The organism is Roseateles sp. GW821-FHT09G09 (assembly GCF_059415965.1).
Genome location: NZ_JBWKOG010000004.1, coordinates 245,717 through 338,770, shown reverse-complemented (window position 1 = coordinate 338,770; position 93,054 = coordinate 245,717). Strand labels below are relative to the sequence as shown.

79 protein-coding genes, 1 tRNA gene and 2 pseudogenes (1 of these 82 running past the window's edge) are annotated in these 93,054 nt (G+C 68.3%); 37 read left to right on the top strand and 45 right to left on the bottom strand.

Features of this window, described 5'->3' with window-relative positions:
• Together AC07O8_RS12980 and AC07O8_RS12975 are read right to left on the bottom strand one after the other, a co-directional pair.
• On the bottom strand, positions 1-4,581 hold a 4,581-nt coding region (locus AC07O8_RS12980), incomplete at its 3' end, for a beta strand repeat-containing protein (protein ID WP_495048414.1).
• A 300-nt stretch (positions 4,582-4,881) separates the two neighbouring features.
• The gene (locus tag AC07O8_RS12975) at positions 4,882-7,029 is read right to left on the bottom strand and encodes a S46 family peptidase (RefSeq protein ID WP_495048413.1); all 2,148 of its coding nucleotides are present in this window, start codon (positions 7,027-7,029) and stop codon (positions 4,882-4,884) included.
• A gap of 262 nt (positions 7,030-7,291) precedes the next feature.
• On the opposite strand from AC07O8_RS12975, the gene AC07O8_RS12970 reads away from it, so the two are divergent.
• The 3 genes from AC07O8_RS12970 (at position 7,292) to AC07O8_RS12960 (ending at position 9,323) form a co-directional block, all read left to right on the top strand.
• Positions 7,292-7,555: a hypothetical protein gene (locus AC07O8_RS12970; RefSeq protein ID WP_431102492.1), complete on the top strand. Its 264-nt coding sequence runs from the start codon at positions 7,292-7,294 to the stop codon at positions 7,553-7,555.
• Positions 7,556-7,746: 191 nt separating this feature from the next.
• The gene (locus AC07O8_RS12965) at positions 7,747-8,439 is read left to right on the top strand and encodes a DNA adenine methylase (protein WP_495048412.1); all 693 of its coding nucleotides are present in this window, start codon (positions 7,747-7,749) and stop codon (positions 8,437-8,439) included.
• Entirely contained in the window at positions 8,436-9,323 is an 888-nt protein-coding gene (locus tag AC07O8_RS12960; protein WP_495048411.1) for an 8-oxoguanine DNA glycosylase, read from the top strand. Before AC07O8_RS12965 ends, AC07O8_RS12960 begins: the two co-directional genes overlap by 4 nt.
• Before the next feature lie 42 nt (positions 9,324-9,365).
• Here the strand turns inward: AC07O8_RS12960 and AC07O8_RS12955 are convergent, their stop codons facing one another.
• On the bottom strand, positions 9,366-10,916 hold the full coding sequence (locus AC07O8_RS12955) for a methyl-accepting chemotaxis protein (RefSeq protein WP_495048410.1): 1,551 nt from the start codon (positions 10,914-10,916) through the stop codon (positions 9,366-9,368).
• Between the two features lie 102 nt (positions 10,917-11,018).
• Positions 11,019-13,484 (bottom strand): DNA internalization-related competence protein ComEC/Rec2, encoded by a 2,466-nt coding sequence (locus AC07O8_RS12950; protein WP_495048409.1) that lies wholly within the window; start codon positions 13,482-13,484, stop codon positions 11,019-11,021.
• A 90-nt stretch (positions 13,485-13,574) separates the two neighbouring features.
• Between AC07O8_RS12950 and AC07O8_RS12945 the strand changes: the two genes are divergently transcribed.
• The 4 genes from AC07O8_RS12945 to AC07O8_RS12930 all read left to right on the top strand — a co-directional run bounded on the left by AC07O8_RS12945 (position 13,575) and on the right by AC07O8_RS12930 (position 16,660).
• Entirely contained in the window at positions 13,575-14,042 is a 468-nt protein-coding gene (locus AC07O8_RS12945) for a RidA family protein (RefSeq protein ID WP_495048408.1), read from the top strand.
• Positions 14,042-14,539: a disulfide bond formation protein B gene (locus AC07O8_RS12940; RefSeq protein ID WP_495048407.1), complete on the top strand. Its 498-nt coding sequence runs from the start codon at positions 14,042-14,044 to the stop codon at positions 14,537-14,539. The genes AC07O8_RS12945 and AC07O8_RS12940 overlap by 1 nt, the downstream gene beginning before the upstream one ends.
• 49 nt (positions 14,540-14,588) lie before the next feature.
• Positions 14,589-14,978, top strand: a complete 390-nt coding sequence (locus AC07O8_RS12935) for a VOC family protein (RefSeq protein ID WP_495048406.1) — start codon at positions 14,589-14,591, stop codon at positions 14,976-14,978.
• Between the two features lie 92 nt (positions 14,979-15,070).
• Positions 15,071-16,660: an alkaline phosphatase D family protein gene (locus AC07O8_RS12930; RefSeq protein WP_495048405.1), complete on the top strand. Its 1,590-nt coding sequence runs from the start codon at positions 15,071-15,073 to the stop codon at positions 16,658-16,660.
• A gap of 3 nt (positions 16,661-16,663) precedes the next feature.
• On the opposite strand, the gene AC07O8_RS12925 is transcribed toward AC07O8_RS12930, so the two are convergent.
• From AC07O8_RS12925 to AC07O8_RS12895, 7 genes are all read right to left on the bottom strand, one after another.
• Positions 16,664-17,329 (bottom strand): helix-turn-helix transcriptional regulator, encoded by a 666-nt coding sequence (locus AC07O8_RS12925; RefSeq protein ID WP_495048404.1) that lies wholly within the window; start codon positions 17,327-17,329, stop codon positions 16,664-16,666.
• Positions 17,330-17,581: 252 nt separating this feature from the next.
• Positions 17,582-18,973: a DUF1501 domain-containing protein gene (locus tag AC07O8_RS12920; protein ID WP_495048403.1), complete on the bottom strand. Its 1,392-nt coding sequence runs from the start codon at positions 18,971-18,973 to the stop codon at positions 17,582-17,584.
• Between the two features lie 55 nt (positions 18,974-19,028).
• Positions 19,029-20,792, bottom strand: coding sequence for a DUF1800 domain-containing protein (locus tag AC07O8_RS12915; RefSeq protein WP_495048402.1), 1,764 nt, complete (start codon positions 20,790-20,792; stop codon positions 19,029-19,031).
• Positions 20,793-21,137: 345 nt separating this feature from the next.
• Positions 21,138-22,532, bottom strand: coding sequence for a DUF1501 domain-containing protein (locus AC07O8_RS12910; protein ID WP_495048401.1), 1,395 nt, complete (start codon positions 22,530-22,532; stop codon positions 21,138-21,140).
• Positions 22,533-22,552: 20 nt separating this feature from the next.
• Entirely contained in the window at positions 22,553-24,283 is a 1,731-nt protein-coding gene (locus tag AC07O8_RS12905) for a DUF1800 domain-containing protein (RefSeq protein WP_495048400.1), read from the bottom strand.
• A gap of 353 nt (positions 24,284-24,636) precedes the next feature.
• Complete coding sequence (locus AC07O8_RS12900) at positions 24,637-25,275, bottom strand: 3-oxoacid CoA-transferase subunit B (RefSeq protein ID WP_495048399.1); 639 nt, start codon at positions 25,273-25,275, stop codon at positions 24,637-24,639.
• Positions 25,276-25,286: 11 nt separating this feature from the next.
• Positions 25,287-25,988: a CoA transferase subunit A gene (locus tag AC07O8_RS12895; RefSeq protein ID WP_495048398.1), complete on the bottom strand. Its 702-nt coding sequence runs from the start codon at positions 25,986-25,988 to the stop codon at positions 25,287-25,289.
• Between the two features lie 122 nt (positions 25,989-26,110).
• On the opposite strand from AC07O8_RS12895, the gene AC07O8_RS12890 reads away from it, so the two are divergent.
• From AC07O8_RS12890 to AC07O8_RS12875, 4 genes are all read left to right on the top strand, one after another.
• Complete coding sequence (locus AC07O8_RS12890) at positions 26,111-26,548, top strand: PaaI family thioesterase (protein ID WP_495048397.1); 438 nt, start codon at positions 26,111-26,113, stop codon at positions 26,546-26,548.
• 41 nt (positions 26,549-26,589) lie between these two features.
• Positions 26,590-27,144, top strand: a complete 555-nt coding sequence (locus AC07O8_RS12885) for a LuxR C-terminal-related transcriptional regulator (RefSeq protein ID WP_495048396.1) — start codon at positions 26,590-26,592, stop codon at positions 27,142-27,144.
• A gap of 256 nt (positions 27,145-27,400) precedes the next feature.
• The gene (locus AC07O8_RS12880; RefSeq protein WP_067269564.1) at positions 27,401-27,763 is read left to right on the top strand and encodes an HU family DNA-binding protein; all 363 of its coding nucleotides are present in this window, start codon (positions 27,401-27,403) and stop codon (positions 27,761-27,763) included.
• A 202-nt stretch (positions 27,764-27,965) separates the two neighbouring features.
• Positions 27,966-29,888 (top strand): B12-binding domain-containing radical SAM protein, encoded by a 1,923-nt coding sequence (locus tag AC07O8_RS12875; protein WP_495048641.1) that lies wholly within the window; start codon positions 27,966-27,968, stop codon positions 29,886-29,888.
• A 176-nt stretch (positions 29,889-30,064) separates the two neighbouring features.
• Here AC07O8_RS12875 and AC07O8_RS12870 read toward each other — a convergent pair whose 3' ends face one another.
• From AC07O8_RS12870 to AC07O8_RS12830, 9 genes and pseudogenes are all read right to left on the bottom strand, one after another.
• Entirely contained in the window at positions 30,065-31,372 is a 1,308-nt protein-coding gene (locus AC07O8_RS12870; RefSeq protein ID WP_495048395.1) for a cyanophycinase, read from the bottom strand.
• 179 nt (positions 31,373-31,551) lie between these two features.
• Positions 31,552-32,649, bottom strand: a complete 1,098-nt coding sequence (locus AC07O8_RS12865; protein ID WP_495048394.1) for a threonine aldolase family protein — start codon at positions 32,647-32,649, stop codon at positions 31,552-31,554.
• A gap of 83 nt (positions 32,650-32,732) precedes the next feature.
• Positions 32,733-33,281, bottom strand: a complete 549-nt coding sequence (locus AC07O8_RS12860) for a nuclear transport factor 2 family protein (protein ID WP_495048393.1) — start codon at positions 33,279-33,281, stop codon at positions 32,733-32,735.
• Positions 33,282-33,528: 247 nt separating this feature from the next.
• Positions 33,529-34,278 carry an SDR family NAD(P)-dependent oxidoreductase gene (locus AC07O8_RS12855; RefSeq protein WP_495048392.1) on the bottom strand — a complete coding sequence of 250 codons (750 nt, stop codon included), beginning with the start codon at positions 34,276-34,278 and terminating at the stop codon, positions 33,529-33,531.
• A 176-nt stretch (positions 34,279-34,454) separates the two neighbouring features.
• Complete coding sequence (locus AC07O8_RS12850; RefSeq protein WP_495048391.1) at positions 34,455-35,039, bottom strand: TetR/AcrR family transcriptional regulator; 585 nt, start codon at positions 35,037-35,039, stop codon at positions 34,455-34,457.
• Between the two features lie 125 nt (positions 35,040-35,164).
• Positions 35,165-37,477: a xanthine dehydrogenase family protein molybdopterin-binding subunit gene (locus AC07O8_RS12845; RefSeq protein WP_495048390.1), complete on the bottom strand. Its 2,313-nt coding sequence runs from the start codon at positions 37,475-37,477 to the stop codon at positions 35,165-35,167.
• Complete coding sequence (locus AC07O8_RS12840) at positions 37,474-37,947, bottom strand: (2Fe-2S)-binding protein (RefSeq protein WP_495048640.1); 474 nt, start codon at positions 37,945-37,947, stop codon at positions 37,474-37,476. Before AC07O8_RS12840 ends, AC07O8_RS12845 begins: the two co-directional genes overlap by 4 nt.
• 2 nt (positions 37,948-37,949) lie before the next feature.
• A pseudogene (locus AC07O8_RS12835) lies at positions 37,950-38,269 on the bottom strand (c-type cytochrome).
• A gap of 731 nt (positions 38,270-39,000) precedes the next feature.
• Positions 39,001-39,273, bottom strand: coding sequence for a hypothetical protein (locus AC07O8_RS12830; protein ID WP_495048389.1), 273 nt, complete (start codon positions 39,271-39,273; stop codon positions 39,001-39,003).
• Between the two features lie 154 nt (positions 39,274-39,427).
• Between AC07O8_RS12830 and AC07O8_RS12825 the strand changes: the two are divergent.
• Positions 39,428-39,760 (top strand): annotated as a pseudogene (locus AC07O8_RS12825) (winged helix-turn-helix transcriptional regulator); the annotation flags it as partial.
• A gap of 21 nt (positions 39,761-39,781) precedes the next feature.
• Complete coding sequence (locus tag AC07O8_RS12820) at positions 39,782-40,933, top strand: GGDEF domain-containing protein (protein ID WP_495048388.1); 1,152 nt, start codon at positions 39,782-39,784, stop codon at positions 40,931-40,933.
• 754 nt (positions 40,934-41,687) lie between these two features.
• Here AC07O8_RS12820 and AC07O8_RS12815 read toward each other — a convergent pair.
• The 3 genes from AC07O8_RS12815 to AC07O8_RS12805 form a co-directional block, all read right to left on the bottom strand.
• Positions 41,688-42,080 (bottom strand): SMI1/KNR4 family protein, encoded by a 393-nt coding sequence (locus AC07O8_RS12815; RefSeq protein ID WP_495048387.1) that lies wholly within the window; start codon positions 42,078-42,080, stop codon positions 41,688-41,690.
• Between the two features lie 245 nt (positions 42,081-42,325).
• Complete coding sequence (locus tag AC07O8_RS12810) at positions 42,326-42,901, bottom strand: hypothetical protein (protein ID WP_495048386.1); 576 nt, start codon at positions 42,899-42,901, stop codon at positions 42,326-42,328.
• Positions 42,902-43,022: 121 nt separating this feature from the next.
• Positions 43,023-46,373 (bottom strand): di-heme oxidoredictase family protein, encoded by a 3,351-nt coding sequence (locus tag AC07O8_RS12805; protein ID WP_495048385.1) that lies wholly within the window; start codon positions 46,371-46,373, stop codon positions 43,023-43,025.
• A 338-nt stretch (positions 46,374-46,711) separates the two neighbouring features.
• Between AC07O8_RS12805 and AC07O8_RS12800 the strand changes: the two genes are divergently transcribed.
• The 6 genes from AC07O8_RS12800 (at position 46,712) to AC07O8_RS12775 (ending at position 52,397) form a co-directional block, all read left to right on the top strand.
• Entirely contained in the window at positions 46,712-47,371 is a 660-nt protein-coding gene (locus tag AC07O8_RS12800) for a TetR/AcrR family transcriptional regulator (protein ID WP_495048384.1), read from the top strand.
• A 164-nt stretch (positions 47,372-47,535) separates the two neighbouring features.
• Positions 47,536-48,318 (top strand): hypothetical protein, encoded by a 783-nt coding sequence (locus AC07O8_RS12795; protein ID WP_495048383.1) that lies wholly within the window; start codon positions 47,536-47,538, stop codon positions 48,316-48,318.
• The gene (locus tag AC07O8_RS12790; protein WP_495048382.1) at positions 48,308-49,369 is read left to right on the top strand and encodes a hypothetical protein; all 1,062 of its coding nucleotides are present in this window, start codon (positions 48,308-48,310) and stop codon (positions 49,367-49,369) included. Before AC07O8_RS12795 ends, AC07O8_RS12790 begins: the two co-directional genes overlap by 11 nt.
• Before the next feature lie 89 nt (positions 49,370-49,458).
• Complete coding sequence (locus AC07O8_RS12785) at positions 49,459-50,841, top strand: MORN repeat-containing protein (protein WP_495048381.1); 1,383 nt, start codon at positions 49,459-49,461, stop codon at positions 50,839-50,841.
• A 102-nt stretch (positions 50,842-50,943) separates the two neighbouring features.
• A complete protein-coding gene (locus AC07O8_RS12780; protein WP_495048380.1) occupies positions 50,944-51,558 on the top strand; it encodes a Dps family protein in 615 nt (204 codons plus the stop codon).
• A 32-nt stretch (positions 51,559-51,590) separates the two neighbouring features.
• Entirely contained in the window at positions 51,591-52,397 is an 807-nt protein-coding gene (locus tag AC07O8_RS12775) for an exodeoxyribonuclease III (protein ID WP_495048379.1), read from the top strand.
• 56 nt (positions 52,398-52,453) lie between these two features.
• Here AC07O8_RS12775 and AC07O8_RS12770 read toward each other — a convergent pair whose 3' ends face one another.
• Entirely contained in the window at positions 52,454-52,990 is a 537-nt protein-coding gene (locus AC07O8_RS12770) for a pyridoxamine 5'-phosphate oxidase family protein (RefSeq protein ID WP_495048378.1), read from the bottom strand.
• Between the two features lie 212 nt (positions 52,991-53,202).
• Here AC07O8_RS12770 and AC07O8_RS12765 point away from each other — a divergent pair, with 212 nt between their 5' ends.
• A complete protein-coding gene (locus tag AC07O8_RS12765) occupies positions 53,203-53,616 on the top strand; it encodes an ester cyclase (RefSeq protein WP_495048377.1) in 414 nt (137 codons plus the stop codon).
• A complete protein-coding gene (locus tag AC07O8_RS12760; protein WP_495048376.1) occupies positions 53,613-54,065 on the top strand; it encodes a MarR family winged helix-turn-helix transcriptional regulator in 453 nt (150 codons plus the stop codon). Before AC07O8_RS12765 ends, AC07O8_RS12760 begins: the two co-directional genes overlap by 4 nt.
• A gap of 30 nt (positions 54,066-54,095) precedes the next feature.
• On the opposite strand, the gene AC07O8_RS12755 is transcribed toward AC07O8_RS12760, so the two are convergent.
• The gene (locus AC07O8_RS12755; RefSeq protein ID WP_495048375.1) at positions 54,096-54,515 is read right to left on the bottom strand and encodes an acyl-CoA thioesterase; all 420 of its coding nucleotides are present in this window, start codon (positions 54,513-54,515) and stop codon (positions 54,096-54,098) included.
• 5 nt (positions 54,516-54,520) lie between these two features.
• Positions 54,521-55,690: an epoxide hydrolase family protein gene (locus AC07O8_RS12750; RefSeq protein WP_495048374.1), complete on the bottom strand. Its 1,170-nt coding sequence runs from the start codon at positions 55,688-55,690 to the stop codon at positions 54,521-54,523.
• Between the two features lie 257 nt (positions 55,691-55,947).
• Here AC07O8_RS12750 and AC07O8_RS12745 point away from each other — a divergent pair, with 257 nt between their 5' ends.
• The 9 genes from AC07O8_RS12745 (at position 55,948) to AC07O8_RS12705 (ending at position 65,714) form a co-directional block, all read left to right on the top strand.
• On the top strand, positions 55,948-56,232 hold the full coding sequence (locus AC07O8_RS12745) for a hypothetical protein (RefSeq protein ID WP_495048373.1): 285 nt from the start codon (positions 55,948-55,950) through the stop codon (positions 56,230-56,232).
• A gap of 68 nt (positions 56,233-56,300) precedes the next feature.
• Complete coding sequence (locus AC07O8_RS12740) at positions 56,301-57,716, top strand: M20/M25/M40 family metallo-hydrolase (RefSeq protein WP_495048372.1); 1,416 nt, start codon at positions 56,301-56,303, stop codon at positions 57,714-57,716.
• 57 nt (positions 57,717-57,773) lie between these two features.
• The gene (locus AC07O8_RS12735; RefSeq protein WP_495048639.1) at positions 57,774-58,346 is read left to right on the top strand and encodes a 2Fe-2S iron-sulfur cluster-binding protein; all 573 of its coding nucleotides are present in this window, start codon (positions 57,774-57,776) and stop codon (positions 58,344-58,346) included.
• Positions 58,343-59,329 carry an FAD binding domain-containing protein gene (locus tag AC07O8_RS12730; RefSeq protein ID WP_495048371.1) on the top strand — a complete coding sequence of 329 codons (987 nt, stop codon included), beginning with the start codon at positions 58,343-58,345 and terminating at the stop codon, positions 59,327-59,329. Before AC07O8_RS12735 ends, AC07O8_RS12730 begins: the two co-directional genes overlap by 4 nt.
• A complete protein-coding gene (locus AC07O8_RS12725; RefSeq protein ID WP_495048370.1) occupies positions 59,326-61,638 on the top strand; it encodes a xanthine dehydrogenase family protein molybdopterin-binding subunit in 2,313 nt (770 codons plus the stop codon). The genes AC07O8_RS12730 and AC07O8_RS12725 overlap by 4 nt, the downstream gene beginning before the upstream one ends.
• A gap of 7 nt (positions 61,639-61,645) precedes the next feature.
• Positions 61,646-62,581: a LysR family transcriptional regulator gene (locus AC07O8_RS12720; protein WP_495048369.1), complete on the top strand. Its 936-nt coding sequence runs from the start codon at positions 61,646-61,648 to the stop codon at positions 62,579-62,581.
• Positions 62,582-62,650: 69 nt separating this feature from the next.
• Entirely contained in the window at positions 62,651-63,640 is a 990-nt protein-coding gene (locus tag AC07O8_RS12715; protein ID WP_495048368.1) for a Bug family tripartite tricarboxylate transporter substrate binding protein, read from the top strand.
• Between the two features lie 11 nt (positions 63,641-63,651).
• A complete protein-coding gene (locus tag AC07O8_RS12710) occupies positions 63,652-64,917 on the top strand; it encodes a CaiB/BaiF CoA transferase family protein (RefSeq protein WP_495048367.1) in 1,266 nt (421 codons plus the stop codon).
• Positions 64,914-65,714, top strand: coding sequence for an enoyl-CoA hydratase/isomerase family protein (locus tag AC07O8_RS12705; RefSeq protein WP_495048366.1), 801 nt, complete (start codon positions 64,914-64,916; stop codon positions 65,712-65,714). The genes AC07O8_RS12710 and AC07O8_RS12705 overlap by 4 nt, the downstream gene beginning before the upstream one ends.
• Positions 65,715-65,872: 158 nt before the next feature.
• Here the strand turns inward: AC07O8_RS12705 and AC07O8_RS12700 are convergent, their stop codons facing one another.
• The 3 genes from AC07O8_RS12700 to AC07O8_RS12690 all read right to left on the bottom strand — a co-directional run bounded on the left by AC07O8_RS12700 (position 65,873) and on the right by AC07O8_RS12690 (position 67,853).
• Positions 65,873-66,523 (bottom strand): YceH family protein, encoded by a 651-nt coding sequence (locus AC07O8_RS12700; RefSeq protein WP_495048365.1) that lies wholly within the window; start codon positions 66,521-66,523, stop codon positions 65,873-65,875.
• Positions 66,524-66,539: 16 nt separating this feature from the next.
• Positions 66,540-67,322: an SDR family oxidoreductase gene (locus AC07O8_RS12695; protein WP_297525207.1), complete on the bottom strand. Its 783-nt coding sequence runs from the start codon at positions 67,320-67,322 to the stop codon at positions 66,540-66,542.
• A gap of 129 nt (positions 67,323-67,451) precedes the next feature.
• Complete coding sequence (locus AC07O8_RS12690; protein WP_495048364.1) at positions 67,452-67,853, bottom strand: OsmC family protein; 402 nt, start codon at positions 67,851-67,853, stop codon at positions 67,452-67,454.
• Positions 67,854-68,086: 233 nt separating this feature from the next.
• Between AC07O8_RS12690 and AC07O8_RS12685 the strand changes: the two genes are divergently transcribed.
• Positions 68,087-69,772, top strand: coding sequence for an electron transfer flavoprotein-ubiquinone oxidoreductase (locus tag AC07O8_RS12685; protein ID WP_495048638.1), 1,686 nt, complete (start codon positions 68,087-68,089; stop codon positions 69,770-69,772).
• 120 nt (positions 69,773-69,892) lie between these two features.
• Here AC07O8_RS12685 and AC07O8_RS12680 read toward each other — a convergent pair whose 3' ends face one another.
• From AC07O8_RS12680 to cysS, 7 genes are all read right to left on the bottom strand, one after another.
• On the bottom strand, positions 69,893-70,534 hold the full coding sequence (locus tag AC07O8_RS12680; protein WP_495048363.1) for an FMN-binding negative transcriptional regulator: 642 nt from the start codon (positions 70,532-70,534) through the stop codon (positions 69,893-69,895).
• A 134-nt stretch (positions 70,535-70,668) separates the two neighbouring features.
• Positions 70,669-70,761: transfer RNA gene (locus tag AC07O8_RS12675), tRNA-Ser, on the bottom strand.
• Positions 70,762-70,832: 71 nt separating this feature from the next.
• Entirely contained in the window at positions 70,833-72,104 is a 1,272-nt protein-coding gene (locus tag AC07O8_RS12670) for an aspartate kinase (RefSeq protein WP_495048362.1), read from the bottom strand.
• Positions 72,105-72,142: 38 nt separating this feature from the next.
• A complete protein-coding gene (gene tilS, locus AC07O8_RS12665) occupies positions 72,143-73,570 on the bottom strand; it encodes a tRNA lysidine(34) synthetase TilS (RefSeq protein WP_495048361.1) in 1,428 nt (475 codons plus the stop codon).
• A 43-nt stretch (positions 73,571-73,613) separates the two neighbouring features.
• A complete protein-coding gene (locus tag AC07O8_RS12660) occupies positions 73,614-74,585 on the bottom strand; it encodes an acetyl-CoA carboxylase carboxyltransferase subunit alpha (protein WP_495048360.1) in 972 nt (323 codons plus the stop codon).
• A 2-nt stretch (positions 74,586-74,587) separates the two neighbouring features.
• On the bottom strand, positions 74,588-75,241 hold the full coding sequence (locus AC07O8_RS12655) for a DNA-3-methyladenine glycosylase family protein (RefSeq protein ID WP_495048359.1): 654 nt from the start codon (positions 75,239-75,241) through the stop codon (positions 74,588-74,590).
• Positions 75,241-76,638 carry a cysteine--tRNA ligase gene (cysS, locus tag AC07O8_RS12650; protein WP_495048358.1) on the bottom strand — a complete coding sequence of 466 codons (1,398 nt, stop codon included), beginning with the start codon at positions 76,636-76,638 and terminating at the stop codon, positions 75,241-75,243. Before cysS ends, AC07O8_RS12655 begins: the two co-directional genes overlap by 1 nt.
• Positions 76,639-76,842: 204 nt before the next feature.
• On the opposite strand from cysS, the gene AC07O8_RS12645 reads away from it, so the two are divergent.
• The 5 genes from AC07O8_RS12645 to AC07O8_RS12625 all read left to right on the top strand — a co-directional run bounded on the left by AC07O8_RS12645 (position 76,843) and on the right by AC07O8_RS12625 (position 80,132).
• Positions 76,843-77,328, top strand: coding sequence for a tetratricopeptide repeat protein (locus AC07O8_RS12645; protein ID WP_495048357.1), 486 nt, complete (start codon positions 76,843-76,845; stop codon positions 77,326-77,328).
• A gap of 61 nt (positions 77,329-77,389) precedes the next feature.
• On the top strand, positions 77,390-77,965 hold the full coding sequence (locus AC07O8_RS12640; RefSeq protein WP_495048356.1) for a peptidylprolyl isomerase: 576 nt from the start codon (positions 77,390-77,392) through the stop codon (positions 77,963-77,965).
• Positions 77,966-77,977: 12 nt separating this feature from the next.
• The gene (locus tag AC07O8_RS12635; protein ID WP_495048355.1) at positions 77,978-78,481 is read left to right on the top strand and encodes a peptidylprolyl isomerase; all 504 of its coding nucleotides are present in this window, start codon (positions 77,978-77,980) and stop codon (positions 78,479-78,481) included.
• A gap of 44 nt (positions 78,482-78,525) precedes the next feature.
• Entirely contained in the window at positions 78,526-79,344 is an 819-nt protein-coding gene (locus AC07O8_RS12630) for a UDP-2,3-diacylglucosamine diphosphatase (RefSeq protein WP_495048354.1), read from the top strand.
• Positions 79,341-80,132, top strand: coding sequence for a M90 family metallopeptidase (locus tag AC07O8_RS12625; RefSeq protein ID WP_495048353.1), 792 nt, complete (start codon positions 79,341-79,343; stop codon positions 80,130-80,132). The genes AC07O8_RS12630 and AC07O8_RS12625 overlap by 4 nt, the downstream gene beginning before the upstream one ends.
• A 28-nt stretch (positions 80,133-80,160) precedes the next feature.
• On the opposite strand, the gene AC07O8_RS12620 is transcribed toward AC07O8_RS12625, so the two are convergent.
• From AC07O8_RS12620 to clpS, 4 genes are all read right to left on the bottom strand, one after another.
• On the bottom strand, positions 80,161-81,729 hold the full coding sequence (locus AC07O8_RS12620) for a CapA family protein (RefSeq protein WP_495048352.1): 1,569 nt from the start codon (positions 81,727-81,729) through the stop codon (positions 80,161-80,163).
• Entirely contained in the window at positions 81,726-84,605 is a 2,880-nt protein-coding gene (locus AC07O8_RS12615) for a DUF3160 domain-containing protein (RefSeq protein WP_495048351.1), read from the bottom strand. Before AC07O8_RS12615 ends, AC07O8_RS12620 begins: the two co-directional genes overlap by 4 nt.
• 124 nt (positions 84,606-84,729) lie before the next feature.
• Positions 84,730-87,054 carry an ATP-dependent Clp protease ATP-binding subunit ClpA gene (clpA, locus tag AC07O8_RS12610; RefSeq protein WP_495048350.1) on the bottom strand — a complete coding sequence of 775 codons (2,325 nt, stop codon included), beginning with the start codon at positions 87,052-87,054 and terminating at the stop codon, positions 84,730-84,732.
• Complete coding sequence (gene clpS, locus AC07O8_RS12605; RefSeq protein WP_088405224.1) at positions 87,051-87,419, bottom strand: ATP-dependent Clp protease adapter ClpS; 369 nt, start codon at positions 87,417-87,419, stop codon at positions 87,051-87,053. Before clpS ends, clpA begins: the two co-directional genes overlap by 4 nt.
• 165 nt (positions 87,420-87,584) lie before the next feature.
• Here clpS and AC07O8_RS12600 point away from each other — a divergent pair, with 165 nt between their 5' ends.
• Positions 87,585-87,914: a cold-shock protein gene (locus AC07O8_RS12600; protein ID WP_495048349.1), complete on the top strand. Its 330-nt coding sequence runs from the start codon at positions 87,585-87,587 to the stop codon at positions 87,912-87,914.
• Positions 87,915-88,133: 219 nt separating this feature from the next.
• Here AC07O8_RS12600 and AC07O8_RS12595 read toward each other — a convergent pair whose 3' ends face one another.
• The 5 genes from AC07O8_RS12595 to hemN all read right to left on the bottom strand — a co-directional run.
• Positions 88,134-89,003 carry an OmpA family protein gene (locus AC07O8_RS12595; protein ID WP_495048348.1) on the bottom strand — a complete coding sequence of 290 codons (870 nt, stop codon included), beginning with the start codon at positions 89,001-89,003 and terminating at the stop codon, positions 88,134-88,136.
• 32 nt (positions 89,004-89,035) lie between these two features.
• The gene (locus AC07O8_RS12590) at positions 89,036-89,434 is read right to left on the bottom strand and encodes a hypothetical protein (protein ID WP_495048347.1); all 399 of its coding nucleotides are present in this window, start codon (positions 89,432-89,434) and stop codon (positions 89,036-89,038) included.
• A 137-nt stretch (positions 89,435-89,571) separates the two neighbouring features.
• Positions 89,572-90,825 carry an NADP-dependent isocitrate dehydrogenase gene (gene icd / locus AC07O8_RS12585; RefSeq protein ID WP_279759129.1) on the bottom strand — a complete coding sequence of 418 codons (1,254 nt, stop codon included), beginning with the start codon at positions 90,823-90,825 and terminating at the stop codon, positions 89,572-89,574.
• 109 nt (positions 90,826-90,934) lie between these two features.
• A complete protein-coding gene (locus tag AC07O8_RS12580; RefSeq protein ID WP_495048346.1) occupies positions 90,935-91,639 on the bottom strand; it encodes a sulfite exporter TauE/SafE family protein in 705 nt (234 codons plus the stop codon).
• A 52-nt stretch (positions 91,640-91,691) separates the two neighbouring features.
• Positions 91,692-93,054 carry the 3' portion of an oxygen-independent coproporphyrinogen III oxidase gene (gene hemN / locus AC07O8_RS12575; RefSeq protein ID WP_495048345.1) on the bottom strand. The gene runs 65 nt beyond the window's last position, so 1,363 of the gene's 1,428 nt are visible here — the last part of the coding sequence; its start codon lies beyond the right edge, outside the window — the gene reads right to left on this strand; the stop codon is at positions 91,692-91,694.

Genomic DNA, 93,054 nt, shown 5'->3' with positions numbered 1-93,054 from the left:
CTTGCCGCCAGCTTCGATGCCGCCGACGTTCACCGAGCCGCTGTTGTTGATCGCACCGGTGCCGGTACTCGTACCGACGGTGGCTTGAGCGACCTGCGTATCCTTCACCACGTCGACCGTGTTCGTCGACTGATTACCCGCAGCATCGGTCTGTTGAATGGTGACGTGGTTCGTGCCCTCGTTCAGCGCGTTACCCGAGATCGAGCTGCCCGAGCCTTGCGTCCAGGTCTGACCTCCATCCAGGCTGTAGTCCCACTTGCCGCCAGCTTCGATGCCGCCGACGTTCACCGAGCCGCTGTTGTTGATCGCACCGGTGCCGGTACTCGTACCGACTGTGGCTTGAGCGACCTGCGTGTCCTTCACCACGTCGACCGTCTTCGTCGACTGGTTGCCCGCAGCGTCGGTCTGACGGACCGTCACGTGGTTCGTCCCCTCGTTCAGCGCGTTACCCGAGATCGAGCTGCCCGAGCCTTGCGTCCAGGTCTGACCGCCATCCAGGCTGTAGTCCCACTTGCCGCCAGCTTCGATGCCGCCGACGTTCACCGAGCCGCTGTTGTTGATCACACCGGTGCCGGTGCTCGTGTCAATGGCGGCTTGGGCGACCTGCGTGTCCTTGACCACGTCGACGGTCTTCGTCGACTGGTTGCCTGCCGCATCGGTCTGCCGGACGGTGACGTGGTTCGTGCCTTCGCTCAGCGCGCCGCCCGAGATCGAGCTGCCGCTGCCTTGCGTCCAGGTCTGGCCGCCGTCCAGGCTGTAGTCCCACTTGCCGCCGGCTTCGATGCCGCCAACGTTCACCGAGCCGCTGTTGTTGATCGCACCGGTGCCGGTGCCCGTGTCGATGGCGGCTTGAGCGACCTGCGTGTCTTTCACCACGTCGACGGTCGACGTCGACTGGTTGCCTGCCGCATCGGTCTGCCGGACGGTGACGTGATTCGTGCCTTCGCTCAGCGCGCCGCCCGAGATCGAGTTGCCAGTGCCTTGCGTCCAGGTCTGACCGCTGTCCAAGCTGTAGTCCCACTTGGCACCGGTCTCGATGCCACCGACGACGACGGACCCGGTGCCATTGATCGATCCGCCTGAGGAGGTCGTCACCGTCGGGTTCTGCGCGATCGAATCCTTGGTCACGTCGATCATGACGCTGGCGACATTTCCCGCAGCGTCGGTCTGACGGACGGTGACGTGGTTCACGCCCTCGCTCAGCGCGCCGGCCGCGATGGACGAGCCGTTACCTTGGGTCCAGGTCTGGCCATCATCCAGGCTGTAATGCCACGTTGCGCCCGACTCGATGTTGCCGACCGTCACCGAGCCGCTGGCGCTGATAGCGCCTGCGCCCGTACTTGTCTGGACGGTTGGGGTCCAGACATGCGCGTCCTTCACCACATCCGCGGTCGCCGTCGATTGGTTGCCTGCGGCATCCGTCTGGCGGACGGTCACGTGATACGTACCCTCAGGCCAGGCGGCGGCATTGATGCTCGAACCTACCCCCTCGTTCCAGCTCTCACCATCGAGGCTGTACTCCCACTTGCCGCCAGGCTCGATGTTGCCGACGGTCACCCAACCGGTGTGGTTGATGGCACCCGTGCCGGTGCTTGTGCCGATTGCGGCAGGAGCGATCTGCGTGTCTTTCACCACGTCGACAGTGTTTGTCGACTGGTTGCCTGTCGCATCGGTCTGCCGGACGGTGACGTGGTTCGTGCCTTCGCTCAGCGCGCTACCCGAGATCGAGTTGCCGCTGCCTTGCGTCCAGGTCTGGCCACCGTCCAGGCTGTAATCCCACTTGCCGCCAGCTTCGATGCCGCCGACGTTCACCGAACCGCTGTTGTTGATCGCGCCGGTGCCGGTGCTCGTGTCAATGGCGGCTTGGGCGACCTGCGTGTCCTTGACCACGTCAACGGTCTTGGTCGACTGGTTGCCTGCCGCATCGGTCTGCCGGACGGTGACGTGATTCGTTCCTTCGCTCAGTGCATTAACCGAGATCGAGTTGCCGCTGCCTTGCGTCCAGGTCTGGCCTCCGTCCAGGCTGTAGTCCCACTTGCCGCCAGCTTCGATGCCGCCGACGTTCACCGAGCCGCTGTTGTTGATCGCGCCGGTGCCGGTGCTCGTGTCAATGGCGGCTTGAGCGACCTGCGTGTCTTTCACCACGTCGACGGTCGACGTCGACTGGTTGCCTGCCGCATCGGTCTGCCGGACGGTGACGTGATTGGTGCCTTCGCTCAGCGCGCTACCCGAGATCGAGTTGCCGCTGCCTTGCGTCCAGGTCTGGCCTCCGTCCAGGCTGTAGTCCCACTTGCCGCCGGCCTCAATGCCGCCGACGTTCACCGAGCCGCTGTTGTTGATCGCGCCGGTGCCGGTACTCGTGTCGATGGCGGCTTGAGCGACCTGCGTGTCCTTGACCACGTCGACGGTCTTGGTCGACTGGTTGCCTGCCGCATCGGTCTGCCGAACGGTGACGTGGTTCGTTCCTTCGCTCAGCACGTTGCCCGAGATCGAGTTGCCAGTGCCTTGCGTCCAGGTCTGGCCAGCGTCCAGGCTGTAGTCCCACTTGCCGCCGGCCTCGATACCGCCGACGTTCACCGAACCGCCATTGTTGATCGCGCCGGTGCCGGTGCTCGTGTCGATGGCGGCTTGAGCGACCTGCGTGTCTTTCACCACGTCGACGGTCGACGTCGACTGGTTGCCTGCCGCATCGGTCTGCCGGACGGTGACGTGATTCGATCCTTCGCTCAGTGCATTACCCGAGATCGAGCTGCCGCTGCCCTGCGTCCAGGTCTGGCCACCGTCCAGGCTGTAGTCCCACTTACCGCCAGCTTCGATGCCGCCGACGTTCACCGAACCGCTGTTGTTGATCGCACCGGTGCTGGTACTGGTACCGATGCTCGGTTGAGGCGCGGCAGTGTCCTTCACGACATCGACCGTCTTCGTCGATTCGTTGCCCGCGGCATCGGTCTGTCGCACGGTGACGTGATTCGTCCCTTCGTTCAACGCGCTGCCAGGGATGGACGAACCGCTGCCCGGCGTCCAGGTCTTGCCGTCGTCCAGGCTGTAGTCCCACTTACCGCCGGCTTCGATACCGCCGACGTTCACCGAACCGCTGTTGTTGATCGCGCCGGTGTCGGTGCTCGTATTGACGTTCGGCGGAGTCGCGGCCGAGTCCTTCTCAACATCGACCGTCTTCGTCGACTGGTTGCCTGCGGCATCGGTCTGCCGCACGGTGACGTGGTTCGTGCCTTCGCTCAGCGCGTCGCCCGCGATCGAGTTGCCGCTGCCTTGCGTCCAGGTCTGGCCACCGTCCAGGCTGTAGTCCCACTTGCCGCCGGCCTCGATACCGCCGACGTTCACCGAACCGCTGTTGTTGATCGCGCCGGTGTCGGTGCTCGTATTGACGTTCGGCGGAGTCGCGGCCGAGTCCTTCTCAACATCGACCGTCTTCGTCGACTGGTTGCCTGCGGCATCGGTCTGCCGCACGGTGACGTGGTTCGTGCCTTCGCTCAGCGCGTCGCCCGCGATCGAGTTGCCGCTGCCTTGCGTCCAGGTCTGGCCACCGTCCAGGCTGTAGTCCCACTTGCCGCCGGCCTCGATACCGCCAACGTTCACCGAGCCGCTGTTGTTGATCGCACCGGTGCTGGTACTGGTGCCGATGGTGGCTTGAGCGACCTGCGAGTCTTTCACCACGTCGACGGTCGACGTCGACTGGTTGCCTGCGGCGTCGGTCTGCCGCACGGTGACGTGATTCGTACCTTCGCTGAGCGCGCTGCCCGCGATCGAGTTGCCGCTGCCTTGCGTCCAGGTCTGGCCACCGTCCAGGCTGTAGTCCCACTTGCCGCCGGCTTCGATGCCGCCGACGCTCACCGAGCCGCTGGTGTTGATCGCACCGGTGCCGGTACTCGTGTCGATGCTCGGTTGAGCGACCTGCGTGTCCTTCACCACGTCGATCACCGCCGGCTCACTGCGTGTGCCGTCTTTGTCAATCTGCACGATCGTGATCGTGTTCTTGCCTTCCGCGAGTTGATCTCCCGGAATCGAGTTGCCGGTGCCAGGTTTCCAGTGCTGACCGCCGTCCGTCGAGAACTGCCAGCCCGCGCCCGGCAAGAGCCCGTCGATCGTCACTGACCCATTGCCGTTGATCGCATCGTTGCCTGTGCTCGTGGACGGGGTCGGGGTCGGGGTCGGGGTCGGGGTCGGGGTCGGCGTCGGCGTCGGCGTGACGATGGGTGCCCCCGAATGGGTGGTTCCATGACCGCCCGCCGCTGCCGCACCGGCCAACGTCAAGGCGCCCAGACCAACGGACATCAGGGAAAGACTCGGCGCTCCGCCGTCGGCGGACGCAGCGACATCCAAGCCGGCGCCCGCGCCGACAACAGTTCGCTCCATCGATGGCGTCGATGCGTCAGCGACCACTGTGTCGGCGCTCGACGCGGTGTCCTCCGCAGGAAGATCCACGGAAGTCCCGAGCACGACCTCCTCATCCGCATCGGGTTTCACAGCACGCCGCACCTGTCGCCCGACGCCGGAGGCGACGATGTCGTTCGATGTCGATGGGACGGCTTGCGGGTTGGGCGCTTGAGGGGTGTGAGTCATGGTTCATCGTTCGAAAAAGGGACGCCCAGTCTCCAAGCGCTCCGATATACGAACCATTGCTGCTAGACACCACTCTGCGTGTCATGACCGACAACAATGAGTGAGCCCATCCCACATTCATGCAGCTGTACGCAAGGTTTCATCACTCCCGCCACTTGATGCAGGCCAGCCTCGCTGGCGGAAGTCGGCTGCAGGACGCGCCTGAAATGAAAACGCCCCGCACAGGCGGGGCGCCAAGCGGGGCGTTCATCGGATCCATCGCCCGGATCGCTCAGCCGAGCGGCCGGGGGGAACGCGCCATCACAGCGCGTTCATTTCCTTCAGCAGGCGGTCCGCCTTGTCGACGACCTTCATCTGCCACAGCATGTAGCGCGCATCCAGGCAGATGCTGCGGTTCATGTTGTCGTTGAAGTCCCAGTCCGAGATCACCGCGTCCAGCGTGCCGTCGAACAGCAGGCCGACCAGTTCGCCGTTGCCGTTCAGCACCGGCGAGCCCGAGTTGCCGCCCGTCGTGTCCAGCGTCGCCAGGAAGTTCACCGGCACCGAGTCCAGCGCCTTCACGCCGTACTTGTCGAACTGGCGCGCCTTGATCGCGGCCAGCTGTTCGGCGGGCGCGTCGAACTCGCCCGTGCCGGTGTGCTTGGCCACGATGCCGCGCAGCGTCGTGAACGCCGTCCAGGTCGTGCCGTCCACGCCCGGCGTGCGGCCCTTCACCTGGCCGAAGGCCACGCGCAGCGTGCCGTTCGCGTCCGGATAGACCGGCTGGCCGCGGCTGGCCTTGAAGTCGATCTCGGCCTGCATCGTCGCGGCGTAGGCCTGCTGCGTCTTGCCGGCCAGTTCCTTGTCGCGGTTCTCGCGCGCTTCCTCGTCGGCATGCAGCGCCACGGCGGCCTGGACCAGCGTGTCGGTGCTGGACTCGAAGGCGGCGGCATCACGCGACAGCCACGCGCTGCGCTCGGCCTTGTCGGTCAGCTTCGTGCCCGCGTACAACGCATCGACACGTGCCGTCACGGCGGCCGCATCCATGCCCGCCCGCACGCCCAGCGCGTTCAGGAACGCGGCGTTGAGCTGGTCGGCCGGCAGGGCCAGGTATTGCGTCAGGAAGTGGCTCACCACCTTCTTCTCGGTGACCTCGTCGAAGCGGCGGTCCAGCGTCTCCACCGCCTGCTTGCGGCGCAACTGATCGCGATCCTGGTAACCGGCCTTGCGCTCCGCATCCGGCTTCTTGCGCTGCAGCGACTGCTCGTACAGGTCGCTCGCGCTCTTGACGAGCGCGGGCGTCGCGTAGCTCAGCAGGAACTCGCGGCGCACGATGGCCTGGCGCTCGGCGATCAGGCGTTCCACCTCGACCAGCGACGGGCCGTAGGCGGCGCGGCGCTTGGCGTCGGCGTTCACCCAGGCCTTCATCTGGTCGAAGGCCGCCTGCTTGCGCGCGAGGATGTCGCCGCCCGCGTAGCTGGCCATCTGGCCCTGGTAGTTCTTGTAGTAGTTGTTGACGCCGGCGACCGTGTTGGCCAGCTTGATCTCGGCATCGCGACGACCGGCGGTCGCCTCCTTGATCAGGTCCAGCTGCTCGCCCATCGCCTTCACGCGGTTCGGGAAGTCCCACGAGAACGCGAAGTCGACTTCCGACGGCAGACGATGGCGGTTGGTGCGACCCGGGTACCCGGCCACGGCGACGAAGTCGTTCTCGTTCAGCGGCGAGCTCGCCAGCTTCAGGAACTGCTGCGGCTGGAAGGGCTTGTTGTCCTTGCTGAAGTCCGCCGGCTTGCCGTCTGCGCCGACGTAGGCGCGGTAGAAGCTGTAGTCGCCGGTGTGGCGCGGCCACATCCAGTTGTCGGTGTCGCCGCCGAAGACGCCGACGCCTTCGGCCGGCGCGTGGACCAGGCGCACGTCGCGGATCTCGAGCTGCTTGGTCAGCTGGTACATCAGCCCGCCGTAGAACGCGCCCACCGAGCAGCGGTGGCCGGCGTCCTTCTCGCACGCGGCCACCAGCGACTTCTGGTTGGCCTCGATCGCGTCGACGCGGGCCTTGCCCTGCAGCGAGGCGGTCTTCCTGTCGATCACCTGGTCGGTGACGTCGGTCAGCGCGACGGTGACCAGGATGCGGCTGCCCGGCGCGGCCGGCAGTTCATCGGCCAGCGACGCGGCCAGGAAGCCCTTCTTCAGCAGGTCCTTCTGCGGCGTCGAGTTGTACTGGATGCTGCCGAACGCGCAGTGATGGTTGGTCACCACCAGGCCCTGCGGCGACACGAACGACGCCGTGCAGCCGCCCAGGCTCACCACCGCGCCCATCGGATACCCCAGCGGCTGCGACAGCCGCGCCGGATCGAATTTCAGGCCCAGGGCCTTCATGTCCTTGGCCACCAGCGGCAGCTGCTCCGGCATCCACATGCCTTCATGCGCCTGGGCGCCGGCCGCGGCGTACAACGCCAGCGCGGCCCACATCACTCGTTTCTTTCGCGGGACTCCTGTCCACCTTCTGAGAAGGGGCGAACCATACACGAGCCCACAGGCCCGGACCCGTGCCGATCGGCACCCGGCCACCATGCCGCATGGCGGGATAACCCGGAGTTCCACTCGGGCTCCACGAGCGTGGGATGGGGAAACCCTGACTCCAAACTTACACTTCCACCCGTCCGGCGACCGCCGCGTCCCGGCCCCTCCCATCCCAACGCCCACTCCCGCCGTCGTCGTCCAGGAGCCCGCCATGACTCTCACGCAGCTCAGCCAGGTGAAGCGCTGGATGGTGATGCACAGCGCCCGCCACCCGGTCGAACTGGCGGTGTGGAACATCGTCCTGACGATCTGGATGCTGGGGTTCATGGGTGTTCCGGGCGCGTTATTGATCCAGGCGTGGATCGCACTGCCGTTGTGCCTGATGGCCTGGCTGCTGCCGATGGCCTACACCGGCGGCCGCCGGAGACTGCACCGCTCGGGCCGCCTGCGCTGCGACTGGCTGACCGCGCTCTGACCTCCGCAGGCCACGCACGACCCGCAGACCTCGGTGATTCGAAGCCGGCGGAGCCGGAGCCCCTCGGAGCGAATTCCGAGCGGCGAGGAGGAGATTGAGCGGAGAGGGGCGCCGGCTCCGCCGGCTTTCGCTCGTTCGATCGACCGCCTCCCGCCTTGACATCATCGTCACTTCTGACGATGATCCGTCGCATGAAGTATCCAGGCGGCAAGGGCAAGACGTACCAGCACGTCATCAACCTGATGCCTCCGCACCGGGTGTACATCGAGACGCATGTTGGCGGTGGTGCGGTCCTGCGCCACAAGCTGCCGGCGGCGCGATCGATCGCCATCGATGCCGACGAACGGGTCATCGCGCAATGGCGCGACCTGGCCCTGCCTGGTGTCGAGCTCGTTCACGGCCGCGCTGAGGATTTCCTCGCGAGACATGTATTCGAGGGTGATGAGCTGGTCTACGTCGACCCGCCCTACCACCCCGAGACGCGCCGGCAGACGCGCATCTACCGGCACGAGTACGGCGCGGCGGACCACGAGGCGCTGCTGGCACAGCTCGCGGCGCTGCCGTGCCGGGTGATCGTGTCGGGCTACGCGCATCCGACGTACGACGCCCTCCTGCGGGGGTGGCGCACGGTGGATTTCCGCGCGAAGACCCACACCGATGTGCGCACCGAGACGCTGTGGTTCAACTTCGAGCCGCCCGAGATGCTTCACGACAGCCGGCACCGCGGAGCGACCTTCCGCGAGCGCCAGACCCACAAGCGGCGTCTTGAACGCCTTCAAGAGCGTGTCCATGCCATGGATCCGGTCGAGCGCGCCGCGTTCGCCCAATGGCTGAACACCACCTATCCAGCCGCCCAGAGAGGCGGCGTTCCCCTGCTCCCATGACCCAGATCGTTGCCCTCGTTTCCCGCCACGGCTCCCTCCAAAGAGAACTTCCCGACCCCCACCACCTCCTCCTGACCGGCGTCCGCTGGGGCGCCGTCGAAGAGTTCCCGACGCCTGCCTACTGGATGCAGCAGGCGCTGGCTCGCCGCCTGGATCGCCTCGACGGCCCGGATCACCCGGATCATCCGGACATGACGTGGCCTGCGGCGTCGGGCCGATCGCTGGCCGAAGAGGTCGGCGCGTCGCTGCTCGGCGGTCCGGGTATCCCGGCCGCCGTGGGTCTCGCTGCGTTCGCACGCATCCGCGAGCGCGGCGCCTTCGTGCAGCCGGGCGTGTGCGAACTCACCCTCGGTGCGTGGCTCAGCGAGCCGCTGGAGGTGGAGGGCAAGGCGCTGGCCTTCCGCTTCGCGGCGCAGAAAGCCAGGCATCTGGCGGCGGTGATGCCGGCACTGCTGTCGGCGCCGGATTTCGAAGGGGGTCAGGAGGTGCGCAACTGGCTGATGGCGCTGCCCGGCGTCGGGCCGAAGACGGCCTCGGCGATCGTGCGCGGCTGGTCCGCGTCCGAGGAGATCGCGCTGATCGACGTGCACCTGCTACGCGTCGGCCAGGTGATCGGGCTGTTCTCGCGCAAGCTGACGGTCGAGCGGCATTACCTCGAAGCAGAAGCGCGCCTGTTGAAGCTGTGCGCCGCGATGGACCTGCGCCCGTCGGAACTGGAATCGGTGGTGGCGGCCGAGATGCGCCGCTCGCCGGAGACGGCGCGCTTCCTGGTCGATCACCTGAAGGCGACCGAGCCCGGCGCGAGGACGACTGGCGCCTCGGCGTCGACGAAGACCCGCGCGATGCGCGAGCCGGAGCAGATCGCGCTGGTGTTCACGGCCTGAGCGCCGCCGGAGGCGACGTCCGACACGCGTGTCGGCGCCGCCTCAGTTGGCCAATCTGAACCTCGCCACCACCTCGCTCAACCGCGCGGCCTGCTCCTTGAGCGCCTCGGCCGCGGCGGCCGATTCCTCGACCAGCGCGGCATTCTGCTGCGTCATGCCGTCGAGCTGCGTCACCGCCGTGTTGACCTCCGACAGGCTCTGCGTCTGCCCGCCGGTGGCCTGGGCGATCTCGCGGATCAGCTGGCTGACCTGCCTCACCGCGTCGACCACCTGCGTCATGGTCGTGCCGGCGTCGCCGACGGCACGCGACCCGGTCTCGACCTGTTCCACGGACGTGGCGATCAGCGTCTTGATCTCGCGCGCCGCCTGGGCGCTGCGCTGCGCCAGGCCGCGCACCTCCGACGCCACCACGGCGAAACCGCGTCCCTGCTCGCCCGCGCGGGCCGCCTCGACCGCGGCGTTGAGCGCCAGGATGTTGGTCTGGAAAGCGATGCCGTCGATCACGCCGATGATGTCGGCGATGCGCCGCGACGACTGCTGGATCCCCGCCATCGTCGAGACGACACGGCCCACCATGTCCCCGCCCCGGCTGGCCACGCCGGCCGCGTCCTGCGCGATGCGGCTGGCCTCGTCGGCGCTGCTGGCGCTCTGGCGGGCCGCATCGGTGAGCTGATGCATCGCCGCCGAGGTCTCCTGCAGGTTGGACGCCGTCTGCTCGGTGCGGCTCGAGAGATCGAAGCTGCCGGTCGCGACCTCGCGGCTGGCCTCGGCGATCTGGTCGGCGCTGGCGCGCACCGTCGACATCGACGCATGCAGCGCGTCGCGCATCTTGCCCAGCGCCCGCAGCAGGTCGCCGAGCTCGTCCCGACGCGATGCCATGTCGACGTCGCGCAGGTCGCCGCCGGCGATGCGGTCGGCCGTCGCCGAAGCCGCGCGCAACGGCTGCGTGAGCGACCGCGTCAACAGCCATCCGACCAGCGCGCCGAGCGCCATCGCGGCGGCGACCAGGGTCCAGATCGCGGTCAGCACGATGCGGTAGTCGGCGCGCGCATGCTCATGCGCCAGATCGGCGCCGTCGGCATTGATCTTCACGAGGTCCGCCTGGCGCTGGGTCGCGCCGCGGAACGCCGTGCGAGAGTCGCCGCGCAGCAGGGCCACCGCCTCGTCCCGCTGCCCTGCGCCAAGCGCCGCCGCATAGCGTTCCTGCATGGAGCGGTAGGCCTGGATCTGACGCCCGAGTTCCTCGAAGACCTGCCGCTCCTTGTCGCTGGCGACGAGCTTCTCGTAGCTCGACAGCAGTCCGGGCAGCACGCGCCACTGTTCGGTCAGTCGCGCCGCCTCCTCCGCGACCGCCTTGGCATCGCCGCCGACGAGCATCTGCAATTCCGCCCGCCGCATCTGGTTCATCGAATCGCTGATGGCGCCCAGCAGACGCGTGCTCGGCAACCAGTTGGTCGCCAGGTCGTCGACCTTGTCCTGGACCTGCGCCACGCGGGTCGCCGAGAACGCCCCCATGGCGAGCATCAGCACCAGCAGCAGCGCGAAGCCCAGACCGAGCCTCACCCCCACCTTCAAGTCGGACAGCATTCCCATGTGATCCTCCTGTCGGCGCCGGTGTTGGCGTCGCCATCGCAAGTTAGCACCTGTCCCGCGGCGTGCACAGCCCCAGTGACAGGGGGCAGCGCGGAACGGCGTTCAGGGCGCAAGCCCGGGAGGCAGCAGCTCGGCGGGGTCGGGCTCCGGCGCGCTGGAGGGCAGAAGGGGCTCAGCGGGAAACGTCGCGCCCGCGGGGAACCCGAGGTTCACAGGACGTGCGGCGTTCGCGGAATTCATCCCCTGCGGCACACGCAGCCAGTAGCGCCGACGCTGCGCCCGCTCGCAGCCGTCGATCGGCGGCGACCCGCGGTCGCTGCGCCAGAGCCAGGCGCCGCAGTCGACGGTGTTGAGCAGCAGCGCGCCGGCGGCGACATACCGCGCGACGACGTCCGGCTTGGGATGCCCGAAGCGGTTCAGATACCCCGACTGCACCGCTGCCACCTGCGGCGAGACCGCGCGCACGAACGCGGCCGTCGACGAGGTCCGGCTGCCGTGGTGCGGCACGACGAGGACCTCGGACCGCAGACCGTCCTCGCCGTCCTCGCGAACCAGGCGCGCCTCCTGCGGCGCTTCGACGTCGCCGGTCAACAGCACGCGGCGCCCGGCGGCCTCGACGCGCAGCACGCAGGAGCCGGCATTGCGCTTCGCCTCCTTGCGCTTCTGACTCGCCCCGCCCGCCCCGTCCGCACCGTTCGCCCCGCCCGCCTCTGCGTCGGCGATCGGCCACAACACCTCGAAGCGCACGCCGTCCCAGGTCCAGCGCTGTCCGCGCCGGCAGCCCTCCCCGCCCGGCACCGCGCCGAGCCGCCGTTCGACCGGCATCGCCGCGAGCACGCTCGCCGCGCCCCCCACGTGATCCTGGTCCGCGTGACTGACCATCAGCAGGTCCAGGCGCCGCTCGCCCAAGCCGCGCAACAGCGGCAGCAGCACGCGTTGCCCCGCATCGGAGCCCGGCCCCCACGACGGGCCGGTGTCGAACACCATCGTGTGGCCCTGCGTGCGCAGGATCGTGGCGCCGCCCTGGCCCACGTCGGGCAGCCAGAGTTCCAGATGACCTGGCGCGGGGCGCTCGATCACCGGCCAGAACATCGGCAGACACAGCGCGAGCCCGCCAAGCCGCAAGCGCCACGGCCACGGCATCGCGAGCGCGGCACCGCCGACCAGTCCCAGCGTCTGGGCCCAGGCCGTCGGCCACGGCAGATGCCAGACCGCCAGCGGCAGGACGCGCAGCGCCTCCAGCATCGCGTTCATCAGCGCGACGCACCACGCGCCAAGCGTCCACAGCGGCGGGCACAGGGCGCCGAGCATCGCCAGCGGCGTGATCACGTAGGAGACCAGCGGGATGGCGAAGGCATTCGCCAGCAGGCCCACGATCGACAGCTGCTGGAACAGCAGCAGCGTCAGCGGCGCGAGCCCGAGCGTCACCACCCACTGCGTGTGCCAGGCGTTGCGCAGCGCGCCGCGCCAGCCGGGATCGGCGCGGTGGTCCGCGGCCATCAGCAGGGCGACGGCGCAGAACGACAACCAGAAGCCGGCCTGCGTCAGCGCCCAGGGATCCGCGGCGCAGACGCCGGCGGCGGCCGCGCACAGGCTCGTCGGCCACGGCCAGCGCGCCCCGGCCTGGCGCAGCAGCGCCAGGATGGCCAGCAGCCCCACCGTGCGCTGCGACGGCACGCCCCAGCCGGAGAACAGCGCGTAGAGCCCCGCCGCCACGACACCGATCCACATCGCGGCGCGCGGCGCGGGCAGCCACAGGCACAAGCGCGCGCTGCGCCGCCAGGCCCAGCCGGCGGCGGCGCCGGCCAGCCACGCGAACATCGTCACGTGCAGGCCGCTCACGCTCAGCAGATGGGAGACGCCGGCATCGCGGTACAGCCCCCAGTCGGCCGCATTCACCGCCCCTTGATCGCCGAGGCTCAACGCGGCGAGCACCCCGGCGCCGCGACGATCGCTCCGCTCGCTGAGTTGGCGGTCGATCGCGTCGCGCATCGTCTGCCGCAAGCCGTCGACGCTGAACCAGCTGGGCGCCAGCCGCTCCTGCCCCTGGCTGCGGCAACTGCCGGCGGCGGGCAGGTCCTGGTCGAGCATCCACAGCGCCTGGTCGAAGCCATGCGGATTCATCAGCCCGTGCGGGCGGCGCAGCTTGACGTCGAGCCGCCACCGCTCGCCGGCGCGCGGCGGGAGCGGCATCTGATAGCAGGACAACAGCACGCGCGGCGGCGCGGCGGCGCTGACCGCGATCGGATCGACATCGAAAATGAAGCGCCAACCCGCCGCGCCGCCGATGCCGTCGGTGCGCTGGGGAAGGCTGCCGATGCGGCCGGTGAGTGTCATGACCTGGCCCTCGCGGTCGACAGCGGGCAGCTCGGCCATGCGCGCGCCGGCACGGGACGCCGTGAGTCCGGATCCGGCGATTGCCGCGAGCATCGACCAAGCCAGCCAATGGGTCCTCGTCCGGCGTGCGAGCGGCAACATCATCGTGAACACCAGCGTCACGGCGATCGCGATCCAGGCCCGCCAGGCGGCGGGACCGGCCAGTGCCGGCAGGACATGCACCAGCCCCATGCCGAGCAGGGCCGCGAGCGGGACCAGTGTCCAGCGCCATGCCGGGGTGTAGGATTCCCGGCGATTTTTTCCACTTCCGCGCAGATCCTCATGAGCACTTCCGTCTACGACCGCCTGACCCAACTCGGCATCGAACTTCCGCCGGTGGCGGTGCCCGCCGCGGCCTACGTGCCGTTCGTCCGCACCGGCAACCTCGTGTTCCTGTCCGGTCATATCGCGAAGAAGGACGGCAAGCCCTGGGTGGGCCAACTGGGCAAGGACACCGACACGGCGACCGGCCAGCAGGCCGCGCGCGCCATCGCCATCGACCTGCTGGGCACGCTGCACGCGGCGGTCGGCGACCTGAACAAGGTCAAGCGCGTCGTGAAGCTGATGAGCCTGGTCAACAGCACCGGCGACTTCACCGAGCAGCACCTGGTGACCAACGGCGCGTCCGAGCTGATCGGCCAGGTCTTCGGTCCCGAGAAGGGCGCGCATGCGCGCAGCGCCTTCGGCGTGGCGCAGATCCCGATGGGCGCCTGCGTCGAGATCGAGCTGATCGCCGAGATCGCCGACTGATGCGCGCCCTGACCGCCTCGCGCGTGCTGGCCTTCAGCGCGCTGGTCTCGCTCGCCGCCGTGGCGGCGGCCCTGGTGGCGCAGTACCAGTTCGGCGTCAAGCCGTGCCCCTGGTGCGTGATGCAGCGGGGCATCTTCCTGCTGATCGCCGCGGTCAGCGCGCTGGGCTGGGTGCTGCAGCGCGTCGGCGTCGTGCGCGTGCTGGCGCTGCTGCTGTCGGGCGCCCTGGGCGTGGCGGGCCTGTTCGCCGCCGGTTACCAGCACGAAGTCGCCTCCAAGCTGGCCAGCTGCGACATGACCTTCGCGGACCGCGTGCTGACGATGTTCAAGCTGGAAGATCGGATCCCGAGCATCTTCATGGTCACGGCCAATTGCAGCGAAGCGTCCGCGTACACGCTGCTCGGTCTGCCTTATGAGATCTGGAGCGGCGCCCTGTTCACCCTGATCGCGCTGCTGTGTCTGCTGACGCTCAAGCGCGGAGCGGTGCATCGTCGGTGAGACGCGCGCCGATGTCTTTGAGATCGATCAACCTGTCGGGAGAACCTGCATGAAACGAGTCACTGGCATCGGCGGCATCTTCTTCAACGCCAAGGACCCGGCGGTCCTGCGCGATTGGTACAGGACGCATCTGGGCGTCGACGTCCAGGCCTGGGGCGGCGCCGCGTTCACGTGGACGGACGACGCGGGCCAGCCCACGGGCGGCTCGACGATCTGGTCCATCGGCGCGGCCGAGGGCGGCGACGGCTTCGGGCCGAACAAGGCGCCCTTCATGATCAACTACCGCGTGGCGGATCTCGCCTCGCTGCTGAAGGCGCTGCGCGACGAGGGCTGCAACGTCCTCGAGAAGACGGACGACTCGGAATACGGCAAGTTCGGCTGGGTCATCGACCCGGAAGGCAACAAGGTCGAGCTGTGGGAACCGCCCGCGGGGCAGTGAGCGCGGCCGGCTGAGCCGGCAGTCACCTCCCCGTCACACCCTCCCGGCAGCATCGCGGGCTTCGCCCTTTCTGATCTCGCCGGGAGACCCGCATGGACCGCCGCCGCTTCCTCCACGCCAGCACCCTTCTGGGCGGCGCCTCGTTCCTGACCGCGCCCGGCGCGCGGGCGCAAGCCCCCGCCGTCATCACGCGCGACGCCATGCGTCCGCAGATGCCGCACGGCATCCAGTCCGGTGATCCGATCGCCGACGGCGCCATCGTCTGGACCCGCGGCGACCGGCCGAGCCGCCTCTGGCTCGAGTGGTCCACCACCGCCAGCTTCGCCAACCTGCAACGCGTGCGCGGGCCGCATCTGCTCGAGGACTCCGACTTCACCGGCCGCGTCGACCTGCGCGGCCTGCCCGCCGGCCAGGAGATCTTCTATCGCGTCGTCCTGCAGGACCTGCACAACGAGCGCGTCCTGTCCGAGCCCGTCGCCGGCCACCTGCGCCTGCCGGCCGCCTTCGGCGCGAAGGGCCTCCGCGACGTCCGCTTCGCCTGGAGCGGCGACACCTGCGGCCAGGGCTGGGGCATCAACGAGTCCTGGGGCGGCATGAAGATCTATGAGCAGATCCGCCGCATCAATCCCGACTTCTTCCTGCACAGCGGCGACACCATCTACGCCGACAGCCCCATCCCCGCCGAGATCAAGCTCCCCGACGGGTCGCTCTGGCGCAACCTCGTCACCGAGCAGACCAGCAAGGTCGCCGAGACGCTCGACGAGTACCGCGGCCGCTACCGCTACAACCTGATGGACGCCAACGTCCGCCGCATGTCGGCCGACGTGCCGCAGATCTGGCAGTGGGACGACCACGAGGTCACCAACAACTACTCCGACAGCAAGGACCTCTCCGGCGACGCCCGCTACACCGAGAAGAACATCCCGCTGCTCGTCGCCCGCGCCACCAAGGCCTTCCAGGACTACGCGCCGATGCGCCGCTTCGGCGACACCGAGGGCGAACGCATCTACCGCCACTTGCCGCAGGGACCGCTCCTCGACCTCTTCGTCGTCGACATGCGCAGCTACCGCGGGCCCAACAGCGCGAACCTCCAGACCGAGGAGAACGCCGACAGCGCCTTCATGGGCCGGCCGCAGATCGGGTGGTTGCTCGAGGGGTTGAAGCGCTCCAAGGCGGTGTGGAAGGTCATCGCCGCGGACATGCCGATCGGCCTGCACGTCAACGACGGCAAGGACGCCGAGGGCCGCGACAAGTGGGAAGCCATCGCCAACGGCGACGACGGCGCGCCGCGCGGCCGGGAGCTGGAGATCGCGCGCCTGCTCAGCGAGATCAAGCGCCATCAGCTGCACAACATCGTCTGGCTCACCGCCGACGTGCACTACACCGCCGCGCATTTCTTCGATCCCGCCAAGGCGAAGCACACCGACTTCCTGCCCTTCTGGGAGTTCGTCTCCGGCCCGCTGCATGCCGGCGGCTTCGGCCCCAACAAGGCCGACGCCACCTTCGGCATGCAGGTCGCGTATCAGAAGGGGCCGGGCATTGCCAACGCCGCGCCGGCGCCGGACACGCAGTTCTTCGGCCAGGTCGACATCGACGCCAGGACCCGCGCGATGACCGTCACCCTCAAGGACCTCGAGGGCTCGACGCTCTATGCGAAGACGCTGGCGCCGAAGCGGGCCTGATCCTCAGACCCGCTCCATCGCCCGCAGGACGCCTTGCATCGGCGGCAACTGCGCCACCATCGACACGAGGTCGCGGATGCTCTCGGTCGCCGTCTTCGCCCGCACGCTCGCGATCTGCGTGCGCACGGTCGAGATGGCCACGCCGTGGCGCTGGGCGATCTCCTGAGGCTGAAGCCCCGAGCAGAGCGACTGCAGCACCTGCAGCTCCGCCGCCGTCAGTTGGTGTTCGCGGGCAAACGCGAGCATCGGCAGTTCCCCGCACAGGTTGCGCTTGCCCAGCACCACCATCGCCTGCGACGGCCGCCCCTGGCCGTCCTGCAGCGGCAGCACCGACAGCGACAGCCGGCCCGCGCCACGCCCCAGGCAGATGAGATGGCGCAGCCCGCGCTGCACGTCGGTCAGCGCGCTTTCCAATCGCAGGTGATCGTTGCGCTGCGACGCGACCAGCTGGCCGTCGACGATCTGCAGCGGCGAGGTCTCGTCCAGCTGTCGTCGCGCGGTGCTGTTGGCATAGAGCAGCTGCCCTTCGACGGCGACGAGACAGACCCCCAGGTCGATCTCCTCCAGCGCATGGCGCCACCATCGATCCGGCCATCCACGCCGGCGTTCGGGCCCGCGATAGGACATGAGCCGGCCCAACTCCGGGCTCCTCCCCAGCAGTCCATCCATTTCAGCCTCCCTGGTGGGCGTGCGTGGAACGCGGCCCTCGACTTGCTCACGGTCTTGTCGCCGTGGTGGGTGCGTGGGGCCTCACCGAGATGTTAGGAGAACGCCAGGGGCTTGCGTAGCGGAACTTGACGGACGGCGCCCCCTAGGGTTGGGGGAACAGGCCCTGTCGGTTTCCGCGTCGATATTCCGGGAGGGCCCCGATCACGGAGAAACCCTTGTCCATCGGGCTCGCGGCCAGCCCACGATGGTGCGTCAGGCCATGAAGCCGAGGTCCACGCCGCCGAAATTACCGATGTTGGGCAGCACCGTCCGCAGCTCCGAAGGCGGCACGCCCATCCACAGCGCCAGCGTCGATGCGAGCTGGTCCACCGAGGTCGTCGGCAACAACCGGCCCTGACCGACGTCGTCCGGCCCGTTCACGCTCACCGACGGCGCCGTGCCGTAGAAGCGGCCGCCCTTGACCGCGCCGCCCATCACCAGGTGATGCGAACCCCAGCCGTGATCGGTGCCGTCGCCGTTGCTGCTGAGCGTGCGGCCGAAGTCCGACGCGGTGAACGCGGTGACCTTGTCGGCCACGCCGAGTTCCTGCAGCGCGCTGTCGAAGCTGGCCATCGCGCCGCCGACCTGCTGCATCAGCACCGGATGACGCGTCGTCAGGCTGTCGTGGAGGTCGAACCCGCCCACCGACACGAAGAACACCTGCCGCGTCATCCCGAGCGACGAGCGCGCGGCGATCATCCGGGCCACCATGCGCAGCTGCTGCGCGAGCGCGTCGGTGGCGAAGGCCGTCGACATCGATGCGCCGCCGGCCAGCGCGCCGGTCAGCGTCGACTGCAGATCGATCGAACGCGCGGTGACGCGGTTGAGCTCGCTCTCCATCGGATGGATGCGCTCCTCGGTGATCAGCGATTTCATCAGGTTGGCGCAGGCCGACGAGCCGAACAGCGCGCTGCCGATGCCCGTGATCGCCTGCTTGCCGCTGACGCCCATCTGGTATTGGAACGCGTTGTCGCCGGCCTGGAAGATGGCGTTGCCCGAGACGTTGATGCAGGTCAGCGCCGAGCGGCCGTTGGACGACAGCATGAAGTCGGCCATGCGGCCGCCCCAACCGGTGCGCGCGCCTTCGACGCTGGACGATTGCCAGAGGCTGGACTGGTCGTTGTGCGAGAAGAGCTTGGGCGGCAGCGGCACGGCGCCGGACTTGTACTGGGCGAGCGTGGTGGGCGCCATCAACGTGCCGATGTTGAGCATCACCGCGAGCCGGCCGGCGTCGAACGCCGGCTTGACGGCGGACAGGCCCGGCGCCAGCGCCATCTGCCGGCCGTCGGGCAAGGCGAGCGTCGGCGACAGCGCCGTGGCCGCCAGCGCGTCGCGGCCGATCGCCAGCGTCGGCCGGATCGCCGAGTAGGCCTGGTGACTCACGGCGTCGTAAGGGATCACGGTGTTGCCGTAGTCGTTGCCGCCGTACAGGAACACGCACACCAGCGCCTTGTAGTCGCTGCCGCCCGCGGTGGCCGCGGCGGCGTCGCCGATCGCCGCGAGCTGCAGCGCCCAGGGCGCGGCCGTCGCGGCCACGGACGCCGCCGAGGCGCGCTTGAGGAACTCGCGGCGACGCAGCGAGGAGAGCTTGGAAACATGAGCCACGGGAAGATCTCCAGTGACCGGCGCGCCATGGGCGCGACGGCGAAAAGCGGTGGGTTTACTTCTGGACCTGGTATTCGGGGCAGGCCAGCAGCAGCATCCAGCCCGCGCGGGCGCGGTTGAGCCTGCCGGCGTCGGTCGTCACCGCGATCGTCCCGACCGCCGTCGCGATGCGCTGCTGCGTCGCGTCCGACACGCCGCCGCCGCCCAGCAGCAAGGCCTGGCGCGCCACCATCGCGCGCGCGTCGGCGGCGAGGGCCACGTCGGCGCTGAAGTCCGCCTTCGCGTCGCCGAGGCCGTCGGTCAGCATCTTCTGCATGAAGTTGAGATACCCGGTGACCGTCACCTCGTTGACCAGCTGGAACTCTGGCGCCGTCACGCCGGCCGCCGTCATCGACGAGCTCGGCGGCACATACCCCGGACGGAAGAAGTTGAAGACCGACGGGCTGAAGAAGGGGCTCTGACCCAGCCGCGTTTCCGCGTCGGTGGTCTCGAAGATGCTCCACTGGCCCGCCGACGTCAGGACGACGTTGCGCGCCACCTGGACGAAGCGCAGCACCGGCTCGCGCAATTTGCCGGAGCTGGTGACGCCGGCCTCGGTCAGGCGCGCCTCGGGATCGAGCAGCACCGCGCGCAGCACGGCCTTCAGATCGCCGCGCACGCCCTGCCCGTTGTCGTTGAACACCTGCGCGACCCGCTGCACATAGGCGGCGCTCGGGTTCGAGCAGACGAAGCGCTGGATCAACTGCCGCCCGAAGAACGGCCCGACGTTCGGATGGTCGGCCAGCGTGTCCAAGGCCTGGCGCAGCGCCGCTGGGCCGTCGACACCCGCGCCGATCGTGGCGCCGAGCACCGTCTTCGCGCCGGTGGAGAAATTGCTGGCGTTGTGCACCATCGGGCGGCGCATCACGCCGTACTCCGGGCCGCCGCTGTTGCCGGCGGTGTCGAAGTCCCAGCCGGTGAAGGCGCGCGCCATCTGCGTGACCACCGTCTGGTCGTAGGTCTCGACCGGCCGGCCGCCGCTGGTCTGCACCGTGCCGTCGAGGTTCAGCTTGACCAGGCCGATGGTGAACAGCTGCATCACCTCGCGGGCGAAGTTCTCGTCAGGCTGGCGGCCCTTGCCGTCCTCCTTCTTGCTGCCGCGCATCGCCAGGAAGGCGCCCATCGCCGGCGACAGCGTCACCGCCTCCAACAGGCCGCGGAAGGTGCCGAAGGCGTTCTCCTCCAGCACGTCGGCGTAGGCGGTCATCGTCATGGTGCGCCACGGGAAGTCGAAGCCCAGCGCCGAGACGACGAAAATCTCCGACAACGCCAGCACCATGCGCTGGCGCAACTGGTCCGGCGAGCTGATGAACTTGCGCCAGACGGAGTTGTAGAAGCCGTTGTAATAGAAATACTTGTTGGCCTCGATCGCATAGCCGTTGCGGACCACCCAGTCCCAATGGGACTCGGTGCGCGGCGCGAGGAACTGCAGGTCCAGCCAGGCGTTGTAGCCGACGGACTTGAGCGTGGCGATGTCGGCCTCGCTCGCGGCGAAGCCGGCCTGCGCGAGGAAGCGCGCGGCCTGGGCCTCGTTGGGCAGCGGCAGCGCGGCGCCCGCGGCGGGCGCCGGGGCCGGTGCGGGCGCGGGCGCCGGTGCCGGCCCGGGGGCTGGTGACGGTGACGGTGACGGTGACGGTGCGGGCGCGGGCGTGCCGTCGGGTGTGGGCGCGGAGCCGGACGGGGTGGCCGGCGAATCGCCGCCGCCTCCCCCGCCGCCGCAGGCGCTGAGGGCAGCGGCGGCAGCCGTGACGGCTGCGGAAGACCAGGGGAATCGGAGCATGGCGGTTGGGCGTCGTTACTGCTGACGGCCGCGACTCTAGAGAGTCCTGCCCCCGAAATCAGCATCCGATCCGCAACAGCGGAAAGGGCCGGAAACGCATCCGGTTACCGTGTCGTTCGACCTCGACAGGCGCCCTTTTCCCCCGTGATCATCGGCACTTCCGTCGATCGACCGGTATTTTTCCCGGACTCGGCCGACGGCCCGTGCGACTTCTCACGACGCGACCACCCGGTCGCACCGACGCGTTCGCGACGCGTCCGTTTCCCGCCACCCGCCGGCCTCGCCCGATGTAATTGGCGGGGACAAACCCGCCAGTCCCGGCGATCGCCAGCGAAGAGTTCGAAATCAGGCCGCAAAGAGCCCGAGGTCTTTCTGGCTGAAGTTCACGATCCCCGGGAGGATGCCCGGGAGGTCGCCCGCCGGCACGCCCATCCAGAGGGCCAGCGTCGCGGCCAGCTGGTCGACCGAGGTGGTCGGCAACAAGCGGCCCTGCCCGACGTCGTCGGGTCCGTTGACGGCGACCGTCGGCGCCGTGCCGTAGAAGCGGCCGCCCTTCACCGCGCCGCCCATCACGAGGTGGTGGCTGCCCCAGCCGTGGTCGGAGCCGTCGCCGTTGGAGCTCAGCGTGCGGCCGAAATCGGAGGCGGTGAAGGTCGTGACGTTCGGGGCGACGCCGAGCTCGACGAGCGCCGCGTCGAAGCTGGCCATCGCGCTGGCGACGTTGCCCAGCAGCACCGGCTGCTGCGACATCAGGTTGTCGTGCAGGTCGAAGCCGCCGATCGAGACGAAGTACACCTGCCGCTTCACGCCCAGCGAGGCGCGGGCGCCGATCAGGCGGGCCACCGTCTGCAGCTGGGACGCCAGGCCGTTGCCGTTGGTCTCGAACGGCGTCTGCAGCGTGGTGGTGGCCAGGGCGGTGGTGATGGTGCCCTGCGCGTTGACCGAGCGCGCGGTGACGCGGTTCAGTTCCTGCTCCATCCAGTGCTGGCGCTCGCCGGTGATCATGCCGCGCAGCGCTTCGGCGCAGGCGGCCGAGCCGAACAGCGAGCGGTTCGCGCCGTTGATGGCGACGGCGCCGCCGGCGCTCATCTGGTACTGCACCGCCTGGCCGCCCGACATGAACACGGCGTTGCCGGAGACGTTGATGCAGCTGAAGGTCGCGTTGCCGTTGCTGGCCAGGAACTGGTCGGCGAGGCGACCGCCCCAGCCCGAGGTCGCGCCTTCCGGCCGGGACGACTGCCAGAGGCTGGACTGGTCGTTGTGCGAGAACAGCTTGGGCGGCAGCGGCACGTTGGCGGCCTTGTACTGGGCCAGCGTCGTCGGCTGCATCAGCGGACCGATGTTGAGCATCACCCCGAGCCGGCCGGCGTCGAAGACCGGCTTGAGCCGGTTCATCGTCGGCGCGAGGGCGAGCTGCCGGCCGTCGGGCAGCGCCAGGGACGGCGTCAGCGCCGTGGCGGCGAGCTGCTCGCGCGGGATCGCCAGGGCCTGGCGGATGTTCGCGTAAGCCTGGTAGTTCGCCGTGTCGTAGGGGATGACGGTGTTGCCGTAGTCGTTGCCGCCGTACATGAACAGGCAGACGATGGCCTTGTAGTCGCCGGGGGCGGCGGCCGCGGCGGCCTCGCCGATGGCGGCCAGCTGCAGCGCCCAGGGCGCGGCGGTGCCGGCGATGGACACCGCCGAGGCGCGCTTGAGGAACTCGCGACGGCGCAGCGCGGGAAGCTTGGAGATGTGGGTCATGATCGGCTCCGCTCGGCTGGTTATTTCTGGACCTGGTATTCGGGCGCTGCCAGCACCATCAGCCAGGAGGCCTTGACGCGGTTCAGCTTGTTCGCGTCGGTGTCGGCCTTGATCGTGGCGACGGCGGTGGCGATCGTGGTGAGCGTCGTTTCCGAGATGTCGCCGCCGGCCATCAGCTGCGCCTGGCGGCGCACCAGCGCGGGGGCGTCGGCGGCCAGCGCCAGATCGGCGGCGTAGTCGGGCTTCATGTCGCCGATGCCGTTGCCGATCAGGCCCTGCATGAAGTTCAGGTAGCCGGCAACGGTGCTTTCGTTGCAGAGCTGGAACTCCGGCGCGGTCACGTTGTTGGTGCCCAGCTGCGAGTTGGGCGGCACGTAGCCGGGCCGGAAGAAGTTGAAGACCGAGCCGCTGCGCATCGGGCTCTGGCCCAGGCGCGACGAGGGGTTGCTGGTGTCGCCGATGGCCCAGAGGTCGCCGGGCGAGCTCATGCCGACCGTGCGCGCCCACTGGATCATGCGCTGCAGCGGTTCGCGCAGCTTGCCGCCGCTGGGCGCGGTCGAGCGCTGGCGGGCTTCCGTGTCGAGCAGGATCGCCTTGATCACCGCACGCAGGTCGCCGCGCACGCCCTTGCCGTTGTTGTCGAAGACGGCGGCGACGCGCTGCACGTAGGCGGGGCTGGGGTTCGAGGCCACCAGGCGCTGGATCAGCTGACGGCCGATGAAGGGGCCGACGTTGGGATGCGCGCTCAGCGTGTCCAGCGCCATCTTCATCGCGGCGGCGCCGTCGGCGGTCGCCGGGATGACGGCGTCCAGCACCTTCTTCTCGCCGGTGGAGAAGCGCGAGGCGTTCTGCCGCATCGGGCGCTTCATGTAGCTGAAGTCGAGGCCGTTCACGTCGGCGGAATCGATGTCGAAGTCCCAGCCCGTGAACACGCGCGCCAGGTCGGTGATCTGCTGCAGCGTGTAGGTGTCGACGGTCTTGCCGTTGACCATCTTGGGCGTGCCGTCGGCGTTGAGCTGGTTCAGGCCGATCGTGAACAGCTGCATCACCTCGCGGGCATAGTTCTCGTCGGGCTGGCGGCCGGTCTTGGCGTCTTCCTTGCGGTTGCCGCGCATGGCCAGGTACACGCCCATCGCGGGGGACAGGGTGACGCCCTCGATCAGCTCACGGAAGGTGCCGAAGCAACGCTCCTCGAGCATGTCGACGTAGCCGGCGGTGGCAAACTGCGGCCACGCGATCGGCAGGCCGTTCATCGACACGACGAAGATCTCCGACAGCGCCAGCACCACGCGCTGGCGCAGCTGGTCGGGCGAAGCGATCAGCTTGCGCCACAGCGTCGCGTCGACGCCGTCCAGGCTGTAGCGGTTGGCCTCGGCGCCCTTGCCCTTGGCCACGAGCCAGTCGTAGTGGCTCTGCGTGCGCGGCGCGTCGAACTGCTGGTCCAGCCAGCGCGAGAAGCCGGCCGTCTTGACGTTGGTCAGATCCGTCGCGCTGGCGGCGAAACCGGCCTGGCCGAGGAAGCGCGCGGCTTCCGGCTCGGTGGGCGGGACCGTGGTCTGGGGATCGCTGTCGGGGCCGCCGGAAGCGTTGTCGCCGCCACCGCCGCCGCAGGCCGCGAGCAGCGCCGCCGCGGCGGCAGCCGCCAGCGCAGCAGGCGCGCCGATGGACGGGGTGTCACCGACGACGCGGTCGTCGTCGGGCAGTGCGGGCGGTGCGGGCGGTGCGAAGGGGGTGGTGGCGGCAGCAGTCATCTCGGCATCGGCTCGTAGCAGCGGATGCGGGATGGTGGCGAGGGTCGGCCGTTAAGACACCGTCATTCGTACAACTTGTGAAAGGCGCGGCAACAGGTTGTGGCGGCGTGACTTATGCACGCGCCGAACTTGTCAGGGTCGGATAAGCGCGGGAAACGAACTGGAAACACGCCGCGTGCGCGTGGCACGCGGGGTGCCGGGGTCAGATCTTGCGTGAGGCCAAGCGCGGGCACTCCACGGTGCAGGGGGCATCCCTCCGGGAACCCCCAGCACCATTCCGGCCCCACTCCCGCACGCTGCCCACGGGCCTGGGCGTGCGTGTGGCAGGTCTTGCCATGGGGGCCAGGTCTTGCTCAGATCAGCGTGACGCCGGTCTTGCTCTGCACGAACTCGCGCGTGACTTCGGGAGCGAGCTCGACGAGCTTCAGGCCTTCCGGGGTCACGTCCATCACGGCGAGGTCCGTGATGATGCGGTTGACGACGCCGACACCGGTCAGCGGCAGCGTGCAGGCCGGGATGATCTTCAGGTCTTCGGTGCCGTCCTTCTTGCGGGCGACGTGCTCCATCAGCACGATCACGCGCGGCACGCCGGCGACCAGGTCCATCGCGCCGCCCATCCCCTTCACCATCTTGCCGGGAATCATCCAGTTGGCGAGGTCGCCTCTTTCGCTGACCTGCATCGCGCCCAGGATGCTGAGGTTGATCTTGCCGCCGCGGATCATCGCGAAACTGTCATGGCTGCCGAAGATCGACGAGCCGGGAATCGTCGTCACCGTCTGCTTGCCGGCGTTGATCAGGTCGGCGTCGACCTCGTCGTCCGTCGGGAACGGGCCGATGCCGAGCATCCCGTTCTCGCTCTGCAGCCACACTTCCTTGTCGGCCGGCACGAAGTTCGCCACCAGCGTCGGAATGCCGATGCCGAGATTCACATAGAAGCCGTCTTCCAGCTCCTGCGCGGCGCGTGCCGCCATCTGGTCTTGGGTCCAGGGCATGTCTTGTCTCCTCAGGCAGCGGGGCGGATGGTGCGCTTCTCGATGCGCTTCTCGGGATTCGGGTTGTGCACGATGCGGTGCACGTAGATCCCGGGCAGGTGGATGCTGTCGGGATCAAGCTCGCCGACCTCGACGACCTGCTCCACCTCCACCACCGTGACCTTGCCGGCCATCGCGCAGGCCGGATTGAAGTTGCGCGCGGTGCGCCGGAAGATGAGGTTGCCGCTCTTGTCGGCGATGTGCGCCTTGACCAGCGCGACGTCCGGGTTGAGCGCGCGCTCCATCACGTACTGGTGGCCGTCGAACTCGCGGATCTCCTTGCCCTCGGCCACCAGCGTGCCGACGCCGGTGCGGGTGAAGAAGGCGGGGATGCCCGCGCCGCCGGCGCGCAGCTTCTCGGCCAGCGTGCCCTGCGGCGTGAACTCGAGTTCAAGCTCGCCGGCCAGGTACTGGCGCTCGAATTCCTTGTTCTCGCCGACGTAGCTGGAGATCATCTTGCTGATCTGCCGCGTCTCGAGCAGCTGGCCGAGGCCGAAGCCGTCGACGCCCGCGTTGTTGCTGATGACGGTGAGCCCCTTGACGCCGCTGTCCCGCAGCGCCGCGATCAGCGCCTCCGGGATGCCGCACAGGCCGAAGCCGCCGACGGCCAGCAGCTGGCCGTCCTTCACGATGCCGTCCAGCGCCGCCTGGGCGCTGGGGAAGAGCTTGTTCATCCGATGTCTCCTGCTTGCCGTTGATGCACGGGGTTCAGAACTGGTCGGCCAATCTACTACGTAAGACATTACGTAAGCGCTACGTAGAATTGATTAAGCCACCGACGCCCGAAGGAAGCCCGATGACCCTGCCCCTGGACGCAACGCCGCGGGACGCGATGTCCCTCGACGAACTGCGCGCGCAGATCCCGAAGATCTTCGCGCCCTGGATCGTCGCACTCGGCCTGGATCCCGTCCATGCGGAAGACGGCCTGCTGCGTTTGACCATGCCGGTCGCGCCGGACCTGGTCCACGTGGGCGGCGTGATGTGCGGGCAGGCCTCGATGGCGGCGGCCGACACGGCCATGGTGCTGCTGATGATGCGCGAGCTGGGCGAGTTCCGCCCGATGACGACCGTCCAGCTGCAATCGACCTTCCTGCGACCGGTCTCGGGGGCGCGTTGCACGATCGAGGCGCACCTGCTGCGGCGCGGCAGGAACCTGGCGTTCGGGCAGATCGACCTGTTCGACGAGCAGGGCCGGCTCGCGGTCCAGTCGACGACGACCTACGCCTTGCTGTGACGATCGCGGCCCGCCCGACCCGCTTGCGACGTGACCCACCGATGAACCTCGACTACCGCATCGCCTTCGACCAGGCCCCGATCGGGCTGGTGATTTCCGAGCACCGCCTGATCAGGGACTGCAACCGGCTCGTGCTGGAGATCTTCGGCGCGGAGCGCGAGCAGTTGATCGGCCACAGCTTCGCGCTGCTGTATCCGAGCCCGGTCGAATTCGAGCGCACCGGCGAGCGCATCGTCGCGAGCCTCGATGGCGCCGGCTATTACGCCGACGAGCGGGTGATGAAGCGCGTCGGCGGCACGCGCGCCGGCGAGCTGTTCTGGTGCCACGTGTCGGGTCGCGCGCTGGACCCGTCTCAGCCGCATGCCAGCGGCATCTGGAGCTTCGAGGACCTGTCCGCGACGCGCCAGCTCAAGGCCGACCTGACGCCGCGCGAGCGCGAGATCGCTGCGCTGCTGATCGAGGGTCTCACGAGCAAGCTGATCGGCCGCAGGCTCGGCGTCAGTCCGCGCACGGTCGATGTGTACCGCGCACGGCTGATGAAGAAGTACGGCGCGGCAAGCACGCCGGACCTTGTCCACCGTCTGCTCGTGTCATGAGTTTCATTGCGTGACGTATTCCCGAGCAAGGCCTGACGCCGTCGGGAAAGCCCCCGTGGCGCGCTGCGATGTCGTTGTTGCAAGCGCTCACAGGATCCTCAGAAGCGCCGATGAACACTGATAACGCGCAAGACGTGACCCCGGATAGGCGATTTCATCGATGATTTGCGGGGCAACCCGGGGATGCGCACGTGATTTCTCACGCACAATACGCGCCGTCCGGCGTTAGTCGGGCCCTAACCGCAGAGTCAAACGAATGAACAAGACCGAACTGATCGAACACCTGGCTTCCAAGCACGAACTGACCAAGGCCGAAGCCGGCCGCATCCTGGAAACGCTGCTGGACGCGGTGGTGTCCACGGTGAAGAAGGGTGGCGCCGTCTCCATCCCGGGCTTTGGCGCCTTCAAGCAACACGCCCGTGCCGCCCGCACCGGCGTGAACCCCAGCACCGGCGACAAGATCAAGATCGCCGCCGCCAAGCTGCCGAAGTTCACCCCGGGCGCCGGCTTCAAGGCCGCCGTGGACCCGAAGGCCGCCGCTCGCAAGGCTGCCGCCAAGCCGGCCAAGGCCCCCAAGGCCGCTGCCGCCAAGCCCGCCAAGAAGGCCGCCAAGAAGTAATCCCCTTCTGGCGCACGCCGATCGCCAGGCCCGTCCTGGCGGTTCCGGCGGACCCGAACAAACCCGGCTTCTGCCGGGTTTGTTTTTTTGCTCCTACATTTCTGACATGTCCGCCCCCGCGCCCACCGTCGCGCCCATCGACGCCTCCTCGCCTGCGCCCGTCCCCGCGCCCGCGCTGCGCGTGCTGTCGCTCATCCCCCCGATGACGCAGCTCAACACGCCCTACCCGTCCACGGCCTACCTGACGGGTTTCCTGCGTTCGCGCGGCTTCCAGGCGGCGCAGCGCGACCTGGCGCTGACGCTGGTGCTCAAGCTGTTCTCCCGCGACGGGTTGAAGCGCGTGCGCGCCGCCGTGCAGGCGATCCCGCTGCCGGACCGCGGCATCGCCTCGCGCCATTTCGACGAGTCCTTCGACCGCTACTTCGCCACGATCGCACCGGCGATCGCGTTCCTGCAGGGACGCGATCCGACGCTGGCGCATCGCATCAACACACGGACCTTCCTGCCCGAGGGGACGCGGTTCCAGACGCTGGAGGTCTACGTCGCCGATGACGGCGAGGATCCGCTCGCCTGGGCCTTCGGCGCGCTGGGGCTGCAGGACCGCGCGCGGCACCTGGCGACGCTCTACCTGAACGACCTCGCCGACGTGCTGCGCGAGTCGGTCGATCCGCGTTTCGAGTTCGTCCGCTACGCCGAGCAGCTGGCGACGAGCCAGCCGACCTTCGACCCGCTGCACGACGCGCTGAACGCCCCGCCCAACCTCGTCGACGACCTGCTGCGCGAGCTGACGCTCGCCGCGATCGACGCGGAGCGGCCCGACGTGGTGCTGCTGTCGGCGCCCTTCCCCGGCGCGGTCTACGCGGCGCTGCGGATCGGCCAGACGATCAAGCGCGAGCGGCCGCACATCAGGATCCTGTTCGGCGGCGGCTTCGTCAACACCGAGCTGCGCGAGCTCAACGAACCGCGCCTGTTCGACTACGTGGACTTCGTGACGCTGGACGCCGGTGAACGCCCGTTGCTGGCGCTGCTCGACCACATCGCGGGCAGGCGCAGCCGGCAGCGGCTGGTACGCTGCTTCGTCCGCGAGGAAGCAGGGCAGGAATCAGGCCAAAAGTCAGGCCAGGACGCGGCGACTGCCGACGGCGTTCGCGCGGGTCAGGTCCGCTACATCAACTTCGTCGAGCCGGACGTCCCCTTCGAGGACGTCGGCACGCCGACCTGGGACGGCTTGCCTCTGCACGACTACCTGTCGCTGCTGGACATGCTGAACCCGATGAACCGGCTGTGGAGCGACGGCCGCTGGAACAAGCTGACCATCGCGCACGGCTGCTACTGGAAGAAGTGCAGCTTCTGCGACATCACGCTGGACTACATCTCGCGCTACGAGGCGGCGTCGGCGAAGACGCTGGTCGACCGCATCGAGGCCATCGTCGCGGAGACGGGCCAGACCGGTTTCCACTTCGTCGACGAGGCGGCGCCGCCCAAGGTGCTGAAGGCGCTGGCGCAGGAGCTGATCGATCGCGGCGTCTCCATCAGCTGGTGGGGCAACGTGCGCTTCGAGAAGACCTTCACCCCGGAGCTCTGCCAGCTGCTGGCCGACAGTGGCTGCATCGCGATCAGCGGCGGGCTGGAGGTCGCGTCGGATCGCCTGTTGAAGCTGATGCAGAAAGGCGTGTCGGTGGAACAGGTGGCGCGCGTGACGCGCGCGTTCACCGAGTCCGGCATCCTGGTGCACGCCTACCTGATGTATGGCTTCCCGACGCAGACGGTGCAGGACACCGTCGACGCGCTCGAGTACGTGCGGCAGCTGTTCGAGAACGGATGCATCCAGAGCGGGTTCTTCCACCGCTTCGCGTGCACGGTGCACTCGCCGGTGGGACAGGATCCGAAGGCCTTCGGCGTCGAGCTGCTGCCGCTGCCGCCGTCGCCGTTCGCGAAGAACGACGTCGGCTTCGTGGACCCGACCGGCACGGACCACGATGCCATGGGCGATGCGCTGAAGAAGGCGCTCTACAACTTCATGCACGGCATCGGCGTGGAGCAGGACGTGCGACGCTGGTTCAGCGTGCGGGTACCAAAGCCGAAGGTGTCCAAGCAATTCATCGCGGAAGCGCTGGACGCCTGAATTGCAGGTCATCTGACTCCGACAGGCCGCTGGCCCTCACCCCAACCCTCTCCCGCAAGCGGGAGAGGGAGTAAGAAGGGTGCCTCGCGCGAGCGGAAGCAGCGTAGGAAGTGAGCCGGTCGGACTCCCTCTCCCGCTTGCGGGAGAGGGCGGGGGTGAGGGCCAGCGGCCGTTGCCTAGCGCAGACCTGCCGGGGCAATCATCCCGGCAGCCGGCACCGCGTTGGTCGTCGGACCCGCTCCCGGATCAGGCAGTCTCACCGGCCGGATATCCAGCCGCACATCGAGCAGCGTGACGTCCTGTCCATCGCCGTCGGTGTCGATCCATCCCTGCGTGTCCGCACCACGATAGAGCCTGAAGACAAAGCCCGTGCGGTCGCGATCGCCCTTGGCATCGGGGCGGATGCGCGCCGCCATCGCGCGCACCTCGGCAGCGGGCGAGCTCAGCAGTTCCGTCATCGCCTGGACGATGCGGTTGTCGCCGAGGATGTCCGGCTGGAAGCTGTCCACCGGCCCCCGCGAGGGACCACCTCCGCCCTGCATCGAGGCACGGATTGGCACCGCCGCACCGGCGGCGGTCTTCCTCGGCGCCGGCATCGTGACGCCGGAGCGCAGGTCGTGGCGATCGCCGTTGTCGAGGTAGCTGATCCGCGCGCCGCGCACGTTGAACATGCCCAGCGACGGATCGCTGCGCGCATCGCGGAGGTCGACGAACAACGCGCCGCGTCCGCCGATCACGTCGATGCGATCGCCGTGCACGACGGCCGCGCTGTTCTCCTCGACCCCGAGCCCGAAGCGATACCCCTTGGCCATCATCAGCGGCAGCATGCGTCCGATGCGTCCGCGCTTGAGGAAGTGCTGGTCGACGAACAGCTCATCGCCGACGAAGCCCAGGCCGCGATCGACCTCCTGGCCCTCGCGCAGCGTGCCGCGCATGACCTCCATGACGTTGAGCGCGTCGCGGAACATCACGCGGCTCATGATGGCCGCGCCCGCGCTGGTGCCGGCGACGACGCCGCCGCGGCGGTAGACGTCCCAGATGGCATCGAGCATCGCGGTGCGCCGCCCCTCGGGCTGCAGCGTGTCGACGATGAAGCCCTGCGCGCCGCCGGTGAAGAAAACCGCATTGGACGCACGCACCTTCGCGATCAGCTCAGGGTCGTTGAGATTCTTCTGCAGGTCGGCGCCTTCCAGGCGCGGCGCGACGGGGATGTGCTCGGCCTGCGCGCCGTGCTTCTTCAGCGCGTCGATGATGAGCTTGGCGGAGAGCTCGGGATTGGCCGCGGCCGTGGCCAGCACGGCGAAGTGCGCCTTGCCGGGCCCGCCCGCCTCCTGGACGATGCGCGCCCAGACGGGATCGTTGTCCAGGCGCAAGGCGCCCCCGATGACGATGGCGGTCTGGGCCGAGGCGGCGCCGGAACCGAGCAGCGCCGCCAAGGCGAGCAGCGCTCGGATCCGGATCGAGATCAGGCGGAAGGCGTCCATGCCGCCCATCTTGCATATCGCGTGCCAGAAGTGAAGCAGGGCTCGCCTTCAACCTGGGGATATGAAAGGGCAATCCGGGGTGCCCTCCTCTGAACGCCCGCCTGCCGATCCGGGCGGACAGCGCACGGCAGACGCCGTTCAGCGGCGTCAGGCCGCAGGCGCACGTCGGGCGAGGACGCTCATTCCTGATTCGCGAGCGCGATCAAGCGCGCGAACGCGTCGGCGACCCCCTCGTCGCTCAACGCAAGCAGGTTGTCCCCGACATAGATCTCCGCCACGGACCGGCCGGGAGAGCCCGTCGCCCGCGCGGCGTTGAAGAGCCAGAGGCCGTCGCGCTCCGCGATCGCGTTGCGGGCGTCCACGAGGCGCTGCACCTCGCCGTCCATGTGCACATGGAACATGTTGGCGTGCGGCGCGGCGGGATTGATGCGGATGCCGCTCACCCGGCTCAAGGCCTCGACCACCGCGACGGTGCGCTCGAACAGACGCGGCATCAGCGCCAGGCGCTCGTCGAGGCGGAAGGCAGCGGACGCAGCAAGCGGCGCCAGTTGGAAGATCGTGCCGCCCATGCGCCGACGCCACACGCGCGCCTGCGCCATGCCGCGCTCGTCGCCCGCGAGCAGCGCGCCCGAGAAACCGCCCAGCCCCTTGTAAGTCGAGACATAGACGGTGTCGACGCCGGACACGATCTCGGCGTAGCTCCTGCCATACCAGGCGGCGGCCTCCCACAGGCGCGCGCCATCGAGATGCAGTCGCGTGCCCGTCTCGGCGGCCCAGTCCTTGATCGCAGCCAGTTCGTCCCAAATGGGTGACTGCCCGCCGATGACGCGCGCCGGGAGTTCCAGCACCACGGCCGACAAGGCCTCCGCGGGCTGCTCCAGATCGCGCCGATTCAGCGTCCGATGCGCCTGTCCGAGGAACGCCGCATGCAGCCCCATCACATGCGAATAGGCCTGCTCCTCCTCTGTCGCCAGATGGCAGGTCGCATGCATGCCGAAGCGCGGCAGGCGCTTGTCATCCGCGTGCAGACGCAAGGCGATCAGCTGCGCCATGACGCCGCTGGGCATGAAGACCGCAGCGGGTTTCCCGAGGAGGCTGGCGACGCGCTGCTCCAGCAGTTCAACGGCACCGCCTTCGCCGTAGACATCGGCGGAGACCGCATTCGACCGCGCCCAGGCCGCGACGGCCTCCAGGTCGTCGGCGAACGATCGTGGCGCGAAACCCGACACCCACCGGGTGCATCGGTGCTTCAGGGCTTGAGTCTCGGCAGGCGTCATCGCTGTGTCGCTTGTGGCGATAGTGAACGATCAGGATCGATCGGGTGGCGATTGAATCACGCGCACCGTATCGCGCGACAGTGTCACTTGGGATAGCCGACGTAGAACTCGCTGGCGATCTTCCAGTGGCCGCCGACCTTCAGCAGGTGGAGCACCTTCCAGCCCTTGCCGCTGTACGCCTCGTCCTGCAGCGCGGTTTCGTAGTCGAGCGAGACCTGCGCCAGCAGGCCGACCTGCTCGATCTTCACGTTCGAATGGCGCTGCTTGAAGCGTTTCCCGTCGCCGAAGAGGGCCTGCTTGAAGCCTTGATAGTTCTGCACGCTCGCCACGCCGGCGGACGCGCCGAAGTCCTTCGAGACGCCGGAGAACGGGATGCTCTGATCCAGCAGCAGCGATTCGAAACGCCGGGCGTCGCCGTCGTTCACGCTGCTCGTGTACTGCGTGAGCAGTTGGAGGATCAGGGTCTGGTCTTCGGGCGAAGGGGCGTTCACGTGGGTGTCCTTGAGGAGCTGCGTCGAGGCCACCGGAGCGCTGTCGGCCGGCGCGGCGCCGACCGTGGCCGGCACGCTGGCCGAGGCGAGGCAGGTGGCGATCAGGCACAAGAGGCCCCAGGGCTGGTTCAATCCGGGCATGAGTCTTCCAGTGGTGGTGAATGCGCCGTTCCCCGAAGCTTCGTGGGCCTCATGGGAACGGCGCGCCGCCAGTGTCACGACCCGGTCGACCGCGGGCAAGGTCCGCCACCGCAAAGCAGCGATGCGCGCAGCGCAACGGGCGCAAGGCCCCGCCTCAGGCACCGCGCCTCGCGCCTCGCGCCTCGTGCCTCGTGCCTCGCGCCTCGCGCCTCGCGCCTCGCGCCTCGCGCGTCACGCTACGCGACGATCACAGCTTCGTGCCGCCGCTCGCGTCGACGATCTGGCCCGTCGTCCAGGCGCCGTCAGGTCCGGCGAGGAAGGCGACCACCCCGGCCACGAACTCCGGCTTGCCGACGCCCGGCAGTGCCTGCACCTGAGCCAGCGTCTCCTTGCCGCCCGGCTCGTTGATCCAGGCGCTCATGCGCGTGTCGATGGCCCCCGGCGCGACCACGTTGACCGTGATGCTGCGCGGGCCCAGCTCGGCCGCGAGCTGCAGGCTGAGCGCGTCCACGAAGCCCTTGCTCGCGGAGTAGGCCGTGATGCCGGGGAAAGCAATGCGCGTCGCCGCCGTGCCGATGTTGATGACGCGGCCGCCATCGGGCATGACCGGCACCACGCCCTTCGTGACCTGGAACAGGCTGCGCATGTTGACGCTGACCAGCCGCTCGAAGTCCTCGACGCTGGTGTCGGCCAGGCCGGCGAAGACGGCGATGCCGGCGTTGTTGACCAGGACGTCGATGCGCGGCAGCTGCAGCGCGGTCACGCGCGCGACCAGCTGCTGCCCGCCGTCGACCGCGGACAGGTCGGCCTGCACCACATGGGCCTTGCCGCCGGCGGCGCGCAGCGACGCGGCCAGCGTCTCCACCTCGTCGCGGCCGCTGCCGTAGTGCAGCACCACCTCCGCGCCGTCGGCGGACAGACGTTGCGCGATGGCGGCGCCGATGCCGCGCGATGCGCCGGTGATCAGGGCGATCTTTCCTGCCAGGGACTTGCTCATGATGTGCTCCAAATAGACCGATCGGTCAAATTAAGGGGAAAGAAAGGCCGCTCGCGCGGCCGGAGGAAAATCAGGAATGGTTCAGCGGTGCTTCACCGATGCATCACCGATGCATCACGGTTACCTCAGCGATGCATCACAGGGGGATCAGGCGCGGATCAGACGAACGGACCGGATCACGCCATGTCGAGCACCCTCAACGCGAGCGCCACGGAGCGCTCCATCTGCGCGCGGGTACGCCCCGCCTGCGCGGCGACACGCAGCCCGCTGGTCAACGCGATGAGGAGCTCGGCGAGTTCCGCCGACGGCGTCTGGCTGACGATCGAGCCGTCGCGCTGCCCCCGTTCGACCGCGACGCGCAGCAACTCGTGCGTGGCCTGCCAGCGGCTGGTCAGCGCCCAGGCGAGCGGCGCGTCGGAGAGGCCTTCCAGCAGGCCTCCGGTGACGATGCAGTGCTTCTCGACAGGGTTGTCGCTGGCGCAGCTCGCGACCATCGCGTCGTAGTACACCTCGATGGCCGCCCGGCCGGTCTCGGCCGCCTGCACGGCGGCGACGGTGTTCGCGGCACGCTGCACCGCGCAGTCGATCGCCTGCAGGTACATCGCCTGCTTGTCGCCGAAGGTGTTGTACAGGCTCTGCTTGCCCAGCCCGGTCGCTTCTTGCAGGAGCGCGAGACTGGTGCTGGCATAGCCGTGCGTGGCGAAGACGTCGGTCAGACGCTCCAGCACTTCGGCTTCGGAAAATCGGCGTTCGCGGGGCATGGGACGGATGCTACGGCGTATTGGACCGATCGGTCAATAGCCGCAATTTCCGTCCGGTCTCACCGCCTCGACGCTCGGATCGACGCCGCATTAGCGCCTGCGGATGGGCCCCCGCAGGCCTCCGGTCACGCCTTCGACAGGTCGGTGTCCTTCAGCGGCAGCTGCCGGATCCGCTTGCCCGTGGCCGCGAACACCGCGTTCAACACGGCCGGCGCGGCCACCGCGATCGTCGGTTCGCCGACGCCGCCCCAGAAGCCGCCCGACGGCATGACGATCACTTCCACCGCGGGCATGTCGAACAGGCGCATGACGCCGTAGGTATCGAAGTTGGTCTCCGCGATGGCGCCGTCCTTCACCGTATTGCCGCCGAAGAGCGCCGCGCCCAGGCCGTACACGAAGGATCCCGCCACCTGCGCCTCCACTTGCTGAGGATTGACGACGTGGCCCGGATCGGTCGCCGCGACGATCCGGAGCACCTTCAGTTGCCCGTCCTTCACGGAGACCTCCGCGACGGCGGCCGTGTAGCTGCCGAAGCCCATGTACTGCGCGATGCCGCGGAACACGCCCTTGGGCACCGGCCTGGACCATCCGGCCTTGTCGGCCACCGCCTGCAGCACCGCGAGGTGCTTGGGCCGTTTGGCCATGTGCTGCTTGCGGAACTCGAAGGGATCCTTGCCGGCGGCGTGGGCGAGTTCGTCGATGAAGCACTCGCTGTAGATCGCGTTCTGGTTGGTGTTGACCCCGCGCCAGTAGCCGGGCCGCACATGCGGATTGCGCATCGCGTGGTCGATGAGCAGATGCGGCACCTCGTAGCCGAAGTGCCCTTCGGGCGAGTCCGCCAGCAGCCCCTGGAAGACGGTGGCGTCGCCGTTGGCCGTGATCGCCTTCGGATTGACGAAGGACGTGATCGACTGCCCCGCGATGCGCATGTGCAGCGCGCCGATGCGCCCCTGCCCATCGAGCGTCGCACGCAGACGGCACTGTGTGACCGGATGGAAGCGGCCCTGGAGCATGTCTTCCTCGCGCGTCCACATCATCTTCACCGGCACGCCCGGACGTTGCTTGGCGATGCGCACCGCCATGGCGAGGTAGTCGGTCGCCAGACGTCGACCGAAGCTGCCGCCGATGCGCATGGGATGGACTTCACAGGCGGCGATGTCGAGCCCGGCGGCATCGGCCACCGTCGCGAGCGCCGCTTCCGCGACCTGCGTCGGCGCCCAGACGTCGCAGCGCTGCGCGGTCCACTGCACCGTGGCGGACAGCGGCTCCATCGGCGCGTGGTTCTGGAACGGGGTGCCGTAGTCGGCCTCGATCACGCGCGAGGCGCCCTGCAGCTGCGCCTTCGCATCGCCCTGGCGATTGCCGACGAAGGGTGTGTCGCCTTGCAGCCCCTCGCCGATCAGCGCAGCGATCGAGGCGCTGCTGACCGACGCGTTCGGCCCCTTGTCCCAGACGATGGGCAAGGCATCGAGCGCGCGCTTGGCCTGCCAGAAGCGGTCCGCGAGCACGGCGACGGTGGCGTCATCGACCTTGATCACGTCGCGCACGCCCGGCATCTTCAACACGGCCTGCTTGTCGAAGCTCACCAGCGTGCCGCCGTGGACCGGACAGGCCTTGGGCAGCGCGACGATCATCCCGGGCAGGCGCAGGTCCATGCCGTAGACCAGCGAGCCGTTGAGCTTGTCCGCAGTGTCGAGCCGCTTCAGCGGCTTGCCGGCGATGCGCCACTGCGACGGGTCCTTCAGGACGACGTCCTCGGGAATCGGCAGCTTGTTGGCGGCCGCGGCGACGGCGCCGAAGGTGGTCTGGCGCCTGGAGGCCGCGTGCCGGATGGTGCCGCTGTCCACGGTGCATTCGGCGACGGGCACGGCCCACTGCTGGGCGGCCGCGCTGACCAGCATCGAGCGCGCGGCCGCGCCGGCCTTGCGCACGTAGTCCTGCGAGCCGCGGATGCCGCGCGACCCGCCCGTGCCCATGTCGCGCCACACGCGGGCACGCGCCCGGTTGGCGCCGGGCTTCACCAGCTCGAAGCGGACGTTGGCCCAGTTGCACTCGAGCTCCTCGGCCACGAGCTGCGCCAGCCCGGTCAAGGTGCCCTGCCCCATCTCCGCGCGGGCGATGCGAATGACGACGGACTCATCGGGATGAATGAGCAGCCAGGCGGTCACCTCGCCCGTCGGCGCAGCGCCCGGCGACGGTGCCTGGGCTGGCGTCTGCGCTTGCGCCACCGCGCTGGTCACGGGCAGCGTGAACTCGAGAGCGAGGCCGCCCGACACGAGGCCGGTCGCCTTCAGGAAATGGCGCCGCGTCGCACGCGTCGCACCCGTCGCACCCGTCGCACCCGTCGCGCCCGTCGCGGCCGTCGCGGCAGCGCTCGTGTTTGCGGTGCTCGTGGCTGCGGCAGTCGATTCTGCGGCGTGCTTGATTGCGGCGCTCATCGCTGTGCTCCCGCGCCGCGCAGGCGCTGGGCGGCCAGCTTGGTCGCGGCCAGCACGCGCGGGTAGGTCCCGCAGCGGCAGATGTTGGTGATGCCCGAGCGGATGTCCTCGTCGCTGGGATCGGGCGTCTGGGCGATCAGGGCGGCCGCGGCCATGATCATCCCGGGCTGACAGTAGCCGCATTGCGCGACGTCCAGCTCGGCCCACGCGTCCTGCACGACCTTGAGCCGCGTCTGTCCCAGCCCTTCGATCGTCACGATCTTCGCGGTGGCCGGCAGCGCGCTGACCGGCATCACGCACGAGCGCAGCGCCACGCCGTCCATGTGCACCGTGCAGGCGCCGCACTGCGCGACGCCGCAGCCGTACTTCGTGCCGGTGAGCTGCAGCTCCTCGCGCAGCACCCACAGCAGCGGCGTGTCGCCCTCGACGTCCGCGCGCAGTTGGCGGTTGTTGACGTTCAACTCGGTCATGGTCATGGCTTGCCTCCTTGTTCCATGATCCAGGTGGAGAGCGCCTGGGCCCCCTCGGCGCTCACCTGTGGATTGGCCGGCATGGGCACGGGACCCCACCGTCCCGAGCTGCCCTTGCCGATGCGCGACGCGAGTTCCGCGGCGGCGCGTCCCGCTTTGCGTACTTCGCCGCGACGTCCTTGAACGAGGGGCCCACGAGCCGCTTGTCGACGGCGTGGCAGGCCATGCAGTCCTTCTTCTGCGCAAGCGCAGGATTGGCCCGGGCAAGACCCGGCACGGCGACCAGCACCGCGCAGCACGCAAGTGCAGACAGCTTCCTCATGAATGGCTTCTCCGGAGTGGCTTTTCGAGGCGGCGTACGCGCCGTGCAGGCACTCTAGGCTCGAGAAGAGCCGCCCACAATGCGCGAAAGCCTGCTTTGGGCGGCGAGCGCCCCGCACCGCCCGGCGGGGCGCCGCCCAGCCGCTTAGGCCAGCAATTCGAAGTCTCTTTCAGTGACCTTGGCGGGCGACCGTTCCAGGTCAGCGAAGACGAGATTCTGCGCATGGTCGACGATTTAGAAGCCATCAACCAGAAGCAGTGGGTGCCACCGAGGTCGGAAAATCTCGACCTTCCGGTTGAGCAGTTGCATCCACTTGGCGCATCTGGAGAAGTCGCCGATGGCTAGTGTGTTGGGAGGTGTGCGGAGTCGCGGAAAGGCCCTTGGTCAAAAGCCCCTTTGCCAACGCCACTGGTTTTGAGATCACGCACACGCATCGCGCTCAGATCTCCGAGATTCAGTTCCGGGATCCTGAGGAAGAAGTAGTCGTCATTGCGGAAGCCCTAGGCCATGCGTTTGATGCCCTTGATCTTGTCGTTGCCCTCGACAAGGTTGGTCCCCCAGGGCCATCGGCAGCGCGACAGGATGCCTGGGCAGGTAGCCATTCAAGTTGCGTGTGAAGGCCTTGAGCGGCTCGATGCGCCTTCACATGGCGCGGCTGTACGACTACCTCCAGAAGCGCTCGGCGCAGCCGCTGTGCCGGTAGTCCCACAGCGTTTTGGGGTCGTCCTTCATCACGTAGACGGTAAAGAGCGGGCGGTCTCTTCATCCCGGGCACTGCAGTCTTGGTCATCGTCCTCGTCGTGAGCACCCCATCGGTCGCCAATCAAGCCCGACCTGTACAGGCCGTCCTCGTAGCCTCGCGTCTTCAATTCATCGAGTGGCGTGCGCATGGCGATGACGGTGCCGATGAGTCGCAACTTTTCGCCGCGACGCTCGATTTCTTTGACGTGAACCAAGCTGCCGACGTTCCGCCTCCCGTTCAGCCAACCGGTGTATGCGGACATTGAGGTTGCCTCCCGGCGGTCAAAGTCGAAGCGGACTTCCACCTTGTTGGCAGACCGAGTACCCCGCACGGCAAGGGCCGGAACAGGCGAGCCCTTCAAGTCCTCAAAGGAATGAGTGCCCTGAACGTACACCAGGTCTCCGGGTACGACCACCCGCTTCGGCGATTTCCAGACCAGCCTGGGCGTGGCAAAGAACATCCTGGCAACGCGGCTGAAAGCGCTGGTCGCTGAAGGCGTGCTGGAGGTCCAGCCAGCGACGGACGGCTCGGCCTATCAGCAGTACGTGCTGACGGCCAAGGGAGAGACGCTGTTCCCGGTCGTGGTGGCCCTGCGCCAGTGGGGCGAGGACAACCTGTTCGCTCGGGGCGAACGTCATTCGCGTCTGGTCGAGAATGCAACGGGACAGACCGTTGGAAGACTCGCGGTCATCAGCAAACGCGGTGACGCGCTGGACTTCCGCGACCTCAAGGTCGTCGGCAAGACCTAGCCACCGATCCATCCATCGCCCATGGTTCTCGATCCCTTCACCCTGCTCGTCCTCACCGCCGCCATGGCGGCCGCCTCGGCGCTGTGCCTGGCCGCGGAATGGCGCAGCGTGCGCGAACGTTCGCTGCTGCTCTGGAGCGCGGGGTTCACCATCATCGCCGTGGGTAGCGTGCTGGCCCTGCTGCGCTCCAGCGGCCATGTGCTGCTCGGCATCTGGTTCCCCAACGGCTTGCTGATCGCCGCCCACTGGTTGTTCCTGGCCGGCGTCGCAGGATTCACGCGCACCCGGTTGCCACGCACCTGGTGGCTGCTGGCCATCGTCTGGCTGGCGATGCTGTTTCTGCCCGATGGGCCGTGGTGGTCCAAGGTGATGCTGGGAACCCAGTCGCTGCTGATCGCCGTCATCACCCTGCGCGCTGGCCTCCTGCTGCGTCCGCACGGCGGCGTGTTGAGCCTGGGGGAGGCGCAGTTGCGCTTCGTCCTGCTGGCCCACGGTCTGTTCTACCTCGCCAAGGCCGGGTCGACCCTGGCACCCGAGGCCTTCGTCAACCTGGCCGGCTTCCGCGGTGCGGTGATCCTGCTCTCACTGGTCGAGGGTGCGATGGCGATCATGCTGCTCGCCATCTCGATGACCGGCACCGAGCGCCATCGTCGCGAGGAACGCATCGCGGAGCTTGCCGCACGCGACCCGCTCACCGGCCTGGACAACCGCCGCGCGCTCTACCTGCGCGCACCGGCGCTGCTGGCGCAGGCCTCCCCGTCCCGCCCCTGCGCCCTCCTGCTGATCGACATCGACCACTTCAAGCAGGTCAACGACCTGCACGGCCACGACGCCGGCGACCGCCTGCTGGTGGCGCTGAGCGACCTCATCCGCGGGGCACTGCCCCCGGATGCGCTGGCCGCGCGTCTGGGCGGGGACGAGTTCGTCATCCTGCTGCGCGGCGTCTCCGACGCCACTGTGCAGGCGCTGAGCCAGGCGTTGCGCGAGGCATTCGCGGAGCACGCGCGCGGGATGTTCGTGACACCGGAGCGGGTCTCCCTGAGCATCGGCGCGACCTTGTCCGATCAGCCCGACGCGGAGCTGTCGCACTGGCTCAAGCAGGCCGATGAAGCACTCTACGCGTCGAAGCGCAAGGGGCGGGATCGGATGGAGCTGGTCCCGCTTCTGCTTTGAAAGTCGACGGAATGCTCCTCGGTAGACTGGTGAGCCATGAACATGCAGGCAAGCTCCATCACCGCCGAGGACGCCGGCGACTGGCACGACGCCGAGCGCTTCGTATCGTGTGGCCCCGCAGGTGCGAATGCGTCTGTCGTTGCGGCTGTTGGGATCAGCCTAGGAGCGTCAGAGTCACTGCGCTTCGACGGAACTGGCCGCCTACTTTGGCGGAGATCTGAACTTGCGGTCGATGGTGTCATCGTTCAGCGAGTCCAAGACGGCCTGGTCTTCGGCGATGCCGAGTGGGACCCGCCAGACGGGTGGGAACCCTTTCGACTGCACCTGGATTCTGGAGTGGTCTGTGGGCCGCGGACTCGTGACCAAGGCTGCTCATCATGAAGCAGTGCCCACATTGCGCTGCTCGCGCAATACCGCTGCTTGCAGCACTTCGGTCCGACCTGCGCAGGCCTGTTCGATGTCCCCGCTGTGAGGAACTGAGCTATCTGCCGTCCGTCGCGACGCTCTTGGTCGGTGCGACCGTGGAGCTGTTGCTGATGGCGGCCCTACTCCTTTCCGAATGGCTGAGCGGTATCAACATCCTCTATGCAGCAAGCGTCTTCACCGTGGTCTTGATTGGTGGCACGGCCACCCTATGGCCGCTGAGACCTGTTCCGCCACGCGGGGGCAAGCTCTCATTCTCTCGCCGGTCGCCGGCCTGACCAACATGCGTGCTGCGAAGTCAGCTTGACATCGCGCCCTGCCACACTGCAGTTCACACGATGCTGGAAGGTTTGGCCGCGTAGTTCGCCATGAACTCTTTGAACGATGCTGACATCTGCTCGCCAGGAGGGTCGCTGGCCGTCACGCGGTAGACAGGCGCTGGCTGCTTTGAGTCGGCTGTGAGCTTGACGGCGTAGAGCCACGAATTGACGAGGTAGTCTGCGAAGACAAAACAGTCTGGGTAGGCGAACCGGTCCGGATAGATGACGCCACCCCGCTCGTCCAGTTCCTCGTGAACTGGGACGAATTCGCCGAGCGGCCAGAAGCGGACCAGGTCAACATCCATGTGGCCATCGCTGCTTCCGTCGACAGTCATCAGGTACGCCAGCACGTCAGCTGGAAGTGCGACTCCGTTTTTGACTTGAAACGCCTCGACTGCCGCCACGGAAACTCCCGGCCGAATCGCCATGCCTGATCGCCGCCAATACGCAACAATAGTTCTCCACGGTCCCTCACGGCACTCAGTCCCATTTGCGGACTCCAGAGCTGGCTTGGTACCTCGAAGCAATCCAAACATACGTCTCCCTCCTCGAGCGCCGTGCGGCGTTGCCCAAAAGCGCCTGCGTGGACATGCGTGAGGTCGCCTCATGCATCGGCGAACCGCTCAAGCCGCAAGCTTCCTAGAGCTGGTCATCTCCCCACCAGCTTGAAATCAAAGTTGATCGACAGCTTGTTGTCCCCGGCCTTCACCGAGTCGATCTTGAGCGCCTGCACTTCGCCTTGCATGCGGCTCCCTGAGCCCTTGAGCATCTCCTCGACCGCCTGCTTCACATCGAATTCGACGGCACCGGGCAACGCCGGCGCGAGGCCTAGGTTCAAGAGGCTGCGCGTATTGGGATCTTCGACCTCGTCCACACGGATCTCGGTCAAGCGCACGACGTGACCCTGCGCGACGGGAGCCGCTGACACGGTCGCCCAGCTCGCCAACGCGACGCCGAGGCAGTCCCGTCCCGAGGGCACACCCAACTTGCTGTTGAGATGGACCCGGATGATCACGCGCCCGCTCTGGAGCGACACCTTGGGATCCTCGAGATAGGCGAAGCAGGCGCCCTTCTGCAGATGGAGCTTCCCTTCCTCCTTGAATAGCCCTTCGACCAGCAGCGACTGGACCGCGGACTGCTCGAGGACGATCTCCGCGCACCGACCGATACCCGGCACGCCGAGCAACGCGGCGGCGAGGCTTCCAGAGATGATGAGTTTCTTCATGGTCTCCCCAGTCTGCCATGGGACACGGAAGCGGCCCCAGAACGAAAAAAGGCCGTGGCATGAGCCACGGCCTTCTGCTTGATGAATCGGCGCGCGAGGCGCCCGTTCCTTCAAGTTCTCATCACAGCGTCTTCAGCCACGCCAGCAGCGCGTCCCGATCCGCCTTGGACAGCTGCTCGAAGCGCTGACGCGACTTCTCGCCTTCGCCGCCGTGCCACAGGATGGCTTCGGTCAAGTTGCGGGCGCGGCCGTCATGCAGGTAGCCGACCGGTTGACCCTGGGCGACCTTCTCCGTGTAGCCGATGCCCCACAGCGCCGTCGTCCGCCACATCGCGCCCTGCGCCTGGCCTTCCGGCAGGTTGTCCGCCAGGGCCGGGCCCATGTCGTGCAGCAGCAGGTCGGTGAACGGACGGATGGTCTGGTCACGCAGTTCCGCGAACGGATGGTTCTTGCCCGTCTTCATCTCCGCCGTGTGGCAGGCCGCGCAACGCAGCGCGTCGAACACCTTGCGGCCGTTGGCCACCTGGACCGCATCCACGCGATGCTCGTCCGTCGGCGCCACACCCTTCGGGAATCCGCTCGGGATGCTCCGCTGGGCCGGCACGGCCAGCAGCTGCATGTACTGCGTCAGCGCGCTCAGGTCGGCTTCCTGGATGCCCTTCTGCGCCGGCGCCGTGCGGCAACCCTGCGGGTCGGTCGCGCAGCTGCGGTTCGGGTACACCGGCGAGGTCACCGACATGTCGTTCAGCAGCGCGTTGGCCACCTGGTGACGGATGCTGGCCTTGGACGCCTTCCAGCCGAAGCGGCCCAGACGCGTGGCGCCGGTTTCCGGATCGAAGGTGAAGTTGGCCTTGCCCACCACGCCGTCCGCGTCCGGCGACGTGCGCGCACGGGCCAGGATGTCCGCTTCAGGCACCGCTTCCAGCAGGCCGACACCCAGCAGCGGCAGCGCGGCGCGCGCCGACCACAGCTGCGGCGTGGGACCGTCGAAGGCGAACTTCGGCTTGCGCAGCTCGACCTTCGAGCCGTCCCCCAACGTCACGCTGCTGGTCTCGAAGCCCGCGACCTTCACCGCGTTGCCCCAGTCCTGCGGCGCGCCGGTGGGCGAGGTCGAGTTCATCTGGATCGCCGAGCCGTAGCGCGGGTCCGGACGGATCGAGCCGTCCGCCGCCTTCACCGCGACGTGGAAGGCCATCTTGTCCAGGCGCTGGTCCACCGTGAACGGCGCGGGGCTGCGACCGTTGTTGGTGTGGCACTGCACGCAGGCCGTGGCGTTGAAGCGCGTGCCCGCCAGGTTCTGGATCGAGGTCATCGGATCGTTGCCCGGCTCGATGTGCTGCCCGGTCACGAAGCTGCTGTGCACCGCGCGGCGGCCTTCAACGAATCGCTGCAGGTTCTGCATGCCAATGTTGTTGAACGGCTGCTGGAACATGCGCCAGCCTTCGTCCGAGTAGTTGTACGACACGGAGCCCAGGCCGCCCGACAGGACGGCGTCCGGCAGCGGCACGCTGTTCAGGCGCGGCTGGACGCCGTACCACGGACGCAGGCCCGCACCCATGACGTAGATGACTTCGCTGGTGTAGTAGCGGTAGTCGCCCTTGTCGCCGATCGCGTCCATCGCGGCGCGGCTGGAGAAGAACGAGCCGGTGAACTCGATCGCCTCGCCCAGCTGCAGCGGACGCGCCGGGATGTTGACGCCGTTGGGCACCAGCACGCCGTTGGCGTTGGGCGCCAGATCGGTGTGACCCGGCATGTTGTCCAGCACCACGGAACAGCCGTCGTTGGCGCCGATGATGCCCTTGTAGCCCGAGTCGGGCTTGGCCAGGGCGTTCTGCGGCGGCTTGGGCACCACCGGGCAGGAGGTCTTGTCGACGAAGCCGTCCGTGTAGGTGGTCGGATCCAGCAGCTGACCCGGCGACATCCAGCCGTAGCCGGTGACGTTCGGATCGTCGATGCGGCGGAAGAAGGAATGGCCGCCGCCGCGCTGCGCCTGCGGGAAGTACTGGTTGACGATCAGACGCGGCTTGGTGACGCCCGCGACGCGGCTGTTGTCGATGAACTCCACGCCCCAGGTGCGATTCTTGAAATAGTTCGCGACGAAGTTCATGTAGTTGCCCGGACCCTTGTCCACCGGGTTGCCGTTGGCATCCACGGTCTCGTTGGGTCCGAAGCCGATCTCGTTCCAGTCCTCGCCGCGCTCGCGACCGTGACGGCCGACGCCACGCTGGCCGAAACGCGTGACCAGCGTTCCATCGGGCAGCGTGAACTGGATCTGCTCGATCGGGGCCTGCGGGTTGAACAGCGGCGCCGCATTCACGCCGTTGACCGGGAAGGAGAACGGCGTCGTCGTCGTGGTCGGGATGCTGTTGTCGCTGCCGACGGTCTTGAACTCGACCTCGAACAGCGAGTAGCCGTAATTGGTCGCGCGGGTCACGCCCTGGAGGCGGACGAAACGCGTCTTCACGCCGAGGTTGAAGTACTCCTCGGTGCCGCCCTTGCCGGCCGGCTGGTTGCGCAGACGCGTCCAGGCCTTGCCGTCGTCCGAGATCTGGATCTCATAGGCCTTGCCGTAGGCGTTCTCCCAGACCAGCTTCATGTAGCCCAGCGGTTGCGCCGTGCCGAAGTCGTACTGGATCCAGGCGCCGTCTTCGGCCTTGGACGCCCAGCGCGTCGACAGGTTGCCGTCGATGGTGTTCTTCGCGGAGAGGCCGTCGTTCTCGGGGGTCGACGAGATCGCCGCCGTGGGCTTGATCGCCACGCCCGGCTTGCTGGTGTCGCCGACGGGGTCCGTCGGCTGCGTGGGCGTGGTGGGCGTGGTGGGGTTGGTCGGCGTCGTCGGATCGGTCGGATTCGTCGGCGTGGTCGGGTCCGTCGGGGTGGTCGGCGGGACCGGCGTGCCGGTGAAGGCCTGGATCTCGAAGATCGAGTAGCCATAGCCCGTCGAGCGCGTCACGCCCTGCACGCGCAGGTAGCGGCCCTGGCCGCCGAGGTCCTTCAGGTCCTCGACGCCGCCCGGGCTGTTCTCCACCGTCCTGATCGTGGTCCAGGTCTTGTTGTCCTCGGACGTCTGCAGCAGGTACTTCTTCGCGTGGGCGTTTTCCCAGTTGATGCGCACGCGCGTGATGGCGACGCTGCTGCCGTAGTCCAGGGTCAGCCATTCGTTGTCGGTGAACGCGGAGCCCCAGCGGCTGTTGTCGTCCTTGTCGATGGCCTTGGCGCCGTTCAGGTCGCCGCGCTCCATCGAGCTGCCGGTGGCGGAGACGGGCGTCAGCGCCGTCTCGGTGCCGTTGTCGCCGGCCATGCGCTTGGCGCGCGCGGCGGCGTCGGCGTTGCCGCCGCTGTCGTCGGAGGCGATCTGGACGCCGCCGTCCTGCTGGCCGTTGCCGCCGCCGCATGCGGCGAGCAGCGCACTACCCAGCAGGGCAGGGACAACTGCCCTGCCCATCAAGATGCCGAGTTGCTTGAACTCCATGGTGGTTCCCTCCCGTGCCTGTGGGTGCGTTGGGTGCCGCGGGGTGGTGCCCGTGGCGCTTCGGTGGACCTGGCTGGGTCCGGTGCACGCGCCGCCCATCGACGCGCCACACCGCCTGTCCCTCCTGGGAGGGGCAAGCGGCGCGAGTGTCCGCGTTTGTTTTGCCATGCGGCAAGTTTTAATGTGTGTCGAATTGATGCCCTTGTGGAGGTCGGCGCAGCGGTATCGATACCAACGCACCAAGTCGGGAAACACGGGCGATACGCAGCCGGATTTCAAGGTCGCAAGCTACCTCCGGCGAGGTAGTGAGGCCGCATGACAAAGGCATGATGTCGAGCATGAGCACTCCGGATACTTCCACGCCGCGGCGCCGCGGACAGCAGCGCTCGGCCGACACGAAGCAGACGATTCTGCGGACCGCTTTGAAGGAGTTCGCCGAGCGCGGCTTCGAGGCGGCGAGCATGCGTGCGATCGCGGAGCAGAGCGGGCTGACGCATCAGCTGATCACTTACCACTTTCAGTCGAAAGAGGTCCTGTGGCAAGCCGTGGCGATGCTGGTCCACGAGGAACTCGCGCGGGCACGCGAAGGATTGATCCGGCAAGCGAAGCCGGCGACCGCGATCGGGCAGCTGCGGCAGGAGTTCATCGCGTATTTCCAGTTCACGCTGGACCAGCCGCACCTGCACCGCTTCATGATGCAGCGGCGCGAGGGGACGCACAGCGAGGACCGCCAGGCGTGGCTGGCGCAGCACTTCCTGCGGCCGCACTTCGACCTGGCGCGGCCGCTGATCAAGGCGGCGCAGAAGGCCGGCGACCTGCCCAAGGGGGAACCGGTGCTGCTGTATTACGCGATGGTCTCGCTGGCCAACACGCTGGCGGTGATGGGGCCGGACATCGAGGCCACGACGGGCGTGCAGGCGTCGGCAGCGAAGACGGCCAAGGCCTACATGAAGGTGATGGACGCGATGCTGTTCAGCCGGGCGGGGGAAACGACGTGACGTGAGTCGAGGGGCGCGGCGGGCCCCCTCAAATGGAGGGGCACCGCCAGCGGCGAACCGTGTTTCCGCACCGCATCATCCTCAGCCATTGAGCAGCCCCGGCTGGGACAGTCCGAGGGCGCCCGCGCGACCATCAGCGCAAACCTGAGACTCGGGGGGAGCAGATGACGGAGAAACGCCAGGGACGCTTCGCGTGCCCGCTGTTGGGACTCGCGGCCCTCGTGATGCCCGCCATCGCGCCCGCACAGGGTCGACCGGCCACGGTGGTGGGTCGGCCGCCGCTCATCGAGCGGCTCCAGCCGACCGAGGTCAACAGCCCCCTGGCGATCAACGCCGTCTACGGATTCGTGCGAGGTGAGCCGGTCTCGAGGGTGCGCTTCCCGGCGGCCGGCAGGGCCGACCCGACGCTCTACCTGGAGGGCGTGGGCCCTCGCAACACGAAGGTCTGCGTGGAGGTGAACCGGGCCCAGGGCGGCTACAAGGCCAACTTTGAAGCCGGCGTCCCCGCCGGCAAGGGACCGGCGCGGTTCGACCTGGACAGCTCGCCGGAAGTCCGGGCGTTCATCGAGGACGCCAACACGGTGAGCGCGGAGCTGGCGATCCGTGCTTCCGTGGCGGTGAACGGGACATGCGGCGCGGCGGCGCCCCTCCTGGTGGGAAGCTGGAGCGGCCATGTCACCGAGCCGCTCTACCTCGCGGTGGGCGGCTTCGGCTTCGGCCTCCCGTCCATCCGCGTGGATGGCGCGCCGGAGGTCCGGTGCGACACGGTGAGCCGCCTGCTGGATCGCGATGCCTTCGGCGCGAACGTGTACGGCGGTTATTGCCCCGTCCAGTTCCCCGGGTCGACCTGCAAGCCGCGGACGCCGGTCAAGGTCCTCTGGAAGGAAGGCGGCGTCGTCTCCGCCGAGGTCCCCCTGGTCCTTCAAAGGGACTGCGATGGCCGATAGCTGGCGACGCCTGACCCGCCGACTGACGGGGACGCGTTATCGCGCCTACACCAGCATCCTGGTCGTCGGCTACACGGTCATCATCATTGCCGTCGGCTGCTCGCTCCTGATGAACAAGCGCGCGGCGCAGTACCGAGTCGTCGCGGAGACGGAGTACCTCACCGCCACGCTGGCGCGGGACCTCCGGATCGGCGAGGCGCACGTCGCCTTCACCGCGGCGGGCAGGCAGACCGTCTGCGAAGCGGCGCTGACCGTCCCCGCCAAGGCGACCTTGACCGGTGCGGTCCGCGCCAGGACCGCCAAGGCCGCCGAGCGCCACCCCACCTACATCGACGTGGCGTCCGCGCCCTCGTCGCCCATCTCGGTCCAGTGCGCCGGGAAGAGCCCCGTCGCCGCGAGCAACGTCGTCATCTCCTGGAAGCCCGCCGCGTCGGGCGAGCCGGGCGACGCGTCCGACCAGGACCGGCTCGTCCTGCGGCTCAACGGCAACGTGACGCTGGGGCATCCCGTCCAGGACACCACGGCCGCCGACCGGGTCCAGGTCTTGCGCACCGCGCAGGTCACCGCCGAGCATCGCGAATGGCCGAGCGGCAATGTGACCGTCTTGTTCGAGCGGACGGTCGGTATCGGCAACCAGCTCACCTTCCGTGGCCTGGATCACCGGGCGGCGGACACCGAGGGCATCCTCGTGATCCGCCCCACCCACTTCGACCTGAGCTTGCGCTTCCAGGGCAGCGAGGTCCTGCTGACGCCCCCGGGCGCCGGGGACGGTTCAACCTTCGCCATGGCCCCGACCTTCCTCGACCGGGCCAAGCTGCAGGCGGAATGGGCGGCATGGGCGCTGATCGTCAGCCTCGCGCTCGCGCTGCTGGAAGTCCTGCGCAGCTTCGAGTCGGCACCGAAAGAGACCAAGGAGGCCCAGCAGGCTCAGCAGACCGGACAGACCGGACAGACCGGACAGACCGGACAGACCGGACAGACCGGACAGACCGGACAGACTGGACAAGCCAGACAGAGCCGACAGAGCCGACAGACCAAAGTGACAAAGTGACAAAGTGACAAAGTGACAAAGTGACAAAGTGACAAAGTGACAAAGTGACAAAGTGACAAAGTGACCAAAGGGACCAAAGGGACGTCAGCATGACGATGAGACGCTTCGATCGGAAAACGGGGGCACGCCCGCGGACTCGCGTCCGTGACCTCAAGCGCGTGGGCGGTCTGGCGATGCTCGCCGTGCTGAGCGCCTGTCCGTCGGCCCGTGCGGCCGACCCCGGCGCGTCGGCGGACTACCCGGCCGTGGCCATCCTCACGGCGACCGCGCGGGGACAAGGCGTGCTCTTCAGGAACCCGGACGGGAAGCCCAACTGCCTGGTGCTGACGTCCGCACATGTCGCCCGTCCCGGCGATGACATCCAGCTCGTCGGCTCGAGCCGCACGTCGGACAAGCCCACCAGTTTCCGGGCGAAGGCCGGCGTCAAGGAGGAGTTCATCGACGCCCAACTCTCCGTGCTGCGGCCGGACATCGAGCTGGTCGACTGTCCGCCGCTTCGCGTCGGCAACATCAACGCGTCGCTGGCGCGCGACGGCATCGCCAGGACGCGCTATTTCAACGAGGCGACCGGCGAGACCATCTTCTCGCGGATCGTTCTCGAGAGCGCCACGGTCGACACCCTGGAGGCCGCCAGCATCGGCGCGAGGCGGGTCCAGCCAGGATTCAGCGGCGGGCTCGTCACGCAGGACGGTCAACCCCTCGGGGTCGTGCAGAAGGTGGATGGACGCGGCGTGGTGCTCGCGTCGCGTCTGGACTTCTCGCGCGTGTTCGTGGGGAAGTACGCGTCCATTCCCGACGCGCCTGTAAGCAACGCATGGGACGTCAGTTTCCTTCCGCCCGAGTACCAGGCCATCTTCACGGCTGCCGTCGACATGAGGAAAGAGGCGGAGGCGGCACAACGGATTGCGCGCCAGAACGCGCTCGACGCCAACGACGCGCAGATGCGGGCCCGTGCGGGCAGTCAGAATCACGCCGAGATCGAGGACACGGGGGGGGTCTACCGCGGGCAGACGGACTCGCGCGGATGGGCGATCGGCGCCGGCGTGCGGACCATCACGAGCGGTGATTCCGCAGGGAATCAGCTCAGCGGTCGTTGGCGGCTTGCGCCCGACTCCAAATCCACGGGCCTGTTCGGATACGGCGTCGTGACCTACGAGCGCATTGCCGCGAACGGAAACGACAACCGGAGCTTCGAGGGCGAACTTGCCAACGGAGAACCCAATGGCGCAGGCGTCCTTCAGAAGGTGAACGGAGACACCTGGTTCGCGAAATGGACCCAAGGCATTTCCAACTCGATCACCCAGTTCTACCGCGTGGCCGACGGTGCGCTGTTCATGGCGAAGAGCAAGGACGGGACGCTGGACGGTCCGGGGCTCCTCTGGAGCAAGGACGGCCAGCTCCTCGCGGTCGGCATCTGGAAGCAGGGCAGCCTGGTGGATGACAAGACTGCAGTGCTGACCCGGCGCAAGTAGCCGATCCTGCGCCGGAGAGCGCCGCAGCACGGGCACGCGCGGTGCACGGGATCGACGCTTGCCCTCTTCGGCAGCATCCTTCCCACCTCTTTGGAGTTCCGCATGGCCACCAAGAAGAAGTCTCCCCCGAAGTCCGGTCGCGTCGACGCCGCGCACGCCGCCACGACGCCGACGATCGACAAGTCCGTCAAGACCCAGTCGCAAGAGACCCAGCGCTTCGGCGAGGTCATCAAGATGCCGCACGGGCTGCCCGAGGCAGTCGTCAAGAAGAGCGTGACCTCGCTCAACCAGGTGCTGGCCGACACCATCACGCTGCGCGACATGTACAAGAAGCATCACTGGCAGGTGGTCGGGCCGACCTTCAACCAGCTGCATCTGCTCTTCGACAAGCATTTCGAAGCCCAGGTCGAGCTGGTCGACCTGCTGGCCGAGCGCATCCAGATCCTCGGCGGCGTGTCGCTGGCGATGGCCGCGGACATCGCGGAGGAGACGCGCATCCCCCGCCCGCCGCGCGGTCGCGAGCCGGCCACGGTGCAGCTCAGCCGCCTCATCGAGGCGCACACGATGATCCTCACCTACGCGCGCGAGCAGGCCGAGAAGGCCAGCGACGCCGGCGACTCGGGCACGGATGACCTGCTGGTCAGCGACGTGGTGCGGACCAACGAGCTGCAGGTGTGGTTCCTGTCCGAGCATCTGGTGGCGGCCTCGCCGATCTGAGGCGGCACGCCACGGTCCGAGACGGTGGCGCCGTGATCGTCGCGACCTGGAACGTCAACAACGTCCGGAAGCGACTCGGCCAGTTGCTCGACTGGCTGGCGCGGCGCCAGCCCGACGTGGTCGCGTTGCAGGAGCTGAAGACCCCCACGGAGGACTTCCCGGTCGACGCGCTCCGCGAGGCCGGCTACGAGTCCGTGGTGGTCGGACAGAGGACGTGGAACGGCGTCGCCCTCCTCGCGCGCGGGCACACGCCACTGCCCGTGATGAAGGCCCTGCCCGGCGACACCCAGGACAGGCAGGCCCGCTACGTCGAAGCCGCCGTCAACGGCGTGCTGGTGGCCGCGCTCTACCTGCCCAACGGCAACCCGTTCCCGGGCCCCAAGTTCGACTACAAGCTGGCGTGGTTCGAGCGGATGCGCCGTCGCGCCGACGACTTGTGGCGCGCGGGTCATCCCACGGTGCTGCTCGGCGACTGGAATGTCGTCCCCACGGATGCCGACATCTACAAGCCGGACACGTGGCGAGACAACGCGCTGCTTCAGCCGGAAGCGCGTGAGGCGTTCGCGGCCATCCTGGAACAGGGCTGGACCGATGCGTTGAAGACGGCGCATCCGAAGGACACGCCGTTCACGTTCTGGGACTACCGCCGGAACCGGTGGGAACGCAACGCCGGGCTGAGGATCGATCACATCCTGGTGAATGCGGCTTTCAAGGTGAAGGCCGCCGGCGTCGATCGCGGGGAACGCGGAGCGGAAAGTCCCAGCGATCACGCACCCGTGTGGGCGGATCTCAGCGCGTCCAGGTCAAGCCGAAAGAATTCGGGCAGGACCGGCTACTGAGCGCGGCGCCTGCCCTGTCCGGCCTGGCCCGGCCCTGCACGGCCCCGGGAAGCCTTTCAGAACCGGAGTTCCCCTTCGATGGAATCGTCCAGCGTCTTGCCGATCGCGGCACCGATGGCCATCTTGGCCCCCGCGACGATGTCGCCGTGCTTGTTGTCCCAGTAGTAGCCCGACATCGGCGCCACGGCGATGGTGGTGATGCGCGGGTCGTCCTTGCCTTCGGTGAACCATGTCTTCATCAACGGGCTCCAGAGCTCGTCGATCTTGGCTGCGTCTCGCGAGACGGTGGCACGCCCGTGCAGCGTGACGAACCCTGAATGCTCCGAGGCCTGGAAGAAGAGCCAGACCAGCGGGTTCTGCGCGATCTCGGCATTCTTGTGGGAGTCCGAGGCGCTCATGAACCACAGCGTACCTGCGTCATCGACTTGCAAGGCCCCCATGGGGCGGGTCGCCTGAGACCCGCCGGTGCTCACGCCCGTGCAGAAGAAGCAGGTCTGATTCTTTTTCACGGCGCCACGGACGCGCTCGATGGCGTCGGCGCCGCTCAGGTCGGCGCGGTTGATCTCGGGCTGCTGGCGATTGATCGAGTCCATGACGGGATCCGGTGGTTGGGGATCGATCGGTATGGCAAGGGGCGTTCCATGCAGCTCGTTGGCTCCAGATCCTCGTCGCGGTACATCGGGCGCCATCGACCGAGGATCCGTCGCGTGTTGATCCGGATCTGCCGTCTTCAACTTTTATACAGCTTAGCTGTATATACTGAAGGTCGTTGGCACACCCGTCGACGAGTTTCATCGGAGTGAACATGGATAGCGCATCCCGCAAGCAGGTCGTGCAACGCTTCAACCGCGAGGTGATCGAACAAGGTCGCCGCGACGTGTTCGAGACGCTGATGGCGCCTGACTTCGTCAACTGGTCAGCGCCGCCTGGGGCGCCGCGCGACAGCAGCGGCCTGTGGAATACCTTCGAGCATCTGCTTCGCCCGGCCCTGAGCGACTTGCGCGTCGACATCCATGAGCAGCTGTGCGAAGGCGACAAGGTCACCACCCGAAAGACCGTGAGCGGTCAGCACACCGGGACGCTGATGGGCGTGGCGGCGACAGGACGCGCCGTCAGCATCGAAGTCATCGACATCGTGGCCGTGCGCGATGGGCGCTATGCCGAGCACTGGGGCGTGAATACCCTCGGCGCCGTGCTGGCGCAGTTGAGGTCGACATGAGCGGCGCCGCCCGCCCGGCCTCGGTCGACACGTCGACGGAGGCGCTCGCGGAATCGCTGCGAGTCGCCATCGGGCGCTTCGTCCGCTCGGTCAGGAGCCAGAGCGGCACACCGCGCGATGCGCAAGCGGATGCCTTGGCGGATCTGGCCCACGCCGGCCCGATGAGCATCGCGGGCCTGGCCGAAAGCCGGAGCGTGACCCATCAGTCGATGCGGCTGGTCGTCGCGCGTCTGGAGGACGCCGGGTTGCTCAGACGGCAACCGGATCCCGCTGATGGCCGGGGTTGGCTGATGAGCCTGACGGCTGCGGGCCGCCGCACCGTCGAGAAGGACCGTCAAGCCCGCGCCCAGTGGCTCGCGCAGGCGATCGACGAGAAGCTGTCACCTGGCGAGCGAGAGGAATTGAGCCGGGCCGTGCCTTTGCTGCTGCGGCTGATCGACGCGGGTTGAGCACGGTGTGGCAAGGTGTGGCCGGCCCGATCAGGCCAAATGCTGCCGCAGCCACTCCGGCAACGGCACCGACTTCTGGATGGTGGCGTCCTGCCACACGGTCGTCGCGCCGCCCGAGGCGTAGATGACGCCCGGCTCGTCGAGCCGCTCCAGCGTGATCCACGTGTCGAAGCTCGATCGCCCGGGATTCGACACGTAGTGCTTCGCCAGGATCTCGCCCGGATAGGCGAGCTGCCTATGGAAGTTGCAGAACGCGTTGACGATCACCGGCCCCTGCCCATCGGGGCTGGGCGGGTGGCCGAGGCTGGCCAGCCACTCCACACGAACGATCTCCAGGTAACGGAAGTAGACCGTGTTGTTCACATGGCCCATCGCGTCCATGTCGCCCCAGCGGATCTGGATGCGCGTTTCGTGGACGAGCTTCTTGTCGTCGGGCAGTTCGAATCGCATGCCGGTCATCCCTTGTTCAGTTGTGATCGCAGCGGGCGGAAGAACGCGCGGATCTCGCTCGCCAGCAACGCAGGCTGCTCCAACGCCGCGAAGTGCCCGCCCCGCGGCATCAGTTCCCATCGCTTCACGTCGTACGCGCGCTCGACCCACGAGCGCGGCGGCGTCGGCAGCTCCTTCCGGAACAGCGCCATGCCCATCGGCGGCGTCACGCGCTCGCCGGGCTCGAAGACATGCGGTCGCGCGCGGTTCTCCTTGTAGAGCCGCAGCGAGGCCGTGATGCTGTCGTTGAACCAGTACAGCGAGATGTCGGTGAGCAGCTCGTCCATGGACACCACGCTTTCGAGGTCGCCGCCGCAGTCGCTCCACGAGCGGAACTTCTCCGAGATCCACGCCGCCAGGCCCACCGGCGAGTCCGCGAGCGAATAGGCGAGCGTCTGCGGCTTGGTGCCTTGCAGCGCGGCGTAGGCGCCCTCCTCCGCGTACCAACCGGCAGCCGTCGTCTGGAAGGCGCGCTCCTCATCCGTGAGCGGCGCGGCCTGCTCGTCGACGTGCGGCCGGAAACCGCCGGGGATGTAGTTCAGGTGGATGCCGACGACGTCCCGCGGGAAGCGCCGCGCGAGCCACGTCGACACGCCCGCGCCGATGTCGCCGCCCTGCGCGCCGAAGCGCTCGTAGCCGAGGCCTTGCATCAGGCCGTGCCACAGGCCCGCGATCTCGCGTGACCCGACGCCCGTCGTCTTGGGCGCGGGAGAGAACCCATAACCCGGCAATGAGGGCACCACCACGTCGAAGGTATCGGCGGCGTCACCGCCATGCGCGGCCGGATCCGTCAGCAGGCCGAGGATGTGCGTCATCTCCACGACCGAGCCGGGCCAGCCGTGCGTCAGGACCAGGGGGAAGGCATTCGCCGCCGCGCTCTTGTGATGGATGAAGTGGACGTCGGCGCCATCGACCGTCGCCATGAAGTGGCTGAACGTGTTGAGCCTGGCCTCCTGCTCGCGCCAATCGAAGCGGTCACGCCAATGCGCGACGAGGCGCTGCATGAACGCCAGCGACGTGCCGTCCGCCCATCCCGCCTCGTCCAGCGACACGGGCCAACGCACCCGGGACAAGCGCTCGCGCAGGTCGAGCAGCCGCTCATCGGGGACGTGGATCTTGAAGGGGACAACACGCATGGGATCTCCGAGCCGTCGCACCGACAGCCGCGGATCATTGTGGCGTCAAGCCTTGACCCTTGCGCCCACCCCGCCTACTTGCACACGATCTCGTCCACCGACGAGCCGCCCCACATGGGCGCAGATCGACGCTCTTCTGCGCGAGCCCCGTGAGAATGGGTCAGCCGACGACACACGCTTCACCGTCACTTCACCGTCAGCCCTCAGGCTCCTCACCATTGCTGACGAGACTGTGCCTCTCACACCGAGGAGCCCCGATGAACCCTTCCACCCCCCGATCACCGACGTGGCGCATTGCCCTCTGGGGCGGCGCCCTGCTGCTGCTCGTGCTGCCTTGGGCGGCCATGCAGGTCACCGCTGAAGTGCGCTGGGACCTGGCTGACTTCCTCGTGTTCGGCGCCATGCTCGTCGCGGCTTGCGGGGCGTTCGAAGGGGCGGTGCGTCTCACCGCTGACCGGCGTCGCCGCTGGTGGGCCGGCGCCGCGATCCTGGCGGTCTTCCTGCTCGTGTGGGCGGAGCTGGCCGTCGGTCTCTTCAACTGACAAGACCGGGCGTCTTCCGGCTGGACGCGGGCGTATCCTTCGCGCGCCACCACCGAAGGGAGACGCCCATGACCCGTGCCTGGTCGACGCTCGCCGTCGCGCTCGCGATCCTGATTCCCCGCGCCGAAGCGCTCGCCGCGGACGCGACACCGCCGCGCGAGCTCCGCCGCTTCCACGAGATCTTCAAGGAGCTCGTCCAGACCAACACGACGAACTCCGCGGGCAGCTGCACCGTCGCCGCCGAGGCGATGGCCAGGCGCCTCAAGCAGGCCGGCTATGCGGACGGCGACCTGCAGGTGATCGTCCCGCCGGACGCGCCGACGAAAGGCAACCTCGTCCTGCGCCTGAAGGGCAGCGGCGAGAAACGCCCGCTGCTGCTGGTCGCGCACCTCGACGTCGTCGAAGCGAAACGCGAGGACTGGACCCGCGACCCGTTCAAGCTCGTCGAGGAGAACGGCGTCTACTACGGTCGCGGCACCTCCGACGACAAGTCGCAGGTCGCCACGCATGTGAGCAACATGCTCCGCTACAAGGAAGAGCAGCTCGTCCCGAAACGCGACATCATCATGGCGCTCACCTGCGACGAGGAGATCATCCCGTCGAAGTGGGACGGCCTCGACTATCTGCTCAAGCATCATCGTGCGCTGATCGACGCCGAGCTTGCGCTCAACGAGGGCGGCGGCGGGACGCTCGACAAGGACGAGCGTCCGGTCTCGTACAGCCTGCAGATCGGCGAGAAGGTGTTCGTCGGCTACGAGCTCGAAGTGACGCATCCCGGCGGCCACAGCGCCGTGCCGGTGCGGGACAACGCCATCTACCGGCTCGCCGAAGGGTTGACGCGGCTGGCGAAGTTCGACTTCCCCATCCAGTTCAACGACACGACCCGCGCCTACTTCGAGCGCGTCGCCAAGCTCGACGCCAACAAGGACATCGCCGCGGACCTGCGCGGGCTGCTCGCGAAGCCGACCGACACCGCGGCGCTGGAGCGGCTGTGGGCGAAGTCGCCGGTCTACAACTCGAGCGTGCGCACGACCTGCGTGGCGACGATGGTCGATGCCGGCCATGCGACGAACGCGCTGCCGCAACGCGCCCGCGCCACCGTCAACTGCCGCATCCTGCCGGGCCAGTCGGCCGAAGAGGTGCAGAAGACGCTCGTGAAGGTGATGGCCGACGAGTGCATCACCGTCCGCGCGACCAACGAGGCGCTGCCCTCGCCGCAGCCGCCGATGTCGCCGCTCGTGATCCAGGCGGTCGAAAACACCGCCGCCGAGTTCTGGCCCGGCGTGCCGGTGATCCCGACGATGCTGGTGGCGACCACCGACGGCCGCTTCCTCAACAACGCCGGCATCTGGACCTACGGCGTCGGCACCTTCTCCGGCGTGGAGCCCAGCGGCGTGCACGGGCTCAATGAACACATCCGTGTGAAGTCGCTCAACGACTTCCACGAATTCATGTATCGCCTCGCGAAGCGGCTCGCTTCCTGATCCTCGCTTCCTGATCTTCGCCGCCTGCTCCTCGCCTCCTGCCCTCTCGATCCGGGCCTGCGGCGTCGGGCACCCGGGTTGCCGACCTCCTCCCATCGTCTTACCGGAGGTCGCACCGTGTCCATCACCATCAACGGGACCCTCGTCCCCTTGCCCGACGACCCGCGGGTCTCCCTGCTCGACTTCCTCCGCGAGCACCTGCACCTGCACGGGTCGAAGAAGGGATGCGACCAGGGCGCCTGCGGCGCCTGCACCGTCCTGGCCGACGGCGAACGCGTGCTCGGCTGCCTGGCGCTGGCCGTGCAGTACGCCGGGCGCTCCATCACGACGATCGAGGGCCTGGCGGGCGCGGACGGCCTGCATCCGTTGCAGCAGGCCTTCATCGACCATGACGGCTTCCAGTGCGGCTACTGCACGCCCGGTCAGATCTGCTCGGCGGTGGGCATGGCGGATGAATGTCGACGCGGCGTGCCCAGTCATGTGACGCAGGATCTGCAGGCGCGCGTGATCCCGCTGACCCGCGAGGAGCTGCGCGAACGCATGAGCGGCAACCTCTGCCGCTGCGGCGCCTACAACGGCATCGTCGAGGCGATCGCCGCCGGGGCGAACGTGGTGGAGATCGCGCGATGAAACCCTTCACCTATACACGCGCCGGCGATCCGGCCGAGGCCCTGCTCAAGGGCGCGGCGCCGGGCGCCAGATACCTCGGCGGCGGAACCAACCTCGTCGATCTGATGCGAGAGACGCTGGAGCAGCCGGACTCGCTGGTCGACGTCACCGGACTCGAAAGCGGCATCACCGCGCACGACGACGGCCGCATCACCATCGGCGCCGGCGTGCGCAACACGGCGCTGGCCGCCCATCCCGCCGTGCGCGAGCGCGTCCCGCTGCTGTCGCGCGCGATCGTCGCCGGCGCCTCGGCGCAGATCCGCAACATGGCGACCGTCGGCGGCAACCTGCTGCAGCGCACGCGCTGCGCCTATTTCTACGACAGCGAGGGCTCGCGCTGCAACAAGCGCGAACCCGGGCAAGGCTGCGACGCGCTGGACGGGTTCAACCGCATGCACGCGATCCTCGGCGCCTCGCCGGCCTGCGTGGCGACGCATCCGTCCGACATGTGCGTCGCGCTCGCGGCGCTCGATGCGGCGGTCCATCTGCGACATCCGGACGGCGACCGCTCGCTGCCGCTGATCGACCTCCATCGCCTGCCCGAGGACCATCCCGAGATCGACACGCGGCTGCGGCCCGGCGAGCTGATCACCGCCGTCGAACTGCCGGCCCTGGCCTTCGCCGCGCGCTCCACCTACCGCAAGGTGCGGGACCGGTCGAGCTACGCCTTCGCGCTGGTGTCGGTGGCCGCCGCGCTCGAGCTGCAGGACGGGCGGGTGAAGGACATCCGGATGGCGCTCGGCGGCGTCGCGCACAAGCCGTGGCGCGCCTTGAAAGCGGAAGCGCTGCTCAAGGACCAGCCGGCCACGGAGTCCACCTTCCTGGCCGCGATCGATGCGGAGCTCGCCGGTGCCCGGCCGCTGCGCCACAACGCCTTCAAGATCGATCTGGCGCGTCGCACAGTGGTTGCCGTGCTGCGCCAACTGACGGAGACCCAGCCATGAGCCTGCTCAAGGACGCCGCCCAGGCGGCGATGAAGAAGGCGATCGAGATCGCGCCCGATGCCTGGATGCCGGGCGGCACGCCCGATCCGTTGATCGCGCGCCGCGAGGGGCTGGTCGGCTCGCCGGTGTCGCGGGTGGACGGCGCGTTGAAGGTGAAGGGCGAGGCCCGCTTCGCCGCCGAGTTCCCGATGGACGGGCTGCTGTACGCCGCGCTCGTCTACAGCACGATCGCCAAGGGACGCGTGTCCGCGCTCGAGACCGACGCCGCCGAAGCCGCCGCCGGCGTCGCGCTCGTGATGACGCATCGCAACGCGCCGAAGATGAAACCGGCGCCGCTGTTCCTGACCAAGGACAAGGCCGCCGGCGGCGACGACCTGCCGGTGATGCAGGACGACCGCGTGCACTGGAACGGCCAGCCGATCGCCCTGGTGCTCGCCGCGTCCCAGGAGCAGGCCGATCACGCCGCCTCGCTGATCCGCGTGGCTTACGAGGGGGAGGCGGCGACCACGGCCTTCAGCGACGCGAAAGCCGCCGGCACCAGGACCGGCGTCTTCCAGGGGGAGCCGCTGCACACCGAGATCGGCGATGCGGAAGCCGCCCTGCTCGCCGCGCCGCATCGCGTGGACGTGACCTACACCACGCCGCGCTACAACCACAATCCGATCGAACTGCACGCGGCGACGCTGGCGTGGCAGGGCGACGAGCTCCACGTGCACGACGCGTCGCAGGGCGTGGCGCATTGCGCGTGGACGCTGGCGCAGATCTTCGGCCTGGACGAGAAACAGGTGCACGTCACCTCGCCTTTCGTCGGCGGAGGGTTCGGCAGCAAGACGCTGTGGCGACACCAGGTGCTGGCCGCGGCGGCGTCGCGGCTGGTCGGACGGCCGGTGCGGATCATGTTGTCGCGCGAGGGCGTGCACCGCGTCGTGGGCGGACGGACTTGCACGGAACAGCGCGTCGCCATTGGCGCGCAGGCCGACGGCCGCTTCGACGCGCTGATCCACACCGGCACCGTCGCGATGACCCCGCACAACAACATGCCGGAACCCTTCATCCTGCCCGCGCGCTGCGTGTACGGCGCCGGCAGCTTCAAGCTGGACGTGCAGACCGCCGAGGTCGACATGCTGGCCAACACCTTCATGCGCGCGCCCGGCGAATCCGTCGGGACATTCGCGCTCGAGTCGGCCATCGACGAACTGGCGGTCGCGCTGGACATGGACCCGATCGCGCTGCGCCTGCGCAACGAGCCGGAGAAGGACCCGACGACCGGCACGCCCTTCTCGTCGCGCCACCTGGCCGAGGCTTACCGCGCGGGCGCCGAGCGTTTCGGATGGCAGCACCGCGATGCCCGGCCCGGCGCGCGGCGGGAGGGCGAGTGGTGGTTCGGCATGGGCTGCGCGACGGCGACCTATCCGTACTACCGCATGCCCGGCGGCGCGGCCCGGCTCACGCTGTCCGCCGACGGACGCGTCCGGGTCCAGATCGCCGCGCATGAGATGGGCATGGGCACGGCCACCGCGCAGACGCAGATCACGGCGGAACGCCTCGGTCTGACGATGGCGGACGTGGACTTCAGCTACGGCGATTCGAGCTTCCCCGGCGTGGTGCTGGCGGGCGGGTCGCAGCAGACGGCCTCGATCGGCAAGGCCGTGATGCTGGCCTGCGACGCGTTGATCGAGGGCCTGCTGAAGCTGGCCGACAAGGGGTCGCCGCTGCACGGGCTGAAAGCGGACGAGGTCGAGGCGCGCGACGGTGCGCTCGTCAGCCGGGAGGATCCGGGGCGGCAGCAACGCCTGACGGATCTCCTGTCCGCCGCAAAACGCGAGGACCTCAGCGTCGAGGCGAGCGCCCCGCCGCCGCTGGAGATGCAGCACTGGTCGATGCATTCGTTCGGCGCGATGTTCTGCGAGGTGCGGGTGAACGCGGTGACCGGCGAGGCGCGCGTGAGCCGCTTCCTCGGCTCGTTCGACTGCGGTCGCATCATCAACCCGAAGCTGGCCTCCAGCCAGTTCCGCGGCGGCATCGTGATGGGCCTGGGCCTGGCGCTGACCGAAGAGACGCAGTTCGACGAACGCAACGGCCGGATCATGAATCCCAGCCTGGCCGAGTACCACGTGCCGGTGCACATGGACGTGCCGGACATCGACGTGATCTGGACCGACATCGCCGATCCGCACACGCCGATGGGCGCGCACGGCGTGGGCGAGATCGGGATCACCGGCGTCGGCGCGGCGGTGGCGAACGCCGTCTTCAACGCCTGCGGGCGACGGGTGCGGGATCTGCCGATACGCCTGGACGACCTGATGTAATCGGCGGATGACGCTGAAGCTCCCCGCCCGTCCGCACTTCGACCTCACCACGGTTCACCTGTTCATCGCCACCGCCGAGCTCGGCGGCGTCACGCGCGCGGCGGAGCGCCTGCACATCGCGCCGGCCGCCGCGTCGCGGCGCATCGCCGAGCTGGAGGCGCAGTTCGGCCTGCCGCTCTTCCTGCGCAAGCCGCACGGCATGGCGCTGACCGACGCGGGCCGCGCCATGCTGGCCCATGCGCGCAACATCACCCACACCGTGCTGCGCATGCAGGACGACGCCGCGTCCTTCGTCGGCGGCGCCCAGGGCGTGGTGCGGCTCGCGGCGCCGAAGTCGGCCGTCCTGCAGTTCGTCCCCGCCGACATCGAGCGCTGCGCCGCCGCCTGCCCCGGCGTGAGCATCGACCTGCAGGAGATGAACAGCCTCAACGTCCAGCAGGCGCTGACCCGCGGCACCGCCGACATCGGCATCTTCGAAGCCTCGCTCGGCGCCGTCGACCTGCCGACGATGCCGTATCGCGGCGATGAACTCGTGCTGGTCGCGCCGCGCGGCCACGCGCTGTTCGCCCACGCGCCCGCGACGCTCGACAACATCCTCGCCTGCGATGTCATCGGGCTCGGCGAAGGCTCGGCCATCTCGGCCCTGCTCGAGAAACTCGCCAACGAGTCCGGCCGCCTGCTGCGCATGCGCATGCGGGTCGGCGGCTTCGACAGCATCGCCGCGCTGATCGCGCAGGGGCTGGGCGTCGGCGTGATGCCCAAGGCCGTCGCGAAGGCCGTCGCGGGCGGCGCCCGCTTCCTGCGCGTGGAGATCCCCGAGCCCTGGGCGCAGCGCCGGTTCGTCCTGTGCTGCCGCCCCGCCGACAGCCTGTCGCCGGCCGCCGTCAGCGTTGCAGAAGTCTTCGCGCGTACGAATTTCGCGAAACCTGATCCGCCGAATTAGCGATGGCCGGCGGTCCCCTCGTTGCTCAATAGTCGTCCCCACAGACCAACGACAACGACGGAGACAACGATGCGCCGCAGAACCTTCACCCGTGCCGGCCTAGGCGCCCTCGCCTTGCCCGCGCTGACACTCTCGCCCAGCCTGCTGCGCGCGGCCCCGCTGCCCACCACCCCCGTTCGGATCATCGTCGGCTTCGCCGCCGGCGGCGGCACCGACGTGCTGGCGCGCGTGCTCGCGCAGAAGCTCAGCGTCATGTGGGGCACGCAGGTGCTGGTCGAGAACAAGCCCGGCGCCACCGGCGTCATCGCCGCGGACTACGTGTCCAAGCAGCCGCCGGACGGCACCACGCTGCTGATGGCGCACGTCAACAGCAACGCGATCGCGCCGGCGCTGATGCCCAACGTCAAGTACGACCCGCGCCGCGACTTCTCCCCCATCGTCATGGTCGGCGTCACGCCCAACGTGCTCACCTGCGTGGACACGCAGAAGGTGCGCACGGTGCCGGAGATCGTCGAGCTCTGCCGCAGCAAGCCGGGTCAGGTGTCTTTCGGCTCCTCGGGCATCGGCTCGGCGCAACACCTGGCCCTCGAGATGTTCATGCTCGCCACCAAGGTCAAGGCCACGCACGTGCCCTACAAGGGCTCGTCGGCGCTGCTTGTGGACCTGATGGGCGGCCAGATCGACTTCGCCTTCGACACGATGACCGCGGCGACGCCTTTCATCAAGCAGGGCAAGGTCACCGCGATCGCGCAGACGCGCATCAAGCGCGCGAAGAGCTACCCCAACGTCCCGACGCTGGCGGAGTCCGGCTGCCCCGGCCTGGACGCCGCGTCGTGGTACGGCTTGGTCGGTCCCAAGGGCCTGCCCGCCGAGATGGTCCAGCGCATGAACCAGGACGTGAACAAGGGGCTCGCGCTGCCCGAGATCGCCGCAAAGCTCGATGAATTCGGCGCGGAGGACGCCGGCGGCAGCAGCGAGAAGTTCGGCGCCTACATCCAGGCCGAGTGCACGAAGTGGGCGAAGGTCGTGAAGGACGCGAACGTCCGCGTCGAAGCCTGAAGGGAGTACCGATGACCGCATCCACTGAATCGACCGCATCGACCGGATCGACCGGATCCACGCGACCGTTGCCGCTCAAGGGCGTGCGCGTCCTCGACGTCAGCCAGGTGATGGCCGGCCCGTATGCCTGCATGCTGCTGGCCGACCTCGGCGCCGACGTCGTGAAGATCGAGCCGCCCGAAGGCGACCAGACCCGCGGCGCGATGGGTTTCAAGATGAAGGGGCCCGACAGCATGGGCTTCCTCAACATGAACCGCAACAAGCGCAGCGTGACGCTGGATCTCAAGTCCGAGGCCGGCAAGCAGGTGCTGCACCGCATGGCCAAGGAAGCAGACATCCTGATCGAGAACTATCGGCCGGGCGCGATGAAGCGGCTGGGCATGGACTACGAGACGCTCAGCGCGATCAATCCCGCGCTGGTGTACGTGAGCATCTCGGGATTCGGGCAGTCGGGGCCGTGGTCGGAGCGGCCGGGCTTCGACCTGATGGCGCAGGCGATGTCCGGCGTGATGAGCGTGACCGGGTATGCCGACGGGCCGCCGGTGAAGGCCGGCGTGCCGGTGGCGGATATCGGCTGCGCGCTGTTCGCGGTCTACGGCGCGCTGTCTGCGTACATCGGCGCGAAGGCCACCGGCCGCGGGCAGTACGTGGACGCGTCGCTGTTCGATTCGGCGCTGGCCTTCTCGGTCTGGGACACCTGCGAGTACTGGGGGACCGGTCGTGAGCCGACGCCGCTGGGCACCTCCAACCGCATGAGCGCGCCGTACCAGGCGGTGAAGGCGTCGGACGGCTACTTCGTCATGGGCGCGACGAATCAGAAGCTGTGGCAGAAGCTCTGCGCGCTGCTGGAGCGCCCCGACCTGCTGGCCGAGGAGCGCTTCAGCTCCGTCTCGTTGCGGCTCGCGAATCGCGAGGAGCTGATCGAGTCGCTGGAACGCAGCTTCGCTGAGGACACCACCGAGCATTGGATCGAACGCATGCTGGCCGCCGGCATTCCGGCAGGCCCGATCCTGACGTATCCGCAGGCGTTCAACAGCGAGCACGGCAAGCACCGCAAGATGCGCATCGAGATCGAGCATCCGATCGAAGGCAGCGTGCCCAACATCGGCTTCGCGGTGAAGCTGCTGGGCACGCCGCAGGAAGTGCGGCATCCGCCGCCGCTGCTGGGGCAGCACATCGACGAGGTGATGGCGGAGTACGGCATCGAGGCGTCGGAGCTGCGCGCGCTGGCGGAGGCCGGCGCGTTCGGGGAGAAGCGCGGGAAGGCGAGCGCATGAGCGAGAGCACGAGCCAAGGCACTACCCGCCTGAGCCGCGAGGGCGCGATCGCCACGATCACCTTCGACCGGCCCGAGGCGCGCAATGCGATGACGTGGGAGATGTACGGGCAGTTGGCCGAGCACTGCGAGTCGCTCGCGCGCGATCGGGAGATCCGCGTCGTGGTGTTCCGCGGCGCGGGCGGCCAGGCGTTCGTCGCGGGCACGGACATCGCGCAATTCCTCGCCTTCCGGGACGGAGCCGATGGCGGCGACGACGGCGTCGCCTACGAGCGGCGCATCGACAGCGGCATCCAGCTCGTCGAGCAACTGCCGATGCCCACCGTCGCGGTGATCGAAGGCTGGGCGGTCGGCGGCGGGCTGGCGATCGCCACGGCCTGCGACTTCCGCATCGCAACGGCGGATGCGAAGTTCGCGGTGCCCATTGCGCGCACGCTGGGCAACACCTTGTCGGCGGCCAACATCGCGCGGCTGCAGGTCGCGTGGGGAACGCAGCGCGTGCGACGCATGCTGCTGCTGGCCGAGGCTATGCTCGCGGACGAGGCGCTCGCGTGCGGCTATCTGCATGCGGTCTGCGCCGCCGAGGAGCTGGACGCCGCACGCGACGCGCTCTGCGACAAGCTGAGCCCGCTCGCACCCGTGACACAAGCGGTCAGCAAGGAGATCCTCCGCCGGCTCACGTCGAGCAACCTGCCCGATGTCGACGACCTGATCCGCCAGTGCTACGGCAGCACGGACTTCCGCGAAGGCGTGGGGGCGTTCACGGAGCGCAGGAAGCCGGTGTGGCGGGGTGCATAGACCCCAGCCCTCACCCCTGCCCTCTCCCGCAAGCGGGAGAGGGGGTAAGAATGGCGCCGATCGGACTCCCTCTCCCGCTTGCGGGAGAGGGCGGGGGTGAGGGCCAGCAGCCTCCCGGAGGCAGAGGAAGCGCGGTGACTGACGCCGCGAGGGCCCGGTCAGTCGGAAATACCGAGCTCCGACTGGATACGCGCGACGACCGCCTTCAATTGATCCACCTCCGCGCGCAGCGCCGCGATCTCTTCATCGCGCGCGCTGTTCGATGACGAACTCGCACTCGAAGAGGACATTGACGCCACATACACCGGCACCGCCGGCTCGCCGCTCAACAGGTGCGCCCATCGCGCCTCGCGCGCGCCGGGCGCCTTTGCCAGCTTCACCGCCAGCGCGGGCTCGCGCGCCGCGAGCTCGTCGAGGAATCCCTCCACCGACGAGACATCCGCGAAGCGGTGGATGCGCTCGCAGTTCAGCCGCAACTCCGCCGAGGTCTGCGGGCCGCGCAGGATCAACACCGTCAGCAGCGCTTCCGCCTGCCCCGGCACGCCCAGCACCCGCTTCATGTTGTGCTCGAACCGCGCCACGCGGCTGCCGCTCACCGTGTTGACCAGGCTCATCGCCTTCAACTCGTCCAGCACCGCGGCGACGTCGGACTCGCTCGCGTTCATCACCGGATCGCGCGCGGTCTTCTGGTTCACACCCAGCGTCAGGCTGTTCAGCGACATCGGGTAGCTGTCGGGCACCGTGGACTCCTTCTCCACCAGCACCGCCAGCACGCGCGCTTCCAGCGCGCTCAGTTCTCTCACAGCCATCGGCTCGCTTCTTTCCTCAAACTCCGAATCCGTCGTCCGCCTGGATGACCGCGCCGTTGATGAAGCGGCTTTCCTTCGCGCACAGCATCAGCAGCGTCGTGTCCAGGTCCTGCGGCGTGCCCACGCGCTTGCGCGGCAGCAGCTCCACCAGCTTGCGACCCTGGTCGGTCTGCCAGTGGTGGTGGTTGATCTCCGTGTCGATGTAGCCGGGGCAGATGGCGTTGACGTTGATGTCGAACTTGCCCCACTCCAGCGCCATCGCCTTGGTCATGTGGATGACCGCCGCCTTGCTCATCGCATAGACGCCGATCTGCGACAGCACCCGCAGCCCCGCCATCGACGCGATGTTGACGATGCGCCCGCCCGTGTACGTGCCCGGCGCCGCGCCGCGCGCCCGCGCCAGCATGCGCTTGCCCACTTCCTGCGCGACGAAGAACGCGCCGCGCACGTTGGTGTCCATCACGAAGTCGAAATCCTCCGGCGACACGTCGACCAGGCGCTGCGTCGTGCTCACGCCGGAGTTGTTGATCAGGATGTCCAGCGTGCCGACTTCCGTCTCCGCCCGCGCGACCGCGGCGGCGATGCTCTCCAGGTCGGTGACGTCCATCTGCACCACGTGCGCGTCGCCGCCGCCGGCCTCGATTTCCGCGCGCAGGTCCTTCAGGCGGTCCACGCGTCTGGCCGCCAGCACCACGCAGGCGCCGGACTTCGCCAGGGTCCTGGCGAACTGCGCGCCCAATCCGCTGGACGCGCCCGTGACGAGGGCCACACGGCCCTCCAGATCGATGCTGTAGCTCATGGCAAGGTCTCTCGCAAAACTTCTCGTGTGACCGGACAAGTGCCGATGACGATAGCACGCAAGACCCGCCCCGATGATGATGGCCGACCTCCGTGGGCCTACGTTGGCCTCCGTCGACCTCAGACGGCCTCAGCCTGCCATCACCGTCTCGATCTCCGTCTTCACCTGCGTCATCAGCTTGTGCACCGGGCACTTGTCGGCCACGGCGAGCAGTTGCTGGCGTTCCTCGTCGCTCAGGTTGCCGACGAAGGTCAGCGAGGCCTTCAGCTTGTAGACGCCCTGCCGCTCCTGCGAGCGGTCGCTCTCCACGTCCACCAGCACGTCCTCCAGCGCCATGCCCTTGCGCCGCGCGTACCAGAGCACCGTCAGCGCCTTGCACGACGCCAGCGCGGCGTCGTAGAGCTCATGCGCGTCGGGGCCGGCGTCCTCGCCGCCGCCTTCGACGGACTGGTCCGCCGTCAGCACATGATTGCGGATGCTCACCGTCTGGCGCATCGGGCCGGTCTTGTCGCGTTGAACGTGAATGCTCATGGGATCCTCGAAGTGGGTCTGGTGTCGCGCCGCATCGTACGGCGAGGCCCCGTTCCGCGCCGCCTCCCGTTCGGGGCAAGGCCCGCCCCTTGCCCATAAAAAGCACGATCGTTCTTTTTTCCCCATCACCCGGCTAGAATGCGCCGCAAACCGCCCCAGCCAGACAGCGAGCCGGCCCCCGCCGATCCGCGCGTGCACGGCCAGGACTCCGACTAGAACGAGCAAGGATGACCATGACCTCCGAAGAACTCATCGCCCAGTACGGTCCGCGTGACAGCATGGACTACGACGTCGTGGTCGTCGGCGGCGGTCCCGCCGGCCTGGCCACCGCGATCCGCCTGAAGCAGATCGCCGCGGAGAAGGGCCAGGAGATATCGGTGGTGGTGCTCGAGAAGGGCTCGGAGGCCGGCGCCCACATCCTGTCGGGCGCGGTCATGGATCCGCGCGCGATCACCGAGCTGTTCCCCAACTGGAAGGAACTCGGCGCCCCGCTGAGCCAGCCGGTCACCGGCGACGAGGTGCTGTTCCTGTCCGAGTCCGGCGCGAAGGCCACGCCGCAGTTCCTGATCCCCGGCTGCTTCCACAACCACGGCAACTACGTCATCTCGCTGGGCAACGTCACGAAGTGGCTGGCGCAGCAGGCCGAGGCGTTGGGCGTGGAGATCTTCGCCGGCTTCGCCGCCGCGGAGGTCGTCTACGACGAGCAGGGCCGCGTGAAGGGCGTCGCCACGGGGAACGTGGGCGTGGGCAAGGACGGCGAGCCGCACGAGGGCTTCCAGCTCGGCATGGAGCTGCACGGCAAGTACACGATCTTCGCGGAAGGCTCGCGCGGCCACCTCGGCAAGCAGCTGATCGCGAAGTTCCAGCTCGACGCCGGCAAGGATCCGCAGACCTACGGCATCGGCATCAAGGAGCTGTGGGAAGTGCCGGCCGACAAGGCGCAGCCCGGCCTGGTGGTGCACACCGCCGGCTGGCCGATGGACAGCGAGACCTACGGCGGCGGCTTCCTGTACCACCTGGAGGGCAACAAGGTGACGCTGGGCTTCGTGGTCGGGCTCGACTACCAGAACCCGTGGCTGTCGCCGTTCGAGGAGATGCAGCGCTGGAAGACCCACCCCGCGATCCGCAAGCACATCGAGGGCGGCAAGCGCCTGGGCTACGGCGCCCGCGCGATCACCGCCGGCGGCCTGCTGAGCCTGCCCAAGCAGGTCTTCCCGGGCGGCGCGCTGGTCGGCGACGACGCCGGCTACCTGAACGCCGCGCGCATCAAGGGCAGCCATGCCGCCATCAAGTCCGGGATGATGTGCGCCGACGCCATCGCCGAGGCGCTGGCCGCGGGCCGCTCGTTCGACGAGCTGAGCGCCTACCCGGCCGCGTTCGAGAAGAGCTGGCTGCGTGAAGAGCTGGACCAGTCGCGCAACTTCAAGACCTGGTTCAAGAAGGGCAACACCGTCGGCACGCTGATGACGGGCATCGAGCAATGGCTGCTGCCCAAGCTCGGCATCAAGAGCCCGCCGTGGACGCTGCATCGCGACAAGCCCGATCACGTCTTCCTGCGCCCCGCGTCGGAGATGCCGAAGATCAGTTATCCGAAGCCCGATGGGAAGCTGACCTTCGACCGCCTGTCGTCGGTGTTCGTGTCCAACACGAACCATGAGGAAAACCAGCCGGCCCACCTGACGCTGAAGGACAACAGCGTGCCGGTGCAGGTCAACCTGGCGAAGTACGCCGGCCCCGAAGCCCGCTACTGCCCGGCCGGCGTCTACGAGTTCGTGAAGACCGACGACAACGTCGAGCGCCTGCAGATCAACGCGCAGAACTGCGTGCACTGCAAGACCTGCGACATCAAGGACCCGACCCAGAACATCGTCTGGGTCACGCCGGAAGGCGGCGGCGGACCGAACTATGTGAGCATGTGATCAGCGGCGGCTCAAAGCCGCATCGCTCGACGAAGAAGGCCCGCTTGCAGCGGGCCTTCTCTTTGGTCGTTGTCATCGGACTGCGAGCAGCAAGACCTGACCCCGTGAACGATCTCTCGCTCACCGCGGTGCGAGCTCGCGCACCCATCTCGCGAGGATCTGCTCCTCCAGCGAGCCGTGGTGCTCCTGATGCGCCAGGATGCGCTCGCGTTCGGCGGCGCTGCGGTTCTGGCTGATCTTGGCCTTCATCGTCCAGCGAGCAACCGGCACGCGGAAACCGACGATCGCGCCCAGCATCTTGCGTTGGAAGTCTTCCGGCAACCCGCGCCATTGCGCGGCGTAGTCGGGCTCCTGCGTCGCGATGAGGCGCTTGAGCAGCGCATCCTTGGCGTGCTCCTCGTCGATGATCTGCACGCGGCCATGGACCTGCAGGGTCAGGTAGTTCCACGTCGGCACGGACAGCGGCGTGTCGTAATGGCTCGGCGAGATGTAGGCGCCGGGACCGTTGAACTGCACGAGCACTTCGCCCAACTCCTCCGACTTCAGCGCGGCCACATGCGGGTTCGCGCGCGCCAGGTGGCCTTCGAGCCACCAGCCCTCGCCATCGGCGGAATCGGTCGGCGCGCCCCAGATCATCGGCACCGGCGTGGCGGACAGGCCATGCGTCGGATCGATCAGCATCAGCGTGGCCAGCGGATGCTCCTGGATCATCAGCCGGGCATGCGACAGGTCCGGCAGATCGAAATGCTTGGGCGTGTACATGCGATGACTTTAGGACACATCGCCAAGGCGCCGCTGAAAGTTTTCCTGACCCACTGCAGTAGTCTGGAATGCATTCATTGACCCCGGAATGCAAAAACCCCCGCAACTTGCGTCGCGGGGGTTTCACATCTGGTTGGCGGAGACGGAGGGATTCGAACCCTCGATGCAGGTTTTGCCCACATACTCCCTTAGCAGGGGAGCACCTTCGGCCACTCGGTCACGTCTCCAACCGGAGAAGCAGCGACTATAGCATGGCTTTTCGCGGCTCCAAGTGAAACGGGCGCATGGCGCGTCTCGATCAGGCCTCGATGTCCTGGTCCAGGTCGAAGGCGCGATGCAAGGCGCGCACCGCCAGCTCCATGTACTTCTCGTCGATGACGACGGAGGTCTTGATCTCGCTGGTCGTGATCATCTGGATGTTGATGCCCTCTTCCGACAGCGAGCGGAACATCTTCGACGCCACGCCCACGTGCGAGCGCATGCCGATGCCCACGATGGACACCTTGCAGATGCGCTGGTCTCCAGTCACCTTGGCGGCCTGCACCGCCGGTCCCACGACCTTCTCCAGCAGCTCCATCGCGCGCTGGTAGTCGTTGCGGTGCACCGTGAACGAGAAGTCCGTCTTCCCGTCCTGCGACACGTTCTGGATGATCACGTCGACGTCGATGTTGGCGTCGGCCACCGGTCCCAGGATCTGGAACGCGATGCCGGGCTTGTCCGGCACGCCCAGCAGCGTCACCTTGGCCTCGTCGCGGTTGAAGGCAATGCCGGAGACGACGGCTTGTTCCATTTGTTCGTCCTCTTCAAAAGTGATCAGGGTGCCGGACTTGGCTTCTTCGTCGATGTCGATGTCCCAGGGCGTGAAGCTGCTCAGCACGCGCATCGGCACACGGTACTTGCCCGCGAATTCCACCGAGCGGATCTGCAGCACCTTGGAGCCGAGCGAGGCCATCTCGAGCATCTCCTCGAAGCTGATGGTGCTCATGCGCCGCGCCTCGGGCACGACGCGCGGATCGGTCGTGTAGACGCCGTCCACGTCGGTGTAGATCAGGCATTCGTCGGCCTTGATCGCCGCGGCGATCGCCACCGCCGAGGTGTCCGAGCCGCCGCGTCCTAGCGTGGTGATGTTGCGGTCCTCGTCCACGCCCTGGAAGCCGGTGATGACAACCACCCGGCCGGCGTCGAGGTCGGCCTTGACCTTGGCGTCGTCGATGCTCTCGATGCGGGCCTTGGTGTAGGCGTTGTCGGTCGACACGCCGACCTGCCAGCCGGTGTAGCTGACGGCGTCCATGCCCTCGGCCTGCAGCGCGATCGCCAGCAGCCCGACGGACACCTGCTCGCCGGTCGAGGCGATCATGTCGAGTTCGCGCATCAGCGACGGCGACGAGCTCCCGGGCGACAGCTCCTTCGCCAAGCCGAGCAGGCGGTTGGTCTCGCCGCTCATCGCCGAGGGGACCACCACCATCTGGTGACCCGCCCGTGCCCATTTGGCGACACGCTTAGCCACGTTGCGGATGCGGTCGGTCGACCCCATCGAGGTGCCGCCGTACTTGTGAACGATCAATGCCATGGGAATGTCAGAGGAGGGCTGCGGGTGGATCGGCGATTCTAAGACCCGCCCTTGCCCGCAACGTCGCTGCCCATGCGGGATCCGCATGCATCCGACACCCATCGCAGCGCCATTTGTGCTTCACCGGCCGGCGCCATCCAGCGCGCGTCGATGCCCAGACCGGGCGCGAACAGCAGTCGTCCATCGACGTAGATCAGCGGCCCTTCCCTCTGGATACCGGGGATTCCGGCCGTCTGCCAGCATTTGCGGAGCGCGCGCGCCAGGCCCCTGGCATGCGCCTGGAACTGCTCGCCGCCTTCGCGCGGGCGCAACTCGACATTGCTGAGCGCAGAAAGCGCGACGCCCCCCGTGGTCACGGGTTCGACATCGACAGCGCCTCCCCAGGCCGCGATCGGGTGGCGCCCCGGCCGCGAAAGATCGACGAGCAGCCGCGAGTCCGCGGCGGCGGCGGCGACGACACCAAGCCCTCGAAGCGAAGCCGGCAGCGCGTCCGCCGGAGCGGGCGGCCGCACGGGCGACGGCGCCTGCACGAAGAGGCGGCCGCGATAGAGATGCAGCTCGGTATCGCCGAGCGGCCAACGCGCCACGGTCGCCGCGGGCGCCTCCGCCATCAGGCGGCGGATCAGCGTCGCGGGCGCGGTACGTCCCGCCGCGCGCTGCAGCCAGGCCCGCAACGCGTTCGACGCGCGCGCCGGGCTGAGCGTGTGCAGCATGGCCTGCGACAGGCCGTCGGCATCGGACCAGCGGGCGAGGTCTTCCTCGGCGATCTCGCGCTGGAGTTCGGCCGCCTCCTGCGCCCAGGCGGCGGCCTGCGCCAGCGCCGCCTCCGCCCCGGGCGCCTCCACGGTCAGCGCGGGCCAGGCCTCCAGACGAAGCCGGTTGCGGGCGAAGCGCGCGTCGCCGTTGCTGTCGTCCTCGATGAAGCGCAAGCCGTGTTCGGCGACGTAGGCCTCGATGGATTCACGCCGACGATCCAGCCAGGGTCGCGCCCAGCACACGCCGTCGCGCCATTGCGTGCGCGGCATCGCGGACAGCCCCGCCACGCCGGCGCCGCGCATCGCTTGAAGCAGGAAGGTTTCCGCCTGGTCGCGGCGATGGTGCGCCAGCAGCAGCAGGTCAGCGCCGGCATCGAGGGTCAGGCGTTGCAGCGCCCGGTGGCGACCGGCACGGGCCCAGGCTTCGACACTGTCGCCGGGGCCCGGCGCGCCACCGAGACGCTCATGGACGAGGCTGACGGGCAGACCTTCCGCCGCCCAATCGTCGACCTGCGTCTGCAGATGCGCCAGCCACGCGTCGGCGTGAACGCTCAGTCCATGATGAATGTGCAACGCCACCACCTGCAGTCCGAGCGGGCGGGCTGCAACAGCGGTGGCGTGGAGGAGCGCCGTCGAATCGCGGCCGCCACTGGTGGCGACTGCAATCACGCGGCGGGTCGGATCGGGTCGAGCCGGCATGCCGGCATCCATGTCGGCGTCCGTTTCCACGTGGGCGCCTGCATCGGCGCCGGGATCACCGGCTCTTGGTGTCGCTGAATCGACCATAGGCCTGCAGGCGCTCATAGCGGCGGTCCAGCAGGTCCTTGGTCTTCAGGTCGGACACCTGACGGAGCGCATCGCCGAGCGCGCGCTTCAGGCTCGACGCCATCTGCTTGGGATCGCGATGCGCGCCGCCGACCGGCTCGCTGACGATCTTGTCGATCAGGCCCAGGGCCTTCAGGCGGTGGGCGGTGATGCCCAGGGCCTCGGCGGCCTCGGGGGCGCGCGCGGCGGTCTTCCACAGGATCGACGCGCAACCTTCCGGCGAGATCACCGAGTAGGCCGAGAACTGCAGCATCAGCACCTGGTCGGCCACGCCGATCGCCAGCGCCCCGCCGGAGCCGCCCTCGCCGATCACCGTCGCGATGATGGGGACTTCCAGCTGCGCCATCTCGAAGATGTTGCGGCCGATCGCCTCGGACTGGCTGCGCTCTTCCGCGCCGATGCCCGGGTACGCGCCCATCGTGTCGATGAAGGTGAAGACCGGCAGGCCGAACTTCTCGGCCAGCTTCAGCAGTCGCAGCGCCTTGCGATAACCCTCGGGGCGCGGCATGCCGAAGTTGCGCAGCGTGCGCTCCTTCGCGTCGGAACCGCGCTGGTGGCCGATGACCATGCAGGCCTGGCCGTTGAAGCGCGCGAGACCGCCGACGATCGCGGCGTCATCCGCGAAGTGGCGGTCGCCATGCAGCTCCTGGAATTCGGTGAACACCTCGCCGCAGTAGTCCAGCGTCTGCGGACGTTGCGGGTGGCGCGCGACCTGGTAGACCTGCCACGGCAGGACGTTCGCGTAGATGTCCTTCGTGAGCTGCAGGCTCTTCTTGCCGAGGCGGTCGATCTCTTCCGAGATGTCCACCGCGGACTCGCTCTGCACGTAGCGCAGCTCGTCGATCTTGCTTTCGAGCTCGGCGATCGGCTGCTCGAATTCGAGGAAGTGTTTCTTGCTCATTCTCAGTAATCCACGGGTAGCGGATCGAGGCTCCGCCAAATGTACCATGTGGCCACCGAGCGATACGGGGCCCAGCCCTCGCCCAGCTCTCGGGCCTCCGCGCGCGACACCGGCTCGTCGCTGAAGTAATGCTGGCTGATGCCTTTCAGCAGCCCCAGATCATCCAGCGGCAGCACGTTGGGCCGCATCAGGTGGAAGATCAGGAACATCTCCGCCGTCCAGCGGCCGATGCCCCGGATGGCCACCAGTTCGTCGATGATGGCTTCGTCTTCCATCTGCGCCCATTGGCGCACATGGACCTGACCGGTTTCGAAATGCTGCGCCAGGTCGCTGAGGTACTCGACCTTGCGCAAGGACAGGCCCACGGCCCGCAGCGCGGTCTTCTCCAGGCCCAGCACCTCGGTCGGCTTGATGCGGTTGGACGGCCCCGAGGTCAGCTCGGCGAACTTGTCCCACACGCCCTGCGCCGCCTTCACCGAGATCTGCTGTCCGACGATCGAACGCGCGAGCGTCGTGAAGGCGTCACCGCGGCTCTGCAGCCGCGCTTCGCCGAATTGCGGGATCAGCTTCTTCATCACCCGGTCGCGCTTGACCAGGTGTCTGCAGGCCTCGTCCCAGTAGTCCGGGGTCACCCCGGCGGTCGCCACACGCGCCATCAGGCCTGCTCTCCAACCTTCGAGGCACGGACCCAGGTCGTGCCGGTCGGGGAATCCTTCAGCTCGATGCCTTGTCCGGCGAGCGACTTGCGGATGCGGTCGGCCTCGGCGAAGTCGCGACCCGCCTTCGCGGCGGCGCGCGCGGCGATCTGCGCCTCGATCGCGGCCTCGTCCAGGCCCGCGCCGGCTTGCAGGAAGGTCTTGGGCGCCTGCTGCAGCACGCCCAGCACGCCGCCCAGCGCCTTCAGCAGACCGGCGTCCTGTGCGGACCGGTCGCGGTTGACCTGGTTGGCGAGTTCGAACAGCACGGCCAGGGCACCCGGGGTGTTGAAGTCGTCGTCCATCGCGGCCTTGAACGCCGCGGCGGGACCTTGCGTCCAATCGATCGCCACGTCCGCCGGCGCGACCGCGTCCAGCGCCGTGTACAGGCGACGCAGCGCGGTGCGCGCATCGTCCAGGCTGACATCGCTGAAGTTGAAGGGGCTGCGGTACTGCGTGCGCAGCATGAAGAAGCGGATCGACTCGCCGTCGAACTTCTCCAGCACTTCCTGGATGGTGAAGAAGTTGCCCAGGCTCTTGGACATCTTCTCGCCGTCGATGTTCAGGAAACCGTTGTGCAGCCAGTAATTGACGAAGTGCCCGAAGGCGCCCTCGCTCTGCGCGATCTCGTTCTCGTGGTGCGGGAACTGCAGGTCCATGCCGCCGCCGTGGATGTCGAAGCGCTCGCCCAGCAGCGCGCAGCTCATGGCCGAGCACTCGATGTGCCAGCCCGGGCGGCCTTCGCCCCAGGGGCTGGCCCACTTGGCCTCGACCGGTTCGTCGGCCTTGGCCGACTTCCACAGCACGAAGTCCAGCGGATCGCGCTTGCCGTCGTCGACCGCGACGCGCTCGCCGGCGCGCAGCTGGTCCGGCGACTTGCCGCTGAGCTTGCCGTAGCCGTCGAACTTGCGCACCGCGTAGTTCACGTCGCCGCCGCCGTCGGCCTGGTAGGCCAGGCCCTTGGTCTCGAGCCGGCCGATGATGTCCAGCATCTGGGGGACGTACTCGGTCGCGCGCGGTTCATGCGTCGGCTTGGCGATGCCCAGCGCATCGAAGTCGCGGTGCATCGCGGCGATGGTGTCGCTGGTGAGCTGGCCGATCGTGATGCCGCGCTCGAGCGCGCGGCGGATGATCTTGTCGTCGATGTCGGTGATGTTGCGCACGTAGGTGACGTCGAAGCCGCTGGCCTTCAGCCACCGGTAGACGACGTCGAACGCGATGTTCATGCGCGCATGCCCCATGTGGCACAGGTCGTAGACCGTGATGCCGCAGACGTACATGCGGACCTTGCCCGGCTCGATCGGTTGGAAGTCCTGGAGCTGGCGGTCCAGCGTGTTGTAGATGCGCAAGGAAGACATACGGGGCTCGCGCCGCACCGGCGACGGGTCGCGAGGTTCGGCGCTTTCAACGGTGCGGTGCGGGTGGGCCGGAGAGCCGGCCGGGAGGCGAGCGTGAGACGAAAGCTCGCTCTAGAATGCCCGGCAGTATAGCGGCCCGACCCCATGCCAAGACTTGCGCCAAGACTTCCCGCCCTGATCCGCTCCTGCCTCGTCGCCCTGGCGATGAGCGGCGCCACGCTGACGCATGCCGCCGCCCTCGAGGACGCGCAGGCCCAGTGGGCCGCCGGCAAACGCGACCAGGCGATCCTGACCGCCGAGACCGGCCTGAAGACCACCCCGGACGATCCGCGCCTGCGCTTCGCGCTGGGCACGATGCTGCTCGAGCAGCAGCAGCTCGAACGCGCCCGCGCGCTGTTCACCGGCCTGACCGAGGACTTCCCCGACCTGGCCGATCCGTACAACAACCTGGCCGTCATCCATGCCGCGCGCGGCGAGTACGAGGCGGCGCGCCAGTCCCTCACCCGCGCCCTGGACTTGCAGCCCGACCACGCGCAGGCCCAGGAGAACATGGGCGACGTGCTGATGCGCCTGGCCCAGCAGTCCTACGAACGCGCGCTGAAGCAGGCGCTCGGCGACGACACCGCGCTGAAGGTCAAGTTGCAACGCGTCACAGCGTTCAACAACGCCAAGGGCGGCCAGGCGCGATGATCGCGGGCGGCGCACGCGCCCCCAACGCTTCCCTCAACGCTCCAACCACCCCACCAGGACCATGCGGACATCCAAATTCCTGCTCGCCGTCGGCGCCGCCGTGCTGGGCCTCGCGGCCTCGCTCGTCCAGGCGCAGACGGTCCGGCTGAACACCACCGCCGGCGACATCGTGATCAAGCTGGACGCGGAGAAGGCGCCCAAGACGGTCGCCAACTTCCTGACCTACGTGAAGGCCGGCCACTACAACGGCGTGATCTTCCATCGCGTCATCGGCGACTTCATGATCCAGACCGGCGGCTACACGGCCGACCTGAAGCAGCGCCCGACGCGGCCGCCGATCCCGCTGGAAGCCGGCAACGGCCTGATGAACATCCGCGGCTCGATCGCGATGGCGCGCACCAACGATCCGAACTCGGCGACCTCGCAGTTCTTCATCAACACCGTGGACAACGCCGCGCTGGACCCGGGTTACGCGTCCGACGGCCGCGGCTATGCCGTGTTCGGCTACGTCAGCGAGGGCATGGACGTGGTCGACAAGATCCGCGCGGTGCCGACCGCGCCGTCGCCGAAGAACCCGGCGTTCCAGAACCTGCCCAACACCCCGGTCCTGATCAACAAGGCCACTGTCGAGAAATAAGGAGTTGAAGACATGACCAAGAAAGTCGAACTGCACACCAACCACGGTCTGATCACCGTGGAGCTGGATGACGCCAAGGCCCCCAAGAGCGTCGAGAACTTCCTGGCGTACGTCGCCAAGGGCCACTACGACGGCACGATCTTCCACCGCGTGATCAAGGGCTTCATGGCCCAGGGCGGCGGCTTCGAGGAAGGCATGAAGCAGAAGCCGGCCGACGCGCCGATCCAGAACGAGGCCAACAACGGCCTGAAGAACGACAAGTACACGCTGGCGATGGCGCGCACGAACGCGCCGCACTCGGCCAGCGCGCAGTTCTTCATCAACACGGTCGACAACGACTTCCTGAACTTCAAGAGCGAAAGCCCGTCGGGTTGGGGCTATGCGGTGTTCGGCAAGGTCGTCGCCGGCCAGGACGTCGTGGACAAGATCGAGAAGGTCAAGACCAGCCGTTCGGGCTTCCATGACGACGTGCCGGTCGACCCGGTGATCATCGAGCGCGCCGTCGCGGTCGAGTGAGTCCCGGGTCCGCCGCCTTCTCCCCGCTTCCCCTGCCCCGCGCCGTGCTGCCCCTGGCACCGCTGCGGGCGGCGGGCGGCTGGCGGCGGATCGACCTGCTGTCCGACCTGCACCTGTCGCCGGACATGCCGGCGACGCTGGCCCGGTTCCGCGCCCATCTGGCGGTGACGCCCGCCGACGCGGTCTTCCTGCTCGGCGACATCTTCGAGGCCTGGATCGGCGACGACGCGCGCTGGCAGGCCGGCAGCTTCGAGCAACTCGCGCTCGATCTGCTGCGCGAGGTCTCCTCGCGAAAAACCCTCTTCTTCATGCACGGCAACCGCGACTTCGCGCTGGGCGAGGCGATGGCGGCGGACGCCGGCATGCGGCTGCTGCGCGATCCGACCCGGCTGGACGCCTTCGGGCGCTCGTGGCTGCTGAGCCATGGCGACCAGCTCTGCCTGGGCGACGTCGGTTACCTGAAGGCGCGTGCCATCGTGCGCCGGCCGGAGGTGCTGGCGGCGCTGCGCGCGATGCCGCTCTTCGCGCGACGGGCGCTGGCGCGTCATCTGCGCGCGAAGAGCCGCATGCACCAGTCCGACCCGTCCACCTGGGCCGACGTCGATGACGAGGCGGCGCGCTCGTGGCTGCGCGCGTCGGGCTGCGACACGCTGATCCACGGACACACGCACCGGCCGGCGCTGCACGATCTCGGCAACGGGCTCACGCGCGCGGTGCTGTCCGACTGGGACTATGACCACGGCGGCACGCACGGCCAAAGCAGCCACAGCGGCGGTCGCGGCGACGTCCTCGTGCTCGATGCCGGCGGCCTGCGTCGCATCGCCCCGATGAGTTCGGCGACCGAGGTCGCCATCGCCCCATGATCGGCGGCCTGCTCCAACGCTGGCGCGCGCACCGCGAGCGCAAGCTGCTCGACCAGTACGCGATTCCCGATGCGCTGTGGGAGCTCACGCTCACGCAGTACCCCTTCATCGCCCGTCGCAGCGAGGTCGATCGCGCGGAGCTGCGGCGGCTGTGCTCGCTCTTCCTGGCGGCGAAGGAGTTCCACGGCGCCAACGGCTTCGAGGTCACCGACGAGGTCGCGGTGGCGGTCGCCGCGCAGGCCTGCCTGCCGGTGCTGCGTCTGGGGCTCGCGTGGTATGACGGCTTCGTCGGCATCGTGATGCACGAGGGCGAGGTCGTCGCCGCGCGCGAGACCATGGACGAGGACGGCATCGTCCACGCGTACGACGAGACGCTGGCCGGCGAGGCGATGGAAGGCGGGCCGCTGATGCTCGCCTGGAGCGAGATCGCGCCCGAGGCCGTCGATCGCGTCGAGGGACACGATCCGGTCTACAACGTGGTGATCCACGAGTTCGCGCACGTGCTGGACATGCGCGACGGCGAGCCCGACGGCGCGCCGACCATCGAGGATCCGACGCTGCGCCAGCAGTGGGGGGCGACGATGGAAGCCGAGTGGCACTGGTTCTGCGATCAGGTCGATGCGGGCGTCGCCACGCTCATCGATCCCTACGGCGCGGAAGCCCCCGAAGAGTTCTTCGCCGTCGCCGTCGAAGCCTTCTTCGTCGCACCGCGGGAACTGCTCGCCGAGCAGCCTCGCCTTTACCGGCTGCTCGCCGGGTTCTTCAGGCAAGACCCGGCACGGGACTGAGGCCGGCGCGAGGCCGGCCCCTTGTCCTTCAGCGCAGGGCGGCTCTATAACGCGTCGCGCAGGCCCGCTGGTCGACCTCCGACATCGCGCGCGAAAAGCCGAAGCCGTTCCAGCGATAGGCCAGCGTCAGCGTCCCTGGCGCCGTCGGCGCCCCTGCGTCGACGACCGCGGGGCCCGCCAGGAAGGAACTGGCCTCGTGCAGCGCGCACAGCACGTCGCCCTTCCCGGACGACGGCATCACGACCGCATCGATCAGCGGATACGCGAGCGCGGAACCCCGCCACAGCGCCCGCAGCCGTCCGGATCCGCCGGCACGCGGCGGCGGGTCCAGCGCATACACATAGGGGCGAGGCGCCACACGTTTGTCGAGGTTGGAATACCGGTCTTCCAACAGCAGCAGACCGGTGCCGGCGCCTGGTCCTGTGCTCGTGCTCGTGCTCGCGCTCTTGCTCGCATCAGCGTCCGCATCCTCGACAGCTTCCGGTTTCCATGTCTTCAACGAGATCGCCTGGGCGCGGCGCACACGCCCGACGACCGCCTCGAAGGCTTCGCCGTCGTGCGGCGAAAAGCGGAGCTTCTGACGCACCGATCCCTTCACGAGCTCGCGCGCACCGGCGGAGACCGCGATGCCGTCGATCGTCAGGCGCGGGTACGACGGCGCGGCGCACACCGGCAAGCGCTCGCCCGTGCGCTGAGGAAAGAAGCCGCCACCGACCATCGCCGTGCGCAGCCCGGTGCAGTTCAGGTCCCCGTCGGCGGTCCAGCCGCATTGCGCGAGCAGACCGGATTTGGCGTCGGCGTACTTCTGATCGAAGACGTGGTTGCCGAGCGAGAAGAACACCGGGCGCCCCTCGACGCATTCCGGCGGCTGCACGACGTGCGGGTGATGGCCGACGATGACGTCCGCGCCGAGCGCCTGCAACGCCGCCGCGTCGTCGTACTGCGCGCGCGAGGGCCAGCCGGCCAGCTCGGTCCCCCAGTGCACGTAGACCACCACCGCATCAGCCAGTTGGCGGGCGGTGGCCAGTTGCTGTTCGAGCGCGACATCGAGGGGCTGCGCCTCGCGGTCCGCCGCCGCCAGGCGACTCAGCGTCACGATCGCCAGCGTCCGCCCGCCGATCTCCAGGAATGCGGGACCGTCGTCGAAGTTCAACGGCGTCATGCCGGCCTGCGCGATGGCCTCACGCGTGCGCCGACGGCCGTCGGCGCCGGTGTCGCCAGCATGATTGTTCTCGTGGCCGAGCAGATCGAAACCGGCGGCTCGCGCCGTCGTCAGCCACGCGGCCTCGGTGGCAAAGCACAGCACCTGTCCCTTCGGGCAATCGTCCGGATCGCCGATGGCGCCTTCGAAGTTGCCGACGAGGAGGCCGAGCTCCCCCTTGGCGGCGAGCGGCGTCCACGGAGTCGGGCCGCCGGCCGCGCGACGCAGGGCGTTGCCGACGAGACGCGCCAGCATCACGTCGCCCGCGAAGGTGATGTGAGCGGGTCCCGGTCCTTCGCCCGCCCACGCCGATCCCAGCGTGCTCGCCGCGAGGACGATGCCCCCCACGACTCGCCGCATCCCGCCGGTGCGAGACCGCGCCGGACGTCGGCTCATCGCCCGCTCTTGGGCACCGACGCGGTCGTGCCCCCCGGCGCCGTGTAGGCCCGCAGCCAGTCCGGCACCGGCAGCCTGGGTTCGAGCAGACGCCATTGCTGATCGTTGATCGGCCCGGGCTGCACCGTCTCGCGGTAGGTGTAGACGGCGCCCTTCGACAACTGGCGCAGCCCGTGGAACGGCATCGCCTGCTGCCAGCCGCCGACGGCGCCCACGCCCACCAGCAGCGTCTGCCCGGTCTCGGTGTTGTCGGCGACATCCGCCACCTTGGGCAGCGGATCCGGATCGGACAGGCCATAGGGCTCCTTCTCCGACGTCCGCCGCGTCTGGGCGCTCTTGAAGACCAGGTAGGGATGCTCCATCGAGCGCCCCACCGCCTGGATCTCGATGGCGTCCTCGTCGCTCAGCGGCGCGCCGTCGCGCGCCGAGCGCGCCATGCGGGCGAAGTCGCGCACCATGTCCCGCGACTCGACGAGCGTCCGACGCACGCCGTCCCGCAGCGCCTGCGCGGGGCGCGAGCGCCAGTCGACGGCGACGGTCTCCAGCACGCCCTGCGCGCGCTCGAACAGGCCCGCGATCGCGAGGAAGGTCTCGGGATCGGGCTCGACCGACCCCCGCGGCGGACGCCGCACGAGGAACTCGAAGCTCGGACCGCCCTCGCCGCCTTCGGCCCCCGACTTGTCGTTGACCAGCAGCGTCGCGTGCCGCAGCGTCGCCCACGAGGCGAGGCCGGTCTGCAGACGCTTGGCGTCCCACAAGGCCGGGCTGCGCGTGCCCGGGATCGGCGCGCGCGGGGCCCACTGCACCGCCAGGCCCTGCAGCCACGCGTTGTAGAGCCCCTCGTTGAGCGCCGGCGAGGCCCGTTCCGCCTGGAACAGCGCGGAGAGCTCGTCGATCTGCGCCTGGTAGTTGCTCACCTTCGAGAACTCGGCCACCAGCACCGAGCGCGCGAGCGCGTTGCCGAACACGGTCGCGACATCGAGGCCGCTCGGCAGCATCCGCTGCACCCGCTCGCGGCCCTCGCGATCGGTGTGCAGCACGACGCGGTCCAGGATCTCGTTGTCCAGGCCCCAGCTCAGCGGGAACAGCCGCTTCTTGGTCAGCGGATTTTTTGCATACGGCGGCACCGTGGCCCCGACCGGCAGGACGGTCTCGCCGCGCGTCCCCGCGATGAAGGGCAGATAGGTTCCCACCCAACGCCGCAGCGGCGCGCGCACGGCCTCGGGCAGCCGGGCCCACTCGGCCGCCTCGTCGGCATCCGCGCCCACTCCCACTCCCACGCCCGCTCCGGTCCTGGGCCCGTTCTTCGGGAAGGTCAGCATCCGCATCGCGGTGAAGTAACGCGCCGCCAGCTTCGAGCGCAGGTAGTTGCCGCGCGGCTGGTACTCCGGATCGGTCAAGGCCGCGCGCACCGCCTCGCTGTTGTCGTCGAGGTCCATCAGTGCGGCGGCGACCAGGATCTTGTCGGCGAGCGGCCCCGGCGGCGTCGTCCCATCGCTGACGCGCGCTCGCAGGGCGCGCACCGCCTCGGTGAAGGCCGGGATCGCGGTCTCGTCCTCGGAGACGGTGAAGAGGTTCTCGTAGGCTGCCGCGAACAGCTCCCAGAACAGGTCGGTCGTCACCAGGTAGGGATAGGCGGGGTCGTCGGCTTGGGACCGCACCTCGTAGTTCTCGACGTCGTAGAACAGGTGCATCTGCTCATGGGGCTCGCGCGTGAGCAGGCCGTCGTGGCGCACCACCAGGCGCAGTTCGGCGTCGGTGTTCAGCATGCCGGCGTTGACCACGTCGGCCAGCGCGATCGACACCGGTCGCGCGCGCAGGGTCAGGACTTGCGCCGCGTCTGTCACCCCGACGAGCACCGCCCCGTCGGCCGTGAGCCGCGGCGCACTGGCGAAGCGAAGGTCACCGGCGAGCCGCGCGGTCGCTTCGCCGATCGTCAGGGTCACACCCGGGTCGCTCGGCCGCCAATGGATCCAGCCGAGCCCGTTGGGCAGGAACTCGCCTTCGCCAGTGCCGCAGGCGAGCGCCTTCGGAAACGCCTGCCGCAGTCGCGATGGCGCCGCCGTCGAGTCCTGACCACTGACGGTCCGCCAGTCGTCGGCCACGTGGGCAAGCTCGATCCAGCAACCCTTGGCGTCCTGCAGCACCATCCGCGTGCCTTGCGGATGGAACGACACCGGTCGCGCGGCGACGTCTGCGACGAGCGGCGGGGCACGGTCATCCCCGTCGCGCACGTCCATGGCACTCGATCGCGCGGCCACCGGCAGCGGCTTCGTGCCATGGAACAGGTAGTACCGGTGGCCAGTGGTCGCCACCGAACCGGTGCCGAACCCGATGCCGGCCTGGAACACCGAGAAATACAGGCGATGCGCGGGCCCGCCCGGGCTGACGGTGAACGGCAGCGGCGAGACCCGCAGGTCGTTGAAGGGCAACGCGGAACGCGCGACGGCCGACACACCCCATCGCCAGGTCCGCATGTCCAGCTCCTTGAGCTGCCACTGGTCCTTCACCTTCACCGAGGCGTAGAGCAGCGGCTTCGTCGGATGGAAGGCGACCGCCGAGATGGCGCCGTCAGGCCCCGGGTCGGGCAGCGTCAAGGGCGAGAGCCGGTCCGGCTGGCGCAGGTCCCACAGCACGAGACGGCTCCGCCCGCCGGCCGACAGCGCCACCGCGGCCACGGGCTCCAGGCGCGATACCGCCAGCGAAAGCACACGCTCGCCGGGCGCCAGGGCCAACGCGGCCTCGCGGATGGGCGTGCGCTGCACCACGGGCTCGGGGTTCTCGCGATACCAGTCGAGGTCGCCGCCGCGCTGCGCCGCCGCCGGACCGGCCGCCGCCGCCGCCGCGATCAGCGCACCGATCAAATGCTGTTTCATGTCTCTCCCTCCATCGTCCGCGGCGTCCGGACGAAACAAAGGCCGCTGAGGCGGTTGCCGCAGCGGCCTTCGGAGGCCGGGCGCGCCTTGCGGGCACGCCGGGGATCTTATGTCAGCGCCGGACTCAGTCCGCCGTCGCCGGCTCGGACTTGGGCTTGTTGTCCTTCTTGTTGGGCGTGATGTCCAGCTGGACCTCGCCCTTCTCGTCGACATCCACGCTGAGGCGGCCGCCGTCGATCAGGCGGCCGAACAGCAGTTCGTCGGCCAGCGCGCGACGGATGGTGTCCTGGATGAGCCGCTGCATCGGACGCGCGCCCATCTGCGGGTCGAAGCCCTTGGCGGCGAGGTGCTTGCGCAGCGCGTCGCTGAAGGTGACCTCGACCTTCTTCTCGGCCAGCTGGCTTTCGAGCTGCAGCAGGAACTTGTCCACCACCCGCAGGATGATGTCCTCGTTCAGCGCGCCGAAGTTGACGATCGCGTCCAGACGGTTGCGGAACTCCGGCGTGAACAGGCGCTTGATGTCGGCCATCTCGTCGCCCTGCTCGCGCTTGGTCGTGAAACCGATCGTCGACTTGGTCATCGCCTCGGCCCCCGCGTTCGTGGTCATGATGATGATCACGTTGCGGAAGTCAGCCTTGCGTCCGTTGTTGTCGGTCAGCGTGCCGTGGTCCATGACCTGCAGCAGCACGTTGAAGACGTCCGGATGCGCCTTCTCGATCTCGTCGAGCAGCAGCACCGCGTGCGGCTTCTTCGTGATCGCCTCGGTCAGCAGACCGCCCTGGTCGAAGCCCACGTAGCCCGGAGGCGCGCCGATGAGGCGGCTGACGGCGTGACGCTCCATGTACTCGGACATGTCGAAGCGGATCAGCTCGATGCCCAGGATGTAGGCCAGCTGCTTGGCGACTTCCGTCTTGCCCACGCCCGTCGGGCCGCTGAACAGGAAGGAGCCGATCGGCTTGTCCGGCTTGCCCAGGCCCGAGCGCGCCATCTTGATGGCCGCGGCCAGCGCGTCGATGGACGGATCCTGGCCGAAGACGACACTCTTCAGGTCGCGGTCCAGGCTCTTGAGCTTGCCGCGATCGTCCGACGACACCGAGGCCGGCGGGATGCGCGCGATCTTGGCGACGATGTCCTCGACCTCCGCGCGGGTGATGGTCTTCTTCTGCTTGCTCTTCGGAAGCACGCGCTGGGCGGCGCCGGCCTCGTCGATGACGTCGATCGCCTTGTCGGGCAGATGACGGTCATTGATGTACTTGGCCGAGAGCTCCGCCGCCGCCTGCAGCGCGGTCAGCGCGTACTTGACGCTGTGATGCTCCTCGAAGCGGGACTTCAGGCCCTTGAGGATCTCGACGGTCTGGTCGACAGTCGGCTCGACCACGTCGACCTTCTGGAAGCGCCGCGACAAGGCCGCGTCCTTCTCGAAGATGCCGCGGTACTCGCTGAAGGTGGTCGCGCCGATGCACTTCAGCTGGCCCGACGACAAGGCCGGCTTCAGCAGGTTGCTCGCGTCCAGCGTGCCGCCCGACGCCGCGCCGGCGCCGATCAGGGTGTGGATCTCGTCGATGAACAGGATCGCGCCGGGCTGGTCCTTGAGCTGCTTGATCACCGCCTTGAGACGCTGCTCGAAGTCGCCGCGGTACTTGGTGCCCGCCAGCAGCGCGCCCATGTCCAGCGAATAGACCACCGCCTCGGCCAGCACGTCGGGCACCTGGCCCTCGGTGATGCGCCAGGCCAGGCCTTCCGCGATGGCGGTCTTGCCCACGCCGGCCTCGCCGACCAGCAGCGGGTTGTTCTTGCGGCGGCGGCACAGGATCTGCACCACGCGTTCGACCTCGAGCTCGCGGCCGATCAGCGGATCGATCTTGCCGTCGCGGGCGAGCTGGTTGAGGTTCTGGGTGAACTGCTCGAGCGGGCTGCCCTTGCCGCCGCCCTGGCCCTGACCGCCCTCGCCCTCCTCGCGCTCGGACTCGGCACCGTTGCCTTCCGGGCCCTTCGGGGGCTCGGGCGGCTCGCTCTTCTTGATGCCGTGGGCGATGAAGTTGACGACGTCCAGCCGCGTCACGCCCTGCTGGTGCAGGTAGTAGACGGCGTGCGAGTCCTTCTCGCCGAAGATCGCGACCAGCACGTTGGCACCGGTCACTTCCTTCTTGCCGTTGCCGGTCGACTGGACGTGCATGATCGCGCGCTGGATCACGCGCTGGAACCCGAGCGTGGGCTGGGTGTCCACCTCGTCGGTGCCCCCCACGGTCGGCGTGTTCTCCTTGATGAACTGCGCAAGCGACTTGCGCAGGTCTTCTATGTTCGCTGCGCATGCGCGCAGCACCTCCGCCGCGGACGGGTTGTCCAGCAGCGCCATCAGCAGGTGTTCCACGGTGATGAACTCGTGGCGCTGCTGGCGCGCTTCGACAAACGCCATGTGCAGGCTGACTTCAAGCTCTTGCGCAATCATGCGGCCTCCATAATGCACTGCAGGGGGTGACCGGCGCGCCGTGCGGCCGCCAGCACCATTTCGACCTTGGTGGCCGCGACGTCCTTGGTGAAAACACCGCAGACGCCTCGACCGTCGTGATGGATCTTCAACATGATCTGGGTGGCCGTATCCAGGTCATGGCGGAAGTATTCCTGCAAGACCATCACCACAAACTCCATCGGTGTGAAGTCATCGTTGAGCATCAGCACCTGGTACAGGCGCGGCGGCTCCGTCTTCTGAGCGACACGCTCCAGCGTGGTGGAATTCCCACCGTCCTCCGGACCCGGCGGCTGAGGGCCGGGCGGGGGTCCCGCGGGTGGGGGCTGTTGGGCAAACAATGGCATGAACCGATTCTATAAACAGCGGGAGCACCCTACATGGGGACAGGCTTCCACCTGTCAATGCCCCGAGTTTGTCACCTTCGCGCCTCCTGACCCCGGGGAGTTCCTCAATTGACACTGACTTGACACGGATTTGAGAATCCGCCCCGGTGCGAGAAAGACACCGGGATGGAGAAGAACATGGCAACAGGCACGGTCAAGTGGTTCAACGATGCCAAAGGGTTTGGCTTCATTGAACCGGAACAAGGCGGGGGCGACGTTTTCGCGCACTTCTCAGCCATTCAGATGGACGGCTTCCGGACGCTGAAACAAGGCGGCAAGGTGAGTTACGAGCTGGTCCAGGGGCCCAAGGGGCAACTGGCGCAGAACATCCGTCCCTTGGACGGTGGTGACGGAGGCGAAGGCGGTGACGCCGCGGACGCCCCGCCGCTGGGCGCGCCCCTGGGCATGCCGCTGTTGGCGGAAGCCCACGCCGGGCAGCAGGCGGCTGCGGCTTGAACCACTTCCGCTGATCTGACTCGCACGCAGGAAAGCCCGCGCAAGCGGGCTTTCTGCTTTTCGGCGATGGCCAGTGACCCGCGTGGCGGCGGCCGCCGCGATCGGGGCGCAAGCCGACGACCCTGTGGTCAGAAGGAAACATCGACCGAGGATCGGTCAAGGAATCGCTCGAGCAATGGGGCGCCCGGACGCCCCATTCCTCGCCCGGACCTACCGATTTCAGCGTCCCCCGGCAAACGCGCCGCGTTCGTCGGAGAAAACGATCTCCACGCGCCGGTTCTGCTGACGCCCTGCGGCGTTGTCGTTGGAGGCGACGGGACGCGCCTCGCCGTTGCCGCGGACGTCGATCCGGCCCGCGTCCACACCCCGCTTGGCCAGGGCATCCCGCACCGATTCCGCGCGGGCGCGGGACAGGGCGAGGTTGCTCTCCGCGCTGCCCGTGCTGTCGGTGAAGCCTTCGATCAGGATGCGGCGTTCCGGATGGTTGCGCAGCGCCGAGGACAGCGTGTCCAGGCGGCTGTAGGCGCCTTCCTTGAGCGTCGCCTTGCCGGTGTCGAACAGGACGTCCTGCAGCATCACGACGAGGCCTTGCGGGGTGGGCTTGGCCTGGATCTCCGCAAGCTCGCGCTGCAGGCGGTTGGCGCGTTCGGAAGCCGCGACGGCGGCTGCTTCGGCAGTCGCGGCCTGGCCCTGGGCGACCTGTGCCTGACCTTGGGCCACCTGGGCCTGACGGGTACGGACCTCGGCGCGCAGGCGTTCGCGTTCGAGTCCGGCCGATTCGACCTTCGCGTCGGCGGCGCGTGCCGCGGCCAGGTTCATTGCCGTCTGGGCGCGCTGCGAGGCGACGGTGGCGGCGCTATCGATCTCGGACGGGTCCTTGCGCTCCCGCCAGGCGAAGTCGGCGCGGTCCAGGGACTCCCTGGCCTTCGCGAGTTCCGTGGCGGCGTAACGGCTGGTGTTCGGGTCGCTGCTGGCCTGCGAGTAATCGCGTTTGGCGGCTTCGAGGCCCGCATGCGGGACGGGGACCGACGAGCAGGCGGCCAGCGCCAGCGCAGTGAGTCCGCCAGCGATATTCCAGTATCGATTCATGGTATCTCCTCAGGGTGGAAGTCGCTGCGATCTCAACGGCCGGGCGCGGCGGGGACCGAGCCTCGATTGAGTTCCTCGCGCAAGGTCGAGAGGCTGCGGTCGAGTTCGGCCGCGGCCTTCTCCGACCGATCGCGCGCGGACTTCGAGCGTGCCAAGGCGGCAGCGGCTTCGGCCTCGTCGGCCTTGCGGCGGGCGAGCGCGTGATCGCCCTTCTTCTGGGCCTCCTGGGCTTCAGCCAGACGCGCGCGGGCCACGACCAGATCCGGCGAATCGCCGGCGCCGATGCTGGTCTGAGCGGCATCGAGCGCGCCTCGGCTTTCGCCGAGCTGGGAGGCGGTCTCGACCTTGTTGGTCGAGCATCCGGTCAGCGCAACCGCGGCGAGAACGCCCGCTGCGATGAGGGTGCGCCCCGGGAAGAGTTGGTGTCGCATGAACACTCCTTGATGGGATGGATGTTCATGCGATGGCAAGCGCGGGTCCCGCGCCGCTCAGAAACGAAAAAACCCCAGGCGCTTTCGCGCACTGGGGTTCTTGATCGCAGCCCGGTTCAAGCCCGGGCTGTCGTCGATCACATGTTCTCGATCATCACCTGACCGAAGCCCGAGCACGACACTTGGGTCGCGCCGTCCAGCAGGCGGGCGAAGTCGTACGTGACCTTCTTCGACAGGATCGACTTCTCGATCGACGAGATGATCAGGTCGGCCGCTTCGGTCCAGCCCATGTGGCGCAGCATCATTTCCGCCGACAGGATCTCGGAACCCGGGTTCACGTAGTCCTTGCCCGCGTACTTCGGCGCCGTGCCGTGGGTGGCTTCGAACATCGCGACGGAGTCGCTGAGGTTCGCGCCCGGGGCGATGCCGATGCCGCCGACCTGCGCCGCCAGCGCGTCGGAGATGTAGTCGCCGTTCAGGTTCAGCGTCGCCACGACCGAGTACTCGGCCGGACGCAGCAGGATCTGCTGCAGGAACGCGTCAGCGATGCTGTCCTTGACCACGATGTCCTTGCCGGTCTTCGGGTTCTTGAACTTGCACCACGGGCCGCCGTCGATCAGCTCCGCGCCGAATTCCTTCTGCGCCAGCGCATAGGCCCAGTCACGGAAGCCACCTTCGGTGAACTTCATGATGTTGCCCTTGTGCACGATCGTCACGCTGGGCTTGTCATTGTCGATCGCGTACTGGATGGCCTTGCGGACCAGACGCTCCGTGCCTTCGCGCGACACCGGCTTCACGCCGATGCCCGAGGTCTCCGGGAAGCGGATCTTCTTGACGCCGAATTCCTCTTGCAGGATCTTGATCAGCTTCTTGGCCTTCTCGCTCTCGGCTTCGAATTCGATGCCGGCGTAGATGTCTTCCGAGTTCTCACGGAAGATGACCATGTCCGTCTTGTGCGGTTCCTTGACCGGCGACGGCACGCCTTCGAACCAGCGCACCGGGCGCAGGCAGACGTACAGGTCCAGTTCCTGGCGCAGCGCGACGTTCAGCGAGCGGATGCCGCCGCCGACCGGCGTCGTCAGCGGGCCCTTGATCGAGACCACGTAGTCCTTCAGGACCGTCAGCGTCTCTTCGGGCAGCCACACGTCGGGGCCGTAGACCTTCGTCGACTTCTCGCCGGCGTAGATCTCCATCCAGTGGATCTTCTTGGCGCCGCCGTAAGCCTTCGCCACGGCCGCGTCCACCACCTTGATCATCACCGGGGTGATGTCGAAGCCGGTGCCGTCACCCTCGATGTAAGGAATGATCGGGTTGTTCGGAACGTTGAGCGAGAAGTCGGCGTTGACCGTGATCTTCTGGCCGCCCTCGGGCACCTTGATGTGCTGGTACATGGAGTCGTCTCCGCGAGTCGCGTGGGTGGTTTGGGGTAAACCGGAAGCGTTGATTCTATGACAGCGAAACTTTCAATCGGCTGATGCCGGGCCCATGTCCCTCGGAGCTTCAGCCGCAGTACGCGCGGATCTGCGTCCACAGGCCGTGACCGAGCGCCCAGAGCGCCCCCGCGGCCAGCATGGCCCCCGACAAACGGGTCGCGATTCGCACACCCGAGCCGCCCGCCAGGCCGCCGCCCCCACTCACCCGGCCGAGGCGGGCCAAGCGGGCCAGCAGCCAGGGCCCCGCGAGCAGCCCGGGCGACGAACCGAGGGCGAAGGCCGCCATCACGCCCGCGCCCTGCCAGGGACCTTCCGCGAGCGCCGCGACCGTCAGCGCCGATTGCAGCAAGCCGCAGGGCCAGGCCAGCCACGCCAGGCCGGCCAAGCCGGCGCCGGCCATGCGCGCCGGAGACAGCGCGACCGCGCCCGGGCCTGCGCCGAGCGACGCGACCGGAATCCCGACCGCCGCAGCCGCACGGGTCGTCCACATGCGCAGGACCCATCGCGGCGGCGCCGCGCGCCAGACGAGGAAGGCCCCCATCGCCAATGCCGCGAGGTGCACCATCAGCCACAGCGGACGCAACGCCCCCGAGGCCGACTCCCAGCGCAGCAGGCCGCCGACGCTGGCCGCGACCACCGCCCCGCCCACCGCGTATCCCAGCAGCCTTCCGGCCTGGAAGGCGGCGATGCCGCCTCGCCGCCCCCCGGTCACCGCCGCGCAGGGCGCGACGCACATCGCCGCGCAGTGCAGGCTGCCGGCGGCGCCTATCACGAACGCGGTGCCTGCAAGTGCCAGCGAGAGCATCCCGACCCTGCCGTCGACTTCAGAGGATGCGCGAGAAGCGCAGCGGCGCTTCGCCGGGTGCCTCCCGGGTGCCGGGCGGCTTCAGATAACGGTCGAACACCATCGCCACCGCCCGCACGAAGAACCAGCCCATGGTCGTCACCTGCACGGCACGCGCCTCGATCGTGACGAGTCCGTCCTCCGCCATCGGACGCAGGCGCTCCAGTTCCGTCGCGAAGTACTCGGTGGCGACGATGCCGTGCGAGCGCTCGATCGGCTCGAAGTCCAGCCGGCCCTGGCACATCAGCGCCATGATCGCGTCGCGACGCACCAGGTCGTCCTGGTCGAGCACCAGGCCGCGGTCCACCGGCAGCCGACCTTCGCGCAAGGCGGCGTAGTACTCGGGCAGGGTCTTCACGTTCTGCGCGAAGGCGGCACCGACCTTGGAGATCGCCGACACGCCCAGCGCCACGAGGTCGCAGTCCGGCTGCGTGCTGTAGCCCTGGAAGTTGCGATGCAGCCGCCCTTCGCGCTTCGCCACGGCCAGCGGGTCGTCGGCGAGCGCGAAGTGGTCCATGCCGATGTAGCGGTAGCCGCGTGCGATGAAACCCGCGATCGCGCCGGACAGCATGCGCAGCTTGTCGCCGGGCGGCGGCAGCGCGGCAGGCTCGATGCGGCGCTGCGGCTTGAAGCGGTGCGGCAGGTGCGCGTAGCCGTAGAGCGCGATGCGGTCCGGCCGCAGCATGGCGACCTGCTCGACGGTCCGCGCGAACGAGGCCGGCGTCTGCAGCGGCAGGCCATGGATCAGGTCGACATTGATCGACCGGAACCCCAGGTCCCGCGAGGCGCCCATCAACGCGGCGACGCTCTCCAGGCTCTGCACCCGATGCACGGCGCGCTGCACATCGGGATCGAAGTCCTGCACGCCGAAGCTCAGCCGGTTGAAGCCCAGCGTGCGCAGGTGACGCAATCGCGCGACGTCGATGGTGCGCGGGTCGACCTCGATCGAGATCTCGGCATCCGCGGTCAAGCGGAAATGGCGATGCAGCAGGGCCATCAGCATCGACAGCTCGCGATCGGCCAGGAAGGTCGGCGTGCCGCCGCCGAAGTGCAGCTGCGACACGAGCGCACGATCGCCGAGCCGGCGGTGGACCAGCCCCATCTCGACCTCGAGCGCGTCGACGTAGGCGGCCGCGCGCTCGTGGTGCCGGGTGACCACCTTGTTGCAGGCGCAGTAGTAGCAGACCGATTCGCAGAACGGGATGTGCACGTAGAGCGACATCGGCTGTCGCACCGCGGGCCCGAAGGCGCGCAGCGCCAGCACTTCGCCGTGGCGCTCGGCGTCGACCCCCGCATGGAAACGGTCCGCGGTCGGGTACGAGGTGTAGCGCGGTCCGGCGATG

Bases quoted from the DNA above. Each gene is read 5' to 3' on its own strand.
- AC07O8_RS12740 (WP_495048372.1), top strand. From the start codon at position 56,301: ATGACCCGTGCCTGGTCGACGCTCGCCGTCGCGCTCGCGATCCTGATT.
- AC07O8_RS12695 (WP_297525207.1), bottom strand. From the start codon at position 67,322: ATGAGCTACAGCATCGATCTGGAGGGCCGTGTGGCCCTCGTCACGGGC.
- AC07O8_RS12795 (WP_495048383.1), top strand. From the start codon at position 47,536: ATGACGGAGAAACGCCAGGGACGCTTCGCGTGCCCGCTGTTGGGACTC.
- AC07O8_RS12780 (WP_495048380.1), top strand. From the start codon at position 50,944: ATGGCCACCAAGAAGAAGTCTCCCCCGAAGTCCGGTCGCGTCGACGCC.
- AC07O8_RS12900 (WP_495048399.1), bottom strand. From the start codon at position 25,275: ATGCCCTGGACCCAAGACCAGATGGCGGCACGCGCCGCGCAGGAGCTG.
- AC07O8_RS12880 (WP_067269564.1), top strand. From the start codon at position 27,401: ATGAACAAGACCGAACTGATCGAACACCTGGCTTCCAAGCACGAACTG.
- AC07O8_RS12910 (WP_495048401.1), bottom strand. From the start codon at position 22,532: ATGACCCACATCTCCAAGCTTCCCGCGCTGCGCCGTCGCGAGTTCCTC.
- AC07O8_RS12700 (WP_495048365.1), bottom strand. From the start codon at position 66,523: ATGGCTGTGAGAGAACTGAGCGCGCTGGAAGCGCGCGTGCTGGCGGTG.
- icd (WP_279759129.1), bottom strand. From the start codon at position 90,825: ATGTACCAGCACATCAAGGTGCCCGAGGGCGGCCAGAAGATCACGGTC.
- AC07O8_RS12750 (WP_495048374.1), bottom strand. From the start codon at position 55,690: ATGCGTGTTGTCCCCTTCAAGATCCACGTCCCCGATGAGCGGCTGCTC.
- AC07O8_RS12715 (WP_495048368.1), top strand. From the start codon at position 62,651: ATGCGCCGCAGAACCTTCACCCGTGCCGGCCTAGGCGCCCTCGCCTTG.
- AC07O8_RS12805 (WP_495048385.1), bottom strand. From the start codon at position 46,373: ATGGAGTTCAAGCAACTCGGCATCTTGATGGGCAGGGCAGTTGTCCCT.
- tilS (WP_495048361.1), bottom strand. From the start codon at position 73,570: ATGGATGCCGGCATGCCGGCTCGACCCGATCCGACCCGCCGCGTGATT.
- AC07O8_RS12810 (WP_495048386.1), bottom strand. From the start codon at position 42,901: ATGAAGAAACTCATCATCTCTGGAAGCCTCGCCGCCGCGTTGCTCGGC.
- AC07O8_RS12640 (WP_495048356.1), top strand. From the start codon at position 77,390: ATGCGGACATCCAAATTCCTGCTCGCCGTCGGCGCCGCCGTGCTGGGC.
- AC07O8_RS12820 (WP_495048388.1), top strand. From the start codon at position 39,782: ATGGTTCTCGATCCCTTCACCCTGCTCGTCCTCACCGCCGCCATGGCG.
- AC07O8_RS12950 (WP_495048409.1), bottom strand. From the start codon at position 13,484: ATGGGGCTGGTGCATGTCCTGCCGGCACTGGCCGGTCCCGCCGCCTGG.
- AC07O8_RS12935 (WP_495048406.1), top strand. From the start codon at position 14,589: ATGAAACGAGTCACTGGCATCGGCGGCATCTTCTTCAACGCCAAGGAC.
- AC07O8_RS12955 (WP_495048410.1), bottom strand. From the start codon at position 10,916: ATGGGAATGCTGTCCGACTTGAAGGTGGGGGTGAGGCTCGGTCTGGGC.
- AC07O8_RS12645 (WP_495048357.1), top strand. From the start codon at position 76,843: ATGAGCGGCGCCACGCTGACGCATGCCGCCGCCCTCGAGGACGCGCAG.
- AC07O8_RS12855 (WP_495048392.1), bottom strand. From the start codon at position 34,278: ATGAGCAAGTCCCTGGCAGGAAAGATCGCCCTGATCACCGGCGCATCG.
- AC07O8_RS12725 (WP_495048370.1), top strand. From the start codon at position 59,326: ATGAGCCTGCTCAAGGACGCCGCCCAGGCGGCGATGAAGAAGGCGATC.
- AC07O8_RS12785 (WP_495048381.1), top strand. From the start codon at position 49,459: ATGACGATGAGACGCTTCGATCGGAAAACGGGGGCACGCCCGCGGACT.
- clpA (WP_495048350.1), bottom strand. From the start codon at position 87,054: ATGATTGCGCAAGAGCTTGAAGTCAGCCTGCACATGGCGTTTGTCGAA.
- AC07O8_RS12655 (WP_495048359.1), bottom strand. From the start codon at position 75,241: ATGGCGCGTGTGGCGACCGCCGGGGTGACCCCGGACTACTGGGACGAG.
- AC07O8_RS12595 (WP_495048348.1), bottom strand. From the start codon at position 89,003: ATGAATCGATACTGGAATATCGCTGGCGGACTCACTGCGCTGGCGCTG.
- AC07O8_RS12965 (WP_495048412.1), top strand. From the start codon at position 7,747: ATGAAGTATCCAGGCGGCAAGGGCAAGACGTACCAGCACGTCATCAAC.
- AC07O8_RS12770 (WP_495048378.1), bottom strand. From the start codon at position 52,990: ATGGACTCGATCAATCGCCAGCAGCCCGAGATCAACCGCGCCGACCTG.
- AC07O8_RS12625 (WP_495048353.1), top strand. From the start codon at position 79,341: ATGATCGGCGGCCTGCTCCAACGCTGGCGCGCGCACCGCGAGCGCAAG.
- AC07O8_RS12960 (WP_495048411.1), top strand. From the start codon at position 8,436: ATGACCCAGATCGTTGCCCTCGTTTCCCGCCACGGCTCCCTCCAAAGA.
- clpS (WP_088405224.1), bottom strand. From the start codon at position 87,419: ATGCCATTGTTTGCCCAACAGCCCCCACCCGCGGGACCCCCGCCCGGC.
- AC07O8_RS12680 (WP_495048363.1), bottom strand. From the start codon at position 70,534: ATGTACACGCCCAAGCATTTCGATCTGCCGGACCTGTCGCATGCCCGG.
- AC07O8_RS12620 (WP_495048352.1), bottom strand. From the start codon at position 81,729: ATGAGCCGACGTCCGGCGCGGTCTCGCACCGGCGGGATGCGGCGAGTC.
- AC07O8_RS12800 (WP_495048384.1), top strand. From the start codon at position 46,712: ATGAGCACTCCGGATACTTCCACGCCGCGGCGCCGCGGACAGCAGCGC.
- AC07O8_RS12790 (WP_495048382.1), top strand. From the start codon at position 48,308: ATGGCCGATAGCTGGCGACGCCTGACCCGCCGACTGACGGGGACGCGT.
- AC07O8_RS12635 (WP_495048355.1), top strand. From the start codon at position 77,978: ATGACCAAGAAAGTCGAACTGCACACCAACCACGGTCTGATCACCGTG.
- AC07O8_RS12975 (WP_495048413.1), bottom strand. From the start codon at position 7,029: ATGTGGGCCGCGCTGGCGTTGTACGCCGCGGCCGGCGCCCAGGCGCAT.
- AC07O8_RS12830 (WP_495048389.1), bottom strand. From the start codon at position 39,273: ATGTCCGCATACACCGGTTGGCTGAACGGGAGGCGGAACGTCGGCAGC.
- AC07O8_RS12945 (WP_495048408.1), top strand. From the start codon at position 13,575: ATGAGCACTTCCGTCTACGACCGCCTGACCCAACTCGGCATCGAACTT.
- AC07O8_RS12890 (WP_495048397.1), top strand. From the start codon at position 26,111: ATGACCCTGCCCCTGGACGCAACGCCGCGGGACGCGATGTCCCTCGAC.
- AC07O8_RS12860 (WP_495048393.1), bottom strand. From the start codon at position 33,281: ATGCCCGGATTGAACCAGCCCTGGGGCCTCTTGTGCCTGATCGCCACC.
- AC07O8_RS12885 (WP_495048396.1), top strand. From the start codon at position 26,590: ATGAACCTCGACTACCGCATCGCCTTCGACCAGGCCCCGATCGGGCTG.
- AC07O8_RS12730 (WP_495048371.1), top strand. From the start codon at position 58,343: ATGAAACCCTTCACCTATACACGCGCCGGCGATCCGGCCGAGGCCCTG.
- AC07O8_RS12710 (WP_495048367.1), top strand. From the start codon at position 63,652: ATGACCGCATCCACTGAATCGACCGCATCGACCGGATCGACCGGATCC.
- AC07O8_RS12865 (WP_495048394.1), bottom strand. From the start codon at position 32,649: ATGACGCCTGCCGAGACTCAAGCCCTGAAGCACCGATGCACCCGGTGG.
- AC07O8_RS12670 (WP_495048362.1), bottom strand. From the start codon at position 72,104: ATGGCATTGATCGTTCACAAGTACGGCGGCACCTCGATGGGGTCGACC.
- AC07O8_RS12600 (WP_495048349.1), top strand. From the start codon at position 87,585: ATGGAGAAGAACATGGCAACAGGCACGGTCAAGTGGTTCAACGATGCC.
- AC07O8_RS12590 (WP_495048347.1), bottom strand. From the start codon at position 89,434: ATGCGACACCAACTCTTCCCGGGGCGCACCCTCATCGCAGCGGGCGTT.
- AC07O8_RS12895 (WP_495048398.1), bottom strand. From the start codon at position 25,988: ATGAACAAGCTCTTCCCCAGCGCCCAGGCGGCGCTGGACGGCATCGTG.
- AC07O8_RS12615 (WP_495048351.1), bottom strand. From the start codon at position 84,605: ATGAAACAGCATTTGATCGGTGCGCTGATCGCGGCGGCGGCGGCGGCC.
- AC07O8_RS12870 (WP_495048395.1), bottom strand. From the start codon at position 31,372: ATGGACGCCTTCCGCCTGATCTCGATCCGGATCCGAGCGCTGCTCGCC.
- AC07O8_RS12845 (WP_495048390.1), bottom strand. From the start codon at position 37,477: ATGAGCGCCGCAATCAAGCACGCCGCAGAATCGACTGCCGCAGCCACG.
- AC07O8_RS12840 (WP_495048640.1), bottom strand. From the start codon at position 37,947: ATGACCGAGTTGAACGTCAACAACCGCCAACTGCGCGCGGACGTCGAG.
- AC07O8_RS12685 (WP_495048638.1), top strand. From the start codon at position 68,087: ATGACCTCCGAAGAACTCATCGCCCAGTACGGTCCGCGTGACAGCATG.
- AC07O8_RS12720 (WP_495048369.1), top strand. From the start codon at position 61,646: ATGACGCTGAAGCTCCCCGCCCGTCCGCACTTCGACCTCACCACGGTT.
- AC07O8_RS12755 (WP_495048375.1), bottom strand. From the start codon at position 54,515: ATGCGATTCGAACTGCCCGACGACAAGAAGCTCGTCCACGAAACGCGC.
- AC07O8_RS12970 (WP_431102492.1), top strand. From the start codon at position 7,292: ATGACTCTCACGCAGCTCAGCCAGGTGAAGCGCTGGATGGTGATGCAC.
- AC07O8_RS12705 (WP_495048366.1), top strand. From the start codon at position 64,914: ATGAGCGAGAGCACGAGCCAAGGCACTACCCGCCTGAGCCGCGAGGGC.
- AC07O8_RS12875 (WP_495048641.1), top strand. From the start codon at position 27,966: ATGACGCAGCTCAACACGCCCTACCCGTCCACGGCCTACCTGACGGGT.
- AC07O8_RS12760 (WP_495048376.1), top strand. From the start codon at position 53,613: ATGAGCGGCGCCGCCCGCCCGGCCTCGGTCGACACGTCGACGGAGGCG.
- cysS (WP_495048358.1), bottom strand. From the start codon at position 76,638: ATGTCTTCCTTGCGCATCTACAACACGCTGGACCGCCAGCTCCAGGAC.
- AC07O8_RS12925 (WP_495048404.1), bottom strand. From the start codon at position 17,329: ATGGATGGACTGCTGGGGAGGAGCCCGGAGTTGGGCCGGCTCATGTCC.
- AC07O8_RS12850 (WP_495048391.1), bottom strand. From the start codon at position 35,039: ATGCCCCGCGAACGCCGATTTTCCGAAGCCGAAGTGCTGGAGCGTCTG.
- AC07O8_RS12765 (WP_495048377.1), top strand. From the start codon at position 53,203: ATGGATAGCGCATCCCGCAAGCAGGTCGTGCAACGCTTCAACCGCGAG.
- AC07O8_RS12660 (WP_495048360.1), bottom strand. From the start codon at position 74,585: ATGAGCAAGAAACACTTCCTCGAATTCGAGCAGCCGATCGCCGAGCTC.
- AC07O8_RS12915 (WP_495048402.1), bottom strand. From the start codon at position 20,792: ATGCTCCGATTCCCCTGGTCTTCCGCAGCCGTCACGGCTGCCGCCGCT.
- AC07O8_RS12745 (WP_495048373.1), top strand. From the start codon at position 55,948: ATGAACCCTTCCACCCCCCGATCACCGACGTGGCGCATTGCCCTCTGG.
- AC07O8_RS12940 (WP_495048407.1), top strand. From the start codon at position 14,042: ATGCGCGCCCTGACCGCCTCGCGCGTGCTGGCCTTCAGCGCGCTGGTC.
- AC07O8_RS12905 (WP_495048400.1), bottom strand. From the start codon at position 24,283: ATGACTGCTGCCGCCACCACCCCCTTCGCACCGCCCGCACCGCCCGCA.
- AC07O8_RS12690 (WP_495048364.1), bottom strand. From the start codon at position 67,853: ATGAGCATTCACGTTCAACGCGACAAGACCGGCCCGATGCGCCAGACG.
- AC07O8_RS12930 (WP_495048405.1), top strand. From the start codon at position 15,071: ATGGACCGCCGCCGCTTCCTCCACGCCAGCACCCTTCTGGGCGGCGCC.